The sequence below is a fragment of the Acinetobacter sp. YH12040 genome, assembly GCF_013420005.1.
Taxonomy (GTDB): Bacteria; Pseudomonadota; Gammaproteobacteria; order Pseudomonadales; family Moraxellaceae; genus Acinetobacter; species Acinetobacter amyesii.
The window spans coordinates 1-115343 of record NZ_VOZB01000012.1; the positions used below are offsets into that span (position 1 = coordinate 1).

A 115343-nucleotide genomic window follows, 5' to 3' on the forward strand; every position below is an offset into this window, starting at 1 on the left:
GTGAAACCTCTTAGCGCTGATGGTAGTGTGGGGTTACCCATGTGAGAGTAAGTCATCGCCAGCTCATTATTCGAAAACACCCCCTGACTAGTGCAGGGGGTGTTTTTTTATGTGCGGAGAAAAGGGGAAAGGAAAAAGATAGAGGGGGACACGGAAATTAAGCGTTGGATATCCAACGCTATAAGTTTACATAGAACGATAAAATTATCTTAACTGACGTCGTGCATGCTTTAATGCTGTTCTTAACCCTTCTTCTAAAGTTGGATGATAGAAAGGTTTATCCAAAATTTCATGTATGCTTAGTTCTTCTGAAATCATCCAAGCTAGTAAATGTGCTAAATGTTCAGCTTCTGCACAGAATAGCTCAGCTCCTAATAGTGTATGGTTAATTGTATCCACATATACTTCGGCAGCCCCTTTATTTTTAGCAGCAACAATCGCACGACCTTGTTTTTCGTAAGAAACGAAACCAATGACGAATTCTGTGTTTTTATCTTGTAGTTGCTTATAGCTTTGACCAATAGTTGCCATTTGTGGTGTAGAAAATAAGATGCCTAAAGGGGTTAGCGTCTTGATGGATTTAATTTGTGGAAAGTTTAAACAGTTTTGTACTGTAAATTTACCTTCATGAGCTGCTTCGTGTTGGATAGGGGTATTGGTATGTGCATCACCGACTATAAAAATTGGATAATCAGCTAGTTGCTTTGTATGAGGGTCGATCGGTAATTTTTTTAAATCTTTAAATTCGGCACTTATACGTTGTAAACCTAATGTATTTAATAATGTATGTCTGCCAGTTGCAGCTAAGACATAGTCAACTTGTAGCGTTTTTTGTACGTTTTCTTCAGTGTAGGTTAGATGAACTAGATCGCCTTCAACAGAGTAATGTTCAGGTAAAATTTCAAACTTTAGCTTTAACTCTTTACTTAATTCTTCCTGTGCGAGCTTTTGCAATATAGGGCTACTCAGTGAGCCAATTTTTCGACTACGTGCAAAAACGGTTGTGTTTACATTGAGGCGTGTTAAAGCTTGCGCTAATTCCAAAGCGATGACGCCACTTCCAATAACTGCGACAGATTTTGGGAGTTGTTCTAATTCAAATATCTGATCGGATGTAATTAATTTATCGCCTAATATTTGTTTTTGTTCAGTATCTATAGCAGGAGTTGTACCTACTGCAAGGATAAATGACTTGGCTTGATATGTTTGGTTATTTACTTGAATTGTATTTGAATCAATAAATTCAGCTTTTCCTGAAATTTTATGTTGGCTTGGCCAGCTTTTAACATCTTTTAACGTGGCTCTTGTAAAACGATCACGTAAGGTTTGAACATGTTGCATGACGCTAGAGGTATCAATTTCACTTTTGACATCTAGCCCTAAATTATCAGCATGTCCTATTTCGTACATACGGTTGGCAGTAGAGATAAGTATTTTACTGGGCATACAACCGACACGTGCACAGGTGGTGTCCCAAGGACCATCATTAATGATAAGAATATTTTGTGTTTTTTTAATTGCTTCTTTATAGGCTGAAATGCCTGCTGTTCCTGCACCGATAATGATGATGTCGTACATAAAATTCTCCTTCATTCTTCAAATTTAACATATCAAACATTTGTCTTCCTTTTGTTTACATAAAGCTATAACTATGGTTACATAGCTACCAATAAATATTTATAACAACTCTATATATATTGAGGGTTTTAGGGGAATTCCATGCAAAAAAAACAAGTGACTATGAAACTGTCAGCTGTAGCTTTAGCCGTATTGTTGGCTAGTTGTGGTGGTGGTGGTAGTGATGGTTATTTTAATCAAGGGGAAAGTAATAACGGGAATGGTTCTGGTACCGATAATGGGATTGAAACGCCTGTAGTTGCAAAATTAAATATTACAAATGTTGAACTTGCTGATAGTAATAATCTGAAAACTACGATCTTGACGATTTTAGGTGCAAGTGCGAGCGTAAAAGTAACTGATCAAAATGGACAGCCAGTAAGTGGTGCACTCGTTACGTTTACTGGTGAAAATATTACATTTGAAACTTCAAATGCAACAGTTCTTTCAAATGCTGAAGGTGTTGCTAAAATTGGCATTAAGCCGACCGATGAAACAAAAACAGGTATTTTTAAAATATCTGCAAATGCAGAGCTTAATGGTAATACGGCGAATACAAGCGATTCATTTGTTTCTGTTGAAGCACTGAAAACAAAATTTGATAATTTAACTTTTGATCAATCAAGTATTGATGCTGGTGGAACGGTTAAAATTAGTTTAACAACTGTTGATGCTACTTCAAATGCTGTACAAAATAATGTACAAGTCAATTTCAAAGCTGATTGCGGTACGTTTACGAATAGTTCAGTAAATTCAAATCAAGGTTTGGTTGAAACAACATATACTGCAATTTCATCAGGTGGTCAGCTTTGCTCAAGCACCCAAGCAATTACAATTACTGCGAATAATGGTGCAACCACCACTACTAAAAATATTACAATAAATCCTATTAAAGCCAATTCACTGGTTTATAGTTCAGGTGAAGTAAAACTTGGTGCTGCAAATAGCGGCTCAAGTGCATCTGGTAAATTAGAATTTACAGTTTATTCAAATAATTTACCTGCTAAAAACCAAGATGTCTTGGTTGAGCTCATTTATGCACCAACTGATTTGAGTTTTATTGCATTACATAATAAAACACAGAAAGTTATTAAATCTAATGATGACGGTAAAATTGTAGTTGATATCTTCCCTGGTAGTTTACCTGGCCCTGTAGAATTAAAAGCAACATTAGTCAGTGATACAAGTGTCAGCGCATTAACTAAAGATGTTTCAGTGGCAACAGGCCGTGTTACACAAAATGGTTTAAGTCTATCTGTATCAAAAAATGCATTACAATGGGATGTTGATGGGGATAAAGCGACAATCGTTGCACGTTTACGTGACCGAGTAGGTAATAAAGTTCCTGATGGTACAGTTGTAAGTTTCGTTACTGAAGGCGGTAGCATCACGCCTAACTGTTCAACAGCAGATGGTGAATGTAGTGTTGTATTGCAGACTCAAAATCCACGACCTGCAGATAACCGTGTAACGGTATTGGCATATGTTGAAGGAGATAAGTCTTATATCGATAAAGACTCAGATAACCTATACACTGCAGGTGTGGATGAGTTAACAAGTAATATTGGTGACTTCTTCCGTGATGATAATGAAAACACGATTTTTGAAGCGGCTTTAGGTGAGTTTTTATATAAACGTGGAGCTGTAGGGAATACATGCGCGGCTAGTACATTTATTCAACCAAATATATCGGGTACATGTAACACTGAATTGTCAGCAGTCATTCGCCAACAACTGGTATTTTCATTTAGTAATGATGTTCCAACCATTACAAACCCAGCTGTATCAGAGACTAAGTCAAACTTCACTTTTAAATTATTTGGTAATAGTGCGCAATCTGTTCCAATGCCAACGGGTACAACTGTTGCATTGAAAGCTGAAGATAATACCAAAGACAATGAAAAGTCTTGTTCAGCAGAGCTTTGGAGTGGTAATGCCGCTGTACCTTCAGTATTCAACTTGCTTACGCCATCTACATTCTCTTCAAGTTCACAAGTGTTTTACTCTTACCGCTTAAAAGAATGTGACTCAGGCGATAGTTTAGTGCTTTCTGTGACAGCTCCGACAGGACAAATCACAAAACAAGAATATACGATTCGTTAATAAATAAAAAACAGCGCTTCGGCGCTGTTTTTTTTGGAAGGACTGTTCAATTCAAAGTGTAGTCCCGACACTTACACCAACGGTTGGACGTACATTCATAGAATTACACCCTGTTAGCAACAACGTTGTAAATAAAACGGTAAACACGAATTTAGTCATTGAGCAAACCTTGAGCCTTAGCTTGATTGAAAAGAGCTGTCGAACGAGAGCCGCTGCGACAAATCATCAAAATGGGTTTAGGAAGCTCATTATAGTATTTGGCAAATTCCTTCACGTCTGTTTGAGAAATTTTACTGCTTTGCACAGGTTGATACACAACACTCACATGAGACTTTTCCGCAATGCCTCGTAACTGTAAAACAGTCACTTCATTGCCCGCCTCACTATCTGGTCGATTCACAATTACAGATTTAAATTTAAGTTGTTTGAGTAAACTTGAAAACTTATCTGTGGTCATTTGTCCAGAGACACTTAAATTTGCATTTAAGGGCCTGTTATTATCAGCAAATGTGGGTGCCGAAAAGATGCATGTTGCGATCAATAAAGCTTTTTGAATGAAAGCCTTAGTCATCCAAAAGATCCATCTGTTTTGCTAGTTGATATAGATTATTTGAACGGTTACCTGTACGGCAGAACATGAGCACTGGCTTTGGCAATTCATTAAAATGATTAGCAAAGTTACGGACATCTAGCTCAGAAATTTGACCCGCAACAACCGGTTGATGAACATAATCTAAACCAGCGGTACGAGCTGCTTCTTCAATTTGAGCACTGGTTGGTTGCTCAGGACCACCTTCCATGTCAGGGCGGTTATTGATAATCGATTTAAAGCCTTTTTCAACCACTTGCGCTACATGTTCTGGGCCGATTTGACCTGCAAAACCAACATTTTCGCTCATTGAGTCACTCCATAATTTAATTCATAGATTTATGCTTTATGATAGCATTAAGCACAAACTTGAGCAGAATGTTCTTAAATTTTTATAAGCGATTACAACCATAAAATAACGCAATGGAGCGCGTATGCACGCCTATACAGTCGAACCACTGTATGTCAAAAGCGGACAAGATGTTATAGCTGCTGACTTTTATCGTCCAAAATCTGTTGAAAAACCTGCAGTCATTCTCATGGCGCATGGTTTGGCTGCATTACGCCAATTTAAATTAGTGCAATATGCCAAGCGCTTTGTACAAGCGGGCTATGCTGTTGTGTTGTTTGATTATCGCTATTGGGGTGGCAGTACAGGGCGTCCGAGAGAGTTGGTGAATCTTAAAGCTCAACTTGAAGATTGGCGGACCATGATTGATCATTTACAGCAGCGTAAATCGATTGATTCGAGACGCATTGTATTATGGGGAACATCGCTGAGTGGTGGCTATGTACTCAGTTTGGCGGCAGAGCTTAAAAATATTAAAGCGGTGATGGTACAAGTTCCATTTGTTGATGGCGCTGAAAGTGCAAAATTGTATCCCTTACAGCAATTACCCAAAGCGTTAAAATTATCGAGTCAGGACTATATGGGCTCTAAAGTCGGGATGAGCCCAACGACTTTACCCGTAGTTGATCCGCATCGATTGTGTTTTTTACAGTCTGAAGACAGTTATGCGGGCTATTTATCGATTGTAAATCCTGATTTTTATTGGAGTGGCGAAATTCCGGCTCGGGCCTTTTTTAAGTTAATCCGTTATCGCCCAATATTGGATGTACGTAAAATTAGCATACCAGTACTTTTTATTGCAGCCAAAGAAGATAGTTTGATTCCCATCGAATCAAGCCGAGAAACTGCGACCAATATTGCACCGTATGTGCAGTATTATGAGTGGGAAATGCAACATTTTGATATTTATCATGGGCAATGGTTTGAAAAAGCCATGGCAACCCAATTAGAATTTTTACATCAACATGTTGGAGTCAGCTAAATGATCGTTGTGTGTCCTGAATGTGGTGCAAAAAACCGTGTACCTGAAGAAAAACTCGAAGTTGGACCTGCATGTGGTCAATGTCACCAAGCATTGATTCCATTGGCGCCCATCGAGTTGAATGAAAAGAACTTTGCCAACTTTATTAGCAATAGTGATTTACCTGTTCTGATCGATTTATGGGCTGAATGGTGTGGACCATGTAAGATGATGGCGCCACACTTTGCACAAGTTGCAAAATCAAATCCGAAGGTGGTTTTTGCCAAAATTGATACCGAAGCAAACCCTCGATTGAGCGGTGCATTTAATGTTCGTAGTATTCCTACACTGGTTTTGATGAATAAAACCAACGAAATTGCTAGAATAAGTGGTGCAATGCGTGCTGGTGAGTTACAACAATGGCTCAACCAGCAGTTAAATCTACCTCAATAAATGTCAGCGCCAGGAGCTAAAGTGTCAGAAACTCATGTAAAACCTGAAGGAACGCTTTCCCTACAAACCATCGCGATGCCTGCAGACACCAACTGGAGTGGTGATGTTTTCGGTGGTTGGATCGTGTCACAAATGGACTTGGCCGGTGCAATTCACGCAGAGCGTTTCAGTCAAGGACGCTGTGCAACGATTTCAATTAACCAAATGACCTTCCTCGTTCCAGTGAAAGTCGGGGATGTCATCAGTGTATATACCAAAATTTTAAAAGTGGGTAATACCTCTATCCAAATGCAGATTGAAGTTTGGGATAGTCACGACAGTTCACGTGATCCAATTCGCGTAACCGAAGGTGTATTTACATTTGTCGCTGTCGATGTGAAAGGTGCTAAGCGTCAAATTCCTGCGGATGCAAAAGCTAAATTTGCTGCAGATCAAGCTTAATTAAAGTTAGACGCAATAAAAAAGCCGCTCAATCGAGTGGCTTTTTTATGAATAGTGACGGAGAAATTAGAACATCGAGTTTGAGTTGGCACTGGTTTCAGGAATGCTTTGTTGCACATCCCAATGTTCGACGATCTTGCCATTTTCAACACGGAAGATATCAATAATGGCTTCTCCACGGTCTTGCTTATTTTGCGTAGAATGCACATGTAAATAGACCAAATCACCTTCGGCAGCGGCACGTTTGATCTGGTTTTTTGCTTCAGGATTTTGTTTAAAATACTGGGTGAAATAATCGACAAAAGGCGCCTTGCCATCAGGTACATGCGGATTATGTTGAATATATTGATTGCCAATATATCGGTCAGCATATGTCTTAACTTGATGTTTAAGAAAGACACCTTCATAAAAATCAATCACGATTTTCTTATTTTCCGCTGCTTGGCTGGTTTGAATATTGCTATCAGCCGCTTGATTTGGAGTCGTTGGCGTTGCAGGAATTGTGCTTTGGCAAGCAGTTAAAAACACCGCCATGCTGATGAATGAAAGGGGAATGATTTTTTTCATAAAGTGCTCAATATATTTGTGTCGTGCAAGCATATTGAGCGGAATTAGGGCGTATAAATAGTAAAAAACAGTCTTGATTTTGCTGAAATTTGGTAAAACTTATACTTACCTAAAAGTAAGTTTTATTTACATTTATTTATTTTTCAGAGCGGATTTTGCCACCCAAGCCCAAAGCATTTCGCATTGAATAGGTGCTTCACCAGATTCATCGGTGACTAAGACCTGTACTAAGGTTTCACCTTTTTCTGTGCTTTGCATTTGTCGTTGCTGTTCGGGTGTAAGCGTTGCGATGGCTTTCATCCCACCTTGGGTTGGACGTTTAAAATCAACTTTGAAGCTTTTAATCAGGACAATGGCACTGTCTGGGACGTTCATTGCTGTGACAAAGCCTGTGGCTGTTTCTGCGATCAGCGCCATGGCACAGGCATGTACTTGCCCGATATGGTTTTGCATCGCCTTATGATTGGCGATGCTCACCTCAACACGCTCAGGGCTAACATGTTGATAACGAATTTTAGCGGTACCGACCATAGGCACGACGCGACCAAATGCTTGACTGAGCAAACGACTCTGAAGAACTTTCGGTAATTTAGATGATGCGTTTACGATTTTATGTAGGCGGTTTGGTCGTGTCATGTCGTCCTCTATGGCAAATGTAATGCCTTAGTCTTTAAAGTTATTAAATTGAAGCGGCACACCAAACTGTTGCTCTTTTAAGAACGCCATCACTTGTTGCAAAGTGTCACGTTTCTTGTCAGTCACACGAATTTTGTCGCCTTGAATAGAAGATTGCACTTTAATGCCGCTTTCTTTAATGGCTTTATTGATTTTTTTTGCAGTATCAGAGTCAAGACCGTCTTTTAGTTTGATCACTTGAATGACGTTTTTACCAGAAGCGGTCATTTTTTGTGGATCGAGTGCTTGAATGTCAACTTTACGTTTGAAGAAATGATTTTCGAGCATGGTATACACTTGCTCACATTGGAAATCGCTTTCTGTTGAGATTTTGATTTCCTTATTTTTCTCATTTAACTCAATTGAAACGTCTTGACCACGGAAGTCAAAACGCGTCGCTATTTCTTTTTGCGTGTTTTGAACTGCATGATTTACTTCAAAAACTTCTAATTCGGAAACAATATCAAAAGAAGGCATAGATTAGACCTTTACAAAGGGAAAGAATATCTGAGATGCTAGGGATGTTTTCTTCATTTGCCAAGTGTTGTTTACATCAAAAGGAGTGTGCAATGATCCGTAAACAAGAAATTACAACATTTGAGTTCCCAGAAGACTCGATTATCTGGGATGTTCGCGATGCAAGTGCGTATGCTGAAGCACATGTGAAAGGTGCGGTTAACCGACCGATCAACGCATTGTCATCAGATGCACTGACTCAGGTGTCAACGGATCAACCCATTTACATTTTATGTGGTGGTGGAAGTAAAGCTCCACGTGCAGCAGAGTTACTAGAGGGTTTTGACAGCTCACGTGAATATGTAATATTAATGGGCGGCACGCGTGCTGCTCGTGATGCCGGTCTTCCTTTGGAACAAGGGAAATGAGATCGAATCAAAAAAAGCGCCGAAAGGCGCTTTTTTATTGCAGGTTATTTTTCTTTAGGGCGAGTTGACGGCATCTGACCCTGAAAATAAGGCTTCTTAGTTTTTTGTTTGGCTTTGGCGCGTCGTATAAAACGTGCTGCATGAATTTTATCGAGTAGCTGTGTTGGAATAGGGCAGGCTTCTTTTAAGACCAACGCGGCAATGATTTCACTACAGAGCGGGGCATACAGGAAACCTTTAGAACCGAGTCCACTACAGCTATAAATGTGCTGATCTTCATGGACTGCACCAATTACCGGGAAAAAGTCTTTTGTCTGTGCGCGAATTGCGGCACGTCCTTGCCATTGCTCAATCGGTGCTAGGGTTTTGGCAAAGTCGGGGAACACATTGTGGATAAGTTCATAGTTATGCACATGATCTTCTGTGAGAACGGCGGTGTCATCACGGCCGGGATAAAATGACGCGCCCATAATCACCTGTTCGGCATCCAGTTGCATACAGTAGCCCCCATAACTATAGGCGGTACGCACATCCATTTGTTGAGCGGGGTTGTTCAACCAACTGACTTGTCCACGAATGGCACGCAGCTCTGGATAATCTGTTTGTAGCTGCATGCTCTCACGTGCAGCACAGAGAATGACATGCTCGGCAGATGGAAGCTGCTGATCCTGTGTAAATAGCGCAACGCCATTGTGTTGCTGCTCAATGCGTTGAATATCTGCTTGTAACAATTCAATGTGTGGATGTGCCAAGATTTGGTCACGAAGCTGATGTGGACTGACTGCGCCTGCTTGTTTGAGGAGCAAGGTTGGATATGTTGAGGCTAATTGATTTAGCGTGCCTTCTTCAGCCGCTAATACCTGTGAAGGATAAGCTTGAGCTAAATCAAGGTGCTCTGCTTTATTTTTTAAAATAGATTGGTGAATCTGTAAGGGACGAAATGCCTTGAAGTTTTGATAATGCTTGAGCGCATATAACCAACTCAGGGTCATCAGATGCTCAGCACTTTGTTCAATTGGACAGAGTTTAGGGTTGAGTAGGGCAAGAGGATTACCCGATCCACCGCTGAGTGGTGCTGATTTCTCGTAAATACGCACTTGATGCCCGCGTTGAGCAAATGCCCAAGCACAGCTTAAACCTGCGATGCCAGCGCCAATAATTGCGATTTGACGAGGGTTATGACCTACAGTGATTTCAGAATTTTTTTTTTCGTCTAATGTGGGAAGGTTAGCAACTTCGGATTGATCATCTGATCTTTCAGGTGCGAGCCAAAAGGCTTTGAGCATTTCACGTTTATGTGCAAAGCCACGTGGTCGTGTAATAGTAATGCCATGCTCACGTAAGCCGCGTTTCAGTACACCTGCCACACTAAATGAGGAGAAGGTCGTCCCAATGTCCGATAGACGTACGATATTTTTGAGTACGTTTTCTTCCCACATGTCCGGATTACAGGCGGGTGCAAAACCGTCCAAGAACCATGCATTGACCGTAGCAGTTTTTGCCATGACGGGAAAAACGTCGTGTGCATCGCCTAACCAAAGATCAATTGAAAAACGTTCTTCTGGAAAATTGAGTCGATGACATCCCGCAATGGGTTCAGGATATTGCGCAATCAGTTGCTGTGCCAAAGACTGTAATTCAGGCCATGCATTTAATGCACGAATGAGGTCTGCTTTAGATAAAGGGAATTTTTCTACAGAAATGGCATGCAGATGACTGTGATTATCTGGACGAACCTGTTGCCATAATTGCCACAGGGCCAAAATATTTAAGCCTGTACCAAAACCTGTTTCGCCGACACTGAAATATTCAAAATCAGTCAGTGCCGCAAGGCGAGTGTCGAGGTCATTCCCTTTTAAAAACACATGACGTGTTTCGAGTAGGCCGTTATCCTTCGAAAAATACACATCACCAAACTGTTTAGACACTGGAATATCAATGCCATCGATCATTTGCCAATCGAGATCGGCAGTCTGAATTGCACCTGACAAAACTCAAGCAACCTTTAAATTGAAGTAGAAAAACGAATTACCATTGACGACGACGTTTGGTATAGACGTAACTGGCCAATAAGAAACCTAAAATCACGCCAACACCAAGTGTGGTCCCGCCATATAAAAACATCTGCGCACTACGTTCACTTTGTAGCACTTGTACTTGTACGCCCAAGCTATCATTTTTAAGTTGTAATTCTTGGTTTTGCGCCAAGGCTTCAAGGTTAGCTTTTTCTAACTGTTGTAAGCGTACAGATTGGTCTTTGACCATCGCTTTGACTTTGGCATCTTGCAGCGCTTTATTTTTTGCCAATTGCTCAATGGTCAATGGATTTGCATCTTGAGGTTGACCATTGGGATTGACGGTTGCCGCCACTTTAATGATGCCCGGTTTATTGGCAGGAATGGTATGCGGCACAGGATTGGGAGGAGGTGTTGCAGTCGTTGCTTGAGCAGCAGGGGCTACAGCAGGTGCAGGAGCCGGTTCTTCAGCCCATGCAGTTGAACAAATTAAAGATAAGCCCAGTAAACTAGAAACAACGACGCGCATGAACCTTATCCTTTAGGAAATGCTTTGTTAAATGGTTTGACATCAATTTGGCCATAAACCCCTTCTTTGAGGAAAGGTTCATCTGCCAACCATTGGTCTAGGGCTTCACGACTATCAAAATCGACAATGATCGTACTGCCATAAAAACCAGCTTGCGGGTTTGCCGGATCTTTAGGCATCGCACCTGCAACAATCAGACGACCTTCATCATCAAGTTTTTGTAGACGTTCAAGATGTTGAGGGCGAACTGCAAGGCGCTTTTCTACTGTACCTTCATTATCTGTACAGCTTACGACGAATAATGGCATGACTTTTCCTGATTTTTGACCGAATGGATTATTCTGAGGTCTTAAAGTATTTACGTAATACAATAAACTGAATAATGATAAAGGAAAACATCACGATCATGTCACCAAAAGCAGTGAATTCACCCCAATATTTTCCGTCTGCAAACAAATAAGCGAAAAAGGTGTGTAAACATGACATCACCACGAACATTGCAGCCCATGCATAGTTCAATCGTTTCCAACCGACAGCGGTTAAATTTAAGACTGGACCAAATAAACGTTCGATGAGTGGTTTCTTATCTTTACTAAACAGTGGAGAAAGTAAAAACGCCCCAGCAAACACTAAGTTCAGTAAAACGGCTTTTAACCGAATATAAAAATCATCGCTTAGCATCAGGGTAATACCACCAAAAATCACGGTCATGAACAACACAATCCATTGCTGTTTATCTAGACGGAATTTTTGCATCACAAACAATGCACCATAAACCACAAGCATGGAAATGATGAGACCTGATGTTGCCACAAGAATGTTATTGTTATCGACACCCCCAGCAGAACCAATTAATTGTAATAATGGGTGCTGCGTATCTTTTGGATCTACAGTTTTATATAAATAAAAGAAAATAATGAGTGGCACAAAGTCTAAAAGTGCTTTCATGTTAGAGTATCTAAATCTGATCAAATAAATGACATAGTATAGAGATGCAAGGCGTAGATTTACATACACACAGTAATATTTCTGATGGTACTTTGTCACCAGAGGCTTTGGTGCAGGCCGCAAGTGCTATTGGAATTCATACGCTGGCTTTGACTGATCACGATACGATGGACGGATTGTTGGCAGCAGAGCAAGTCGCTCATGAATTAAAGCTACAATTAATCTCTGGCGTGGAGATTTCCAGCCAGTGGTCGAGACCTGCGACCAAAAAAAGTTATGGTGTGCATATCGTCGCTTTAAATATGCAAAATCCAGCGCCCATACAAGCCTTATTGATGGATCAAAAGCGTATTCGAGCGGAACGTGCTCGGCAGATTTGTGACTTACTGATACCGTTAATTGGTCAAGATATTTATAGCGATGTGGTTGCCAAAGTCGACCATATTCCAGATCGGGTAACACGTACCCATATTGCCAAAACTTTGGTGGAAAAGGGTGTGGTTGCGCGTCCACAACAAGCTTTTGATAAATATATTAAAGAAGGCAAAAAAGCTTTTGTAAAATTTGAAGGTCCAAGTCTTGTTGAGACCATTGAGGTGATTCATGCCAGTGGTGGCTTTGCAGTGTTGGCGCATCCAACGCGTTATGATTTATCTGCGACCAATATTCGTTATTTGATTGAAATCTTTGCTGAAGCGGGCGGTGATGCAGTGGAATTACCACCGGCAATTGAGCCATTATCGACTCGTCAAATGGTGGATCGTATGATTGCTGCCTTTAACTTAAAAGTTTCTGTTGGGAGTGATTTTCATGGTGACAATATGCCATGGATTAAACTCGGCAACATCCCTCGAGTGAAAGAAGGGCAAGTTGGAATCTGGGAGAGCTTTGCTTAAAGTCGTTCTCTAAGATTTTCCTTACTTAGAGATGTTATGCACATAAAAGTAATTTTGAATTTTTAAAAATCATTTTGAGTCGATTCGACGGAGTCTTGCATCTAGAGATTGAATATAGGGATTAGCCTTCGGCTGGAGGTACGCTTACGACACATTGTTTCTCGTTCGATAAAGTGAGAAGCGTGCTTCGTAAGGAAACCATCTTGCAGAGCAGTGCTCCTCACCGCAAAACTCGATCATTACCGTTAAATTATTCACAGTATTGCAAAAACATTTTTGATTAGAAGTCGTCCTGACTCAAACACTTGCGGATGACCTTGCCGCGTATCGTTCTTTTATTTAAATCAAATTACGCTTCTGATCTTGCTGCGTAACATCAATTGCTTACATATCTTCGATGTACAAAAAAGTGTACGACAAAGCTATGTAAGCGAGGGTTTAGACTCATTGATCAATTACAGTAAATTATGATCTTTGGCTTGAATCGGTGGTGGGGTGGGTTTTCCTAAAGTTCCAAGAAGTTCAATTTCAATAGTACGCACCATCGAGTCCAATGGAAGGTCATTACTTTGTGTACCAAAGGGCTCTTCAATCTCTGAACTCAGCGCATCTAAGCCTAAAAAGGTATAGGCCAAAATCCCCACTAAAAGGGGAGTCGCTAGACCTAAAGTAGAACCCAAGCTAAAGGGTAAGACAAAACAGAAAAAATAAACGGTTCGATTCAGCAAGACCGAATAAGCAAACGGTAATGGCGTGGTGGCAATCCGGTCACAGCCTGTTTGTACGGTACTGAGTTCCATCACATGCTGATTCATCTGGGTATAAATAATATCTGAAATTTCACCATCTTTAAGCGCCTGCATTAGCTCCCATTGAATCAAACTCAACGTGTACTGCGGTGCATTGGCTTGTTGGTATAACTGAGTGATGGCATTCGCGCTCATGCCGCTGGTTTCAACTAGTTCAGTGGGGTTGGCGGTTTGATGGCGGAGTCGGTCACGCAAAACATTGGCAAACACAATCACATGTTGGATCACACGTTCACGACGACCTTGACTGAGTAAACGGCAGTCACGGTCAAAATGTCGCGCGTTGGCAATCAAAATGCCCCATAAACGCCGAGCTTCCCACCAACGGTCATAGCAAGCTGAATTTTTAAAGCCTAAAAAAATCGACAGCACGACACCAATTAGGGTAAAGCCGACCAAAGGAAATTCGGTAAAATGGAAGATATCGACATAGGATAAGCCGCCCACAATGGCAGACAGCAACATAACGATCCCGAGCGGTGGTAAAACCTTAGGTAAAATCGTTCCTCGCCAAGAAAATAGCAGTTTAAAAATACTCGGTTGGTCACGGACGATCATGTTCGAATGATAATTTCTAGTTTTAAAAAATTATGATGATCTTCGGGTTTGCTCAAGCACTTGTCAATAACTGTTTCATGCAGATAAGTGTGCTTGGAGCAAGCCATGTTCAGCAAAGGAAAAACTCCCTTCTGTGGAGATAATGCAATGATCGATCAGTCGAATTTCTACCAGCTGACAAGCCTGCTGAATGAGTCGAGTCAATTCCAGATCGGCAGCAGAGGGTTCTGCACGACCGAAAGGATGATTATGTGCAATGACGATACTGCTGGCGTGTTCAGAAATGGCATAACGCAGCAGTTGATTGATGGAAATTTCACAGGTATTGAGGCTGCCATAAAAAAGTTTTTTAAAGTTTATTTTTCTTAAATGCGCATCTAGACAAAGCACGCCAAAGACTTCTTGACGTTCCGATAAAAATTCAAAGCGAAGAAAATTTTGTAATTGTTCAGAGTGTTGCAAGTGCAAGGCTTCATTTTGAAAATGCTGACTCACATAGCGTTTTCCGAGTTCTTTTACCGCCATGAGCTGAGCATATTTACTGTTTCCAATGCCATGAAACTGGCGCAAATCCTCAAATGACGCATTCATTAGCGCTTGCAACTGACCAAAATGTTGGATCAGGAGTCGTGCGAGTTCGACAGCAGAGTGCTGCTGGGAACCAGAGCGTAGGAAAATAGCCAGTAGCTCAGCATCGGATAAACTTTGTGCGCCTTGTTGAATCAGGCGCTCACGTGGGCGCTCTTGTTCAGGCCAATTTTTAATTGAATTATTCATTATTCTTAGACTTTTTTATTATCAGTCAATCGGCTTTTTCACAGCAGATTGTTGGGTCAGTGCATATTTAATGCTATTGTGAGCGCCACTGCAACAGATAGGTAGCCTGTTCGTGAGCTTTGATTTAAGTGTAATGCCCACAAAAAATATTCTTTTAGGTGTCACTGGTGGTATCGCAGCCTATAAAAGTGCCATTCTTGTCCGTCGATTAAAAGATGCCGGATTTGATGTGCGCGTGGTGATGACTCAAGGTGCGCAAGCCTTTGTGACCCCGCTAACGTTTCAGGCGCTTTCAGGTAACCCTGTGCATACCGAATTACTCAATCCCGAAGCAGAAGCGGGCATGGGACATATTGAATTGGCACGTTGGGCTGATTTGGTATTGGTTGCTCCTGCAAGTTGCGACATGCTGGCAAAATTTGCGGCGGGTTTAGCAGATGATCTTCTTTCGACACTTTATCTTGCGACAAAAGCGCCGGTCTGGGTTGCCCCAGCAATGAATCAGCAAATGTGGGCAGCCAAAGCGACACAGCGTAATTTAAATACACTGGTTGAAGATGGCGTACATGTGATAATGCCCGATGCCGGTTCTCAAGCATGTGGAGATGTGGGCTTAGGACGCATGCCTGAGCCAGAAGATTTGGCAGATCAAGTGGCGGCCTATTTTCATCAAGCACAGCGAGCCATTGCTGAAAAATTTGGCATGCTTGCCGGCAAACATGTGGCGATTACAGCTGGTCCTACACGTGAGTCGATAGATCCTGTACGTTATATTTCCAACCATAGCACAGGTAAAATGGGGTTCGCACTGGCAGCGGCTTGTTATGCGGCTGGGGCTAAAGTAACGCTGATCGCAGGACCCGTAAGTTTAGATACACCAAATGGTGTACGACGGATTAATGTGCAGTCTGCAATTAAAATGTTAGAGACCAGTCTGCAAATGTTAGATGAAGGCTGTGATATTTTTATCGCAACAGCAGCTGTTGCCGATTATCGCGTGGCAGAAGTTGCAGAGCATAAAATCAAAAAAGCTGGTGATGAACTCAATGTAGCATTAATTAAAAACCCAGATATCGTTGCAACAATTGCGCAGCAGTCAAAACGTCCATTTATGGTTGGATTTGCTGCCGAGACACGCAATGTCGAGGAGTATGCCGCAGGCAAACTTGTGGCGAAAAAACTCGATATGATCGCTTGCAATGATGTCTCACGTAAAGATATTGGTTTTGCTTCTGATGAAAACGCCATGACCGTGTTCTTCGCAGATCAATATCAAATGGAAAAGCGTGATTTAGAGAAAGCGTCAAAACAAGAAATTGCACAGCAATTGGTGGAAGCCATACATGATGCGCTAAATCATGAGCCTGAAACGGACGATGAATAATTTCAGTTGATTCCTCAAAATCCCCGCAATGTTCGGGGATTTTTTATGGCGCTTTTATGATGTTTTGTTTAAGGCTCTATATTGGATAAATTACGATGGGTTCAGTTTCATGTTGAAAATTTGAAGGCTAGGAAACCACTACCAAAATGGTCATTTTCAACAAAAATATGTCAGCAAAAGACCAAGGCTGTCAGTGTTTTAAAACATCAAAAATGCAATTTAAGTGATTGATATCAAAATTAAATATAAAATTGAGAAATCTTGATAATTTGGCTTGTACTGTGTGTTTTATTAGCTATTATGAAGCAAACAATGAGGAATGTTTGGATCGGAATTTGTGATCGGTCTGACTTTTTCATCAAGAATAAATGCATCATGGGGGATGCAATATGTTTCGATGGCTCACCATTTTTTTACTGTTAAGTTTGGCTGGTTGTAGTTATTTTGTCTCGACAGATGAATTATCTCGGCAGATTGAGCAGCAGATGCAGCACGAGTTTGATCAGAATCCAGATTATCGGCAGTACCATTTACGGATTCAAAATATAAAAGTATTAGAACGTAAGGGATTAAGTTTTAAGGCTCAGGCGACGTTGCAATACGATGGTCAGCCTTATACTGTTTTGGTCGATATTTACAAAGATTTGCAAGGTTATGCATGGAAAATAGATGAAGAACAATTTGCCTTCATTGACGAAGCTGAAATCGCAAAATATCAGGCGCAGTTAGATCAAGAGTTGAATCATTTGGTTGAGGAATTGGAACAGCCAACCGAGGAGGTTGAGCCTGTTACATCGGCGCCTGAGAGCTATGTGGGTTTGCGTGAGGAAGAAGATCCATCCGATTATCAATGGACTGGCTATGATGATGAACCTTTTCCCAAAGGGAACATTACGGTCAATAGTCATTGAGCAATGATGTGACTGTTTAGATGATTTAGCTGAGTTGTGACGATGTTGCTAAACACGTAATTTGTGAAGCTTGACAAATAAAAAAGCCCGCAAAGTAGTGGGCTTTTACTTTTAGAAGATTAATCTTCTAAAACGACTTTAGGATGATCACGTAAATAGTCTTCTGTACGTTGCATTGCATCTTTAATATTTTGGATGGCATTTTCCACATCGGCAAAGGTTTTGGCATTGCCACCACTTAAAGCCTGACGCCATTTTCGAGCACCCGGTAGGTTTTGGAATAAACCTAAAATATGACGGGTAATGATAGAAAGTGGCGCACCTTCTTCCATGCGTTTCGCAATATATGGCAGCATCTGATCGATAATATCGAAACGGTTAGGTAATTCGAGATCCCAAAGCTGACCGATCTCAGCCAATAAGTAGGGGTTGTGATAAGCCTCACGACCAATCATCACGCCATCAACATGTTGTAAATGTTGCTGTGTTTCAGCAAAGGTTTTCACCCCGCCATTAATTTCGATCAATAAATTTGGACGTTCTTGTTTCAGACGATAAACATCTTCATAACGTAAAGGTGGCACATCACGGTTTTCTTTTGGCGACAAACCTTGCAGCAGGGCAATACGAGCATGCACGATAAAATTGTTACAGCCAGTCTTTGCAACCGTATCAACAAAATGCAGCATTTCTTCATAAGACTGCATGTCATCAATCCCGATGCGGTGTTTCACGGTCACTGGAATATCAACAGCATTTCGCATTTCAGTAATACATTCTGCAACCAAATCAGGCTCTGCCATCAAGCATGCGCCAATATTATTGTTCTGAACGCGGTCACTCGGACAGCCGACATTGAGGTTTACTTCATCATAGCCCCAGTCCTGTGCCATCTTGGTACAGGTCGCTAAATCTTTAGGATTTGAACCGCCTAGCTGTAACACAATCGGGTGTTCTTCGTTGTTATAGTCCAAATGACGATTCGCACCGCCAAATAAAATCGCACCTGTGGTGACCATCTCGGTGTAGAGAATCACATTAGGGTTAAATAAGCGTGCAAAGAAACGATAGTCACGAGTCGTCCAATCCATCATCGGCGCAACACTGATTCGTGGTTGAAGTTTATTTTCAATGGGTTGGAGATCAGTCATTAAAAAAACACGCCTTAAAAGAACAAGATGGAAGAACGAAATGGAAAATGGTGAAGAAATACCAAAAGCTGTCTGAAATACGATGAAAAAAACCGCATTTCAAGACGCGCGCAATATTAGCATAAATTGTGGTTTGGGGCATGGTCTTGCTAGCGTGACATATTCAAGGTCAGGCTAGAAAAAGTCGGAAGTGTGGCTTAAGTAATTTAAATTTTTATGTGATTAATCTATAATTTTATAAACTTTATTGTATGGTTTCTCAGCAGATTTAACTGCCTGCCTTTATGTCTTTATTTTCCCAATATCTATTGCAACGCCAGTTTTGTATCTCGTTTGAATATCTAACGACGCAAAAAACGCATCTGGTCCCAACGACATTTGCAGGCTTTCCTGTGTGCATGACATTGGCTGACCGAGTACAAAGTGACACGGATATTGCTCCTTTAGAAGCAATGCAAGACTACCCTCAAAGCATTGAAAAAATTCTGCATTATTCGGGGAAAGGTCGAGATATCTCAGATTTTCAAACTTTTCTGAAAGATGCTCAGCAGCACGGGGTAGAGAATTTACTTTTGCTCAGTGGTGATAAACTCAAGCAGCATCAGGATGGGGCAAATGATCCGACTCTACGGAGCCGTTATTTAGAGTCGGTCAATCAAGTCATGGCAGCCAAAGACTATGGCGGGTTTTATTTAGGGGTAGCATTTAATCCTTTTAAATATGCAGAAGCAGAAAAGGATGCGCAGTTTTTTAAACTGGATAAAAAAATTCAAGCTGGCGCAGACTATGTGATTACACAGTTGGGCTTTGACATGGATGTGTTGAGCAGTTACCAACACTATATGCAGCAATACTATCCACATGTACCTGTATTGGCTTGTGTCATGCCGCTGACCTTTACCCGTGCCCGCTTTATGGCCAAGCAAAAAGTCGCAGGCATCGTGCTTTCAGCAGATGTATTAAATTTTTTGCAACAAGAACAGCAAACTGACGCCATACAAGCTGAACAAAATGTCTATGCCCGCTGCGCTTTACAAATATTAATGTGTCAGCATTTGGGCTATGCAGGGGTTCATTTATCGGCCTGTCATAAAGCGGAAGAACAAGAGAAGTTGCAAAAAGCAATTTTGCAATTTGCCACATTAACGTTTGAACAGTGTTTAGCAAAATGGAAAATGCTTTGGCGCTCTAGTGTTGAGGTGAACTTCCAACCAACGGGCGCAAATAATCATAAGGCTCCAGTTGAACAAGTTTTGAAATATAAAAGTATGCATATCATGCATGAGTTATTTTTTAGTTCAAAACTGGCCAAAGGGGCGGGATCTAATATTTTTTCGGCCAAATTATGGCAAAAACCGAAAGCCGATGCGGCCTTGCTGAAAACAGAATTTATCAGTAAACATGGCATCGTGGGCTGTGAAAGTTGCGGACAATGTCGTTTAGGTGAAACCTTATATATTTGTCCTGAAACCTGCCCAAAAGGATTAGCCAATGGACCCTGTGGTGGCTCAAGCCTTGACCGCTGTGAGTTTGAAGACCGTGAGTGTATACACTCGGTCAAAGCGCGGTTGGCGAAAGCCGTCGGTCAAGAAAAAATGCTGAAGCAAGAGCTCATCCCTACCGTTGCAATTGAAACTCGCCACAGTAGCTCTTGGAAAAACTGGTTTGTTCCACCGAATTCGTCACCAACAGAACAATAATTAACTTAAAGCATTATTCAGTCTAAAACCTTCATAAAGGTGATTCTTTCAAGCGCTAATCATTCTAAAAATCAGACGAATAGTCGTATAAAAAAATGAAAAAGATGAAAGAAACAATTAAGATCAACAGCAGATGAAAATCAAAAATTAAAAATAGAAATGTGAAGAATTTGGGGAATACCACATGATGAAAAAAACCTGCTTAGGAATAGCGTTGGTTTTCACATTGTCAGGCACAACAGGCTGTTCAGTTGTCATGGCAAGCAAGCAGCCAAACAAGAAAAATATTGAAATGATTCAACAAGGGCTATCTCGTAACTTGGTGATTGCTGAATTTGGCGCACCGATCACCTCTGAATATAAAAATGGCAAACGCTATGAAATTTATACTTTTACCCAAGGTTATTCGACTGCCGGTAAAGTCGGACGTGCGTTTTGGCATGGTGCTGCAGATGTGGCGACCGTGGGGTTATGGGAACTTTTAGGAACACCTGCCGAATCCGTTTTTAATGGAAAGAAAATGTCTTATGAATTGATTTTTGATGAAAATGATCTGTTAGAACGTTATACCTATCTCACACAAGATGAAACCAAATAGTTGAATACAGAGATATTTTGATTGCATGCTGGTAAACAATTGCGCTAAGTTCAAATGGTAGAAAAATAAACGAATTATCCATTGGAATTTAGCAGGCATGATGCTACTTGAAGAAATATTCAAAAGTAAAAAGTCGGAACATACCGACCAATTTAATTTACGCATTCATCGAGGTTTAAGTTGGCTGAAAAAGTCGATTGATCTTCAAGATGATCTCGATTTGCAATTTATCAGTTTGTGGGTGTCCTTCAACGCAATATATGCGCAAGACTTACAGATTGCGCAGGACAAGCAAAGCTTAAGACAGTTTTTATATGTGATTTGCCAAAAGGATGCAGAGCATAAAATCTATAATATTTTATGGGAGCGTTTTAGCCAGCCGATACGGTTATTTTTAGATAATCCCTATGTTTATCAAGGTTTTTGGGATTATCAAAATCAAAAAATTAGCCATGACGCATGCAAAGAGGGCTTGGCGCATGAAAAACAAAAAGTACTGCACGCGCTTAAAGAAAAAGATTCCGTTGATATTTTAATGGTGCTGTTCAATCGCATGTATACGCTACGCAATCAAATGGTTCATGGCGGCGCGACCTATAAAAGTTCAGTCAATCGGAAACAGCTTCAAGACGGCTGCACAATACTGTCGGCACTTTTACCGGTATTTATAGTGGTTCTTTTGGAAAATGCAGAAACCTTGGATTTAGGCAAACCCTTTTATCCCGTAGTGCAGGTTAGTTAATTTTAAAAAAACTAAAGCCACAGTAATGTGGCTTTATTGCGGTGATGAATACTTCTCATTGTGGATATTTTAGTTGCCGCGCAGTATAGAGTTGATCGATCAATACAAAAAATCCAGCAGCAATGACTAAAGCAATCCCTGTCATGCAGGTGGTGGTCCAGCCGCCATGATGCCATGCAAATACGCCCAAAGCTGAACCACATGCACCACCGACAAAATAAAAAGTCATGTAAATTGAATTGATTCGAGAGCGTGCAATCGGGTTGAGTTGGAAAATAATATTTTGATTACAGCTATGCACCATTGCCAAACCTAGATTGATTAAACCATAGCCCAAAATATAAAAAGTAAGAGATGATCCACCCAAGTACAGCAGTCCCCAACTGAGGGCTAAGATGCTGCAACCGAGCCAAGTTAATTTTCGATTAAAGCCCAAATCTGCCCAACGCCCAATCCACTGTGTCGATAGCGCACCAAACACACCAACTAAAGTCACAACACCAACCCAAACATCGGCTAATTGAAAAGGTGGCTCAGTCAGTAACATGGCAATGGTGGAAAACAGCATACTCATCGCGGCAAAGACACAGCCCCCAATCAGAGATCGGAAAATTAACCGTGGCTCATGTTTGAGTAATGCGCCCATGGATTGGAAAACTTGGCTGTAAGGCATCCGTGTGATGCTGACCACGGGCAGACGTTTTTTGAGTAAGAGTGCTAATACCAACATCAAGAGCGCACTGAGGATGTAAATCGATTTCCAATGAAGCAGATAGGACAATAAGCCAGAGAGACTGGTCGATAACAGAATACCGACCAATAACCCACTCATTAAAAAGCCAACAACTGCCCCAATTTTTTCAGGTCGTATTGCAACCGTGACCAAAGGGATGAGGACCTGAGCAGCCACTGAAAATAGCCCGGTGATAATGGTTCCTGCCCAAAGCATGTATAGATTGGTTGAAAAAGCACAGAGGGCTAAACCCACAGTCGCTCCAAGCATGAGCAGAGGAATAAATTTGGCTTTATTCACAATATCGCCAATCGGCACAATAAACAGTAGACCCAAAGCATAAGAAATTTGCGCAAAGGTGACGGTTAACGCCACTTCTGATTGTGGAATCTGAAAGCTCTGTTGGATAGAAGCGACTAAAGGTTGGCAATAATAATTGGCACCCGCACATAAACCACATGCAGCAGCCATAAGCCACAACAGGGTTTTATCATGGCTAATGTCGATCGAGGCTTTCATAAATTGTCCAGATATTGGGCGGAAGCGTATACAAAGAATTTGCTGCCACGCAGTTGTGGTCACTATAAGGAAAATCAAACAGGTCTTAAAGTGTTTCTCTGTGAATAGTATACAAGTAGGGGTTTAGGATTTCTTACTGAGACTGATCATCAAGACACCCAGCATATTCAGACCGCAACCGACCCATTGCCATAGGTTTAAATGTTCATTCAACAACGCGACAGCCAGTAAAATCGTTAAAATGGGCCCGATAGAGGCAATCATAGCCGATTGTGCAGCCCCAAGTCGGACGATACTTTGCATCATCAAAATGGTTGGAAGCACAGTAACCAATAGTCCGAGCGCTAAACCATACAGCCAGACTTGACTCGGGAGTTGTTGGAGCAAGGCGATAGGCTGTGGTGTTGCAAATAGAAAATGAATAATCGTCCCAACGCAGGCAATGCTCAGGGCTAGACCGGTAAAGTGTAAAGAACCAAACTTTTGCATGAGGCCTGGCGTGAGTAATAAGTAAATTGCAAATAGCACGGCACTGGCAAAAACCAAACTACATCCGAGCCAAAAGTACTGATCATGTGGTGTGGCATTTTGTTCTTGTAGCATCACTAAAACTGTCCCGCCATAACTTAAAATCAGGGCAAGAATTGTTTTAAAACTTAGTGGCTTTTTGAATAAAACAGCGGAAGCCAGCACGGTTAATGTGGGATATAGGAAAAGTATAATTCGTTCAAGCGAAGCACTGATATACATCAAGCCACGGAAGTCGAGCCAGCTCGAAAAGTAATAGCCGATTAATCCTGAAATGAGCAAGAGCACCCAATCTTTTCGTTGAATCGTTTGATAAGAACGTCGACTCAGCCATGTAATGACCAAGAAAAACGGCAATGCACTCATCATGCGTAAGGCCATGAGGACAGTGGCATCGACAAGAGGAGAAAGTGCATAGGCTTGCTTAATAAAAATTGCTTTGGTACTAAACAAGAAGGCAGCAATCAGCGCAAAAATTGCACCGATGAAGTGCGGACTAAGGTTTCTTGACATAAGTTAAGGTGTGCCTCATGACGACTGAACGAATTCGACAGCATTGTTCCGACAAGTTTGAACTGTCATTTTGATTATAAAAAATGCATCGTGTGAGTAAAAATGCAAAAAAAGAATAGGACTTATTCCTTTATGCATAAGGGATTGCTAGATCAAACATGAAAAACAGTGGAAGAAATGACCAATTTGGTTTTGAATTTTTTAATCTCAACATGACTCGGCAGGTCAAATATATCAGGCTGAAACATTTAAGGTGAAAATTGCACATAAATGGTGCAATAGTGTTTTTTTGGGATAGAAAGTCAGTAGCGATATCATGATGCTAAATATTCAAAAAATTATTTTTTTAGCTAAGAAAGGCAATTCTAAGTTAAGGCGAAGCATCAGGTGGGGAGAGCAAGATCTCAATAAACCCGAAATGTGCGCAAAAATCCATCGGATATTCAAGCTGACCGATTTGACGAGACTGTGGCAGAAAAAAGTCAGTTTTCAATGCAGGTCAGCACGTCAAAACTGTCAAATGAGTCAACGAGCTGATGCAGTCTGCATGAAAGAGTGGCTTTACCTGACTTAAGTCGATTTTTCACGACACGTTCAGGTCATTCTGTGTTGAATGAAAATGTCACAATGATCAACGCAGTGAAACAATCTGCACTAAAACTAGCGAAATTATTTATGTTTTTGGTCTTAAGTAATATTAAAAAGTTATAAATAGGATAAAAATGAGTAATAAATCGACAAATAAAACTGAATAAATGAAATATCGTACTATTCTTTTCATGAATCATGAGTTCAAAATATGGGTATTTATTAAATAAATATTGGGTAGTATTTTAAAAAAGTTCAATTAGAATCCAAAAATTGTACAAAAACACATCCTGAGGGGAGACATCGCGGATTGCGATGTTTACTTAAGAAAAATTAGCTTGAGGAACGCTCATGCAGATCGGAATTCCAGCCGAAACTGTTGTCGGTGAAAATCGCGTCGCTGCGACGCCTGAAACAGTAAAGAAGTTGATCAGCGCTGGTCATAGCGTCGTTGTTGAACGTGGAGCAGGGGTAAACGCTGCTTACATCGATAGTGCCTATGAACAAGTTGGTGCCAAAATTACGGATGATGCCTATACCGGTAGTCAAATGATTTTGAAAGTTCGTGCGCCTAAAGGTGACGAAATTCAAAAACTCACAGCGGGTACCACCGTTGTGGGGATGTTTGACCCTTACCGCAACACCGAACTTGACCAATTTGCGTCACAAAACGTGTCTGCATTTGCATTGGAACTTTTGCCACGGACCTTATCTCGTGCGCAAAACATGGACGTACTTTCATCTCAAGCCAACCTTTCAGGTTATAAATCTGTGCTTTTGGCTGCGGCAGAATATCAACGTATGTTCCCAATGTTGATGACAGCAGCAGGTACAGTGAAACCTGCACGTGTTGTGATCATGGGCGTAGGTGTTGCAGGCTTACAAGCTATTGCAACAGCAAAACGTTTAGGTGCCGTAGTTGAAGCAACTGACTTACGTCCTACAGCACGTGACCAAGTTGAATCTTTGGGTGGTAAATGGTTAGACGTACCAATGTCACCAGAAGAGCAACAAAAAGCAGCTGATGCTGCGAAAAATGGTTATGGCTGGATGCCGGGTGAAGACTACATTCGCGACCAAGCGATTATTGTTGATAAAGCCGTATCGAATGCTGACATCGTGATTACGACTGCATTATTGCCGGGTCGTGATGCACCACGTTTAATCAAAGCAGAAACCGTTGCCAAAATGAAACCGGGCTCAATCATTTTAGATATGGCGGTTGAAACTGGCGGTAACGTTGAAGGTTCTGTTTGCGGCGAAAATGTTGTGACTGCCAATGGCGTGAAAATTCTCGGTATTCCAAATATTCCTTCAACAGTTTCGACTGAAGCGTCGGCACTGTATGCACGTAACGTTTTGAATTTCATTGAAACCCTGTTTGATAGCGAAAAGAACTTCGCAATTAACCCTGAAGAAGAAATTCAAAAAGCACTACTTGTCACTCATGGCGGCCAAGTGCTGCTGAAACGTGGTTAAGGAGAATCATCATGGTTGAAACGATTACTATTTTTGTCTTGGCAATCTTTGTTGGTTACTACGTGGTTTGGGGGGTAACACCTGCACTACATACACCATTAATGGCTGTAACCAATGCTTTGTCATCGATCATTATCGTTGGTGCGATGATTCAAACCGTTGGTATCCCAGGTATTGTGGATGCAAGCGTACAGTTCCAAAGCATTAACGTGGTGAGTATTTTAGGTGCGATTGCCGTTTTCCTTGCAAGTATCAACATTTTTGGTGGCTTTGCGGTGACTGCACGTATGCTTGAAATGTTCAAACCTAAGCAAAAGAAAAAAGAGGGTTAATCCATGGAATTCATTAAAGAATATGCGGATTGGTTCTACCTGATTGGTGCCGTTCTTTTTATCTTAACGTTGCGTGGTTTGTCTGGTCCAAAAACTGCGATTCAAGGTAACCGTTATGGCATGATCGCAATGGCAATTGCTGTAATTACTACATTCTTTGTCGCAGATCATCCAGTGATTTGGATGATTGTGGGTGCAATGGTGTTGGGTGCGGTCGTTGGTATTGCACGTGCAAAAACAGTTCCGATGACGCAAATGCCTGAAACTGTGGCACTGATGCACTCATTGGTCGGTTTGGCTGCGGTACTGATTGCGATCGCTGCGATTCTACACAACAACCTATTGACTGCGGCATTCGCGGAGAATGAAGCGGTATTAACAGCTGCGGGTGTAGAACATGCCCACATGAGCAAAGTTCATTTATTTGAATTGTTTGTAGGTTGTTTCGTTGGTGCGATTACCTTCACAGCATCGGTATTTGCTTACGGTAAATTGGCTGCGAAGAAATGGGCAAAAACCATTTCAGGTGGATGGGTAAAACCAGTTCAAGCTTTAATTTTCCTAGCGATGTTGGCGTGTGGTATCTACTTCTTCACTACAGGCAACATGAACGCATTCTGGGCAATGACTGTTCTTGCACTGGCATTTGGTTGGGTATGGATTGCACCAGTAGGCGGTGGTGATATGCCAGTGGTGGTGTCGCTACTGAACTCGTTCTCAGGCTGGGCAGCAGCAGGGATTGGTTTCACGCTTGAAAATAACATGCTGATTGTTGCAGGTTCACTGGTTGGTTCATCGGGTGCAATTCTGTCTTACATCATGTGTAAAGCCATGAACCGTTCAATCATCAACGTTTTGTTTGGTGGTGCAATGGGTGGTACAGCAGTAGCTGCAGCGGATAATGGTGAAAAAGCACAGCGTAATCACCGTTCAGGTTCTGCAGACGATGCTGGCTTCTTGATGTCAAATGCGGACAGCGTGGTGATCGTACCGGGTTATGGTATGGCGCAAGGTCGTGCACAAAATGCCGTGAAAGAATTGTGTGAAATCTTAAAAGAGCAAGGTGTAAAAGTTCGTTTTGCGATTCACCCTGTGGCAGGTCGTATGCCGGGCCACATGAACGTACTTTTAGCTGAAGCTGATGTTGCATATGAAGACATTCTTGAAATGGACGAGATCAACTCAGATTTCCCAGCAACGGATGTAGTACTGGTGATTGGTGCGAATGACGTTGTGAACCCAGCGGCAAAAGACGATCCAAGTTCTCCAATTTACGGTATGCCAATCCTTGAAGCGCATAAAGCACGTACCATTATGGTGATCAAACGTTCTATGGCTACAGGCTACGCAGGTCTAGATAATGACTTGTTCTATAACGATAAAACGATGATGATCTTCGGTGATGCGAAGAAAGTTGTGGAAGATATGACAAAAGCCATTAATGGCGGCGGTCATTAATCCATACTGCCAAAGTCCTGCTGTGATAAAGCGGGATTGAGGAAGATTTAAACCACCTTCGGGTGGTTTTTTGTTTTCTTTGCTTTTATTTTCCTCACTTTGATTAATTAATGCTTTACACTAAAAGTGCACAAATATTTAGCGCATCAGATGCTTGAATCAAATTGATGCGTGTTTTGAAACAAAGGTGCAGATTGATGCGCTGTTTTATTTCATTAAATTCAATCTCAGTGATTCAAAATATTGTCACGAACTTATTTTGTGACGCAATGCATTGAAAAATAATTAATTGTCTGAAATTTGGTATTCTTTTTGCACAGCATGGTTATTCTTGGGGGAATAATCATGAAAAAAACATACTTGATGGCACCATTTCTGAGTGTCCTGACATCGACTGCATGGGCAGTTGACCCGCAAATTGCCAGTAATATTCAAGACATTCGTATTTCGCTCGACAGTATTTGGGTGGTACTGGGCGGTATCTTGGTGTTCTTTATGCAAGCCGGATTTGCCATGATCGAAAGTGGTTCAGTTCGCAGTAAAAATACCGTGAACGTACTCATGAAAAACTACATGGATGCCTGCTTGGGTGGTCTGGTGTTTTGGCTAGTGGGTTTTGGTCTGATGTTTGGGGTCAATACCACGGGCTGGTTTGGCTTAAGTCATTTTGCACCCGATCAACTGGATGATTGGCACTGGAACCTTCTATTTTTCCAAATGATGTTTGCTGCAACTGCAACCACCATTGCCAGTGGTGCCATGGCAGAGCGGATTCATTTTGTGGCTTATGTGGTGAGTGCGGCCGTTGTGTCAGGTCTGATTTATCCTGTCTTTGGTAGTTGGGCATGGGGCAGTTTATTTGGCGGAGACGGTTGGTTAAAAGCACTCGGGTTTATCGACTTTGCAGGTTCGACCGTGGTGCATTCTATGGGCGGCTGGGTGGCTTTAGCTGGCATCATCGTACTGGGCCCACGTTTGGGGCGATTTGGACGCAATGGGCAAAGCCATTATTTACCGGGGCATAACTTACCTTTAGTGGCATTAGGTGGTTTTATTTTATGGTTAGCATGGTTTGGTTTCAATGCAGGCTCGACCATTAATGCCAATGTCAGCGTAGGACGTATTGCTTTAAATACGCATCTTGCTGCGTGTGCGGCAGCGGTTGCATACATGTTGCTCTGCCTCATCCGATCTAAAGCCATTTTGATCCGCAGCACGATCAATGCCTCACTGGGTGGACTAGTTGCCATTACGGCAGGCTGTGCAACGATGTCTCCACTGTATGCGGTCATCACCGGTTTATGTGCAGGTGTTATGGTGACCTTCCTGCCAATGCTTATGGAAAAAATGAAACAGGATGATGTAGTGGATGCGGTGACGGTACATGGTTTCTGTGGCGCATGGGGAACATTGGCGGCAGGGATATTCCTTGAAAATAACATGTTTAATGGCGATATCATCGCGATACAAGGGCTTGGGGTGATTGCAGCCTTTTTATGGGGCTTTGGCGTTGCGTTCATTGTATTTAAGGTCTTGGACAAATTGTTGGGTGGCTTACGTGTAAGTAAGCAACATGAACAACGTGGTTTGGACTATACCGAACATGCTGAATTGTCTTATCCCGAGTTTCAAAAAGATGTGACTTTTGAAACAGATGATATGACCAAACGTCATTAACAGGAGTAAAGCAATGAGCACCGAACTGTTGAATTTGGCACAACGCCGCGAAGCTTTAGAAAAAGGCTTACAACAATTTATTCATGGGACTTTACTCGACAGTGCGCTACGGCACTGGGAGCAGCAGTACAGCATGAAACCGTCATTTGTCTTGAATCGCTTCTTAAATGATATCTGTACCACAGAGGAGCTTCGCTTTTATCGTAAAGATATGCTGAAGCAAGTCTTGTATGAGTTATCTACCTTAGAAAAGCAGGAACTGTTAAGGGTTGAAAAACCGCAGGAGCAGGTGCAAGAAGACGAGCTCATTGCAGAGACCATTAGCGAGGCCTTTTTAGGCTTTATCGAGTCAGTCATGCTGACGGTGAAATTTACAGATCAGGCTGATTTCACCCAAGATGTGATTGAGAAATTAGAAGAAATCGGGCTGGCAATTGCGGCAAATGCACAAATAAATACGGCGAATTTTGTCGAGTTTTTGCCCTTGACCAGTTATGCCAAAGTTTTAACGAGCATTTATGAAGTGTATTGTGACTTTTATGGCCCGATGCGTGCAGACCAAGTTTATGCACAAACTAAGCTGAAAATTAAAGCCAATTATCCTGAGGTGGATTTACATCAACTGCTTTAGTGCAGTGGTAAAACACCATGAAGCTGATCGTTCGTGGTGTATAAAATCAAGGGATAAAAAAAGCGACCTATTTAGGTCGCTTTTTTCTGGAAGCTTAAGCTACAGTTTCTGGAGCTGTACGCCATAAGCTTTCAAGATCATAGAATTTACGTGCTGTAGGTAACATCACATGTACCACTACAAAACCGAGATCAATCAGGATCCATTCTGCATCACGTTCGCCTTCAACACCGATAGGGCGGAATCCAGCTTTACGTGCTTCTTCTGCCACGTTGTCTGCAAGAGACTTAATGTGACGAGTTGAAGTACCGCTCGCAATAACAATCGCATCTGCTACGTTGCTGATTGCTTTGATATCAAGTTCAACAATATCTTTGGCTTTTACATCTTCAAGTGCTTCACGTACAACAGCTAAACAAGCTTGTACATCTTTGATATTTGCGAGATCGTGAGAATTAGAAGCGCTGGGCGATGGTTCTAAATTCATAGAGGGTATGATTTCCTGACAATTTTACATGTTCTAATATAGCGGTTTTGTTGATGAATTTCAAATCAACACGTCATTGACCATTGGCTAAATGAGGGAAGTATTTGTCTTTCCACGCAAAAGAATGTGATGAGTTGCTTCGTGGTCGGTATTCAGCCGCGATGTAACCTGTATATTGGCTTTGATCTAACCATTTAAAAATCTCTGCAAATGGAATTTGCGCTGAATCAGGTTCATGTCTCCCCGGACAGTCAGCAAACTGTATATGACCGATATTCTGAATATTTTCTGCCAAAGTACTGAGAATATCTTCACCCATCATCGCCATGTGGTAGCAGTCATATTGCATCTTGAGGGCAGAGTGTTGTACAGCTTCAAGCATTTCCTGAGCTTGGGCAATATTTTGGACCAAAAAGCGCGGCATATCAGTGCCATTAATCATTTCAAATACCGGTTGAATATGATGTTCAGACAACATGTGGCACGCCAGTTTAAGGTTGCTCGACAGGGTATTTAAACATGGGAGCAAGTCTGCATCTTGTGGCTGTTTGCCGGCTAATATATTGACACTCGGTACATTTAACGCAGTGGCATAGCGAATGCATTGTTCTAAGGCCTGATGAAATTGATTTTCACGCCCCGGAACTCCCGCAAGACCATCACCACCTTGCATCAAATCACCCGCAGGGACATTGATTAAACACAGGCTTAAATCATTGATGGTGAGTTGGGTTTGGATTTGCTGAATACTCAGCTCATACGGAAACTGAATTTCTACATGCTTAAAACCGTGTTCACGAGCCAAAGCAAAACGCTCTAACAACGGCACTTCGGTAAAAATCATGGATAAATTAACCGCGAGCTGAGTCATGTATATCGTCCTTGAAGCAATTTACTTCTAAAGTGAAAGTCGTTAGTTATGTTCGACATGTTGAATGATGGTGGCTAAATCTTTTTCTGCAAAACCACTGTCCTGATGGGCTTTGAGTTGCGATAAAGCAAGGCTGGCAACAGGGATGCTTAACTCAAACTGGGCAGCCAGTTGGACTGCATTATTCAGGTCTTTAGATAAAGTTTGAACTTTCCATTGCACAGGCTCGAACTGATGCGTTGCCATACGTGGAGTTAAAATCTGAAAAGGCTTTGAATCTGCAAAACCACCGGCAAGTGCTGGTGCTAATAACGTGGTGTCTACACCTGATTTCTCGGCCAGTGCGACAGCTTCTGCGATTAACGTGCTATTGGCAGCGACGATCAGCTGATTACAAATTTTGGTGGCTTGACCTGTACCTGAGTCGCCCATGCGAGTAACACGTTGAGATAAAACATTGTAAATCAGACTCAAATCTTGAATCGTTTCAGCATCACCACCGGCAAAGATGACCAAGGTGCCTTGTTCAGCACCAGCTGTGCCCCCAGAAACAGGAGAGTCAATCCAAGTAACTTGTTTCAACGTTGCAGCATGAGCCAATTGATGAGTTTGATTCACAGATAGACTCGAGAAGTCGACAATAATTTGTCCTGCCGCTAAATGATTTTCGATGCTTGCATATACCGCAGCAACAGCAGCATCATCTGCGAGACAAGATAAAACCACAGGATAATGGGCAATCTTCTCCAATTGAAGCGCTGTCGCGCCAATCGCAATCAACTCATCACACGCAGCAGCAGTTCTGTTCCACACCGCAACTTCAAATCCTGCCTGAATGAGGCGCGTGGCCATGCGGCTACCCATCAGCCCCATACCTAGAAATGCAATTTTTGTATTACGATCAAACGCCATGTGCTGTACTCAATCTATCCTGTGTGACTATTTTACTTATATTGGCGTGGTAAAAACTGAACCTCTGGGTTCTTGTCTTTTTTACGTGCCAATTGGCTGTTTTTGCCGAGCAGTAATTTTAATTGCCAGATTTTTTCTAAGCGTAAAGATCGTTTTGGACTATGTTCCATGGCATCTAGCACTTGTTTTGCCGCTGCCAAGGCATCTGGTGAACGTTGTGATAATTCTTCGGCTAACTGCTGTGCCTGAAGCAAGGGCTGTTCATTTAAATGTGTCACCAATCCAATTTCCTTGGCATATTCTGCGTCAAAAATACGTGCTGTTAAGGTTAATTCTTTGGCTAAATCCAGTCCTATCACACCTTTGAGTGAGCGAGTTAAGCCCATATCAGGAACTAAGCCCCAACGACTTTCCATAATCGACATTTGCGTTTTCGGGTGGGCAATACGGATATCGGCAGCCAAGGCAAGTTGCATGCCTGCACCAAAGCAAAAGCCTTCAAGTGCAGCAATCACCGGCACAGGAAGCTGCTGCCAAATCAGGAAGGCTTTTTGAAATAAACTTTGACCGGGCTTTAACAGTTCCCACGCGGCATAGGCACGATTTTTTGGATCATTTAGGTCAGCCAAATCAATGCCAGCGCTAAATACATTGGCTTCACCCGTTAAAATGACACAGCGTAAGCTACGATCTTTTTTTAATTTTTCAGCGGTGCTGACCAATTCTTTAAGCAATGCAAAGCTCATTGCATTACGTTTTTCTGGACGGTTTAAGTAAACCGTTGCAATGCCATTATTTTTTTCTACACGTAATAAAGCCATGGTAATTACTCTTGTTGTTTCTGCGCCCGAGCATAGCATGCACCCTGATAGGATACATGACAGTGCAGTCACAACAGAAGCTGGACGGCACTGACTTTAGTCGGACTGCGCTTAATTATTTTGTTTGGCTAAGATTTGTTGAGCTGCGTGTTCAACTTGCGCCATGACATTTTTTAACTCATCAAAACGGTTCAGGGTTTCTTGGACAAAAGCGTCATCCGCTTTACGGCGTTCCTTACGTAAAGTCGAAACAAATTGCTCAAATTGACCTGAAACCTCTTGGAGGGTTGGAGCGCCTACATAGCGGGTTGCGCCATAAAGCCGATGTAGTACATGCTCTAATTGTGGAAAATCTTCATCTTCGATGAGTTGAGCCATTTCATGGATTTCTTGCTCAAAGCTATCGACGAGCATTTTCAGTAAATCGACCGCAAGGTCTTCTTTATTCGCGGCCAACTGCAAGCTTTGTTGCCAATCTAAAATACTCGGCTCTAGGGCTTCAATCACTGAACTGCGCTCTAAAACCGGCACTTTCTTAAAGTTATCGGTAGTCCATTGGGTCAAGATTTGAATAATTTGATCCATTTGAATGGGCTTGGTGACATAGTCATCCATACCACTTTGCAGGAGCTTTTGTTTTTCATCGGAGAGCGCATGTGCCGTCAAAGCGATAATTGGAAGGCGCTTATGATTTTCAAAAGTCGACTCAAGTGAACGAATGGCACGCGTGGTATCGACACCTGACATCACTGGCATTTGAATATCCATAAAGATGAGGTCAAAAGCCGTCAAACCTTGCTCTTGGCGAGCTTGAATGATTTCAATGGCTTCTTGTCCACTCAAAGCCTTGGTGGTTTTCACATTCAACTCTGAGAGCAGGGCTTCAAGCACAATCAGGTTTGGCAAATGGTCGTCGACAGCTAAAATGTGCAGACCTTGACCATTAAATTCTTCATGTTGCTCCTGATCAAACCAAGGCTCATTACTCAACAACTGAATCAGCGCTGTACGGCTGAGCGGTTGATGCAATGGACGTGCACGGTACTCGTTCAACATGTTTGGATCGAGCATCATTTGGTAGCCATAAACTGCTAAGTTACCGCTATAACGATGACGAATTTCTTTCAGTAAGGCTTCGGAGTCACCACTGTGATCGACGATCAACCAGGTATTTTCATTGGTTTTTAGCTGATTGAGTCGACTAAATAAATCAAGGATCGACTGCGTTTCAATATGTTCAACATCATAATTTTCTAAGTAATGACGCAGGACATTGGCGGTTGCTGGATGTGCTAAGTAGGAAACGACTTGTAGATTGCTAAATTGTGGATGCACAATTTCAATTTCTTCATCGACCACAAAGCGCGCAGTAAACCAGAAGGTTGAACCTTTTTCTGTTGGGGCACGTTCTTGGTTATCTTCAAAACCAATTTGTCCATGCATCAGGCTGACTAATTGTTTAGAGATGGCAAGACCTAAACCTGTACCACCAAATTGACGGGTAACAGATGCATCACCTTGCGAGAAGGATTCAAACAGTTTCTTACGGTCGGTACCGCTTAGGCCGATACCACTGTCTTGCACACTAAAGTGCAGCAGACATTGACCGATGTCATCATGCTCCATACGGACACGGACAATAATTTCACCATCTGGAGTGAATTTAATTGCATTTGAAATTAAGTTGGTCAAAATTTGCTTGAAGCGTAGGACATCACCAACCACAAATTTCGGCACATTGTCCGCATAGTAGAAGGTCATATCGATGTGTTTTTGTGCTGCCAATGGCGACAACATATCCATCACATCAAAGACGGCTTCTTCTAAGTCGAATTGCGCAGTTTCGAGTTCTAGTTTGCCTGCATCGATTTTCGAGAAATCAAGCACGTCATTAATTAAAGCCAATAAATGCGCAGAAGATTTACGAATCGTTTGTAGGTATAAATTTTGTTCATTACTGAGGTTGCCTTGGCGCAGTAAAAGATGAATAAAGCCATCAATACTGTTCAGCGGTGTGCGCAGTTCATGGGAAATATTGGCCAAAAACACTGATTTTGATTGGTTGGCTTGAATTGCTTGGTCACGTGCTTGACGGTAGGTAATATTTTGCACTTCTAAAGTATCAAGCGTGCGTCTTAAGTCATCTTCCGTTTGTTCGGTATGTTCACGTAGCTCTAAGAAACTGAAATGTAAGCGTTTAACCACATTGGCTATATCACGCTGTAATAACCGGAGTTCTCCAGTACTGTTAATGATCATGTGCTGATCTAGAGTGTCGGCATTTAAACGTTGTAACTGCATGCGAATTTCGTACATTGGTGCGATCCAACGACGTGAATAAAAATTCAAACACAGCAAAAGTAATAAGAGCGTTAATAAACCCGTTGCAATCAACACGATTAACACGCGATAGCGGGCAATTTGCAGCGGTTGATTGTCCAGTTCAATGCTTAACCATGCTGGGGTCTGGGTTGAATCTGAAATTTTCAGGGCATAAATATGGTTACCCTGATGTGCAATCGGTCCAATAAAAGATGCTTTACTGTTTAAAGCAGGCCAAATATCTTGATCTTGAAAGCCAATGCTCAGGCGGTTGTTGCCTTTGAGATCTAAAATCGCGGCACGAATCAAATGTTTTTCGTTCAACATGCTTTGCATGGCATTACGAGCTTGATCAAACTGCCAAGGGTAATGATTCAGCAAATCAATCGCAGATTCTGACGTGGGTTGATAGCGTGTCAGAATCGCGACAGCCATTTGTTTTTGTTGTGCTTTGGCTGCATTGGAGGTTTCTGTTATTACCAACATCGCACCGACACAAGCCAAAATGGTGATCGGCACAAAAATAAGTGCAATCAACTGACCATAGGCATGATTTAAGTGTAGGCGTTTAAAAAGCTTTTTGTTGATATTTGACATGGTTTAAGCAGTTTATTCCTTATGCCCCGAATATTAGCATGGATTATTTAAAACTGATTGTGCTTTAATCACTTTCGCGAAAAAGCGAGGCAAATGGGTGCAGGCAAAGGCATTTTTTCATACAATAGGCGCACCTCGATATAGGTGTGAATAATGAGTAATACAACCCCTGATTTTCAAGCAGACGATTTTTTATTAGACCATTATGTCGGCAACACGCCGTTAGTGCGTTTACAGCGTCTGGCAAGTCATACTCAAGCAACAGTATTAGCCAAGTTAGAAGGCAATAACCCAGCGGGTTCGGTCAAAGATCGCCCTGCATATAACATGATTATGCAAGCGGAAAAGCGTGGTCAGATTAAACCGGGTGATACGTTGATTGAAGCGACGAGCGGAAACACAGGGATTGCTTTAGCTATGGTTGCAGCAATGCGTGGCTATAAAATGACCTTGATCATGCCTGCAAGTTCTAGCCAAGAGCGTAAAGATGCCATGCGTGCCTACGGCGCTGAACTGATCGAATCAGAAAACATGGAAGAAGCACGTGATCTTGCCCTTCAAATGGAAAAAGACGGCAAAGGTTTAGTCCTAAACCAGTTTGGTAACCCAGACAATGTGGAAGCACATTACCTTACTACTGGGCCTGAAATTTGGAAACAAACAGGCGGTAAAATTACACATTTCGTCAGCTCAATGGGAACCACCGGGACCATTATGGGGATTTCGAAATATTTAAAAGAACAAAATCCAGATATTCAAATTGTCGGTTTACAACCGTCTGAAGGCTCAAATATTGCTGGTATTCGCCGTTGGCCACAAGAATATCTTCCTACGATTTTTGACCCTTCACGTGTTGATCGCATTATGGATATTCCGCAAATTGAAGCGGAAAAAACAGCTCGTCGTTTAGCACGTAGAGAAGGTATCAGTGCAGGTACCTCATCGGGTGGTGCGGTATGGGCTTCAGTTAAATTGGCTGAAGAAAATCCGGATGCCGTGATTGTTTGCATCGTATGTGACCGTGGTGACCGATACTTGTCTACTGGTCTATTCTCTGTTGTTGATCCTGAATAATTACAGTAGCCGATCGGCACTGGTGAGTACTTATGCGTTTACCTGTTTTAATTTTTGATATCGAAACACTGACAGATTTGAAGTCAGGTGCGCATTTGTATGGACTGGATCTGCCTGAGGTGGATCTAGATGCTGCGCTGACTAAACTGCGTCGCCAAGAGGCGGGCACGGATTTTCAGCGTTTGGCCTTGCATGAAATTGTCTGTATCTCTGGACTATGGATTGATGAAAAGGGCATGAAGTTGTTTTCATTTAGCCGTGAAGACAATAGCGAAGCTGAAATTTTAAAAAAATTCGTTTCTATTTTTGAAAAGCGTCATCCGACCTTGGTTAGTTGGAACGGTTCGCAGTTTGATTTGCCTGTGATTTTGTTCCGTGCCATGTATCACGGACTATCTGCACCAAGTTTGTTCGATCAGGGCGAGATTGATACGCAAAAGCGCTATAATAACTACCAGAATCGTTATCATCATCGTCATGTAGATTTGATGGATGTCATGGCCATGTTCCATGGTCGTCATTTTCAAAAGCTCGACGATGCAGCACATTTACTTGGTTTCCCAGGTAAACGTGGTGATGGTGGCTACCATGTGCCTGAATATGTACGTGAACAACAGTGGATGGAACTGACCAGCTACTGTGAAGGTGATGTGCTCAATACATGGTTGATTTATTTACGCTGGCTGTTGCTGAAAGGACAGTTATTGTTAAATGATCATCAGCACTTGATTCAAAGTACGATTCAATATTTACAAACTCAGCCGCAACACGCTGACTTTTTATTGGTATGGCAGCAAACCTCGCAACGTACCGAATTCACCCAATCTGATTTCCCATCTTCCACACATTAGGTACGCATGAAACACAAAGCCAAACCCCAAAAAGCCCAACAACCCATTTATACATTTCAGGTTGAATCGCTTTCACATGAGGGGCGAGGCATAGCGCATTTTGGCACGCATCCAGATCATCCTGCAGAAAAACACGGTAAGAAAGTCTTTATCCGTTATGCCTTGCCGGGTGAAACAGTGCGTGCGCGTATTACCAATGTCGTTAAGCGTCTTGAAGAAGCAGACAGTCTGGAATTGCTGAGTGAAGAGTCGTCTCTACGGGTAAAACCAGCCTGTCCACATTATGGGGTCTGTGGTGGTTGTAGCATGCAGCATATTCATCCCGACGAGCAAATTCATTTAAAACAAGACGTTTTACAATCACATTTGCAACATTTTGCAGGGATACAACCTGATCAATGGTTAGCTCCGTTACGTTCATTGCGTGAAGATTACCGTCGCAAAGCGCGTATCGGTGTGCGTTACCTACCTGCAAAAGATAAGCTTGTGGTTGGCTTTCGTGAAAGCCAGTCAAATAAACTGACTTCGATTGACCGTTGTATGGTGTTGGATCGTGAGTTTGGCTCCATCACCACACTCAAACAATTGTTACAAAGTCTGCAAGGTAAAGCAGATATTGGGCATATGGAACTGGCCATGGGAGATCAAGAAATCGCCCTCCTAATTCGTCATACGGCGGAACTTTGCGCGGAAGATGTCAACCAATTAGTAAAATTTGCGTTACATAAAGAGTGGCAACTGTACTTACAACCTGAAGGGCCAGACAGCTTACATCGCGTGGATCATCCCGATGCACCGATGCGTCTGCACTATGGTCTAAGTGACTTTGGTGTGGAATTTGGCTTTAATCCACAAGACTTCACGCAAGTGAATTCCACGATTAATCCGCAAATGGTGAAACTGGCATGTGAATTGCTTCAGTTACAACAAGGTGAGCGAGTTCTAGATCTGTTTTGTGGCTTAGGAAACTTTTCTTTACCACTTGCTCAATGTGTGGGTTCAACGGGTCAAGTCATTGCAGTTGAAGGGAGTGAAGAAATGGTTCAGCGTGGTGCAGAAAATGCACAAAACAATGGCCTTTCGCAACTGAAATTTTATTCACAAGATTTAACAAAAGATTTTTCGCATCATTCTTGGGCAAAACAAGGATTTGATGCATTATTGATAGACCCACCACGTTCTGGTGCAGAAGAAATAATGCGTTATGTGCCTAAATTTGGTGCAAAAAGAATCGTTTATGTGTCATGTAATCCTGCAACACTAGCACGCGATGCTGGAATGCTGGTACAACAAGGCTACCGTTTGAAAAAAGCGGGTGTCATGGACATGTTTACCCATACAGGGCATGTCGAATCGATTGCTTTGTTCGAAAAAGAAAATCAGATAAACGATTAAAAGTTATGAAGCGTAGAAAACTAGGAGTAGGGTATGGTCACAGTACGTGAACAATTACCTGGACGTCTCAATGAGCTGTCTCAGGAAACGACTGTAGAACATGCCGAGCAAGCACAGCATGATTTAGCTGAATGGCTAGAGCGTGTGAGTGGCATGTTTGACGGGGCTCCTCTAAAGCAACTCGAAGAAGTTGCACATCTGACCTTACAGAATGAACTTGAAACAACGGTCAACCATCGCTCGAATACCTTCTATACGGGTATTGAAATGGCGGATATTCTTGCTCATCTGTATGCGGATGAAGATACGTTATCAGCAGCCATGCTGTATCGAAGTGTTCGTGAAGGCGTAACCAGTTTAGAAGAAGTCCAAAGCAAATTTGGCGATCAAGTGCATGCTTTGGTGAAAGGCACGCTTGCCATGGGTAAGTTGTCTGACCTGATTGAGCAAAATAAACGTCTAGAAGATCATTTTAATAATAACCAGCGTGAACATTTGACCGGCATTTATAAAATGCTGATTTCGGTGACCGAAGATGTTCGTGTTGTATTAATCAAACTTTCTGAACGTACCTATGCATTACGTGAGTTGGCGCACTCAACCAAAGAGCGACAAGAGCGTGTCGCACGAGAAATTTTAACCATTTATTCGCCGCTCGCGCACCGTTTAGGGATTGCACAGCTTAAGTGGGAGCTTGAAGATCTTGCTTTCCGTTATCTTGCACCTGAACGCTATAAAGAAATTGCCTCTTTACTGAATGAAAAACGTTTAGAGCGTGAACAATATATTCAGTTCGTGACAGAAAAGTTGCGTAAAGAACTATTAGATCATGGCATTGAGGCCGAGATTAATGGACGGGTGAAACACATTTATTCGATCTATCGAAAAATGAAGAGTAAGAACCTGAGCTTTGATCAGCTTTATGACATTCGAGCGGTTCGCGTTTTGGTGGATAATGTACCTGAGTGTTATCACACACTGGGGATCGTTCATCAGATTTGGCGTCATATTCCGCATCAGTTCGATGATTATATTACTAACCCGAAAGCCAATGGTTATCGCTCACTGCACACGGCCGTGATTGCAGAGAACAAATCTTTAGAAGTGCAAATTCGTACGCATAATATGCACGAAGAAGCTGAGCTCGGGGTGTGTTCGCACTTTAACTATAAAGAAGGTTCTAAAACCACAGATTATTCATTTAATCATCGCTTACATTCTTTGCGTGCAGTGCTTGAACATTATCAAGAACGAAATGATGCTAGCGCCCATAAAGAAGATGAGGCTTCTGAAAACTTCGAACAAATCCAAGAGTTTGAAGATTTTGAGAAAATCTATGTGTTTAGTCGTGATGGTGATATCAAAGAATTACCACGCGGTTCGACTGTGCTCGACTTTGCCTATCATGTGCATACTGAAGTGGGCAACAAGTGCTATGCAGCACGGGTGAACCAACGTTATGTACCTTTAACCTATACCCTAAAAACTGGGGAACAGGTCGAGATTTTAACCAAGAAAGATCGTGAGCCTAACCGAGATTGGTTGGTAAACTCGCTGGGTTATATCAAGACGGCTCGTGCACGTGATAAGTTGCGTCATTGGTTCCGTCAGCAAGACCGTAGTAAAAACTTGGAAGTGGGACGTGAGATTCTGAATAAAGAATTGTCACGTTTGGCGATTCACCCGAAAAGTATCGATTTGAATGATTACTGCAATCATTTTAATGTGAAATTGGGTGAAGATATATTGATTGGCTTGGTGAGTGGTGACATTAGCTTGCATGCTTTAATCAATCAGGTTAACCGTCATATGCACCTCGATCAGGATGAGCCTGAACTGGTGTTAAAACCAACCTTGAACCCACGTGCAAGTCATACGCTTTCGGCGCATGGTATTTTGATTGATGGTTTGGACAATGTAGAACTACACATTGCTCAGTGTTGTCAGCCTGTGCATGGTGAATCGATTGCTGGTTATATCACCCTGAATCGTGGCGTGAGTATTCATAAGGTCGCATGTCCGGATTATATCCGTATGATTGGGCAAGAGCCTGAACGTGCGGTTGAAGCGGATTGGGAAATGCAGCCAACTCGTGGTCAAAGTGTGCAAATCGTGGTGGAAGCTTATGACCGTCGTGGTTTGCTTAAAGATCTGACTCAAGTGATTTTCTCAGACCAAATCAATATTCGTCAGGTGAATACCATTTCCGAGAGTGATGGTATTGCCAATATGAAGCTGTTGATTGAAGTGAAAGGCTTGGCGCAGTTGTCGAAACTGTTGGCACGTTTAGAGCAACAACCAGGCATTATTAGCGCACGTCGATTGGTACAAGGTAGCTAAAAATAAAGCTGTATAAAAAACCCGCTGCGTGCGGGTTTTTTATTATATTGGAGGGAGATGAATTATAAAATTGAATGCTTATGCTGCCTTCAGAGCTTTTTGAAAAGCGTCGACAGAATTTAACACGAGCGATTGACCATTGGGTGGCAACAGGCCCTTTTAAAAATGGTAAAGCCGTGTGTGAACATTTTGGCTTATCAGTTCCTTTAATTTCCCAATTATTAAATAGTCATCGGCAGATTGGAGAGAAATTTGCACGTGAGTTAGAGTCACAATTGGGACTCATAAAGGGAAGTTTAGATGATGAAGTTCAGTTTATGGAACAAGGCAAGCGCTCTAAGGAGCAAGAAAGCTTGGTTCTTTTTGAAATGCAGGTAGTTGAGACACAGGCATTTTCGTTAAAACTGATTTCAAATGATTCATCTCAATATTCAGCATTATTTAAAAACATTCAAGACTTGTATTTGATTCGCATCACAGCATCGTATTATGCCCCTGTATTACAAGAGGGTTGGCTTGTAGTCTGTGATGAACGGCGAGGGGTAGAGAGATCGGATCTAGCCTGTGTATATTTGCGAAATGGCTTAAATTTAATTTTAAACGTGATACAGCAAACAGATGATACATGGCAATTTGCAAGTCTAGACCAAAAACGACAGGTGGAATTCCTGCAATCCGATATTGAAAAGTTACATCCTATTATTGCGATTTTGCCTAGCTCATTTATTTAAGGTAGTCGCATAAAAAAACCCATCCGAAGATGGGTTTTGATTTGAACTATAAGTCGAAAAGCTTAAGGAATCTCTTCTTCTTCAAATTCAGGCTTCACTTGTACAATGAAGTCTTGACGGTTCAGGCCACGCCATAGCGCGAAGGCTGTACCAATGTAGATTGATGAATATGTACCCACAAATACACCAACAAACATTGCAACAGAGAACCATTTCAGACCATCACCGCCCAGTACCATCATCGCCACAACAACCAGTAACAGTGTCATAGAGGTGTGAATGGTACGGCGAAGTGTTTCAGTCAAAGCACTGTTCACAACTTCAAGAGGTTCAGCACCGCGAATCTTACGGAAGTTTTCACGAATACGGTCAGATACAACGATGTTATCGTTGAGCGAGAAACCAATAATCGCGAGTAGCGCAGCCAAAACTGTTAAGTCAAACGGCCACTGCATCATGGCAAAGATACCAATGGTCACCACGATATCGTGGAATAAAGACAATACAGCACCCATTGCAAGTTTGAACTCAAAGCGAATAGTGACATAAACCAGCATGAGCAGTAGGGCAAGACCTACAGCGCCCGCAGAACGCACATAGAGTTCGTTACCGACTTGACCACCAACCACATCAACTTTATGTACTTCTGCTTTATTGCCTGGCAATTGAGCAGCAGTCGTAATGGCTTTGGTTAAGTCTTCAGCTTCAATGTCTTTTTGAACTGGCATACGAACCATCAGGTCGCGGTCAGATCCTAAGGTTTGTACTACAGGATCTTTAAAACCAGCTTTTGTCAGCGCTGAGCTCACATCGGTAGATTTTACTGGTTGACTATAGTTCAACTCTGCTGCTACACCGCCAGTAAAGTCCAAACCGAGGTTTAGACCTTTGGTGCAAATAAAAAAGATACTTGCGAGCGTTAAGACAATCGATATCAAGGCTGCCGATTTGGCAATCTTCATAAACGGAATAATGCGCTCGTTGTCCGGACGGCCGTATTGTTTCGGTTGAGTATTTTCAGTCATCTTCGATCTCCTAAATGCTCAACTTCTTCAGGTTACGTTTTTTACCATAAATGATTTGTACGATTGCACGTGTCACGGTAATCGCTGTGAACATCGAGCACACAATACCAATCATTAGGGTAACCGCGAAGCCTTTAATCGGGCCTGTACCAATTGCAAACAGAATGAAAGCAACCAAGAATGTGGTTAAGTTGGAGTCAAAGATGGTGTTATACGCACGATCATAACCCGCAACAATCGCCTGTTTCGGCGAGGCACCCCATTTAATTTCTTCTCGTATCCGCTCACAGATCAGTACGTTGGCGTCGACCGCCATACCAATGGTAATCACGATACCTGCAATACCCGGAAGGGTGAGGGACGCGCCAATCCAAGACATGATGGTTAAAATCATGGCAAGGTTAACCACGAGTGCAAAGTTGGCAATCAAGCCGAACACACGGAAGAAGACCACCATCCAAATCGCAACCAATAAGAAACCGATTTGAGTTGATAATACGCCTTTATCGATGTTTTCTTGACCGAGACTCGGACCAATCACACGTTCTTCCACGAAGTACATTGGCGCTGCCAATGCACCTGCACGTAGCATCAATGCAAGTTCAGACGCTTCTTGAGGTGAATCCAGACCAGTAATACGGAACTGAGAACCCAATACGGCTTGAATCGTTGCCGCATTGATGACCACAGATTCGGTATAAGGTGTACGAACTTCAGTTTGTGTGCCTGTTGTAGGATCTGCAACATAACTAATTTTTTGTTTGTTCTCGATGAACAAAACTGCCATTCGTTTGCCTACAGCATTACGAGTGGCTTCAGACATCAACTTACCGCCCGCAGTATCCAAAGTAATATTTACTTCAGCACCACCTGTATCTTGGCTAAAACCTGATGACGCATTTTGTACACGTTCACCTGTTAAGATACGGTTACGGTTAAGCAATAATTGACGACCGCTGTCCAAAGATTCATAAGCAAATGCTTCTGTACCTGGCGGTAATGAGCCTTTTGCTTGACCTGTGTAAGGATCGATATATTGATCATTTAAGTCAGAAACTAAGCGGAACTCAAGGTTTGCAGTACGACCAAGTACACGTTTTGCTTCAGCAGTATCTTGTACACCCGGTAATTCAACCACAATACGGTTGCTACCTTGAGTTTGCACCAATGCTTCCGCTACACCTAACTCGTTAATACGGTTACGTAAAGTTGTTAAGTTTTGGTTGACAGCATAAGACTGAATTTCTTGTTTACGTGTATCTGTGTAGCTTAGACGAAGAGTCGAACCTTCAGTTGTTGCAACCGCTTGTTGAGTATATTCATTGCCGTTACGACGAAGGAAATCCATAGCTGCAGAACGGTCATCATTATTTGCAAATTGCATCGTAATGGTGTTGTTGTTCAAAGATAAGCTATTGAATTTTAATTTATTGTCACGAAGTTGGCGACGTAAGTCAGCCGCAGACGTTTCCATACGTTGTGAAATGGCTTTATCCATATCCACTTCGAGTAGGAAATGTACACCACCACGTAAATCCAGACCCAGCTTCATTGGTTTAGCACCAATTTTTTGTAGCCATTCTGGCGTAGTAGGCGCAAGGTTCAGTGCGACGACATAATTTTCACCGAGCCCACGACGCAGTGCTTCTTTCGCTTTTAATTGTTGTTCGCTCGAATCAACACGTAATAAAGCGGCATTATTGGTGAAGCTATTGTCATGGCTGGCAATATTTTCAGATTTTAAAATCTGCTCTGCTTTTTGTACGATGCTTTGGTCAATCTGGGTACCGGCTTTGGCACCTGAAATTTGAACAGCAGGTTCATCAGGATACAAACTTGGCAGGGCATATAATGTACTGATGACTAGTACCACTAGAATCAGTAGATATTTCCATGCTGGGTAACGCATTCGTTTTCTTCTTAAAATGAAAAAAGCCGTGCGGGTGCACGACTTATTTTTTGATTAAAGGTTATTTAGAGTGCCTTCAGGCAGAACTGAAATCACACTTGCGCGTTGTACTTTTACTTCTACGCCACGGTTCAGTTCAACAACTGCAAAATCACCTTCGATTTTTGTGATTTTACCCATTAAACCGCCCGCAAAAACAACTTCACTACCAACACCTAGGCTTTCAATTAGTGCACGATGTTCTTTTGCACGTTTTGATTGAGGGCGCCAGATCAAGAAGTAGAAGATTGCGACAAATACCGCAATCATCAACAGGTTTGCCATCATGCTTGGTTGCTGTGCAGCTTCACCTGCCGCGTGAGCAGTAGAAATAAAAAGGCTCATTTCATTTTCCTAAACTAAAAAAACTGGTTATCAATACTTTGATAAATAAATTGGACTTGTTCAGCAATTTACCTTGTCTTTTTCTTCAGCGCAAATGCTGAAAGAATTAATCTTGAGGACAAGGTGGCACTTCCATGCCGCGACGACGATAAAAGTCTTCAACAAACTCATCAAAAGTGCCATGATCGAGAGCATCACGCATCGCTTCAGTCAGACGTAGGTAATAACGTAAGTTATGAATAGTACCGAGCATCGAACCGAGCATTTCGCCGCATTTCTCAAGATGGAAGAGATAAGATTTGGTGAAGTTTGTACAGGTATAACAGTCGCAATGTGGGTCAAGCGGACTTTGATCATGACGATATTTGGCATTGCGAATACGCACTAAACCATCAGTCACAAAATAATGACCATTACGTGCATTTCGTGTTGGCATTACACAGTCAAACATATCGACACCGCGACGAACCGCTTCTACGATATCTTCTGGTTTACCGACTCCCATCAAGTAACGTGGTTTATCCGCAGGCATTTTCTCTGGAAGATAATCCAATACTTTGATCATTTCTTCTTTAGGTTCGCCAACAGACAAGCCGCCAATGGCATAACCATCAAAATCAATTTCTTTCAGACCATTTAAAGATTCATCACGTAAATCTTCGTACATGCCGCCTTGGATAATACCAAACAGGGCATTACGGTTTTTCAGCACGTCATGATGTTGAGTCTTACAACGTTTCGCCCAACGTAATGAAAGCTGCAATGATTTTTGCGCTTCTTCATGTGTCGCAGGATAAGGCGTACATTCATCAAAAATCATCACGATGTCTGAATTCAGTGTGTGCTGAATATCCATCGAAATTTCAGGAGATAAAAAGACTTTAGAGCCATCAATCGGAGAGCGGAAAGTCACGCCCTCTTCTTTAATTTTGCGCATAGCGCCAAGGCTGAAGACTTGGAAACCGCCTGAATCTGTCAAAATCGGGTTATTCCATTTCATGAATTGGTGTAAGCCACCATGTTCACGAATAACATCTAGGCCTGGACGTAGATATAAATGGAAGGTATTGCCCAAAATAACTTGGGATTTAATTTCTTTAATGTCACGTGGGAGCATGCCTTTTACAGTACCGTAAGTACCGACAGGCATGAACATAGGTGTTTCAACAACACCATGTTCAAGGGTTAAACGGCCGCGACGAGCACGGCCCGATTGCGCCAATTTTTCAAACTTCATACAAGGTCCAGATCAAGGCGAAAAAACAGTTCGCTGATGGTAAGAGTGCTAAAAGTGCTCTATTTTCCTTGATTCTGCGGTTAAACGCTAGCTTTGTCGGGTGTTAAGTCTGTAAATTTATAGATCGCTTCTTGTGACAAGGCTTCATCTGAACTCTTGGCATTAAAATAGAACTGGTTAATCCGCTGTAAAATTTCTTCTTTTTCCATCGCAAATGTACCTTTCGGGTCCGATGTCATGGCCACGATGCTGTCAATGAGTTTTTGAATATAGGGATTCGTGGTTGCATAGCTTTTTTCTAAGCTTAAAAGATAGACTTCATTGGCTACATGTAAATAGTTATAAGGTTGTATTTCAACGATTTGAGCCAAATCAATCAGCAGGTCTTTATCATACTGAGACAGCTTCATACGCTTGGGTAAGCTGTCGAGCTTGAGTGGTTGTTTGGATTTGAGAAAATCGTCAAGTTGTGTACTTGGAGTATTTAAAAGCTGAGCTGAATAAATCTCTATTTCGGGCTGTGTAGGCACCGTGATAAAAAACAGAATATTGTCCAATTCAATGCCATAGGACTGAGCCAAGTCGACTTTTGTTTGTTGTATGGCATTGAGCAAGATTGAAAGATGGTTAGTTGACTCAGACTTCATTGAGCTTTCGATCGAAGATGGATCAAGGTCTAAAAGACCCACTTCATTTACAGATGTCAGTTTGAACTGCGACAAGTCTTGACTTAAAGACGGTAGGCTACGATAGCGCCATTTCGACACATTCCATCGATCATGCGCTGCAAGATATTGAGCAGAATCTTCATCTTCGGCAAAAACACTACGCTGCGTAGAGACAGCGATATAGTCCATGGATAAATAGGAATTGAACACCAACGTACATGCGTAAATATGGTCGTCTTGGTGCTGCTCATAGAGTTTGAAAAACGCCTGAATCAGCACATTTTTCAGTGCATTAATTTGATTTTGCATATTTTATTTTTCTTTCTGGTTTTGGAGGTGCTTGATCACCTCATCATTATTTTTTTACTTTTGTGCACTAAAGCCCGAACTTAAAAGTTCGGACGATAATCAAAATTTTGGCTGGCAGCTTGATCGCGGAAAGGGCGAACCGCTTTTTTACTCAGCAATAGCGTATTAATAATATTGTTAGGAAACACTTGAATGTGGTTGTTGAACAACTCGACGTTGCGGTTAAAAATAGTAATCGCCGCACCGACATTTTCGTTTTGTTCTTCAATTTCATTCATCATTTTCAGATAAATATCATTGGCTTTGAGCTCTGGGTAGTTTTCAACCACAACATTCAGGCTGCGCATTAAATCTTGATTCAATGCTTCGATACGCTGTAATTGGCTGACATCGGTACTATTGACGTTCAAATTCATAATATTTTGACGGAGTTCAGTGACTTTTGCCAAAGTCCCTTGTTCAAAATTGGAATATTGCTCAACCAAAGGCTGTAATCCATCTAAAATTTTGATTTTTTGACGTTCATAGCTAGCTACATCTGACCATGCACGAATGGTTGCATTGTGATGTCGGACAATGTTGTTGCGAATCATGATTGCACCAATCACCAATGCAATGATGATTAAAACAAAGATCAAAAGCCCCATAAAATTTTATCCTCAAGATAAAAGGTCGTAATTTAAAACATTATTGTATGAAATCTATTTTAAAAACTGCGCTAAGTCGTTTTTCAAATTTTCTAAAGCATTTAATTTAAAGGTTCTGAGATGTCCACGCAATGCCGAAACATCCTGAATTCGTTTTGCTTTACTACTGACTTTAAATAAATCTGTAGAGCCAAGATAGCACATTATGCGGTGGCTCGGATGAAATAGCAGATCACCTTCACGGTTTTGAAAAAAATCCGCTAGTCGAAGGACAAAGCCCGGGCTGAGCAATTTAGCGATTTCCATTTGGTTATTGCCATAAAACTTTAATTTTTGATTGGTTTGAATGTCGCTGCTGTGCCAAGGAAAACTATAGGGATAGCCAAAGTTTTTGCCTGTTGCAGATACGGCAAGTCCATGGATGCCAATATCAAAAACAAATACGCCCCACAAGTCTTTATGAATTTCTTTAACCGTGACTTCATCACCGTCTTTGTCACGTACTTTCAGTTCATTCACATAGTGATAATGAAAGACCATGACTTGATGCTGTTGCTGATTTTCATCTTCCCAAACGGTGCTCGCGAAGGTCTGAATATCATTCGAAAGGCTGCCTTGCTTAAATACGGGGAACATACGTTTAAGATTGCCAATAAATTGTAGATTATTCAGCGGCATTGAAATGTATTGAGGCTGTCGGTTAAAAGCCAGTTGGTATTTTTTTGCGATGCATTCGGTTTCCAAAAACGCAATAACATCTTCGAGCGGGTCATCTTTTTCATAGCTAATATAAGCCCAGAACACCATGGCCAACCCCGCAGCAAAGCAGAGCTGTGCCCAGCCATGATCGGGCTGAATTACAATAAACAGCATGAATCCGATACCCAGTGCGGCTAAAGCTAGGGGGAGTAAATTTTCAAATTTGAGTGTAATGGGAGCATTCCATGGATGCAGTCCATCGAGGAGCTCTTGGTGTGTTTTGGCGTTTCGGCCTATATCCCAGAGCCGAGCGATATTCTGAAAAACCACAGCATTCTTTTTTCGACGAATATGGATGGAGTGCTTTACAGAATCGATCGGCATAGGGATGATTTCGGCGTAATTTTATTTGTGGTTAATATTATCAATTAACATCGCATCACCATAACTAAAGAAGCGATATTGGCTTTCGACGGCATGGTGATAGGCATTCAAAATATTATCTCGACTGGACAACGCTGACACTAACATGAGCAAGGTAGATTCTGGTAAATGGAAGTTGGTAATTAAACGATCGACTACTTTGAACTCATAACCCGGGTAGATAAAGATTTGTGTATCACCAGTCCAACCCTTGAGTTCGCCGCCATTGGCTTGAGCGGCACTTTCAGTCGCACGAGTCGCTGTAGTACCGACAGCAATAACTTTATTGCCACGTGCTTTTGTCTCACGGATTAAAGCCATAGATTCTTCTGATACGTCACACCACTCACTGTGCATGATGTGATTTTCAATGTCATTGGTACGTACGGGTAAGAATGTACCTGCACCCACATGCAAGGTAACAAAGGTTTTATTTATGCCTTTGTCCGCCAATTTTTTGAGTAGCGCTTCATCAAAATGTAAGCTTGCTGTTGGTGCTGCAACTGAAGCCAATTTGGTCGGATCGTTAAAAACAGTTTGGTAACGTTCGGTATCAATCGCTTCTGCTTCACGGTTAAAGTAAGGCGGAATCGGTAATGCGCCGTATAAATCTAAAACTTGTAAAATAGGCTGTGAAAATTCCACAACAAATAAGTTTTCATGACGGCCTTGAACGGTCACTTTAACTTCGTCTGGACCAATAAATAATTCTGCACCTTCTTTAGGCGTATTACTGGCTTTAATGTGGCAATGTGCGGTTTTTGGGTCAAGAATACGTTCAACTAAGACTTCAACTGCACCGCCAGTTGCTCGTTTGCCTTTTAAGCGGGCTTTCATCACTTTGGTATCGTTTAGTACCAATAAGTCACCTTCATTGAGCAAGTCTAAAATGTCAGTGAAATGATGGTCGTGATATTCACCATTGAGATCGAGATGGAGCAGGCGTGATGCACTACGTGTTTCAAGCGGATAGCGGGCAATGAGTTCGTCGGGGAGATTGAAGTTAAAGTCAGAAAGTTGCATGTTAAGAAATCTGAAAAGGGGATAATGAAATTTGGCTTAGTATAAGCTTTTTTGGGTTTTAACGCTGAAATTGATGGATTATCCATCTAAAAATTCTTATACGGTTTATTTTTAATCAAATGAGAACATCATGCGTTGACAAGTTTTTGAAACAGTTTATTATACGTTCCAACACCTTCCCGAGGTGGTGAAATTGGTAGACGCGGTGGATTCAAAATCCACTATCAGAGATGATGTGTCGGTTCGAGTCCGACCCTCGGGACCAAAATTCTAAAAGACCCCAAGCTTATTAAGACTTGGGGTTTTTTATTGCCTGAAGGAAATTAAAAATAAGATACTAATGGTGTTGGGTAAAATTTCGAAAGCCTAATTTATTAGGCTTTATCTATTACTTGGAGTTTCTAAATTTAAAGATTTTATCAATAAGATCTTTTTGATTGAGATAAAGAATTTCAAAGATATAAATTGGGGACGCAGTAATTACCACAAGTAATATATAAGCTAAATTATGATTGGTTGCATATAATCTAAAATTCTCAGAAAGGATGCTAAGACCGACGATTAACCAAAAATATGCCATCATACTTAAAAGAAAAATCATCAGATATGCATAGTACTTGATAACTTCCCGGTTAATTTTAACTTCATCTTTTAGAGTCTTTCTTACATATAGTAGGGTCTTAAGATTTGATTTCCTAATGCATCTACCGATTTTCCCTTTTTTATCTAAATGGTGTTTTATAAAGTTAAAAACTTTAGGAATGCCTGTGACAATTAGGCCAGTTACAATGCTTACAAACCAATTATTATTGATTAAGTCATTCATATTACTTGATCTCTTTATTCTTACTTATGCTTTGCGCTAAGGATTAGGTAATTCGATTTCTTTGTTTTTTGTTTAAAAGTAATAAGTTATAACTGTAAAAAAACCAGCGCCGAAGCGCTGGTTTTTTTACATCACTAACTTAAGTTAGTTTTGCATCAACTTATTGAGCAGCCTCAAGAGCAGCATTCAAAGTTGCGCTTGGACGCATTACAGCATTTACTTTTGCTGTATCTACAGCGTAGTAACCACCGATGTCCGCGGCTTTACCTTGAACTTCAGCAAGTTCTGCAACGATTTTTTCTTCGTTTTCAGCAAGTGCTTGAGCAAGAGGAGCGAATTTCGCTTTAAGCTCTGCATCTTCGTCTTGCGCAGCAAGTTCTTCAGCCCAGAATTTAGCCAGGTAGAAGTGGCTGCCACGGTTGTCCAGTTCACCTGTACGGCGTGATGGAGACTTGTCGTTGTCAAGCAATTTACCAGTCGCAGCATCAAGTGTCTTCGCAAGAAGTTTTGCTTTCGCGTTGTCTTCTTTAATGCCCATTTCTTCTAGAGAAACCGCAAGAGCCAAGAACTCACCTAAAGAATCCCAACGTAAGTGGTTTTCTTCAACAAGCTGTTGTACGTGTTTAGGAGCAGAACCACCGGCACCAGTTTCGTACATGCCGCCACCTGCCATTAAAGGCACGATAGAAAGCATTTTCGCAGAAGTACCCAATTCCATAATCGGGAATAAGTCTGTTAGGTAGTCACGTAGGATGTTACCAGTTACAGAAATTGTATCTAGGCCACGAGCAACACGTTCAAGTGTATAACGCATAGCACGTACTTGAGACATGATTTGAATGTCTAAACCAGTAGTGTCGTGCTCTTTCAAGTAAGTTTGAACTTTCTTGATGAGTTCGTTTTCGTGTGGACGGTACGGGTCAAGCCAGAAGATCGCAGGCATTCCTGAGTTGCGTGCACGAGTCACAGCAAGTTTCACCCAGTCACGGATTGGAGCGTCTTTCACTTGGCACATACGCCAGATATCGCCTTCTTCCACGTTTTGTGACATCAACACTTCACCAGTTTCCAGATCCGTGATGTTGGCAACACCAGCTTCAGGAATTTCGAAAGTCTTGTCGTGTGAACCGTATTCTTCCGCTTTTTGCGCCATCAGACCAACGTTAGGAACTGTACCCATAGTGCGTGGGTCAAAGTTACCATTCCATTTACAGAAATTGATCATTTCTTGGTAGATACGCGCGAAAGTAGATTCAGGCATTACAGCTTTACAGTCGTACTGTTTGCCGTCAGCACCCCACATTTTACCGCCACCACGGATCATTGCAGGCATAGATGCATCTACAATTACGTCATTAGGTGAGTGGAAGTTAGTGATGCCTTTTGCAGAATCAACCATTGCAAGTGCAGGACGGTGTTCTTGGCAAGCATGTAAGTCAGCAATGATTTCTTCACGAAGAGAAGTCGGAAGAGTTTCAATTTTTTCGTAAAGACCAGACATACCGTTGTTGATGTTAATACCTAACTCATCAAACAATTTGCCGTGTTTTTCGAATGCATCTTTGTAGTAAATCTTCACACAGTGACCGAAAACGATTGGGTGAGACACCTTCATCATGGTCGCTTTTACGTGTAGAGAGAACAAAATGCCTGCTTCTTTACAATCATCTAATTCTTTTTCATAGAAGTCGCAAAGTGCTTTTTTGCTCATGAACATTGAGTCGATGATTTCGCCTTCTTGAAGCGCAACTTTTGGCTTAAGAACAACAGTTTCACCAGACTTCGTGATCAATTCCATTTTTACATTGCGAGCGCGGTCTAAAGTCATAGACTTTTCGCCGTGGTAGAAGTCACCTTCGTCCATGTGAGAAACGTGAGTTTGTGACCACTGTTTCCATTCGCTCATAGAGTGCGGATGTTTCTTCGCGTAATTTTTTACTGCAGTAGGCGCACGACGGTCAGAGTTACCTTCACGAAGTACAGGGTTTACAGCAGAACCTAGGCATTTGCTATAACGCGCCTTGATTTCTTTTTCTTCCTCAGTCGCTGGGTTTTCTGGGTAGTTCGGAACTGCAAAACCTTTAGACTGTAATTCTTTAATGCAAGCAGTTAATTGGCCAACTGAAGCACTGATGTTCGGAAGTTTGATAATGTTTGTGCTTGGATCTTGGGTTAATTGTCCAAGCTCTGCCAAGTTATTTGGCACCTTTTGTTCTTCGCTTAGGTAGTCTGAAAATTCAGCGAGTACACGTGCTGCAACTGAGATATCGCGTTTAACGATTTCAACGCCAGCAGGTTTAGTAAAGGTTTCAATGATCGGCAGCAGAGAGTAAGTCGCCAATAATGGCGCCTCGTCGGTCAGTGTGTAGATGATAGTTGACTTTCCACCAGCCATATATAGCCCCTTGCTTTAGATTGTGTCTTTGAGGTCCGAGCTTGTGGCTCGCCTCTATGAACCGATTTGCTTAAATAAAACTATGAAAGTATCGGGGTTCATTGCTTTTCAGTCAACGCAAGATCCTGTGATGTGGTCATTTCGTAGAAAAATGATACAAAAGAAGTGCAGTTTGACGCCCAATTTTAGCGCAAAACCGAGAAGGGAAATATTGAAAGCTTGTTATTCATAGCTTAAAGCTATTGAACAATTAAATTTATATCATTTTTTGGGGGCTGATCTGTTCTTTATGGCTCGTTCAAGTTTTAGTTGTAAAGCAAAGCGTTTGATAGGTCAAACCGAATGCCTTAACTTTTAGGTGTAGATTTGGTGCGGAAGTTCGAAAATTAGTCAGGATTGGGGACTTTATTAAAGAACGACGTGAGTTTGATGCTCCGTTTGACTTTGAACGCTCGTGGAATGTTTATGCGATAACTTATATATCTGATGAATAAGGCATGGCACTTTTTCAGCTTCAGTCATTTGGGTGAATGAGTTCATGTGCAGTAGAAGCATGAAACGAATGTTTAGCTCAGTTTAATAAAGTAAAAGCGAGCAGGTATGGTTTAACGCTCAAATGACACACACAACTGATAAAAACTAATAAATTAGTCTAATAGAAAAACTTAAAAATAGATTCATTTAGTGTAGCTGACTGAAACGAGCATCCTGATGAGTAATCTGGTCCTAGAATAGTCATAAAACTCACTATTTTTTGTGATGTATTTAAAGAAAATTAAACCCAGTTTTTTAGGTCTTATGTAAATGAATATTTCTTTTGGTCATGTTTTTAGTTTGAATAAAACGCGAAAAGTACGATTTAAAATAAACAGTCAATAAAATTTAAATTAATTTAAGTTTCTAATTTTATTGTTTTAATTTTTGTATTGCATTTAATATGATGTTCTTTATAGATATTTTTATTTTCTAATTGGATGAAAGTTCGATTAAATAGCGCATTCGTAAATGATGTTTGTCTTTTTGTTGGGTTTTGTTATTGAGTGTTTGGGCTATTTTTGCTATTAATCTTGAACATAACAGTTGGTTTTTATCTTTAAGATAAACCCTGAGGAGAGCAACGGGATGGCTTTACGTTTACTGGATATTGGTACACAAACCGAATTATTAACTGCCTGTCGTTTGTCTTTATTGATGGGGGTTTATACCGACGACAACCGCATTGCAGAATTTTTAAAGTTCGCGCGTGGTATTGTGCAAGTCGATAATGCTGTCCTCGCATTTAAAAATGAACCTTATATATGGTATGCGTCAGAGCACATATTTAAGGCCTTTATGGCCGAAGCTGATGATGATCGTCTAGATCAGTTTTTTGCTGAACATTCTCGTATAGACCGAGACGCTGAAAATTACCAAGCTTATTCCGACTATATGCAAGAACTTGGATTAGGGCATCAGCGTTTAGTCGCTTTCGATTTAAAATATGATCAAGAATCTATCGGTAAAGTGATTTTATTCGATGATCAAGTCACTGCATTTGAAGCCAAACAATTAAAGATCGTTGAAGAATTTGTACAAAGTCTAGTCAATATTATTCAACTTCGTGTTGAAAATGCCGAATTAAAAGAAGCCTATGAACAGCAGTCGGCACTGAATTTTAGTAAGACTAAATTTTTCCAAATTATTGCGCATGATTTAAGAGCACCTTTTCATGGTCTATTAGGTTTTTCTGAAGTTTTGGCGCAGGAACGCAATACCTTAGATGATTCGAGTGTGCAAAATATTGCAGACTATTTGTATGACACCACACAGTCGACGTATAACCTTTTAGAAAGCTTATTAAACTGGGCTATGGCAGAAGGTGGTCGCTTTGTTTATCACCCGATTAATTTTGATTTACATCAGTCTGCAAAAATCGTCAGTGATGTCTTAAATAGCTTGGCTGTGAAGAAAAATATTCGACTGATCAATGCCGTGCCTGAAGGCATTAAAGTCAATGCAGATATCAATATGATCACATCAGTGATGCAAAACTTGGTGTCAAACGCATTGAAATTTACCCATACCGATGGTAGAGGTGTGGTGACGATTTCAGCCGATCGAGATGGAGAACGGGTTGTATTCACTATTCAAGATACTGGATTGGGGATGACCCAAGCTCAGATTGATGATTTATTTCAGCAAAAACTGACGGTTAGTATTAAAGGTACGGCAGGAGAACGTGGTACGGGGTTGGGTTTAGTCCTTTGTAAACGTTTTGTGGACTTAAATCAGGGTGAAATTGTGGTGAATTCGAAAGAAGGTGAAGGCACACAATTTAAAGTCTGGTTGCCACAGGCGACGAGCCTGCATCAAACCCTAAGTACCGAGAGCAGCAGTGCATAGAAAGATGCGACCTTAAGTGAACTTTAATGCGCATCTATTGGTATAAAAGCCTAAAAATACTTTTCCCTAAGCGTTATCAACTGTTATAACTAGAAAAAAATCACGCTAGGGTTTGTGAAATGAATACGGAGCAATTGCAGAAAACATTACGTGCCAGTCAATATGCTGAACAGGTGCTCGGAATCCATCAGGCCAGTTTAGAACAAGACTATGCAATTGATCAGTTTCAAACCTCGCTCAGTACAGCACAAATTCAACATTTTGTCGTAAGCAGCCTTGCCGATATCCAAGATGAAAATAGTTGGATGCGTGCAATTCGTGTGCTGCGCGCACGTCTGATGTTTCGTTGGATTTGGCAAGATGCCAATCAACTCACCGATGTCGTCACCTTAACGCGAGAGCTTTCAGACTTTGCCGATGCGTCCATCTGTGCGGCAAAAGATTTTGCGCGGAATCCGTTGATTGCGAAATATGGCGAACCGCTAGGCTATAAGGGGGAAGTTCAAGACCTAATTGTGGTTGCCATGGGAAAACTTGGTGCACAGGAACTTAATCTTTCAAGTGATATTGATCTTATTTTTGCCTTTGATGAACAGGGCGAAACCAATGGTCGAAAATGTATTGATGTACAGCAGTTCTGTATTTTGTGGGGACAAAAATTAATTTACCTGCTTGACCATATTACCGCAGATGGTTTTGTCTTCCGTGTAGATATGCGCCTTCGCCCATGGGGTGATGGTTCTGCCTTGGCAATCAGTCATGCGGCATTAGAAAAATATTTAAGCCAGCATGGACGCGAATGGGAGCGCTATGCCTGGATTAAGGCACGTATCGTCACGGGCGGTAAAGAAGGCGCCGAGTTACTGGAAATGACCCGACCTTTCGTCTTCCGTAAATATGTCGATTACACCGCTTTCGAAGCCATGCGTGAAATGAAGGCCATGATCGAACGTGAAGTGCTACGTCGTAATATCGAAGATGATATTAAACTCGGTGCAGGCGGAATTCGTGAAGTTGAGTTTATTGTTCAAGTCTTTCAGCTCATCTATGGCGGTTCAAAACTCGAGTTGCAAGACCGTCAATGTTTAGTGAGTCTGCATCATTTAGGTGAAGTTGGATTATTAGAAAATACCGCGGTTGCTGATTTAGAAGATGCGTATTTATTTTTACGTCGTATTGAACATGCGATACAAGCGCTAAATGATCAGCAAACCCAATCGTTGCCCCATGAGCCTGAACCCCGCCAGCGCATTTTAGATACTTTAGGTTTTGCATCTTGGGATGACTTTTTGAATGTGCTCAATCAGAAACGTGCCAAAGTCATTTACCAGTTTGAACATCTTATTAAAGAAAAAGAACCCGATCCGTTATTGGAAAGCTTTAGTCATTTAGAAGCACAGTTAAATGATGTTTTAGATGATGATGCCAAAAATTTAATTCACGAATTTTGGTATGGGCATGCGCTGAAAAAATTACCTGCCAAAGCAGTACAGCGTTTAAAAACTTTTTGGCCACATCTCATTGAAGCGATATTACAGTCAGATAAACCTCAGGTGGCTTTACTACGTCTCATGCCTCTGGTGGAGTCGGTGCTGCGCCGTACGGTCTATTTGGTGATGCTGATTGAGAGCAAAGGGGCATTACAACGATTAGTGAAAATGGCAACAGTGAGTCCGTGGATCTGCGAAGAATTGACGCATTATCCCGTGCTGTTGGATGAGTTTTTATCGATGGATTTTGAGCTGCCAAAGCGTAAAGATTTAGAAGACTCTCTACGTCAACAACTGCTTCGAATTGAAATTGATCAAGTTGAAGATCAGATGCGTGTTCTTCGATTATTTAAAAAATCCAATGTCTTAGCAGTAGCTGCTAGTGATGTTTTGGCTGAAAGCCCATTGATGAAAGTATCGGATGCATTGACCGATATTGCTGAAGTGTCTGTGAATGCAACCTTGCATTTGGCATATCAAATTGTTGCCAAAAAACATGGCTATCCAATTGATGCAGAAGGGCAGCGTTGTTCGATTGATCACACGGCTTTCGCGGTAATTGGCTATGGCAAGGTGGGTGGCATTGAGCTGGGTTATGGTTCGGACTTGGATTTGGTGTTTATTCACTATATGGACGAACAAGCCGATACCGATGGACAGAAACCAATTAGTGGCTTTGAATTTGCCATGCGGGTGGCACAAAAATTTATGTCCTTAATGACCACGCAAACCCTAGATGGTCGAGTGTATGAGGTGGATACACGTTTACGACCTTCGGGAGAGGCGGGTTTATTGGTGACCAGCTTAAAAGCCTTTGAGCAATATCAACATAAAAATGCTTGGGTCTGGGAGCATCAAGCTTTAGTACGTGCCAGAACGATTGCAGGTGAACACAGTTTACGGATTGAAATTGAAAACTTGCGCTGCAATATTTTGACTCAGCCACGCGATGAGAACAATGTTCGTGCAGAAGTGCTAAAAATGCGCCAAAAAATGAAAGACCATCTAGGTTCTTCTAAAGAGCAGCAAAAAGATGGAATTTTTCATTTAAAACAAGATGCAGGTGGTATCGTTGACATCGAATTTATGGCACAGTATGCAGTATTAGCATGGAGTGGGTCGAATCCCGATCTCGCCCATTACTCTGACAACGTACGAATCCTTGAGGATGCCGCAAGAACGGATTGCTTATCCAGCGCCGATGCGACAGCATTGATTCAAGCTTATCTCCGTGAACGAGCCGAGAGCCACCGTTTAGCGCTTGCGAATCAATCCATGCAAGTTTCAGCTGACGATTGGCACGATACCCGAGTGGTCGTTTGCAAGCTATGGCAAAGATTAATTGATCCAACTGCAACGTTTGCATTGGATAAAAATGACTGTGTATAAAAATTTGGAGTGTGTGCCATGAACTTGGCTGATCGTGATGGTTTTATTTGGCAAGATGGACAATTAGTTGACTGGCGTGAGGCGAAAACTCACGTATTAACACATACATTGCATTACAGCATGGGTGTGTTTGAAGGCGTCCGTGCTTATGAAACTCCGAATGGAACGGCTATTTTCCGTTTAAAAGAACACACTAAGCGTTTATTAAATTCTGCAAAAATTTATCAAATGAAAGTCCCATTTGATCATGCAGCATTAGAACAAGCTCAAATTGATGTGGTTCGTGAAAACAAATTGGCTTCTTGCTACCTACGTCCAATTATTTTTATTGGTTCAGAAAAGTTAGGTATCGCAGCAACTGACAATACCATTCATGCCGTTGTTGCTGCATGGAGTTGGGGTGCTTACCTTGGTGATGAAGCGATGGCGAAGGGTATTCGTGTTAAAACGTCTTCATTTACGCACCATCATCCAAACGTGACCATGTGTAAAGCAAAAGCATCTGGTAACTATACTTTGTCAATTCTTGCACACCAAGAAGTGGCACATGCTGGCTATGACGAAGCAATGTTACTCGACCCACAAGGTTATGTATGTCAAGGTTCAGGCGAAAACGTATTCTTAGTTCGTGATGGCGTGATTCATACTCCTGACATCGCGGGTGGTGCACTTGATGGTATTACCCGTCAAACCATTATTACGATTGCGAAAGACCTTGGTTTTGAAGTGGTTGAACGTCGTATTACACGTGACGAATTCTATATCGCTGATGAAGCATTCTTTACAGGTACTGCTGCTGAAGTGACGCCAATCCGTGAATATGATGACCGTCAAATTGGTGAAGGTTGTCGTGGTCCAATCACTGAGCAAATCCAAACTGCATTCTTTAATGCGGTTCAGGGTAAAGACCCTAAATATGCGCACTGGTTAACTTACGTAAAATAAGCTGATCGGTTAAGATGAAAAGGCGAAACTAAGTTTCGCCTTTTTTATTGGCTTGAAGACATTGAATTTTTGGGAAAGTGACTATGCATATTGTTTATGTCAGTGATGGTAAAGCAGGACATCGCTCACAAGCTTTGGGTTTATTTAAAGCCATGCAGCGCCAATCTCAGGAAGCAGTCACATTTCAAGAAATTTCAATTGATGATTTGCCTATAGTGACACTTATTTCTGCGCTATTTAGCCATCAGCTTCATGCCGTAGAACACGAGCCAACTTATATTTTTGGCGTCGGCAGCCATACACATTTTCGAGTATGGCTGTTGGGCAAAGTGTATAACAAAGCCAAAACCATTATTTTAATGAAGCCAAGCTTGCCGTTTGCATGGTTTGATTATGCGGTGATTCCACAGCACGATGGTATTCAGGCATCTAATAAAGTACTAACGACACAAGGTGCGTTAAATCCTATTGTAAATGAAGAACGGCATCAGCATGGTCGAATCTTGATCGCTTTGGGGGGGGCGTCAAAACACCATCAGTGGAATGCAGCTAAAGTGCTCCAAGCGATTGAACAGATAGTCGAGCACAATCCAAATTCACAAATCATTTTGACCACTTCACGGCGCACCCCGAAAGCGTTTTTAGCAGAATTAAAACAGTTAAAGAATATTGAAAAAGTACAGATTTTCCCAGTTGAAGTCACTCCGCAAGGTTGGATTTTCGAAGAAATGCAAAAAGCCGAAGCGGTTTGGGTAACTGAAGATAGTGTTTCAATGATTTACGAGGCTCTCACCGCGGGTTGTAAAGTCGGGGTGATAGAAGTGGATCGCTTGAAGGAAGACCGGATTACCAAGTCTGTAGATGAAATTTTAAGACAAGGTTTGGTGTCATTACAGACGACTTTAACTGACTTGAATCTCGCTAGCGAATTTAAAGAAACTGACCGTATCGCCAAAAAGATTGTACTCGGTCCCTAAAGTATAGATAATACCCGACGAAAAATTTCTACCAACATTTCAGTCTAACTAGACAATGTTTGAATAATATTAAAGGGTTGTCAGGTCATGCTAAAAACCTATTTGTTTCCGCTTTTGCTTTCGATTGGGTTTTGCGTTGGCTTAGGTTTTTGGGACTATTTATCTGAAATCAAAGATGCTCCTTTATTCTTTGTTTTGGTTCTTTCGAGTACGTTTTTTTTCATTGCAGTAAAACAACTACATAGTTCTATTTTTAAGTACATTTTCCTTGCGCTATTTTTTGTCATTAGCCTGTATATTGCAAGTGGGACAGGGTTCTTACAAGGGCATATGTCTTTGGGAATCGTGGCATCGATGTTTCAAAGTAATACCAATGAAGCCTTTGAGTTTTTATCTGTAGTCGATCCTAAATATATTGTTTTTGCCTTTGTTATTTTCTTAAGCCTTTGTTTTTATATTTTATTTTTTAATCAATCTAATCAGGGAAATTATCCCAAGCTGATTTTGACACTTATCTTTATTGCTAACGGCGTTAGTGTGTTTGGTATTCAAACTGCAATGGCGACGGTTAAATATAAACAAGAAGAGGCCAAACTCCTTGAAGATAATTTGCAAGATATCGATTGGGAAATTCAGCAGGTGAATGCTAGCTATGACAATCAAGTGATTATCATTGGTGAGAGTGTTCAGCGAGATCATTTATCACTCTACGGTTCGAAAGACGATACCACACCTTTTTTAAATGAGATGCCACTGGATGTTGTAGATCATTACATCTCAACTGCACCGAATACAGTAACTAGTCTGACTCGAACGCTGACTCTGGTTGATCAAAATCGTGAACCGCAGATTGCAAAAAATGTTGTGACGCTAGCAAAACAAGCGGGCTATAACACCATTTGGATTTCAAATCAGGGATTTATGGGGAAAAATGATACGGCGATTTCTAAAATTGCCATTCATGCCGATCATCAGTTCTTCCTGAAAAGTGGTAACTATATGTCGAGTAATATTGATGACGACAAAATGGTCGAAATATTACAGGCCCAGTTAAAAAAATATGCCAATCAAAAAAATGTAATTTTTATTCATATGATGGGCTCACATCCGGATGCTTGTGAACGTCTGTTTAATGCACCACGTATGTATGCGAATAAACCTGAAACGATTAATTGTTATTTATCTTCTATCAATAAGTTGGATCACTTTATAGAACAGATATATACCACTTTGAAGGCTGATCAGCGTAGTTTCAGTGTGACCTATTTTTCAGATCATGGTATGACCGTAGATGAAGATTCATATCACATTGATAATGATTATAAAGATAATTATCAAGTTCCGTTTTTTGTATTACGTAGCGATGCACAGGCAAAAAACCACTATAACAAGACTGTGAGTGCCTATGATTATATGCATATTTATGCAGATTTATTGGGGGTGAAAACACCATTATTAGATCCTAAAAAATCGTTGGCGAATATCGAAGACAATCAAAATGTCACCGTTTTTGATTGGGATGCGTATGTTTCTTATCAAGAGTTAGATGAGAGTGAAATGAGATGATTCATAATTAAATATAAAAATCAATAAAATTAAAATTTTACTGTTTAGGCTGCAGGAAAAATACACATAAATTTTTATTAAAGTTTGAAAGTTTTTTTTGTAAGATAGTCTAGGTTTTTTTATTGCTGATAAGTTTTAGAAATCTGTTGTTCGATGCAGGTAGATCATTACTGAGTTAATTTATGAAAATATTACATATTAATAACTTTGCGTTTAAAAAGTCAGGTGCAGAATTCTACAATACTGATCGAAAAATCTCGGCAGGTTTGGTTTTAAATGGTCATCATGTTTATGATTTCTCTTTTCATGATATGGCGTACTATGGAACAGTATGGAGAACGAAAAAAGTTGGCAAAAAGTGGGCGAATGAAGAAGTTATAAAAATTGTTGAAAACTTTGAGCCGGATTTAATTTTAATTGGACATTCTTCTTTATTAAGCAGTGAAACATTAAAAACAATCAAATCAGTTTATCCACAAACTAAAATTGCATTTTGGTATGTAGACTGGATTTGTGTGGATAAGAAAGCGAATTTTATTAAAGAATGGTCGCCATATTTAGATACTATTTTTGTGACAACAAGTGGTGAACTCCTCAAAACGTTGGGTCATGGAAATACGGTGGCTTATATGCCAAATATGAGTCTAGATACTATCGATAGCCTAAAAAATTTTGAAAAAAATGAATTTGAAAATGAACTGGTATTCTGCGGTTCATCATCTGATCAAGAGCGAACCAAGTTTATCCGTAGTTTGCAAGCGAAAATTAAACATATTCCGGCGCGTTATTGTGGATTTGACCAAGATCCAAAGGTTTTTGGGGCGGGCTATTTTAAAGTCCTCAGTCAGTCTCGTATGGGATTAAATTATTCACGGGCTAATTCATTAGACTTATATACTTCAGACCGTATCACGCAACTTACAGGTAATGGTCTGTTGACCTTTACACCTCGTATTCCAGGATTTGAAACTTTATTTTCGGATAAAGAAGTGGTCTACTTTAGTCATGTTGATGAATTGGCAGATCAAATCAATTATTTTGCACATCATCCGGCAGAAGCTCAAGAAGTTGCAAAAGCAGGTTGGAGCCGGACACATTCTAGTTATAACTCTAAACGCGTAACAAAGTTTATGTTAGAGACAATTTTTAAGCAGCCTTATACTGAAGACTATGAATGGAAGGCACATGTTTTCAATTGCTGAGTTGGAATCTGCACATTATCTGGGCGAAGGTGCAAATCGTTATTGTGTCGTTTCTCCATCTGACCCCAAGATATGTTTGAAAATAGATTTGCCTAAAGAACGCCGTCAAATTAAAAATTGGCGTCAAAAGCTACAGCGTTTTTTAAGTACTCAGTTTTATCGGTTTAATGAAAATTATATTGAATGGTGCGCTTATCAACGTTTACAAGCTCGCATTGATCAGAAAGAATTAAATAGATTTATTGCAGCGTGTTTAAAACTGGAGGTTATTGAAGATCAACTGATTTTAAGTTGTGAATTAATTCGAGATGAACACGGGGAAATTTCTTTGAGCCTACATCATTATTTAAAGCATAAAATGCCTTTAAATATAGATGGCGTATCTCAATCGATAGATCAATTAACCGATTGGCTGATTCAATATAATATTCCTCTGTTTGACTTAAATTCGGGTAATTTAGTTGTCCAACACCATCATGAAGGCATTCGATTAAAGTGTATTGATGTGAAATCCACATTCAAGAGCAAAGAAATTATTCCATTATCTTACTGGTCTAGAGTATTGATGCATAAGAAAATTCGTCGTCGTGCAGAGCGTCTTAAACAGTTAATACGAAAAACTATGTAGTCGGGGTAACCATGAAAATTGTACAAGTTATGGCAACAAGTGGTGGTATGGGGGGGCTTGAAAAACATACCCTGGATTTATGTCATGGATTAGCACAACATCATGAAGTTCATTTAATTGCAGATCAATCTTATCAGCAAAAGCTCAGTTCGAATATCACATTGCACGCTGTTGATTTTTCAAGAAGCCGATGGAATCCATTTCTTATTTATGAGTTAGTTAAAAAAATAAAACAGCTGCAACCCGATATTTTGCATGTGCAGGCAAGTAAAGCAGCAAGCATTTTAGCCCCTTGGCTGAAGCAATTTTCATGTAAAAAAATTGTGACCGTGCATGGTATGAAGAGCAATTTAAAACCTTTTATGGCCTTTGATCAGATCATTGCTGTAAGTGGAAAAATTAAAGAGGAGTTTCCTGCTTCACAGTCGGTTCAAGTGATTTGGAATGGCGGGAATCAACTCCTTAGCCCAGTCAAAGATATAGTTATAAAGAAAAATAAGCCTATTATTGCTTTAGCGATTGGACGTTTAGAAAAGGTCAAAGGGTTTCATATCCTGATTGAAGCATGGAGAAACATCAATAGCGAACTATGGATAGTGGGGGACGGAACTCAATATCAAGTTTTAAAAACTCAAATTGCTCAGCTTAATTTAAATGACCGCGTGAAATTACTGGGTTTTCGTTCAGACATTCCAAAGCTATTAACGCAAGCAGACTGTTTAGTGATTTCTTCTTTGAAAGAAGGGGGGCCGATTACACTGGCCGAAGCATTATTGAGTCATACACCGGTGTTATCTTCTAATGTGGGAATGGTTGCCGACTTTATTGATGAGCAGTTTATATGTGAACCGGACTCTGTTGAACAGATGGCGAGTTTAATTTCTATCGCGTTAAAACCAAAAGCACAAATGCTTCCTCTATTTGAGAAAGCATTTATAAAAGCAGAACAGAACCTAAAATTTGAGTCAATGTTGGCACAAACTGAAAATCTGTATCGAAACTAAGTTACAAATCTTTAGGCGTTTCACGAATTGCGTCTATCACCATATGCTGGTTAAAAATATTAAAGGTATGACAGCCATTATCATTTGGATGCCATTCACTATCTAATTTTATCCAAAATTTTTCTTCATAGTGCTCTGGGGAAAGTTTGGTAATCTCGTTGAGGTCTAAACTCCCACCATAGCGCTTGAGAGAATCCTGTGATGGACGGACTAACTTATCATTAATTGTGGTCAAGTGACCCCCTGGGCGATATTGCACAATTCCTTTTTTAACAGGGTTTTGGGGATGTGATTTCCAATCGCTGCTCAGTAGATGGTCACTATAAAAAATATGGAGTTCATTGCCATACTTTTTTGAATATTTATTTTTGATTGCAGTAAATAGATACCACATTCCATTTTGATAATAAGGGGTAGTATCCGCAGCGTTTACATCATTTACTAATATGCGATCAAATTCCCATGAAAATGGAAAATTTGTACATTTCCATAACTCGATACTTTTATTGGCTGCACTTTCAGGAATCATATACCACGTATCTTCGTGTTTGAATACACAGGGATAAGAGAGATGATAAGAACATTGAATAATTGGAATAGGTGGACTGTATTGACCATCCTGAAAAACTTCCATGACAGATAAATAACCAACAGGATGCTCAGGTGAAATTTCTTCAATAAAAATATATGTACGTCCATTTTCTTCTACGATAAATGGATCGGCATAAACGTGCCCTTCTGGTGCATGAATTTCATGTAAGGATGGAATTTGCTGTGGTTTAAAAGGCTGGTGTAGTTTGCCAAAGCGGAGATACCATCTAGAGTTAAATTTTAACTCTCTTTTTTTTTGTAGAAATGAAAACCATTTTTTTACAATAAACCGCATATATAACTCTATTTTTAATTAAGATTCTCGAACAATTGAATAATTAAACAGACAAATGATATGATTTAGCTATAAATTTAGCATTTATTTTGAAACAGTTCATGAAAAAATATGTGATTTCTATTGAGAAAGAAAATAGTGAACGACTAGTGGGCTTTTTTCAGCAAAGAATATTTAGAAATTCAAGTTCATTTAATAAAATTGGCGTTGCTGGTAAAAAATTAACAGTTGATGAGTATTTTCATTTGGGGGTATTAGGAAAAACCAGACCTTTAACGCCAGGTGAATTAGGTTGTACACTTTCTCATTTAAAAGCTTATCAAGACTTTTTAGATACAGATGCTAAATTGGCATTTGTATTTGAAGATGATGCAATTTCACTATTAAGTGAGATTGATTTTGATGAGTTTTATTCACATATAAAAAAATTGAGCTTAAAATCTACATTTTTTCTTAGTTTAGGTGGTATTCAGCTCAGTTGTTCTAAAAATGTCTATGGTAGATTTATTGAGCAAAAAATATTTGGGCGCAATATATTGAAGATTCATCCTTTTTTTATTGAAAATATGGCGTCCGCATATGCTTATGTTATAGATAGAGCAATGGCAGAAGTTTTAGTTAAATATCATGAATCACCGAACCTCTCTGATCAATGGGCAGACTTAATTGTTGAATACCCTCAAGTAAATTTTTATGCATCTTATCTTTTTGAACATCCTCCTATATTAGATGTAGATAAAGATAGTCACTTGCAAAAAGAAAGACAGCAAATACAATTAACAATACGTAAGAAAAAAAGATATATAAATAAATATAAAAAGAAAATTATGAAAATATTCTTAAGTAAGTATAAATAATTGAATACGAATAATTTATTCTGTTTTTATAAAATTATATCCTACTTTATTTCTAAATAAAATTTCATGTAAATATAAAGTAGGTCAAATTTTTAGTTAACAGTTTATAAAATTTCTAAACTATTTAATTTTATAAAAGAGACTTTAGAGTGTTTTAAGAGTCCTTTTCCGCATTACCTTTCAACACCATATAAATCAAACCGACAAAGATTAATAATGCACCTGCAAGGCTGCTGACACAGAATAAAACGATTCGGTTATAGGTGGTTAAGTTGAATAATTCATTGGCTAAAATGTAGCGCATGAACAACCATTGTACGACAGAAAAAACAATCAACACGATTGCACGACGACGGACTTCAGGACGCATAGCCATAGGAGAATCACTTAAAGTGGAAATTGAGGCTATTATGCCACTGTCGATAATCGATCTCAATTCAATAAGATTAATCCAAGCCTGTGGAACACAACTCTAAAGGTTGAGAAGTTCTTAGATCACCTTTATTTGCGGTACATATTGATATTGCCAAAGCAGACCCGAAAGCGTTTATAAGACCAGATATACTGTTCTGGTGCTTGGTTAATGGTGTCTTGCATCGCGATGTTCAATGCGTCGACAGAGGATTGTAAGTCTTTAGATAAAATCTCGTCTGATAAGGTTTGGCAATGCACATCAAAGTACTGTAGGTTAGATTGTCGGATACAACTTAAGCCGATGATATTGCATTGGGTTTTTGCAGCAAGCTTTGAAACAAGTGTGATCGATAAAGTATTTTGCCCAAAAAAATTGGAATAAATGCCGCCTGAAGGCTTTGGTAAATGGTCTGGTAAAATCACCGTTAGGCCGCCTTGTTTTAAATGTTTAAAAATGGCACGGATCCCTGTTTCATCTGTCGGGACTAAGGTTGCATTGAACTTCTCTCGTGCTTCTAACAGATACCGATTGATCCCTTTATTTTTATTCGGTTTATACATAATCATCGGTTCTGTATACAAGTTCAGCCATGCATTGAGTAGTTCCCAACAGCCAAAATGCGGAACCACAACAATGACACCTTTTTTATTCGCAAGCGCTTCCGTAAGGATATTTTCACCATAAATGTTTTTCAGTAAGCTCAGGCTATAACTTGGTGGCATCCCCCAACATTTAATAAATTCAATATAGGTCAAGCATTGGCTGCGGATACTTTGACTGACGAGCTGTCTCTTCGCTGTCGTTGACATATCTGGGTAGGCCAGTTGAATATTGATGCTAGTGATACGTTTGATTGATGAATTAAATAGATTAAGAATAAACGCGATCATCAAGGCGAAGTTTTGTAACAGCCAAAGTGGCAATAACGCGATGATTTTGAATAGAAAGTACATGAATCACAAGGTCTCAAAATTGACAGCATGGGATAAAATAAATTTTGCCAAGAGACCGGACTTATTCAGTGAAAAGTACAAAAAGATCTGAATCTAAAAACAAAATAATCGGAAGTGGAAAATTGAGCTATCCATTGCTCAAAGGATGTAGTGCAACATCATAACGTACTTGAAGCGTTTTGATATTAGCAAAGTAAATCAAATCTTTAATTTATGTTTTGTAGGTTTTCTACCACCTTTTGTAGGTTGACATAAAAAACCCTGCATAGCGCAGGGTTTTTTGAAACTTAAAATCTAAATCTTAAAATGTAAGATTATTTAGATTCTTCAGCTTTTGGTTTTTCACGTAAGCGAATACCTAAGTCACGTAATTGGTTCGCTTCAACTGGCGCAGGCGCTTGAGTTAAAGGACATTCCGCAGTCTTAGTTTTCGGGAATGCAATCACGTCACGGATAGAAGATGCACCAGTCATCAACATCACTAAACGGTCAAGACCGAATGCTAAACCACCGTGAGGAGGCGCACCGAATTTCAACGCATTTAACAAGAAGCTGAATTTCTCTTCTGCTTCTTCTTCAGAAATACCAAGCGCTTCAAAGATCGCTTTTTGCATTTCTAGGTTATAAATACGAAGTGAACCACCACCGATTTCAGTACCGTTCAATACCATATCGTAAGCAACAGAAAGTGCAGCACCTGGGTTGTTCTTCACTTCTTCAACGCTTGATTTTGGCAGCGTGAATGGGTGGTGAACAGACGTCCATTTACCGTCATCAGTTTCTTCGAACATTGGGAAGTCAACAACCCAAAGTGGCGCCCACTCGCAAGTTGCAAGTTTCATGTCGTGACCGATTTTAATACGTAAAGCACCCATCGCATCATTTACGATTTTCGCTTTGTCCGCACCAAAGAACACAATGTCGCCATTTTCAGCACCAACGCGTTTCAATAGATCAAGTACGATAGGCTCGATGAATTTAACGATTGGAGATTGAAGACCTTCAATACCTTTTTCAAGCTCGTTGACTTTGATGTAAGCCAAACCTTTCGCGCCATAGATACCCACGAATTTAGTGTATTCGTCGATTTGGCTGCGTGGAAGCGCGCCAGCACCTGGTACGCGAAGCGCAACAATACGGCCTTTAGGATCTTTAGCAGGACCTGCGAATACTTTGAACTCAACGTCTTGCATCATGTCTGCAACGTCAACCAATTTCAAAGGAATACGTAAGTCAGGTTTATCAGATGCATAGTCACGTATTGCGTCTGCATAAGTCAGGCGAGGGAATTTGTCGAATTCAACGTTTAGAAGTTCTTTGAACATCTTAACCGTTAAACGTTCCATTAAATCCATGATGTCATCGTCACTCATGAACGATGTTTCAACGTCGATTTGTGTGAATTCAGGCTGACGGTCAGCACGTAAGTCTTCATCACGGAAACATTTAGCAATTTGGTAGTAACGATCGATACCGCCAACCATTAACAACTGTTTGAACAATTGTGGAGATTGTGGAAGTGCGTAGAAGCTACCGTTAGAAACACGACTTGGTACTAAATAGTCACGCGCACCTTCAGGAGTCGCACGAGTCAAAATCGGTGTTTCAACGTCTAGGAAACCATTTTCTTCGAAGTAGTTACGAATAAGGTTTGTTAATTTAGAACGGAAACGTAAACGATCTAACATTTCTGGACGACGAATATCGAGGAAACGATATTTCAAACGTACTTCTTCAGAAATATTGGTATTTTCATCATTCAATGGGAATGGAGGAGTTTCAGACGCAGCAAGAACTTCAATTTCTTTGCCTAAAACTTCGATTTGACCACTCACGATATTCGCGTTTTCAGTACCTTCGTAACGACGACGTACACGGCCTGTAATTTTTAATACGAATTCTGAACGTGATTTATCAGCAGTCGCGAAAGCTTCAGGAGTATCAGGGTCAATCACTACTTGAACAAGGCCATCACGGTCGCGCATGTCAAGGAAGATTACACCACCGTGGTCACGGCGACGGTGAACCCAACCGCATAATGTAACGGTTTGGTCGATTTGGGCTTCAGTAAGTGAGCCGCAGTAATGAGTTCGCATCATAGCGTTAGAAATCCAACTATATGGGTTAAGGTCAGCGAATGCGTAAACAGCGCACCGCTTTTATTCGAATAGGGGATTATGCCTCTTTTTGGCTGTTTTGTCACAAGGACTTATTGCTAAAACTGCCAAATTTACAGCAAATTTTCGGTCAATGATGGGCTTAAGCCGATGACGTTGAAAAAATATTGGTGCTCTTGCTTAAGATCAGAAATATCAGACTACCGAAGCTAAACGTGGCTAAAAATGCACGGAAAAAATAATTAATGGCTTTGCCGACATAGGCATACAAGTCGTGTACAAAGGCATCAGAATAAATACTGTCAGCAAAATAAAAATAACTTGCGATGCCCGCAGCTAAAGACAGGGCCGCTAAACCATATACATAGACTTTGATGGATGTGGGGATGCTTACTGTACTTCGATAATGAAGATGATGACGATAAATCATCCATGCCAAAACGGGGAGTGCCAAGCCAGATAATCCAATTTGCAACACACGATGTAAGGGATATGAATGACCGAAAAATTGAATCGGTAGACTCAATAGATCCTTAAATGCAAAGGTACGAAAGTCAACATGGGTCAAGCCATCCCAAACAATATGCGTCGAAGTTCCAATGATGAGTGCGAGGATGAGACTGAGCATAAACCCACAGCATTGATTGAAATTCTGTAGATTCAGCGGCTTATTTAAACCAAAAAAAGCAAATAACATCGGGCGATAGAGCACATACCACAGCATACAAAACAGCAAACCAAGGATTAAGTTTGGAACAATTAACCCCGACCATTGATGTGAACCTGCATAGTCAGCATTGGTAAATAAACGGAATAAATCTGGCACCATGCTACCAATTGCGAGTGCTGCAATAGGCAGGCGGTTTCCGCTTAACTTGGAAATAGGCGGTGCGAGTACAGCATGGGATATGGTAAAAGGCATTGAACTAAAATAAATATATGAATAAATACAATGTAGTATCGGTGAGTGTATATGATTTGGGCAAATTAGAATGTTTTTTATTGCAAAACGAATGAAATGTTATATTATAACATTATTCAAAAATAGCCTGATTTGAGTCTCTCCAACATGTCTTTTCATAAGAATTTAATAACTGTTTCGATTTTTGCAGTGATTGCACCCAACCTTTATGCCGATGACCCAGAACAACAGGTACAAAAGCTCGAAGCTATTAATGTTCAGGTCCATCCTTTAAACCAAAGTGCGGCAGATTTTGCTGTTGCCGATAATGTCATTCAACATAAAGCTCTTGCACAAGGTGGCGTCACAATTGGTGATGCGTTAGCCGGACAGCCGGGTGTATATTCAAATCAGTTTGGTGCAGGTTCAAGTCGTCCTGTGCTGCGTGGTCAAGATGGCCCTCGTGTCAAAGTTTTAGAACACGCCTCAGAGACTGCTGATGTTTCGACCTTATCTCCTGACCATGCGGTTACGGTAGATCCGATTTTGGCAAAACAAATTGAAGTGATCCGTGGGCCATCAACGCTGTTATACGCGGCAGGCACAGTTGGCGGTTTGGTTAATGTGACGGATCAAAAGATTCCTACCTCTATTCCTGATAAAGGTTATGAAGGGCAAGTTGGGGTTCGTTATAACTCAGGCAGTGATGAAAAATTGGCGAGTGCCGGTGTGACGGCTGCTTTAGGTGAGCAATTTGCCATCCGTGTAGAAGGCTCGAAACGTAAAGCCAATGACTATATTGCACCCAATTATTTTCATGATCATGATGGCGAATTAGAAAAAGAACGCCGTGTCGGCAACACCTTTGCAGAAGGGCAAAATGTCAGTGTAGGTGCGTCATGGATTCATGATCGAGGTTTTGCTGGACTTTCTTATAGCAACCGTCAAGACCAATATGGCTTGCCGGGACATAGTCATGAATATGAAAGCTGTCATCCACATGATGACCATTTACATTGTGATGGTCATGACAACCATGGGCATACCGATGAGCATGATCATTCAGCCCATGACGAGCATGATCACGATCATGATGCCGCAGGCCCATGGGTTGATTTAAAGTCAGAACGCTATGATTTCCGTACCGAACTTGCGAATCCGTTTGCGGGCTTCCAAAAAATCCGTGCACATGCAAGTTATACCGATTATCAACATGATGAAATTGAAGGTGATACAGCGGCAACCACCTTTAAAAGTCAGGGCTATGATGGTCGTTTAGAGTTGGTGCATAACCCGATTGCGGATTGGGAAGGGGTGATAGGCGCCCAATACAATCAGCAAAAGCTCAATATCAGTGGCGAAGAGTCATTGATGAACCCAAATAAAACCCAAAAATGGAGTGTATTTGGTTTAGAACATAAACAATTTGGTGATTTTCATGTCGAGCTGGGCGCCCGTGTCGATCAGCAGAAAATTCAGATCGATTCTGCACAAAAAGATTATGACGATTATGGTATTTCCTACTCAGGTGCTGTGAACTGGGCGTTTGCACCCAATTATAAATTATCCTTGGTGGGTTCTCATCAAGAGCGTTTGCCATTGGCGCAAGAGCTCTATGCAGATGGTAAGCATTTTGCGACCAATACCTATGAACGCGGAAATGAAAATCTAGATGTTGAAAAATCTAATAATCTAGAATTAGGTTTCCATTATGAAAAAGATCAGTTGGATTATCACGTTCATGTGTACCACAACTGGTATGACAACTACATTTATGCTGCAACCAAAGATAATTTTGAAAACTTCCGCTTAGTTGATTACACCCAAGACAAAGCCAAGTTCTATGGCGCGGAAGCTCAAGTGGGTTATGCAGTAAATGACATGTATAAACTCAGTGTCTTTGGTGATTATGTTCGCGGCAAAATTGATGGTGAAAATGCGCCACGTGTGCCTGCAGGGCGCTTAGGAACCAAGGTCGATGTTGACTTTGCCGATGGTTGGTCAGGTCTTGCAGAATATTCACATGTATTCAAACAAGACAAAATTACTGCATTTGAGCGTGAAACAGATGGCTACAACATGGTGAATTTGGGTGTGGCCTATAGTGGTCAATTGAAAGATCAAAATGATTATCGAGTCTATTTCAAAGCCAATAATTTATTGAATGAAGATGTTTACTCTCATACGTCATTCCTTGCCAATATTCCACAAGTCGGTCGTAATTTTACGGTTGGTCTTGAATTTGGTTTCTAATTGAATTTGCACAGACTTCTCTAAGTAAGTCTAGGTAAAGTCACAGAAATCCTCTTGAAAAATCAATGAATAAAACCTAGTCTGAGCGCATTAGACTAGGTTTTTTCTTATGCGCATCATTCAACGAATACATCACAAGCTCAATTGGTCACGTCGTCGCTATGTGGGCGTGGTCATTGGTTTATTGGTTTTAGGTTATTTGGCATCGGCAACTTATCACACGCTAAAGCCACTCCCAGAAGGGTTGAACTACACGGGAAAACTTAGCCATGCTGAAGTGAACTTTTTAGTGGATGAAACCTATATCGATGCGCAAGGAAAGCAGCAACAGGAACATCGCATTTTTAAAGAAATGCTGAAAATGATTGAGGAAGCACAGTCGACCATTGTGTTGGATATGTTTCTCTTTAATCCGCAAGTTGGTGACTCTCAATTAAAACATGAACAATTAACACAGGAGTTGACCGATGCGCTGATTTTGAAGCGTCGACTATCTCCTCAAGTGGAAATTTTTGTGATTACTGACCCCGTCAATTCGGTATATGGCGGCATTCAACCTGAACATTATCGTCAATTGCGTCAAGGTGGAATTGAGTTAATCGAAACCAATTTGGTACCGCTTCGTGCATCCAATCCTGCATGGTCAGGCTTTTGGTATATCTGCTGTCAAGATATTGGCAATAATCCTGAACAAGGCTGGTTACCGAATCCATTGGGAACCGAGAAAGTGACGATTCGAAGTTATATGGATCTGTTTAACTTTAAAGCCAATCACCGAAAAACTTTGGTGGTGGATACCGTAGATGGGTGGAAAGGCTTAGTCACCTCTATGAATCCTCATGATGGTAGCTCACGACATTCCAATGTGGCCTTAACCGTCAAAGGCATGACCGCGATTGATCTGTTAAAAACCGAGCAAGCAGTCGGCATGATGTCGAAAGGCAATATACCATTTGTCGTGATTAAAGATATTGAAGCCGCGAAAACTCAGCCACAGGTTCAAGTGCTGACTGAAAAAGCCATTTATGATGCCACACTCGACTTAATTGATAGTGCGAAGAAAGCTGGAACTGAAATTGATATTGCGATGTTCTACTTGTCAGAACGTAAAATTATCAAGGCACTCATTGCTGCGCATGAACGTGGCGTGAAAGTTCGTGTATTACTCGATCCGAATAAGGATGCTTTTGGACGTACCAAAAATGGCATTCCAAATCGACCTGTAGCATCCGAATTACATGAGGCGGGTATTGATGTACGTTGGTGTAATACCCAAGGTGAGCAGTGCCATAGCAAGATGATTTTAAAACGTACTGCTTATCAAGCCGATATGATTTTAGGTTCTGCCAATTTCACGGCGCGTAACTTGAAAAATTATAATTTAGAAACTGATTTACGCGTGATCGGTGTGAAAGATGCGCAAGTTTTTAAAGATGCATCACAGTACTTCAATACGGCTTGGTCAAATCTGGATGGTAAACAAATGAGTGTCGATTATAGTAAATATGCAGATGAATCGACCTTGAAATATGTGTTGTATCGCTTTATGGAATGGAGCGGAATATCTACTTTTTAGAATTGTCTTAATCTCCCAAATCCCTCTTTTAAAAAGAGGGACTTTCCTCTCTTTTTTAAAGGGAGGTTAGGAGGAATTTAATCAGTTTTAATTCTTCGGTACAGGATTCGGCGGAACGATTTGATCTAAATCTTTATCTGACATTTGATCTAATTCTTTAATATCCGTTTTGATTTTCCATTTATCTGCATCTTCCACCGGTTGTGGCAAACGAGCTTCTAACCAGTCACAGATGACATCTGGTGGAAAATCGGCGTGGTTACATTGAATCACCCAAGACAAGAATTGTTTTGCTTCGCCATTCATATATGGTGGCGGAGAAACAGGTAAAAATTGAGTCGGTAAGCGTTCATTTTTAGAAATATAGTTCAATACATGGCCCAATTCTTGAACAGTTTGCCATGCTAAAGGGTGATCTACATTAATTTGAAATTTGAACCACCACGCATTTTTGCCATCGGTGCCGTAGGAGTCGATTAAGGCTTCTTGGATACTTGGTACTTTCGAAAAAAATTGATGAAGTCGGTCAAAACTTAATTCAGACACAGCATTTGATCCACTACGAAATAAAATCAATCTTAGCATAATCCAATGAAAAACAGGCTAGCTTGAAGGTGCGATCAGCTTGGTCGGAAAATTAACAAATTCTTGCATTTGATGGATTTTTATTCATTTTTTCTCCTAAAATGGGTTTTATACTTAATCTATATACCGTGAAGGAGAGCTTGAGTGAAAGCAACATTATTCTATGCGATTGCAGGTGTGATGCTGATCAGTGCTTCGGCCAGTACTTTTGCGGAAAACAAATGGGCAAACTACCAAGGTGTGGATACATCAAAACCACAACACCGCCCACCGTCGATGAATCGGCCTGGCTATCCGCAGCATGCGCCGAATTATCCTCAACATTATCCTCATTATCCAAGTCGCCCGCCGGTTTATCCGCAATATCCAAATCGACCTTATCCGCAGTATCCACAAAGTGGCATTAGTATTCAATACAACGCGCCGACCACGATTACTCAAAATTCGCAGAGCTATAGTTGGGTCAATGGCGATCCTGCCAGCGCTAGTATTTCGAGTTCGACCTATACCTTTATCAGTGATTGGAAACGGATCGGTTTACCAGCACCACCCAATGGAATGTACTGGATTTTTGAAAATGGTCGCTATGTATTGGTGCCAAATAGATAAGGTTTATAACCTCTCCCTTGCGTAGCAGTGCTACTCGTCTCCTAAAAGGAGAGGGAACGAATTAGTGTTTAAGCCAATTCATCATCTTGCGGACGTGGGGTTTTTCCTTCAGGTAAAGGCTTTTCGGAATGCTTGTCTCGAATAACCGAAGGGTAAGTCCAAGAGGCATAGCGCACAATCAAAATGGCCACAGCAAGAATGAGGATCGAACCTGTAGTAATGACCAAGCCCATATCTGCTTTATGGTCATGTTGAATATCCGCAATGAGCAAGCGGGTTAGGGCAGTAATAGCAATATAAATTAAAAAGCGTACAGGCATATGGTTGGTCTTAAAGTAAATTCCGACCATGGCACCGAGTTCGAGGTAAATAAACAATAATAAAATATCGTCAATCGTGGCGAATTGTTTAACCGTAATAATTTCAAAAATGGTATGACCCGCAGACCATAAAATCATACAGCCGATGACAAACAGTGCAAGATAATGAAAACCTTCTACAGCAATATTGCCAAGTCGGTCGAGGAGGGCTTCGATTTTTTCTACTTTGGGATCACGATGTGTCATATATATTCCTCCTGTGTAAATTGCGTGAATATTCAATGAAGAACAAGTCATTAAATACCAAGCAAATTTCATGCACATGAAGCGCATATGACAAAAATATTTTTTAGGTTCAATAAAGGTTTTAATGTTAAGTTTAAGCTTAAATTTTGTCCTATAAGAATGAAGCGACGATGTATCAACCAACGCATTTTAAACATGATGAACTCCCTGATCTGATTGATCTTATGCGTAAGTATGCTTTGGGGACAGTAATACTGACTGCACCCAATGGTGAGTTGGAAGTGAATCATTTACCACTAGAATATGACGCTGAGTCAGGCGAATTGGGTATATTGCGCGGTCATATTGCCAAGGCCAATCCAATGTTTGAATTGCTAAATCAGTCAGCACAAGCCTATGTGATTTTTCATGCCGATGATGCATATATTTCGCCAAGCTGGTATGAAGGAAAACAGGAGCATCATCGCGTTGTACCGACATGGAATTACCGCGTGGTACATGTCAAAGGCAAGATACGTAAAGTTGCAGATGAAAAATATTTACGAGGGCTTCTGGCTCGGTTGACTCGGCAACATGAAGCTAGCCAACCCATGCCATGGAAAATGGGTGATGCACCGAATGATTTTATTGCGGAACAACTGGAAAAAATTGTAGCAATTGAAATCGATATTCAGTCGATGATCGGGAAATTTAAAGTGAGTCAAAATCGCAGCGCTATAGATGCGATGAATGTGGCAAAAGCTTTGGAAAGGTCGAATGCTGAAATGGCGGAGTCGATCAAAAAATTTTATCCCATGAAATAACAGGCTAAATAATCATGCCCAATAGGATTGAAACTGAACGTTTATGCCTGAGAAAGTATCAGTTAGGAGATGAAATTTCATTATTTGATACATATTTTTCGAATATAGAAGCAACTCGTTATCTGCAGCGGTTGCCACATTTAACGATTCAACAGACTAAGAGTGTTTTAGAAAAGTGGGCAGATCATTATTGGTCGATACACAATCCTGATTTTGCATGGGTGATTAGTGATAAGAATACGCATTTAGCGATGGGCTTACTGTATTTCTTCAATCAAGAAAACCATGGAGAAATACATTTTGGGTTAGGGGTGAATTTTCATGGTTGTGGTTATATGACTGAGGCTTTAATTGGAGGAATTAAGTATTTAAAGCAGAATCATGTCACGAATGTTGTTTCATCTTTTTGTGCTGAGGAACATCTAGCATCACAAAATGTCTTAATGAAGGCCGGATTTAAATTAGATAAAGATAAAACGCATTGGGCGAAATTTCCAATGCTAGACGATCAGTTCCATCCTTGTTTTACATATCGAATGGAATTGGAAGATTATGAATAAGTTGGTACGTTTATTATTTTTGCTTAAAGAATCCTATTCATTGGTTATGTATGAAGAGTAATAAGTAAAAAATGCCCGATAAATCGGGCATTTTTGATTTTGTGTATTTAATTAAGCTTGGTTGGTAAAGTAATCTTCAGAGAAGTTCATGATCACTTCAGAACCTGCTTTTACTTTAGCAATGCGTAATGCCAATTCAGGTAAAATACGCTGCGTGAAGTAAAGAGTCAGTGCAAGTTTGTTTTGGTAGAACTCGCCATCTTTGTCTTTTGCTGCATCTGCAATGCGGGCAAACATATAGGCAAAGCTGAGTAGGCCTACAGCATGTAGGTAATCAACTGCTGCTGAGTTCGGGAACTCAATGTTTTCACGAGCAGCTTCCAGTACATATTGAGTTACAGCTTCAACTTCAGCTGCTGCATCTAAGGTTGCATCTTTGATGTAGTTCAAGCTGGCATCTAAGTTATTGGCAAAATCGCGGATTTCTTGGATATATTCAGCAATGAATTCACCATTGCACTTAATGGTTTTACGACCAATTAAGTCTTGCGATTGAACACCGTTGGTCCCTTCGTAAATCTGTGCAATACGGAGGTCACGGATACATTGTTCCATACCCCATTCACGAATAAAGCCGTGACCACCGAAGACCATTTGGGCATCTAGCGTTGCTTGGAAAGCTGTATCTGTTAAATACGCTTTCGCAATAGGTGTTAACAGCGCAACACGGTTATTGGCTGCTTTGACTGCTTCTGGATCCGTAGAGAACTTGGTAATGTCCAGTTGTTGACCCACATAAACCGCAAATGCACGAGACGCTTCATTGTTGGCACGTGCGTTCAGTAACATACGACGTACATCACCATGAACTAAGATGCTGTCTGCAGGTTTTGCAGGCGATTGAACGCCAGAAGCGCTGCGACCTTGTAAACGATCAGTCGCATATTGCGCTGCATTTTGATAAGCAAATTCAGAAGCACCTAGGCCTTGAATACCCATAGACAGACGTTCGTAGTTCATCATGACGAACATCGCTGCAAGGCCTTCATTTTCTTTACCAACCAGGTAGCCTTTCGCGCCATCAAAGTTCATCACACATGTTGCAGACGCTTTGATCCCCATTTTATGTTCAATAGAACCAGGGCCTACAGCATTACGCTCTCCCAATGAACCATCTGCATTCACCAAGAATTTAGGTACGATGAATAGTGAAATTCCGCGTGAGCCCGCAGGCGCATCAGGCGTTTTCGCTAAAACTAAGTGGATGATATTTTCAGAAAGGTCGTGGTCACCGCCAGTGATGAAGATTTTCGTACCAGTAATGTTATAAGTACCGTCTTCATTACGTTCGGCTTTAGTTTTAATAATGCCTAAGTCTGTACCTGCATGCGGCTCAGTTAAGCACATCGTGCCTGACCATTCGCCTGTATACATTTTTGGCAAATAAGTTTCTTTTTGCTCTTGTGATGCATAGCTGTTTAATGCCATGCCTGCACCCACAGAAAGAAGCGGGTAGAGCATGAATGATGGGTTGGTTGCAAACAGCATTTCGTCAGACAGAACAGTCAGCATTTTTGGCATGCCTTGACCGCCCCATTCTTCATCTGCGCCTAGACCAATCCAACCGCCTTCTGCATATTGTTTAAATGCTTCTTTGAAACCAGCAGGAGTCGTGACATTGCCATTGCTATAGGTTGCGCCTTCTTCATCACCTGTGCGGTTTAAAGGATGAGTGACGTTTTGCGCAAATTTTGCCATTTCTTCAAGAATGGCTTCTGCAGTTGCAGCATCAACGTGAGCAAGATTTTCGTTGTTTTGCCAGAATTGTTCTGCTTTAAAAACATCATTTAAGATGAATTTCATATCTGCAAGCGGTGCATTATAAATTGGCATGTTCGTTCACCTGTTTATTGTTTGAATCTGTGGACTTGGGGCAATTTGTATCGACATAAAGCGTGGAGAAAATTGACCAAAGTAAAATTATGAGACTATTTATAAAGAAAAAGGACTGCCAATGCTATGACCGTCCTTTCTCTATTTCTGCACTCAAGAGTACAATTTTTTGAATATGTTTTAGATATTCACATTAGAATGCAAAGTGTTCTGCATCCAATGCCATAAGAGGATCTAGGCCACCTGCGATCACTTCTACATGAGAGCGAACGCGCGGTAAGATTTTCTTGAAGTAGAAGCGAGCAGTCGTTACTTTTGCATTGTAGAAATCAACATCTGTTGTTCCTGCAGCTAAAGTTTCTTGTGCAACTAAGGCCATGCGAGCCCATAAATAAGCAAGCGTTACATAACCAGAGAAGTAAAGGTAATCGACTGCAGCAGCACCTACTTCTTCAGGGTTTTGCATTGCTTTCATACCAATCTGCATGGTTAAGTCGCCCCATTCTTTGTTTAGCGCAGCAAGCGGCTCAACAAATTCTTTCATGGCAGCGTTGTCTTTGTTAGCTTCAACAAATTTATGGATGATCTTGGTGAAGTCTTTCAACATTGCACCTTGAGTACCCAATACTTTACGGCCTAACAAGTCAATTGCTTGAATTTCAGTCGTACCTTCGTACAAGCAAGAGATACGTGTATCACGTACGATTTGCTCCATACCGTGTTCTGAAATGAAGCCGTGGCCACCAAATACTTGAACACCGTGTTTTGCAGATTCAGAACCTGTTTCAGTTAAGAATGCTTTAGCAATTGGTGTTAGTAGAGACAAAATGTTGTCAGAGAATTTACGTTCTTCTTCCGTTGCACCTTGTTCCACGATATCGGCATGGAAAGATAATAAGTAAACCAGAGCACGACCAGCTTCAGCAAATGATTTTTGCGTAAGCAGCATGTTGCGTACTGCAGGGTGCACGATAATTGGATCTGCTTCTTTTTCAGGTGCTTTAGGGCCTGAAAGTGAACGCATTGCCAAACGGTCTTTTGCGTAAGCAAGTGCACCTTGGAAAGCGCCTTCAGAAGCTGAAAGACCTTGTACAGCAGTACCGATACGTGCAGTGTTCATGAATGTGAACATGCAGTTTAGACCGCGGTTTTCAGGGCCAATCAAGAAGCCTTTTGCGTTATCAAAGTTGATGACACAAGTCGCGTTACCATGGATACCCATTTTGTGTTCAATCGAACCACAACGTACCGCATTGCGCTCACCAATTGAGCCATCAGCATTTACATTGAATTTAGGTACGATGAATAATGAAATACCTTTCGTGCCTTTTGGTGCACCTGGAAGACGAGCAAGTACGATATGGATGATATTTTCAGCCATGTCGTGTTCACCAGCAGAGATAAAGATTTTCTCGCCAGAGATTGCGTAGCTACCGTCTGCTTGTGGTTCAGCTTTAGAACGGATAATACCTAAGTCAGAACCTGCATGAGATTCTGTTAAGCACATCGTACCTGTCCATTCACCTGAAACAAGTTTAGGCAGGTAAGTGTCTTTTTGTTCTTGAGAACCGTGATGTTCTAATGTGCGGACAGCACCGTGAGACAGACCAGGGTACATACCCCATGCCCAGTTCGAAGTACCCACCATTTCTGAAATGATGTTGCCTAAAGAAACCGGTAAGCCTTGACCGCCGTATTGCTCTTCAGCAGATAGAGATGGGAAACCGAGTTCGATATATTTTTGATACGCTTCTTTAAAACCAGTTGGTGTTGTTACAACGCCATCATTCCAAGTACAACCTTCACGGTCGCCGACTTGGTTAAGAGGAGAAAGTTCATTTTCACAGAAGTCAGCAGCCGCTTCTAGATATTGGTCAACCAACTCACGACTTACGGTGTCAGAAAATGCAGGCAGTTGTGCATAGTGATCTTCTGCTTTTAAAAGTTCATGCAGAACAAATTGCATATCACGTAAGGGCGCTTTGTATTGTGGCATATCGTTTTCCTCAATACTGGTTTCTACCAGCGTTAGTAATCCTAAATAACATTTGAACGTGTCTTCAATGACACGTATTGGAATGGTTCTAATCGTGCAACATCTTCTTATTGGGTACAAGCATTTCAGGGTGATTTGTTGGTGACTGTAAAGTCAAAGAAATATCCCTTGAAAAAGCTAAGTGCATTGAGTGTAAACGCTTTTAGATGAAAATGAATGACACAAATAGTCAAAAAGCGTAAAAAGATATGTCCAATAAAAAAGGCACTCATGGGAGTGCCTTTTTTACGCAATGATATTGCGATCTAAGTTTGGATTATTTCACTGGTGCTGGCGTCGGGGCAACAGGAGCTTTAGGTTGGAAGCGAACTTCACATTTACCATTGATTTGCTGTTCGCCAACTTTAATCGCAACCGCACTGCCATCGGTTTTGCCTTGGCATGCTTTCATAATCGCTTGTTGTTTGGCTTGGCGTTCCGCTAAACGCTGATCAAACTGTTTAGTCAGCTCTGCACGTTTTGCATCAGTCAGTGGCTCATCGCGTTGCATCTGACCACGTATGTCGCCACGCATTGGACGATGTTCACCGCGCATTGGTTTGTGTTCACCACGTGCTTTTTTCATGTCTTGACGGTCTGCTTTGAACACCATGGTACATGTACCATCAATATTTTTATCGCCAGCTTTTACTTGAACTGTTGAACCTGTAGCCTTGCCATCGCAGGCTTTTTGCATATCAGCAAACACTTGACGTTGCTCGGCACGCATTTGTTTAAAATGTTCACGTTGCTCAGGTGACATACGACGGTCGTGATCACCATGATGTTGTTTCATCATACGGCCATGATCGTTATCTTTTGGTGCGGTTGTCGATTGACAGGCAGTTAATGCACCCATGCTCAGTACGCTTGCACCGATTAAAGCAATTTTGGTCATTTGTTTCATAGTCTTTACCCCACCAGATTAGATCTTTTTCCGATGGTTAAAGATTAAATAATAAAGATGTAGAAACAATGGAGAGTTTTTTAGTTGCGTGTTCGCTACAATAATGAATATAGAAGAAAAATGAGAGCTCTCTTTTGAAAATACGTCGTATCCCGATTGCCCTACGCTTGTTTCTGACTGTGCTGTTGACGACGCTCGTCATCACAACGGTAAGTCTTGGCGTTTTGCATTGGAATATGCAGCGTAATTTCACCAAATATGTGGCCGATGTCGAGATGCAAAAGCTTGACCATGTCATTGAAAATTTAGCCGATGTGTATACGGTCTATCATGATTGGGGCAATGCGATTCAGGCACAGATTCTGCAAATTGAAGGGCAGGCAGCGCCAGATGACTATGATCGTCTCTCTCGGTGGTGGCTACGTCGTCAATATGACATTGCATTGCAGCAGCGCTATTTCCAAGATCATAGTTTAAATGCAGCATCGATGCTGGCAACACCACAGCAAACAGCAGAGCAAAAAATTGAAGAGCTGAAATGGCTGGAACAAAACTTACCATCTGAGTTCCAACCCTTTGAAGGTTTAAAATTTCCTTTAAGTACGAACCAAAATGTATTCCGTCCAAAAGAGTCGAACACGGATGAAAAAGATGCAGATCAATCCTCACAAAGTAACAGTAATAATGGTGGTAAGAAACAATTTATCCAAATGCCTGACCGCTTGGGCTTGAGTTCGCGTTTATCTTTATATGATGCACATCGCCAATTTGTTGTGGGTGAGCCGACAGATGAACAAATCTCTTATCGTCCGATTATGGTGAATAATCAAATCGTGGGATATTTGGGGCTCAAACCTGTCCTCGATCAAGATGATGCGATCAGTATTAACTTCTTTAGTAAGCAAAAACGTTATTTATTATTGGTTTATGCGCTTACGTTTATTGCAAGTTTGATCGCAGCATTGTTATTGGCAACATACTTTAAAAAACCGATTCAGCGTTTGTTAATGGGAACACGTGAATTAACCAAGGGCAATTATCAACATCAAGTTGCAGTGAACCGTAATGATGAGCTTGGTGATTTATCGAATGAATTGAATCAGTTGGCCGTAATTCTCGATCAGCATGAAACCTCACGTCGTCAATGGGTGGCTGATACTTCACATGAATTGAAAACGCCATTGGCCGTGTTACAGGCTCAAATTGAGGCGATGCAGGACGGTATTCGTAAGCCAACGCCAGAGCATTTTACTTCGATGCTGAATCAAGTCAGTAGTCTGAAAAAATTGACCAAAGATTTGGCTGATTTGGCGCAAGCTGATGCACAGCAATTAAATTGTTATCTCACTACGATTAATCCGTGGGATGTCGTTGTGCAGGAAGTTGAAAGCTTTAAACCGAAGTTTGAACAAGCCGATTTGAAAATTACAGCAACGGGCGATGGCACTTCATTACAATTAGATATAGACCGTTTTAAACAGATTATGGTCAACTTATTGGGTAACAGTATTCGTTATACGGAAGCTGGTGGTGAAGTGCATGTTCATACTGAGCAAGATGAAACCCAGTGGACCGTGTATGTTGATGACAGCCCATTTGGTTTAACTGATGAACAGTTGGCACGTTTAGGTGAGCGTTTCTATCGTGTGGATGATTCACGTACGCGTGCAACTGGTGGTACAGGATTAGGATTGGCGTTATCCGTAAAAATAGCTAGAGCATTGGGTGGAGAGTTGAGTTTTGATCATTCTCCATTGGGCGGTTTGCGTTGCAAATTGACATTTCCCAAACAGATGAAATATTAAAAGGAAGCATGCATGAAACATATCATGTTGGTTGAAGATGAAGTGGAACTTGCACAGCTGGTGCGTGATTATCTAGAGGCTGCAGGCTTTGAAGTCAGCATGTTTCATGATGGGCAAGAAGCCTATGACAGCTTCACACAACGTAAACCGAGTCTGATGATTTTAGACCTGATGGTGCCCCGTATGGATGGCTTAACCATTTGCCGTAAAGTCCGTGAGCAGTCTGATTTGCCGATTATTATGGTGACTGCACGCACTGAAGAAATTGACCGTGTATTGGGGCTTAATATGGGTGCTGACGATTATGTCTGCAAACCGTTTAGTCCGAAAGAATTGGTGGCACGTGTGCAAGCAGTATTACGTCGTTTAGAACGTAAAGCAGAGCCAGAGGTGAATGATTTATTCCGTATGGACAAAGCACAGCAACGCATTTGGTATCAACAAAAAGCGTTGAGCTTAACGCCAACAGAGTTTCGTTTACTAGAGTTGTTTTTAGAGCATGTAGGGCAGGTGTATTCACGTGCGCAGTTACTGGATCATATCAACCCAGACAGTTTTGAAGTGGCTGACCGTGTGATTGATAGTCATATTAAAAATTTACGTCGTAAGATTTCAGATGCAGCGGAAACCGGCAACCGTCATGAGTGGATTCAAGCCGTGTATGGCGTTGGTTATCGTTTTGAATATCCAGAAGATTAAAATAGATTGTAAATACTGAAAGGACAGGCTTCGGCCTGTTTTTTTTGCTACGTGTATAGCTAGTTGCATTAATTTTAAATACAAGAAGAACCGAAAGCCATAAAGACTTAAAATGCGAAATTTGCGCATTTAATGAAAATTGGTTATTATTTTGCTGGAATATTCACCAGTATGTTTGAGCTGGCAGAGTTCAATGTAGAGATAACAATTTTTAAAAATGGAACAGCCAGAGGGCAGAACAGATGAAAAATAGCGCTTTTGTAAAAATAATAATGGTCACGGGTGTCTTGGGTTTAACGGCATGTGGTGGTAGTGATCGTGAGGAGACAGGGAGTGTACCGCCAGAGCCAGTTGCCGATGCTATGGTACAAAAGAGTGTAGAAGAGCTGACTTTATTAGATGTGAATAATCTTGCTTTAAATGCTGCGTCGATTCAGATTTTAAGTGATGAAGAATGGCAAAAAGTACAATCAGGCAGTCTGAAAATAGCAACAAATACAATCACAGCAGATGATTCTGAACAGTTATTTCCACCGATCAACAGTTTACCGACAGCGACTCATTTTAAAGGTCAAAGTTACCTTGCGAATGCTCAAGGCATCGTTAAACTGCCTAAATTGGCTGCAGGCACATATTATGTTTTGGTCACTAAAAATGGACAGTCTGCAGTTTCGGCATTCTTGATCCATCCTAAAAATACCAATAAGAGCATTGTGTTGAATGTGGTTCTTAACTGCTTAGACCAAGACTGTCAGACACTAAGTGATGCACCAGTCAATGATGCAGTGGTCGGAACATTGTCTGGTCAAGTGATTTTTAAAGGGAAGCCTTTGGCGAATGCGCAAGTGTCATTGTCTGGCGGTACAGCGACCAATGGCGCATTTGTTAGTGCTTTGACTGATGCCAATGGATATTTCACGCTTTCATTTAATGTATCCAGTGCGCTACTTGAAGCATTGAAAAATGCCACGCTCACTATTAACGGTGCAGGAATTAATACTATTACGAAAAAAGTTACGGTCATTGCTTCTTCTGCATCGGGCTATCAATTTGAAGTGCTACCTGAAACAGTGTCTGCAGATGCAGTTTGGCGTGAAACTTTTGAAGTGGACTCAGCAACCCGCAATGCATGGACAAGGTCGCAGCCAAGTGTGGCCAATGTTGATTGGCAGTTGCTAAACAAAGGTCACAACATTCGTAATAATCAAGTGAATCAGCGTGTACGCTTAGCGCCAAATGACCAAAGTCAAGGCAAGGTGCCTGAGCCACTGCAAGGCAATACTGCGTATTGGTATGGTGACAAAGTAAATGGCAACTTTATTGGCGCTTTAAGTGATTCATCTATGGCTCCAGAGTTTGATGGCGGAACATCTAATACCCATAATATGGGTGAGTTAATCTCACCTGCCATTAATCTAAGCCAGTATCAAGCGCCTTTGAGTTTAAGCTTTAAAACATGGTGGGAAATTGAGTCGGTCAATCCAAATAATCAAGGGTTCGATTTGATGAATATTTTAGTTTCTACCGACGGTGGCAACAGCTTTAAGACCTTGGCTCGATTAAACCCGCTGGCAGATCCGTCCTCTGCATATGAGCGCGCGCCGATTCCATACAGTAATTTAGGCTTTAACCTCGCGCCGGCTGCTGTTCAGCAAGAAGCAATTTCATTGGATGAATATGCAGGCAAGGCCAATGTTCAACTGAAATTCCAATTCAGAACAGTCGATGGACTTTATAATGGTTTCCGTGGCTGGATGATTGATGATGTGGTGATTCAGAAAAAAGCCGGAACTTTCCCATTATTTGATGGAGCGAGTTTTGATGAATATTCAGATAGTTTCTCTCAGGACTATACTGGCGTCGCTGCAAAACAAGCGGGCACTGTGCTGAAAAGCACGAAGAGTTATGCACGCTGGGCTGATGTTCCACAGCGTAAATAACGATTTACATGACACCGCAGCATAAATAAATAGGTTTAGACGTACTGCATTCACTATCAATCATCCATCAAGTGAAGTGAATGCTAAAAAGCAGCTCTCTATTGAGGGCTGTTTATATTTAAAGGGACAATATATTCAGCCACTTAAGTATGCTGGCAGCTAAATTTTCTGGCTGTTCTAATAGAACCATATGGCCTATATTGTCCATCCTATCAAGTTGACTATGTGCTATAGATTGATGCAGCTCACGCACTGTATTCCATAATGATTCATACAGAAATGATCTGCGAATATTTGGCTGCAAAGAGCTGCACAGGCTACAATCCACTTTTTTATAAGATGAGAACGTGTTGTGAGCAGCGAAATGCCTCAACTGCAGCGCCGATTAAAGAACCGTCATATTCAGCTGATTGCAATGGGTGGCGCAATCGGGACAGGGCTATTTTTAGGCTCTGCGCATATTATTGAGTCGGCTGGACCATCGATAATTCTGGGCTATTTGATTGGTGGTTTGATTGCTTTTCTGATTATGCGCCAGCTGGGCGAGATGATCGTGCAAGAGCCAGTCACAGGTTCATTCAGTCATTTTGCTTTTAAGTATTGGGGCAAGTTTGCTGGCTTTTTAACGGGCTGGAACTACTGGATTCTCTACATTTTAGTGGTGATGACCGAGCTGACTGCGATAGGCAAATATGTCAATTACTGGTGGCCGCATGTGCCTGCTTGGGTTTCAGTTCTGGTGTTTTTTGCTGTGATTACGCTAGCCAATTTAGCCAATGTCAAACTGTATGCAGAATCTGAATTTTGGCTGTCGATGATTAAAGTTGTGGCGATTGTTGCCATGATTATTTTTGGTATATATCTGCTACTTACAGCAGGCGCAGACTCTACCGCTTCGATTAGTAATTTATGGGTACATGGCGGCTTCTTCCCGCACGGTTTTGAAGGCTTATTCTACATGCTAGCCTTTATGATGTTTGCTTTTGGCGGCATTGAATTAATCAGCATGGCGGCGGCTGAAACTGAAAATCCTGATCAAAATATCCCGAAAGCGGTGAATCAGACCGTAATCCGCGTGTTCTTATTTTATATCTGTTCCTTGGCGGTACTGCTGTCGCTGGTGCCGTGGAATCAGTTGAAACTTGGCGGTTTGGATCATAGTCCTTTTGTGATGATTTTTAATCAGATGGGGATTGATTGGGCGGCGCATTTGCTGAATTTTATTATTTTGACGGCCTCCGTTTCGGTCTGTAATAGCGGCATGTATGCCAATAGCCGCATGCTGCTTGGTTTGGCAGAACAGGGCAATGCGCCAAAAGCCTTTAAACAGGTGAATAAGCACGGGACACCGATTGCTGCAGTTTTATTTTCTGCTTTGCTGATTTTTGGCTGTGTGCTGCTGAATTATTTCTTACCTGAAAAAGCATTGAGTTATTTGATTTATATCGTGGTGAGCGCTGCGGTGCTGAATTGGATGCTGATCAGCTTGATTCATTTGAAGTTTAGAAAAGCGATGCAGCAGCAGGGCATACAAACTAAGTTTCCTGCTTTATTTGCACCGTTCACCAACTACTTTGTTTTGGTGTTCATGCTGATGATTTTGTACATCATGTGGAATCAGGGTTTTATGCTGTCGGTGCTGATGCAGCCGGTGTGGATTGTATTGTTATTTGTCATATTTAAGCTATCTCAAAAATAGTTATTATTAAATGTGTTAGATGAAAATCTAAGTTATAAGAACTTGGGTTTTCATTTTCATATATAATTTATAAAATAAAAATCAGATATTGCTATGTCGACAGAAGTGAACAATAAATTATCAAAAAAATTTGGGTTTTTACCTGAAAATTTGAATATTACTAACGAATATTTTTCTATCCAAACACTAGATAATCTTGAAGAAAAAATTAGCTTAATTTCACTAGATTCAAATGTTTATAAAGATTGGATATATGCACCAGAAGCACAGATGATGGATTTTATGACTGATAAAATTCATATTTTGCCGTACAAATCTCGTATTTTTGGATTGCCTAAAACTCACAGTTTAACAGTATTTAATTTGCATGAAGCTCAATTAGAGTTTTTATTATGGTGCTTATCCTTTTTTGTAGGAATGCGTTTATCGACAACAGAAGATGGTTTTTTAGATGCTACCCCACTCAAACAAAGAAAAATTTTTGATTTTATAGTGCCTAACTCTGAATTAGAGACAGCATTGCTTTGTTTAACACAGTATATGATTTCATTAGATGATGATGAGCTTAGTTTTAAAAGAATTTCTTCAGTTGTGCATCTGCTCTTATTGGCACAAAATCCGCAAAATTTAAATTTTGAAAAGTTTAATTACTTATATATGGGTTTAGATACTTGCTATAAAATTGTGCAGAATAAAGCAGGAAAAGAGTCAAGACCTAAATCTAACGGTCATCGTATACAATGGATGTGTGAATATTTTGAAATATCAGTGCCGGATTGGGCAGTTTTACATAAAAAGAATTCTTTAATTTCCGAAATTAGAAATAACACGTTTCATGAAGCGTTATTTTTCGATGAGCCTTTGGGTTTTGCGATATTTAAGTCAGACTCTAATCGGAATGTTCTTTTAGAGATGCAAAATTTAATCTGTCGCTTTTTGATCGCTATCTTAATCAATCCAAAAATTGATTATGTAAAAACGCCACTTGACACGAGAATGATGCAATTATTAAAGCTTTGATTAGAGAGATAAAAGCTTAACTCAATAAGCACTTTTTAAAATATCAATTCTCAATTTTTCCGCTTTTTTGAGTTTTGAAACCACCAATTCATAAGAATTCAGTACCAAATCTTGCAGCAGTTCTTCTTCTAATTCTTCATCTGCAAATACGGAAATCCAATGCTTCTTATTCATATGCCAGCCCGCACGAATAAAGGGATAAATATCTTTAAGCATTCCGCCATTGTCTGGCAGCACTTTTAAATTGATCGCTGCTTTGCCTTCTAAATGAAAACTCAGCATAAAAACCTTATCCATCACTTTAAACACATCACAGCCTTCACCAAAAGGCTGGCTGCATGTGGTTTCTGGCAGGGCTAAGGCTGTCTTCGCAGCTACAGCATGTAATGCAATCATAGGGGATACCCAAAAATAAGCCTGAGCGTTAAAGCCTAAGGATGAATATTAATCGCTGTATCATTATTCACCAGTTGCCAAATTTCATCCATATCAATATTGCGCACTGCAATACAGCCCCAAGTCCAATCTTTTTGTGGGAAATACGTCATCAGTTGTGGTGCAGCTTTCATTTGTAAACTGGTCGCCGAACCATGAATCATAATGTCACCACCTGCAGAAACCCCTAGATTTTTAGCCTTCTGTTTATCGGCCGCATTGGGGTAAGAGATATGCAAAGATTTATAAAATGCGCTTTGCGGATTACGCCAATCTATATGATAAGTTCCTTCTGGCGTCTTGCCATCACCTTCTTGAACTTTATGTCCAAGCGGTTGAAAACCCAGACGCATCGAGTAACGCCGAATGACCTGATCCTGATGTTTTAACTCTAAATAACGATCAGCTTTATGTACTTGAATACTGTCGATCGGCGTTTCTGTGCGAATTTTTTGAATTTGTGCATCGCTTAATTCAGGTGGAAAGTCTAGTGCATTGGTAGGTGTAGGTAGATATTTTTCAAATTTTTGATAGGCAAAGTAGGCTACCGCAATACAGAGGAGGGTAGCGAAACTAAAGATCGTGATATTTTTTCTTGTCATTGTAATTTAGTGGATAAACTGCTTTCGCAGTCCATCGATTTCTGAATTGTGGATAATGTTTAAATTATCCACAATTTTGATTCGAGTGAAATGTGGATTTGTGGATAATTTTTTAAGACGAGCAGCTGACCATCACTTCAGGCACATCACTTGGCAAGGGGCCTAAATCTTCTGTTGTTTCCAGTTCAGGCTGTTTGCTAAAGGGCTGACTGAGCAATGTAAACAAGCGCTCAACTTCTGAAAAATCATTGCGTTCAGCAAGCTCAATCGCTTTTTGCGCCATATGGTTACGCAAGATATATTGCGGATTGGCCTGTGCCATTTCAGCATCTAAAGCATCGGTGTCCTGATGCGCACGGATGCTTTCATATTGTGCCAAGAAACCTTCAAAGGTGCGGCGGTCTAAGCAGTCATCTTTAATGGCTTCATATTCATGATTTTGCAGACGAATAAAGCTTTGCGTGTAGTCCAGCTGTTCACTTTGCAGAATACGCAAAAAGGCCATGGCGCAGTTAAAGCTGTCTTTATGGAAACTTGGCAAACCCATTTTCTGAGCTAAGCCCAATTTATAATGTTCTAAGAAGGTCAGTTCAAAATGCTCTAAGCACTTAGCTAAATCTTCTTTCCACTGTTCTTTGTCATAGTCCGTAGGGCAGAGCGGAATGAGATTATTCAGCCACTGCCAGAGATTCCAATGCCCGATACTTGGCTGCTGCTGATAGGTATAGCGGCCTTGGTAATCCGAATGGTTGTTGATCCAGTTTGGGCGGAAGCGCTCCATAAATCCATAAGGTCCAAAATCGAGCGTTGAACCAGTAATATTCAGATTGTCAGTATTCATCACGCCATGTGCGAAACCAATGAGCTGCCATTTGGCAATCATCACTGCGGTACGCTGAATGACTTGAGTGGCAAAAGCTAAAATCGGTTGTTCGGCATCCAAGCATTCAGGGTAGTGCCATTCAATGCATTTTTGCGTGAATTCAGGTAGTAAATCACCCTGATATTGATTGATCCATTCAAAATGTCCCAATCGGATATGACAGTCAGATGTACGTAGCATCATCGCGCCAAGCTCGAGTTTTTCACGCTGTACGCCTTGTTCAGAGCTGGTAAAACCCACGGCATTACTTGATGCAACACCTAAGCTGTTCAGCGCATGTCCTGCAAGATATTCACGAACTACTGAACGTAGCACCGCACGGCCATCACCCATGCGTGAATAAGGTGTAGAACCTGCACCTTTGAGATGGAGGTCAATGGTTTGCCCATGTTTATCTACTATTTGCGCAATCAATAAGCCGCGACCATCGCCCAATTGGCCGGCCCATTGACCAAACTGATGACCAGCATAGACCATCGCTAGCGGCTCAAATTCCTCAAAGGTTTTTTGCCCACTGCAAATCTCTACCCATTGAGCTTTATCTTCATCCGACCATTGTAACTGTTCAGCCAAAGCAGCATTGAAATGTCCTGATTTTGAGCCTTTTAAGGGTACAGGCTGCTGATGATGGTACAGGCGAGGTGGCAGGGTGTTATATCGGGCATTGAACAGCATAATGATCTTTAAAAATTCAAATTATGTAGAAACTATAGCAAAGACCAGATAGAAAAACTGTAGCTTAAAATGATAAAGCCTCCATAAGGGAGGCTTTATCATTTGAGGGGCTTAAAAGAATTAAGCAGTTTTCTTTTTCAAGTTACGCATCAATTGATTCAGTGTTTCACGGTGCTGTGACAGACGCTGTTCAACTTGTAGGAATTCAAGTTTGAGTTTGTCATCCATCTGATGAATTTTTTCAGCAACTGCTGTTTTCTTCGCTTGAATTTCCTGTTCTTTTAATTTTGCCCAGTCATTCAAAGTTTGCGAAAACGCATCATATTCTTGAGAAATACGTTGTTTTGCTGTGGCAATGTCATCGGTCATATTCAGACCATAAATCGCAAGGTCTTGTTCAGCATATTTAAACTTCATTGCCAACTCAGCTTTTTTAATATTAAAGCTTGGAATACGGCGTAAGTTCTTTGCCAAACCTAATTTAGAACATGACCAAATTAGCCATTTAGTTGGGTCATATTGCCACCATTTCACACCATTACGGTAGTCGTATTGGAAAATGTGATGGTAGTTATGATAACCCTCACCCCAAGTAGCAATAGCTAGAACAAAGTTGTCACGTGCTGTATTTTCATCAGTATACGGACGTTTTCCCCACATATGGCAAAGTGAGTTAATAAAGAAAGTTACGTGATGGCTTAAGATTAAACGCATTAAACCGCCCAATAATAGAACGCCCCACATGTCGCCTACAGCCCAACCAATTGGTAACAAAATAGCTGCGTGAACGGCAATCACTAGAGGGATGTAATATTTGTCTTGGAACATCACGACTTTATCTTTTAATAAGTCAGGTGCATTTTTATAGTTTGGTGCTGCTGCTGGATAATCACGAAGCATCCAACCAATATGTGCATACCAAAAACCGCGGTTGATTGAGTATGGATCTTGATCCACATCATCAACATGACGGTGATGTGTACGGTGGCCTGAAGCCCAAAATAAAATACTATTTTGAACTGCAAAAGTACCCATGAGCATTAAAATGATCTTTAAAGGCAAGGTTGCTTCATAAGCACGGTGTGCCCACAAGCGGTGATAACCCGCAGTAATACCTAAACTGCTGACACCCAGTAAAACAAACATACTGATCCAAGCAGCGGCACTAAAATCATGATTAATGGCATATAACGGAATTGCAATAACTGCGACAATAGGTAAAAACACCAATGCAAAAATGGCAATCCAGTTCATTGGGGCTTTGGGTAGGGGAGCATTCATCTCCAACAGCACTCCTGAAACCTTGGGAGGTATAGATAGGACGAATCCCATTAATTTTTTAAGGGATTTTAAACGTACAGAATAGTAGCACGGGAAAACCCGTTTTCACCACTGTTATTGTACAGTTGTATTGTTCTAAACAGTAACATAATACGACTGAAGTTATTTGACTTTTTGTGGAGTAAAAGATGCCAAAAAATCAGCAAATTTGTCAAAATAATCTGAAATTACTTATCAAATACTGCATCTGGGGCAGCTTTCTGATCAGTTGTCTTGGACTGATGGCTTGTCAAAATTCTCCTACGCAGACGGTGACTATAAAGTCACACGGAAAGTCACTGGGCAACAGTATTGAGCAGCCATTAAAAGTTATTCGCGTGAATGATGGGATACAAGATATTCCATGGACGATTGTGCAAATTGTAGGGCAAAAAGCCAAGTTCTTTCATCATCAACCTTATCTTCAGTTCAATTCGCAGTTTCGACAAATTCAGGGAAATACGGGATGTAACACTATCAGTGGCACTTATGTGATCGATACATTAAAACACAGCATTGATCTGAATGCCCGAGCAGGTTATTTCAGCTGTGATTCGGCTTTGGCTCAAGAGGCTGAACTTTCAGATGCCTTGCAAGCCGCAACACAATTCCAAATAAAAGGGAAACACATGACGATGCAAAACAGTCGGGGACAAACTGTATTGGTTTTGGAAAGAAAATAGACCGATTGAAATAGCGACGTGTTGATTGAGAAGTGAATTACACAAATCTAGGTGAACAAAGCAGCATTAAAAATGCTGCATCATTAATTTAGGATAGTCGGTAATTAAACCGTTGATGCCCCAATCTTTAAGCTGTTTAGCACGATCAACGTCGTTGACAGTCCACACGCTCACATTTAATTTTGCCTGCTGTGTGGCCTGAATAATGTCTGAATTGGCAAGTTGGTTCATCCAACCGATTTGGATACAACCTAATTCAAGTGCTTGTTCAATCGCTTTAAATTTTACGTCCGTTTCAACCAAAAGCCCGCGTTTGAAGCCAGATTTTTTTTGTTGCAAAGCAAGATGAATTTTAGGGTCAAAACTAGTGATCACCGCGGAATGTTCGAAACCTTGGAGCTGTTGTTCCAAGGTTTCAGTCAGTGCTTCAGCTTCAGTCTGTGTCTTCACTGCTTTCACTTCGACTTCAATATGATCGAAGTTATGAATAATTTTGAGCGTTTGTTCGAGCAGTGGCGTCGGCTCAACTTTATTCCATTCTGACCAAGTCACAGCATGGTTATAGGGTTCTAACTCTTGTGAACTACATTCATATAGATGTTTATCTTGACCTGTCGTTCGCATAAATTGGTCATCATGCATGATCACTAGGGCACGATCTTTAAGTTGCCGAACGTCAAATTCGACAGCACGAATTCCTAAGTCTTGAATATATTGGAAACCACCTAGGGTATTTTCAGGTGCTTCACCACGAGCGCCACGGTGACCGATTATGCGCATACGAGGCCTACAAAAAAAGATGTTAAGAACATAATGTCCTGTAAGAATGACAGGGAGATGACACTGTTATTTTGATCCGATCATTCTGAAATACAAGAATGATCGGACGAAATGTTTCGATTTATTTCAATGTAAAGTAGACTTTTAATTGATCAAAGGATTTGAGCAATTTTTGAATCCAAAACTTATTGATCGATCGTGTCGTTAATATTTTTCTGCCATAGCACTTCAGAGCCACCTTCAGCACGTTGTAATGTACGCGATGCGACAAATAACCAGTCTGAAAGTCGGTTCAAAAGCTGCAATGACGGTGCTTGAATGTTCTGGTCGCGGTTATGTACAGCCATTAAACGGCGTTCTGCGCGGCGGCATACGCTACGAGCCTGATGGGCAAAGCTACATACTAAAGTGCCTGAAGGCAGGATAAAGTCTTTCAGCATCGGCAGCGCTTCATTCATGCGGTCGATGTCATTTTCCAAAAACTCAATCGACACAGGCTGTACCAAGTTGAAGTTTGGAATACAGACTTCACCGCCAAGGTCGAATAACCAATGTTGAATTAGGCTGAGGGATTTATCCCAAGTCGCTTTGTCTTCAATGCTGCTAAGTGCAATGTGTGAACGCAGAATACCAATACTTGAATTGAGTTCATCGACATCGCCTAGGGCTTCGATGCGTAAATCATCTTTAGCTACGCGAGAACCGTCGCCTAAACCTGTCGTGCCTGAATCGCCTGTGCGGGTATAAATTTTACTTAAACGGTGGCCCATTTTAATTGTCCATTTTTTGATTAAAAGTTGAATAAAGTGATGTGTATTAATATTTAACAGTGACACCGATAGAGGCTAAACGCCCGCCATTCATATAATACAAACCTGAACCATACGATGAGGTTTTGTATTCGACATCACCGATATTTTGTAAATTGGTAAAGACTTTGAGGTTGGGATTGATATTCCAAAATGCACTCATTTCAATAGTGGCATAACCGGGATTGCGTGCCTGATAATCTACGGTATCTGACTTGGCATTCAAGGTTGCATTCATGCCATAAATGTCATTGCTCCAACCTGTAGTCAAGCTTAAATTCTGACGTGGGCGACGCTGTAAATCTTGTTTTTTCTCATCATCTTGTGCTTTCACATAATGATAGCTAAGTTTGCTTGACCATTCGCCATTTTGCCATTGCAGATAGGTTTCCACGCCTTGATAAACCGCTGTATTTAGATTTTCTAAAGTGTAATGAGGACCGTTCACAATCAGATGGTCGATTTTGGTATGGTACACGGATAGACCGGTACTTAGCCCATGATTCAGCTTTTGGTCGACGCCAATCTCATAAGAAATACTTTCTTCAGGCTTTAAGTTTGGATTGCCTGACCAGCTGTTATAGCGTTCATCTAAGGTTGGCGATTTAAACGCAGTACCAATATTGGCATATACACTGGTAAGAGGCAGTGCTTGCAGACGAATTGCAGCTTGACCAATGGTATGGCTGCCATACTTTGCATCGTCTTCTAGGCGAATTCCGAGCTGTGTATTAAGACCATCTTGATGATATTGATGCTGTAAGTAATAACCAGTGCTACGGTTATCATCTTGGTAGGCTGTGCCATAAGACACAATATCACCGCTGATTTTGCGGTGTGTGATCCCGCTTAAAAGCGTTTGCTTTGGCGTCAGATCAAATTTGGAATAGATTTCCGCTTCTTGGGTTTTATTGTGGGTGAAGTCGGCGGTTGTAACCTGATCTAGCTCATCTTTAAATTGAGAAAGGCGAGCGTGCAGTTCTAAAGCAGGTAAAAGATGCACTTCACCACGGAGGTTGATCATTTCATTGCTAAAGTCTTGCGCGACATTGCTGTAGTTTAGGCAGTTATAGTCTTTATCTTCATTGCTACAACTGACATAAAAGCTGCGACCATCGTTATAGCTATAGTCCAATGAGTAAGCATGATTTTCTTGTTTTGATCCAACTTTTGCGCTCCAGCCTTTTTGGTCATAGCTTGCTGTACTCAGTTCATCTAGGTCAAACACTTTGGTGGCATCGGATTCTAAGCGTTGTCCTCGAATCTGTGCGTAATAACCATTTTTTGTGGCATCTGCGCCAATAATACTTTTATAGGTTTTGTGTTCACCCACTTCGGTACTGGCAAAGGCTATATTTTCTGTGGGTGTCTTGGAAATAATTTGTACCACACCGCCAATCGCATCTGAGCCATACAACACAGAGGCAGGGCCTTTTAAAACCTCTATTTGTTGAATATCGGTAGTATCCAAAAATTGTAATGGCGCCATGCCTGATGTAGCCGAGTTCAAGCGTACGCCATCGCGTAGTACTAAGGTGTGGTCAGATTCTGTGCCACGCACAAAAATCGAAGCCACTTGTCCTAAGCCGCCGTTTTGCACCATATTGATAGAAGCATCGTTACGCAGCAAATCACTCATTTGGGAAATAGGGGATTGTGCAACGGTTGCAGGTTCAATAATGGCGATACGCGCAGGCACATTTTCTAATTTTTCTGCAGAACGTGTTGCTGTGACGACAATGGTGTCCATTTTAGGTTGTGCAATTGAATCTGCTGCAACAGATATTTGGGAGCTAAAAATACAAAGGGCAGATATGCCAGCTGCAAGAGCAGTCGGCTGAAAAGGAAAAGGCATACAATGCTCCATGCATTTACCCCACGTAAATGATTGAGTGATAGAACACAGTGAGCAGGTATCGGACTGGCAAAGCATTGCTTGCACACCGTTGCGGGGGCAGTGTTGTGGAAACTTCCCATGCCAACTGTTGTGAATGGCTTAAGTATAGAGAACTCCGATTTATCGAACAATCGAAACTATGGGGTATTTGAAGATAGGTACATATACAGCTTGACTTGCTGTGGAGCAGAAATTAATCTGCCTGCGCTTCAGGTGCTTCCTTAATTGAGAAGTGAAACTGGGAAGTCAGTCCAGCAGTATAGAGCTGTTGTTATCTGACACTGCCCCCGCAACGGTGAATCGTTATTCATAACGTAAGTCCGGAGACCGGCCTGATGCAGACCTATTCATAATGCGGCGGGCGTTATAGCGGGATTGCATGCTTTTGTCTGAAAAATGGCAAGCCTTGTCTTACCCCAAAACCGCCTCGCGTTATCCAACTTTTATTTCGCACGGGCGGTGCGATCGGGGAATACAGCATGCATTCTTTCTCTAAGACTCTTATCGGGTCGCTTTTTGTTTTATCTCCACTTTCTGCTGCGATGGCAGAAGACCAAGTTCATCAACTTCCAGTCATTACCAACACGGTTGCCAATATTGTTGAGCAAGACTCACAAAAAACTTTGGCGGCAGTGACCGTGATTAACCGTGAAGAAATTGAGCGCAAGCAATTTACTTCTTTACAAGAATTGCTTCGTACAGTGCCGGGCGTAACGTATACCAACTCTGGTGGTTTAGGTCAGCCAACAAGTATTTCCATTCGTGGTACAGGCTCTACTGCGGTATTGGTATTGGTGGATGGTCAAAAATTGGGTTCAGCAACTTCAGGCCAAACTTCATTTGAGCATTTGCCAGTTGATCAAATTGAACGTGTAGAAGTGGTCAAAGGTCCGCGCTCAAGTTTATATGGTTCTGAAGCTGTAGGCGGTGTGATTCAAATCTTCACCCGTAAAGGGACGCAAAATGGCGTAAAACCATTTGCTTCGCTCAAGTATGGTTCACATGAAACTTACGATGCAAATGTCGGTGTGAATATTCGTCAGGATAATTCTTGGGCGACGCTGAGTTTGGCAGGCTTGAAAACACAAGGTTTAGATGTAACAACTTTGCCGACTGAAACAGATAAAGATGGTTATGAAAACTATTCTGCGTCAATTAAAGCGGGTCATCAGTTTAATGATCAATTTGCAGCTGATTTTAATGTTCTCTATGTAAATGGCGAAACAAATTACGATAGTCCATATAACCTAAATCCTTATAACAAGGTTGAACAAAATGTGTATGGCGTTGGCTTTAGCTATTCTCCTGTAGATCTTTGGAAAACGCAGCTTAAATTTGGCCGTTCAGAAGATAAATACGAAACCTTTAGTGCAGATAAATCGACGGGTGTATTTGATACCACAAAAGACAGCATCAGCTGGTTAAACACATTATCTTTCAATGCAAACAACACACTATTGGTGGGTGTGGATTACTTAAATGATCAAGTCGACAGCACCACCAATTACGATGAAAAAGAGCGTGATAATGTCGGTTACTATGCGCAATATCTTGGCGATTTTGGTCGAGTGAACCTGCAAGCTGCTATTCGTTTAGATGATAATGAACAGTTTGGTGATCACACCACAGGCAATGCCGCTGTTGGTTATTCATTTAATGACAACTACGGCACTTATGTTTCATACGGTACAGCTTTCCGCTCACCGACATTTAATGACTTATATTATCCGGGTTGGTCAAATCCAAATCTAGTACCTGAAGAGTCTGAAAACATTGAAATTGGATTCAAAGGGTCGCAATGGCTGAACTGGTCTGTTTCTGCCTTCCATAATGAAATTGATAATATGATTTCAGGCGGAACCAATATTGCAAAAGCAAAAATTAAGGGTGTGGAAGCTGAGTTCGGACAGTCACTGGGCAACTTCACGTGGAACTTAAACTATACTTATCAAGAGCCTGAATATAATTCTGGGGCGACCAAAGGTAATCAAATTGCGGGTCGTGCAGGTCAATTGTTGAATATATCTGCAGATTATACGATGGATAAATGGACGCTAGGTGGCTCTGTACACGCAGAAGACCAGCGTTATAAGGATGCCGCTAATACAACAAGCTTTGGCAGTTTTGCGACAGCAGATGTACGTTTAACCTATCAAGCGACTCCTGAATTTTCTGTACAAGCGAAGCTTGCTAATATGTTTGATAAAGAATATTACACGGTGTATGACTCTTGGAGTGATTATTACTACCGTCAAGAAGGCCGTACTGCTTGGGTAACATTACGTTATGCAATGAAATAATTCATTAAAATGTCAAAAGGCCCTGATCATTCAGGGCTTTTTATTTTTGCGTAGCAATAATGCTGAAAATCCACGCAATTCATGAAAATTGCATTACAATGATTCGCCTTTATATTCATAGATAGGCTATGAATAGGGCGGAGTCAGAGCCAAAACAACATGCGAACCCGTGCCAAAATCTGCGGAATTACACGTATTCAAGATATTCAATCTGTCGTCCAAGCTGGCGCAGATGCGATAGGATTCGTATTCTTTGCGCCAAGCCCGCGCAGTGTAACGGCAGCGCAAGCTGCTGAGCTGATTCAGCATGTGCCGCCGTATGTGCAGACAGTGGGTTTATTCGTGAATGCATCGGCTGCAGACATACAGAATATTTTAAAAATTTCACCTGTAGACATCCTGCAATTTCATGGCGATGAAAGCCCTGAACAGTGCCAAACAATTGCGCAGACCGTTGGACGCCGATGGTACAAAGCCATTCAGGTGAAGCCTGATTTAGATGTGATTAGCGAAATCCAAGCTTTTCAGCAGGCAGGGGCAAGCGCCGTACTGCTCGATGCATGGCATCCAGAACTGAAAGGCGGTACAGGGCATAGCTTTGACTGGGCACAGTTTCCAAAACTCGATATTCCTTTAATTTTGGCGGGCGGTTTAAAGCCTGACAATATTGAAGAAGCGATTCAAATCACTGGTGCTTACGCCGTAGATGTGAGCGGTGGTGTAGAATCGGCAAAAGGTATTAAAGACCAACAACTCATAGAACGCTTTATGCAAGGAGTCCATCGTGGATCAGCAAAATAAGATTGACTATACCCAATTCCCTGACGCACAAGGGCATTTCGGTATTCATGGCGGGCGTTTTGTGTCAGAAACTCTAATGGCAGCACTTGAGGATTTAGAAAAACTCTATTTCCGCATGAAAGATGATGCTCAGTTTTTGGCAGAATTCGACCGTGACTTGGCGTATTACGTCGGTCGTCCTAGTCCTTTGTATTATGCTGAGCGATGGTCGAAAGAGTTGGGTGGTGCGCAAATTTATTTAAAACGTGAAGACCTGAACCATACAGGTTCACATAAAGTGAACAACACCATTGGTCAGGCTTTGCTGGCTAAACTTTCAGGAAAAAAACGTATTATTGCGGAAACAGGCGCAGGTCAGCACGGTGTAGCAACGGCAACGATTGCTGCGCGTTTAGGCCTTGAATGCGTGGTGTTCATGGGTGCAGAAGACGTAAAACGTCAAGCCATGAATGTGTACCGTATGCGTTTGCTTGGAGCGACAGTTGTATCTGTAGAAAGCGGTTCAAAAACATTGAAAGATGCCATGAACGAAGCGATGCGTGACTGGGTAACCAATGTTGATTCAACTTATTATGTGATTGGTACCGTTGCAGGTCCGCATCCATATCCGCAATTGGTTCGTGATTTCCAATCGATCATTGGCCGTGAAGCGCGTAAACAAATTCAAGAACAAGCAGGCCGTTTACCAGATGCCTTGGTTGCATGTGTGGGCGGCGGTTCAAATGCGATGGGCTTGTTCTATCCATTCTTAAATGATGAAGATGTGAAAATGTACGGTGTCGAAGCTGCAGGCTATGGCATTGAAACAGGCAAACACTCTGCACCACTCAATGCAGGTCATGTGGGTGTACTTCACGGTAACCGTACTTACCTGATGTCGGATGATCAAGGTCAAATCATTGAAACACATTCAATTTCTGCAGGTCTGGACTACCCAGGTGTAGGCCCTGAGCACAGTTTCCTCAAAGATATGCACCGTGTGAACTATGTGCCAATCAATGACACTGAAGCGCTACAAGGCTTCCGTGATTTAACCCAAATTGAAGGTATTATCCCTGCATTGGAAAGCTCACATGCGATGGCTTATGTGACGAAACTTGCGCCGACCATGGACAAAGACCAAATCATTATTGCGACTGTATCAGGCCGTGGCGATAAAGATTTAATGACCGTTGCCCGCATTGATGGCGTGGAAATGGTTGAGATGTAAACTCCTTTAAGCCTCTCCCTTTGGGATGAGAATCTCGGAATATATTCTGAGTTCGCAAGTGGAGAGGGTGAATTAAAAATCGCGCAGAAGCAATTCCGCGCGATTTTTTCTTGCTGAAAATTTTATTGAGGCAAATCACTACAAAATAGATGCAGAATAAAAGTGTGAAATAAATCACAATACTGTGGAAATTTTATTGCTTTAGAAAGACTTTATAACAATGACATTTACCCAATTGGTTCGTGCAGAATCCTTTCCAACCCATATTTCTTGGCAATGGCGTGATACTTTTGCGCTGTGTATTCTTCCGCTGATCTTGTTCAACAGTTATGTCTTAGACCAATTTTTGGGTGTTTCAGCTCAAGTTGCTTTGGGTGATTCGATCTTTCGCGGTATTTTATTTATTGCCGTGTGTTGGCTCTATAAAACGATGCTGTATACGCACTGACAAAAGTATAAACAGGCTTTTTGGCGTTCAAGCCTGTTGGTGGTTGTCGGTGCAGTCGCTTTACAAGTGGTGATTTTTTTTACACGCAGCCTGTTGCCAGTGGGCGAGAGCATTGAAAAAGAATCGACCATTGATCCCAATACGATTGCCTTTTTCAGTTTGTTGATCATCAGTCTTGGGCCATTATTTACCGCATTGCTCGAAGATATTATTTTCCGCTATACCTTACTACAAAAGCTATTTGTACAGCCGTGGCCGTGGCGAGTGATCTTGGTCTTGCTGAACTCAATCTTATTTGGCTTGATTCATTATCATAATTTTGATGGCAATTTAATTGCGACCATCAGTTTTATGGCGGCAGGCCTATTTCTCAACCTGATCTATTTGTGGACGCGTAACATTTGGCATGTCTTACTCATTCATTTCGTTAACAACGCGGTACTATCGTTAGGCGGCGTGATTTTATTGAAATTGCTTCAGCCCTATGTGGGCAGTTGAAGTCAAAAATAGGGGGGAAGATTGTGTCTAGTTTATTTATGGTGATGCTCGGCGGACGCCATTCAAGAGCAAATATCGAAGTGCATGATGTCATTCTTGCAGTGGGTAACGCATTAGAAGAGGTTTATCCACAACTGAGAACGGCATGGTTTGGTGAGCAAAAAGGCTTACATATTGATGCTTGGGCACAGGTACATACAGTCAGCACTGAAAATCGGCATTATCGTATCCAATTTTGTGATGCCGCGCCCCGAGCTGAAGATGAAAAATTATGGCTGATTAATCTCGGGGGATATGATGCCCGCGAATTTGGTGAATTACATCGTTATGTTTTGGTGACGGGACAAAATGCCAGCGTTGCAAAACAACGGGGCAAGGCTTTTTTTGAGTCACATTGGCAAAAACAACATACCGACCGAACCCTAGATGTTGATGATTGTATTGCGATTGATCATGTCTATGGGCGCTATATCGAATTGGTTGAAACGCCGCATAGCCAGCAAAATTCATGGAAAAATGATTACATCTTAATAAATGAATAATTGTGATGATTAAGAGCTGAAATGTCAGCTTTTATATTTTTTTGTGATATTCGCCTGAAATCAGATGGATTGTCTTTTCAGGCGTTAAATAATAGGCATAATAACATTCAGGATTTAGACCTTAAACCTCAATGGAATGGCGTATATGGATTTAATACGGCCGAATGGACAGCCGCATTATGGGCGTTTTAGTGAACTTCCCAATCGCATCGATTTAAGTAAGTATGAATATAAGACACCGTATGGAAAACGACTTCAAGGTTGGCGTAAGCGTTTAAAATATAAAAAATTTAAATTTTGTTGTATTCAGCATGAACATTATACGATTGGTCTAGCGATCGCCGATATCGCGTGGGCGGGGCACGGTTTTGTCTATGTGTATGATCATATTTCGAATGAAGTATTGGAATGGAATTCGATTAATTTCCTGTCACGTAATACCGTTTTAGATGAACAACCTTTATTTAATCAGAGTCATTTTATTAAGTCAGGGATTCAACTGGACATTCAGCATGCCAATGGTGTGCGATACATTCAAATGTCGAAACATGGTGAACTCAAACTGAGTGCCCGAGTGTTTTGTGCGGGGACAGATCCGCTGAGTATGTGTAGCCCTACAGGGATTAATGGTTGGACCTATACTCAAAAACTAACGACGTTAGGCTGTGAAGGTTTCTTTATCAATAAACAAGGCAAGACCATTCAATTTCATGACCGGACATTGGTGTCTTTAGATGATACCTGTGGTTTTCTTCGTCCTGAAACCGCATGGTTTTGGTTATCGTGTAACTTTTGGGACAGTCAAAATCGACGCGTTGGGATCAATCTTGCCTCAGGGGTAAATGAAAGCTTTGGCAATGAAAATTGCCTTTGGGTCAATGGACATCTATATGCCATGTCTGATGTACTGTTTCAGCAACAAGGCGATAATCAATGGAATATTAGCTCATTAGATAACAGCTTAAATTTGATCGTCACCACAGGTTGGCGGCGCTATGAAAACCTGAATTTAAGATTGGTCGGTAGTCAGTTCAGTCAATGGCAGGCAAAAATTAGCGGTACAATTCAACGTGATGGCGAAGAAATAGTATTCTTAAATGAATATGGTTTACTTGAGCAGCACTATGCAAAATGGTAAGTCTAAGCCTATAAAAAAGCCGCAATCGATGCGGCTTTTTTTATTCAATTTTTATTTTGCAGCTTGCCAAAACACTTCCGCAGCTTGAATTGGATCATTGGTTTCTTCATAAGTTTTTAACCAAAGATCATAATTTTGCACAATGGGATGCTGACTCGGATGGAAGTCTTTTTTAAACCAATCTCGATATGGCTTGCTCATTCGGGTGAGGGTGCCATTTTTACCAAAGAACCACGGTAAGCCTTTCATATTTAATTTTAAACGTTCAGTGAAACTGAAGCCGTCATGTTTCAGCATCACATTGGCACGGTATAAGGTAAAGCCGAGCATCAATCCACTGGTCCAAACCAAAGTGAATTTCTTTAAATTTTCATCGACCTTAGCCACATCTTTCATCACATCAAAAGCCACATCGCGATGTTCCATTTCTTCTATCGCATGCCAAATAAATAATGCACGGACATAAGGATGCGCAGATTCTAGTACGGACTTTTGGCTACAGAACGTTTCAGCCATCAGCGCAGTCAAATGCTCGGCAGAAGCCGTCATGGCAATGTTGTATTCAGGTGAGCGTTTGCTCAGTTCAAATTTAAAAATTTTATTCAGACGTTTAATGAACGCATCGACAGGCATGCCTTGTTGTTTCATCAACATATTCATTTTGTCATGCGCCATACCGTGCTGCGCTTCTTGACGAATAAAGTCAGCGACACGTTGCTGTAAATCAGGGTCTTGAATTTGACTGCGGAACAGTCGTACAGATTCAATAAAATAGCGCTCGCCATCAGGAAAGGTCAGGCTCAAGGCATCAAACATACGAGTTAAAAAGGGGTCTCCGCCAAACCAATAGCGCGGGATTTCTTCTAACTTAAAATTCAGTTTTGTGCGAACAATAGGTTCGACTTGATATTTGACGATAGCATTCATGATATTTTTTCTGTGCGAGTCGTGTTGATTGCAGTATGTCGGAGAAATTGCACTTTATTTTGACAGATATTGCCAATTTTTATACATTTTACGCCATGATGAAAATATAAAATGTCAGAATTGGCAGGTCAGAAAGAGGGGCGAGATGGCTGAAATTCAGATCCCAAATGGTTACTTCCAACTATGGAATATGGTCTTACTTGAGCGTGAATTAAACTATACACAGCTCGAATGGATTGCGCCGTATGCTGCGCAAATTCAGCATGTGCTGTCTTTGCCGATCGACTCTCAATCGCCGAATTCTTTTTTTAACAGCATCATGCAACTGACTCAGCAGCATCTGGATTGTCCGCAATTGGTTTTTGAAATGGCCAAGTATATTCGTGCGGAGCATTTTGGGGTGTTAGGCTATATGGCGACACTGAGTAATAGCGTTGCAGATGCTTTGAAATATGTGATGCGATTTAGTCGTTTGGTGATTGATGGGGCGCAAATTGTGCCAATGAATATGAGCCATCAAGATCATCAAATTATTCTGTCTTGGCCACAGCATGATGATGAATATGCTTTGGTGAATGAGTTGACCATGGCCTGTATGGCACATTTGGCCAAGCAAATTTTTCCAGATTCTTTAAAGTTACTCCGCATTCATTTTGCCCATGCGCCGCGGATGGCACGTTATCACTATGAAAAGTTTTATGGCTGCCAAATGGAATTTTCGACCCTTAAATATTCATTTGTGATTCATGCAGATAGTTTGGATTTAAAGTCAGAACTTGCTGATCCGTCACTGATGCAATTGTTATTACGTCAGGCCGAAGAGGCGATCGCCGCTCGTCCGCAACATGCAGATCCAATTCTACAGATGCAACAATGCATCGCTGATCATCTCAAACAAAAACAGCAAGCCCCTAAAATAGAGTGGTTAGCAGAGGAGTTACATCTGTCAGTCAGAACCTTGCAACGACAGTTAAAGGAGAAAGACACCTCGTTTAAACGGCTTTTGGAGCTTGAACGGATGAAACGCTGTGAATATCTACTTTCACAACAAACCCATTTGACGGATATCGCGTTGCAGTTAGGATATTCAGATCAGTCTGCTTTGGCACGTGCTTTTAAGGCATATAGTGGAGAGACATTATTAGCGCGAAAAAAAACCTTGAGATTAGAATAAAACTTGCAGATTGCTCGTTAAGAAAAGCCTTTTAAACAACATTAAAAAAAGCGGTCAAACGACCGCTTTTCTTTAAAGCCAAGCTTATGCCGCAGCTTTTAATTTTGGATACCGAAGTAAAATGGCAAGGATGGCAAAGATTGCCAAGACCCAACAGTAATACACACTACCAATCAGTTCCACAGGCGAAAGTTTTGCGATCGAACAAGCCAGTAACAGCTGTGCACCATAAGGAATGAGACCTTGGACTACGCAAGAGAAAATGTCCAAGAGCGCAGCAGCACGTTTAGGGTCTACACCATATTCTTTCGCGACTTCACGTGCCATGTCACCAGATAAAATAATTGCGACAGTGTTGTTTGCCACAAATAGGTTGGAGAAAATCACCAAGAAACTGATACCAATTTCACCTGCGCGTTCAGCACCAACTTTAAAGTAGCGTGTCATGCTGTAAATGCGTTGAATTAGCCATTCTAAACCGCCTTCTTTTTGCATAATGGCAGAAATACCACCCAAGAAAATAGAAAGCAGGGCAACTTCAAACATGCCGGTAAAGCCGTCATAAATAGAATTATTTAAGCTTAAGAAATTAAATTCAGGTTGAATCACCATACCAATCAAGCCAGACAGTAAGACACCAATGGTCAGTACAGCAAGCACGTGCAAACGTGAAAAGGCCAAAATAAATACGGCTAAATACGGCAAGATCAGCCACGCATTATAGGCTTTGTGTTCAATCGCTTGTGAGCCTTGACTCATGAATAAATAGATACAGATGCTGACAATCGATGCAGGAACAGCAATCCAAACATTGACTCTAAATTTATCGCGAAGCTGAACTTTTTGACTGTTCGTTGCAGCAATGGTGGTATCTGAAATCATCGACAGATTATCACCAAACATAGCACCGCCGACCACAGCACCAATGGCATACACCACTTCAATTTCGGTGACTTGAGCAAAACCAAAGGCAATTGGTGCACAGGCTGCAATAGTGCCCATGGAGGTTCCCATCGCTGTGGCAATAAAGGCCGCAATAATAAACAGCATGGGCAGCACGAACTCAGGCGCAATCATCGATAGTCCCAACTGCACTGTTGCATCGACACTACCGATGGCACTGCTGACACTGGCAAAAGCACCAGCGAGCATAAAGACCATGAACATTAAGATCAAATTCGGGTGGCTAGCACCTTTCATAAATGTATCAATCGCGTCATTTATCTTGCCGCGATAGAGCAAAATTGCCAATACAATTGCAGGAAGAGCAGCGACTGGGGCTTTCACTTGATAGAACGCAAACTCAGTTCCAATGATGGAATGGTAAATACCACTGCCCAAAAAAATGGTCAGAAAAACAATAAGCGGGAGCAGTGCAAATGCCCGAGCAGGCACTTTCACTTGTGAATCGGAGGACATAGGAGATAAAAAAATAAAAGTATGCGGCTAGTATAAAGCAGGTTTTGCAATTTAAGGAAAATTAAAATGTAAATGCTAAGCCTGTTATTTTTAACATTTTTTTGATGATAAAATTAAGTTAATCTAAAACCTTATAATTTTGCCAGATCCTAAAATTAGGCATCTTTGATCATTGTGAAAAAAACTGAAATATCGGTAAATGATGCTTTCGGGTTGTTCTGGAAAATTATGTTTGCATGAGAAATGCCGACTGAGGATTGTATGCCCTGTTCAATGGGTAAAAAATAGCGTTACAATGCGATGTCTTGTATTTCGACAAAACCCACATCATAGTTTTGATTCATTCAAGGAAAGTATAACCCTATGTCACGTTTAGCCACTCGATTTGGAACGCTTAAATCTCAACAGCGTAAGGCCTTGGTTTCTTATGTTATGGCTGGTGACCCTCATCCACAAGTAACGGTACCTTTGTTACATCAAATGGTTGAGGCAGGTGTAGATGTGATCGAATTGGGTCTTCCATTTTCAGACCCAATGGCGGATGGTCCTGTTATTGCACTTGCCGCGGAGCGTGCGCTTGCTGCAGGAACCAATACTCTAGATGCCTTGAACATGGTGAAAGAGTTCCGTAAAAACGATTCAGAAACACCCGTGGTACTGATGGGCTATTTAAACCCCGTTGAAGTAATCGGCTATGAAAAGTTTGTTGCCTATGCACATGAATGCGGTGTAGATGGCGTGCTCTTGGTGGACCTTCCACCAGAAGAAGCAAAAGATCTAGATGCAGTATTGAAAAAATACGACATGGATCAAATCTTCTTACTTGCGCCAACATCCACTGATGAACGTATTCAGCATGTGGTGAAACAAGCCAGTGGATTTATCTACTATGTTTCTTTGAAAGGTGTGACAGGTGCAGCGACTTTAGACGTTGCTGAAGCTGCGGCACGTATTCAAAAAATCAAATCGTATACTCAGGTACCAGTTGGCGTTGGCTTTGGTATCAGTGATGCAGCATCGGCGAAAGCCATGGGTGTGGCTGCAGATGCGGTGATTGTAGGTAGTGCTTTTGTTAAACAATTTGCAAACTTAGCGCCAGAACAAGCTGTAATCGAAACAGTGAATAAAGTGAAGGAGCTTCGAGCTGCGCTCGATGAGTTAGTATGAGTCAAGACGCAAAAACAGGCAAAATTCTGAGCGCATCTACGCCATGGACAGAGCGTGCGGTACCAGGTATTCATGTACCTGATGAACAGCAAGCATTAAAGGCGACATTTACTGAGCCGACGATTGAATGTCCTGAGTGTCATGCACTTGTGACTCGTACTGCAATGTCATTTAATGCCTACGTTTGTCCGCAGTGTGATGAACACTTGCGAATGAAAGCGCGTGATCGTTTGAACTGGTTCTTTGACCAAGTACAAAAAGAATTGGGTCAAGAATTTAAAGCCAAAGATCCACTGAAATTTGTTGATAGCAAAGCGTATCCAGACCGTATGTCTGAAGCGCAGAAGAAAACCGGTGAAACAGAAGCTTTAGTGGTGATGCAAGGAACGCTGAAAGGCATTCCAATGATTGCGACTGCTTTCGAATTTGATTTCATGGGCGGTTCAATGGGCACTGTAGTTGGTGACCGTTTTGTTCAAGCGGCTGAACTTGCGATTAAATCCAAACAACCACTTATTTGCTTCGCTGCCTCTGGTGGTGCGCGTATGCAAGAAGGCATGTTGTCACTCATGCAAATGGCGCGTACTTCTGCTGCCATCCAAAAAATGAAAGATGCAGGCTTGCCTTATCTAGTGGTGCTGACACATCCAGTCTATGGTGGTGTGACTGCATCATTGGCAATGCTCGGTGATGTTCACTTGGCTGAACCGAAAGCCATGATTGGTTTTGCTGGTAAGCGTGTGATTGAGCAAACTGTACGTGAAAAATTGGAAGAACCGTTCCAACGTGCAGAATACTTGCTTGATCATGGTGTAGTCGATCAAATTGTCCACCGTCATGCATTACGTGATACAGTTTATCGTATTGTAGCGAAATTGATGAACTTGCCTTGAACACAGCACCACTTGCAACTGATTCTTTAAACACATGGCTCGATTATTGGAGCCATGTTCATGTTACGGGTATTGATTTAGGACTGGAGCGGGTAATTCCTGTTGCAGATCGATTGGGCGTAACTCAGTCTGATGCCAAAGTTCTGACGGTTGCTGGAACCAATGGGAAAGGCTCAACCACAACGACATTGGCTGCCATTTTAAATGCGCAAGGTTATAATGTGGGTTTATACCAATCACCGCATATCTATCGATTCAATGAACGTGTAAAGCTTCAAGGTGTTGAAGTAGCCGACCAAACCCTGATTGATGCTTTTGTAGCTGTTGATCAGGCGCGTCGTGAATGTGAATTAAGTTTATCTTTTTTTGAAGCGACCACTTTGGCCGCTTTTGTTATTTTTAAACAACGACATTGTGATGTATGGGTACTTGAAGTAGGCCTAGGTGGTCGACTTGATGTAGTCAATGTTGTCGATCCAGATGTTGCAGTGATTACCAATATTGGTTTAGACCATACCGATTGGTTGGGCGACACCATTGAAAAAATTGCTTTTGAGAAAGCAGGAATTATTCGTCCGAATATTCCCGTAATTTTTGGTGGGCAGCAAGTTTTGCCTGAAGCTATTCGTCAAAAAGCAGAAGATTGCCAAGCCGCTTTACATGTACTCAATCGTGATTATTTTTATCAGTACAGTGATGACGGACAATCTTGGATGTTTGCCTCATCAGGTTCAACCTTAAAACTCCCCGTGGGTTCTTTGGCACTCGAAAATATCTCTACGGCTGTAGCAGCAATATTGGCCAGTGGTTTGGTGGTCTCTCAGCAGTCGATCGCTCAGGGGATTATCAATGCCAAGTTACAAGGCCGTTTTGAAGTTAGAGAAATTGCAGGAAAAACGGTGATTTTCGATGCGGGACATAACCCGCATGGTGTTGAATTTTTGTTAAAGCAATTGCGAAATTTCCTCCAGTACAATAAACAATACACAGAAGTGATCAGCGTTTTCTCCATGCTGACTGATAAAGACATAAATTCTGTCGTTAACTTATTGAAAGATACGGTAAGAATGTGGAAAATTGCACAATTAAATGTGCCACGTGCGGCATCTATCACACAATTGGATAGCGCACTGCAGCATCAAGTCGTAGAACATTATGACAATGTGCAATTAGCTTTTAAGTCCGCGCTGGAAGAAACAAAGAATAATCAGCTGATTCTGGTATGTGGTTCATTTCATACCTTAGAAGCGGTATGGGAGTATCTGGAAGAATGTCAATGAATAACAAACAACGCTGGATGGGTGGTGTTGTTTTATTAGGTGGTGGTGTACTGCTGGCCGCACTTTTACTTAAAGGCAAAGAAGAAATACATCAAAATCAAAGCCAAACCCCTGAAATGGCTCAAGTTGAGCAACAAGGTCAGGGTGCGGGTAAAATGTCATCATTGACAGTTGATGTTGAAACTGAAAAGCGCTTGCTCGAAGAACAACGACGTACTCGTGAAAAATCGGTTGCGGAGCAAGAAGCACGCGCAGCAGAATTTTTAGCGATGCAACAACAAGCGGAAGCTGATGCAGCACGTAAAGCAGCAGAAGAATATGCAGCTTTAAACGCACATCGTTCAGCTCAACAAAGTTCGGATAATATTCCTCCCGAATTGGTTGAAGATGAAAAAGCCAAGCAAAAGCGTTTAGCTGAGGATAAGTTGGCGGCTCAAAAAAAGTTAGAGAGTCAGTCGGCGCAGCAAAAGGCTGATCAGGCACGTATCGCAGCAGAAAAACAAAAAGCTGAAGCAAAACGTAAAGCGGACGCTCAAAAAGAAGCTGAACGTAAAGCACATGCTGAAGCTGAGAAAAAAGCTGCAGATAAGAAAGCAGCCGAAGCGAAGCAACAAGCTGAAGAAAAGCGTAAAGCCGAAGAAAAACACAAGGCGGAAGAAAAGCGTAAAGCCGAAGCCAAGAAAAAAGCTGAAGCTGAAAAAGCACGTGATCTGTTGGAAAATGGCGATAAGCAATGGATGGTGCAAGTTGCACTGGCTGCCAATGAAGCCAATGCAGATGCCGTCGCTGCAAAATTACGTGCAAAAGGCTATAAAGTGACGAAGAGTCCTACATCTAAAGGCATTCGTATTATGGTCGGTCCTTCGAAGGACCGTGATGCTGCGGACGCAACACGTAAAAAGATCAATTCAGATGCAAGTTTGAATATGAAATCGGCTTGGGTGATTGATTGGGTACCACTCGATAAACGCTAAGTTTATATGAGGATTTACCTTTGATAAGATGGATTCAGTAGTTGCTGCTGAATCCATTTTACATTTTCAGGGCTGAATAATCGGTCTATATTTTTCCAAATAGGGTGGAAGCCATAGCCACCTTGTTTCATTTCACGTTTTGCCTCCTCAATGGACCAATGCTGAAAAATAATACGGTACATTGCCACACTCGCGCCTGTACGGTCTGAGCCGTGGTAGCAATGGATTAACACTTTTTGCTGCTGTTGTTCAGCCACTTTTATAGTTTTCATCACTGCCAGTAAATCTTCACGATCGATTTGCCACGTGTGTATCGGAATATGTACAAATTTAACCTTTTGCGTATCAATGACATTGTTTAAGCGTTCTGGGTCATGATGCCGTGAACGTAAATTTATGATCACATCGATTTGCTGTTCTCGTAGAACAAGGGCGAGATCTGCATCAGGTTGTTCACTGCGAAATAGCGTTGGGCTGATTTGATAAAAATTATGCTGTTGATGAACGACTTTCCCCCAATGCTGAGGACGTTCATTTAACGGTAATGGATTTGATGTCATGCAACCCGTGAAGCTGAAGCTAACACTGAGTAGGATCATTGGTAGGATTTTAGCGGTCATAGCTTATATTCTGATAGCGAGCGAATTCGAATGGGTCATGTGCACAGATGAGATCGATGTCCGGATGCTGCGCTAACTGCTGAATCTTATGAAGAGAGTGCAGTCGCTGTGTATTGTCGGTGGCAAATAAACGCTCAAGCTGATTTAAGGCCCGCGAATGAAAATTTGGATTTAATTGATGATGTGAGTAATAAGCATCGCCACAATATAACAACCAGCGACGGTTATTTTTTATTGCAATACCGGCATGACCCGCGGTATGTCCCAAAAGCGGGAGCATTAAAATTTCCTCTTGAAAAATAGATAGACCGGCAGTGTGCTCTAAGTTAAACCATGCTTTAGTCCCGATGCTTTCGATAAAATTCCAATAACGATGCAGTTGGAATTGCTGTGGTCGATAGCGCAGTCGTGATTTTAAGCTATGAATGTTTTGAGTGGCGTTATATTCACTGGCTAAGACATGCACAGTCGCCTGCGGAAAATCAGAGATCCCGCCAGCATGATCAAAATCTAAGTGTGACAACAAAATGTGTTTAACATCTTGAGCCTTAAAGCCTAATTTTTGAATTTGATGAATCGCACTTAGCTGCGGATTAAATTTGATCTGCGCTGTGCGTGAAATAAACCGACCTAAACGATTTTGTGGATGCAAATAATCTTGTAAGCCCAGTCCTGTATCGACTAAGACGAGCCCTTTATCGGTTTCAATGAGCAGGCAATGACAGACCAAATGTGCGCGAAAGCCTTTCTGTCCAAATAAAGGGGCACACGTTGGACAAAAACTACCACAATGTAAATGATGAATTTGATGAATCACGGTTTGTTATTTTCAAGTTTTTATTAGTTATAACGGAATTGTGATGTTTAACCAATCTAATCCCTGAAAGGAATTTGTAATCAAAAAAAGCTCATCCGGAGATGAGCAGGTTGGAGAATGCCAGAACGGGCTCGTCATTCGTTCTGAGGGGAAAACTATAAGTAACTATAAGTAACTATGGTTATGATTCTGAGTTGGGTCAGGTGCTGCACTTAAAAATAGTTAAATTTGTACCTTCGCTTTGGTCACTCACAGCAGAGCTTCTTATCTTGCGCTCGGACAGCGTAATGCTCCGTTTTATCCTCACTTAGGTTGAGGCGTTAAACGA

103 protein-coding genes, 1 tRNA gene, 1 pseudogene and 1 riboswitch (1 of these 106 running past the window's edge) are annotated in these 115343 nt (G+C 41.3%); of the genes and pseudogenes, 53 read left to right on the forward strand and 52 right to left on the reverse strand.

Annotated elements, in window-relative coordinates; translation table 11 throughout:
• Nucleotides 1–204: 204 nt before the first annotated feature.
• The gene (locus FTT99_RS13025) at nucleotides 205–1578 is read right to left on the reverse strand and encodes a dihydrolipoyl dehydrogenase (RefSeq protein WP_180130855.1); all 1374 of its coding nucleotides are present in this window, start codon (nucleotides 1576–1578) and stop codon (nucleotides 205–207) included.
• Between the two features lie 141 nt (nucleotides 1579–1719).
• On the opposite strand from FTT99_RS13025, the gene FTT99_RS13030 reads away from it, so the two are divergent.
• On the forward strand, nucleotides 1720–3720 hold the full coding sequence (locus FTT99_RS13030) for an Ig-like domain-containing protein (protein ID WP_180130858.1): 2001 nt from the start codon (nucleotides 1720–1722) through the stop codon (nucleotides 3718–3720).
• Between the two features lie 151 nt (nucleotides 3721–3871).
• On the opposite strand, the gene FTT99_RS13035 is transcribed toward FTT99_RS13030, so the two are convergent.
• Together FTT99_RS13035 and FTT99_RS13040 are read right to left on the reverse strand one after the other, a co-directional pair.
• On the reverse strand, nucleotides 3872–4291 hold the full coding sequence (locus tag FTT99_RS13035) for a beta-lactamase hydrolase domain-containing protein (RefSeq protein ID WP_180130861.1): 420 nt from the start codon (nucleotides 4289–4291) through the stop codon (nucleotides 3872–3874).
• On the reverse strand, nucleotides 4284–4619 hold the full coding sequence (locus FTT99_RS13040; RefSeq protein WP_111885430.1) for a TIGR01244 family sulfur transferase: 336 nt from the start codon (nucleotides 4617–4619) through the stop codon (nucleotides 4284–4286). The genes FTT99_RS13035 and FTT99_RS13040 overlap by 8 nt, the downstream gene beginning before the upstream one ends.
• A gap of 124 nt (nucleotides 4620–4743) precedes the next feature.
• On the opposite strand from FTT99_RS13040, the gene FTT99_RS13045 reads away from it, so the two are divergent.
• The 3 genes from FTT99_RS13045 to FTT99_RS13055 are packed head-to-tail and all read left to right on the forward strand — an operon-like array spanning nucleotide 4744 to nucleotide 6513.
• The gene (locus FTT99_RS13045) at nucleotides 4744–5640 is read left to right on the forward strand and encodes an alpha/beta hydrolase (RefSeq protein WP_078191320.1); all 897 of its coding nucleotides are present in this window, start codon (nucleotides 4744–4746) and stop codon (nucleotides 5638–5640) included.
• Nucleotides 5641–6072 carry a thioredoxin TrxC gene (gene trxC / locus FTT99_RS13050; RefSeq protein WP_078191319.1) on the forward strand — a complete coding sequence of 144 codons (432 nt, stop codon included), beginning with the start codon at nucleotides 5641–5643 and terminating at the stop codon, nucleotides 6070–6072.
• 21 nt (nucleotides 6073–6093) lie between these two features.
• Nucleotides 6094–6513, forward strand: a complete 420-nt coding sequence (locus tag FTT99_RS13055; RefSeq protein ID WP_078191328.1) for an acyl-CoA thioesterase — start codon at nucleotides 6094–6096, stop codon at nucleotides 6511–6513.
• Between the two features lie 66 nt (nucleotides 6514–6579).
• Here the strand turns inward: FTT99_RS13055 and FTT99_RS13060 are convergent, their stop codons facing one another.
• The 3 genes from FTT99_RS13060 to FTT99_RS13070 all read right to left on the reverse strand — a co-directional run bounded on the left by FTT99_RS13060 (nucleotide 6580) and on the right by FTT99_RS13070 (nucleotide 8232).
• A complete protein-coding gene (locus FTT99_RS13060) occupies nucleotides 6580–7080 on the reverse strand; it encodes an ester cyclase (RefSeq protein WP_180130864.1) in 501 nt (166 codons plus the stop codon).
• Between the two features lie 132 nt (nucleotides 7081–7212).
• Complete coding sequence (locus FTT99_RS13065; RefSeq protein ID WP_180130866.1) at nucleotides 7213–7716, reverse strand: DUF4442 domain-containing protein; 504 nt, start codon at nucleotides 7714–7716, stop codon at nucleotides 7213–7215.
• Between the two features lie 27 nt (nucleotides 7717–7743).
• Entirely contained in the window at nucleotides 7744–8232 is a 489-nt protein-coding gene (locus FTT99_RS13070; RefSeq protein ID WP_078194203.1) for a YajQ family cyclic di-GMP-binding protein, read from the reverse strand.
• A 92-nt stretch (nucleotides 8233–8324) separates the two neighbouring features.
• On the opposite strand from FTT99_RS13070, the gene FTT99_RS13075 reads away from it, so the two are divergent.
• Nucleotides 8325–8639 carry a rhodanese-like domain-containing protein gene (locus FTT99_RS13075; RefSeq protein WP_078194202.1) on the forward strand — a complete coding sequence of 105 codons (315 nt, stop codon included), beginning with the start codon at nucleotides 8325–8327 and terminating at the stop codon, nucleotides 8637–8639.
• Nucleotides 8640–8683: 44 nt separating this feature from the next.
• Here FTT99_RS13075 and mnmC read toward each other — a convergent pair whose 3' ends face one another.
• The 4 genes from mnmC to FTT99_RS13095 are packed head-to-tail and all read right to left on the reverse strand — an operon-like array spanning nucleotide 8684 to nucleotide 12131.
• The gene (gene mnmC / locus FTT99_RS13080; RefSeq protein ID WP_180130869.1) at nucleotides 8684–10630 is read right to left on the reverse strand and encodes an FAD-dependent 5-carboxymethylaminomethyl-2-thiouridine(34) oxidoreductase MnmC; all 1947 of its coding nucleotides are present in this window, start codon (nucleotides 10628–10630) and stop codon (nucleotides 8684–8686) included.
• Between the two features lie 37 nt (nucleotides 10631–10667).
• A complete protein-coding gene (locus FTT99_RS13085; protein WP_078191313.1) occupies nucleotides 10668–11183 on the reverse strand; it encodes a hypothetical protein in 516 nt (171 codons plus the stop codon).
• A gap of 5 nt (nucleotides 11184–11188) precedes the next feature.
• On the reverse strand, nucleotides 11189–11491 hold the full coding sequence (locus FTT99_RS13090; RefSeq protein ID WP_078191312.1) for a YciI family protein: 303 nt from the start codon (nucleotides 11489–11491) through the stop codon (nucleotides 11189–11191).
• Between the two features lie 28 nt (nucleotides 11492–11519).
• Nucleotides 11520–12131 carry an inner membrane-spanning protein YciB gene (locus FTT99_RS13095; protein ID WP_078191311.1) on the reverse strand — a complete coding sequence of 204 codons (612 nt, stop codon included), beginning with the start codon at nucleotides 12129–12131 and terminating at the stop codon, nucleotides 11520–11522.
• Nucleotides 12132–12175: 44 nt separating this feature from the next.
• Here FTT99_RS13095 and FTT99_RS13100 point away from each other — a divergent pair, with 44 nt between their 5' ends.
• Entirely contained in the window at nucleotides 12176–13027 is an 852-nt protein-coding gene (locus FTT99_RS13100) for a PHP domain-containing protein (RefSeq protein ID WP_180130872.1), read from the forward strand.
• 455 nt (nucleotides 13028–13482) lie between these two features.
• On the opposite strand, the gene FTT99_RS13105 is transcribed toward FTT99_RS13100, so the two are convergent.
• Nucleotides 13483–14394 carry a bestrophin family protein gene (locus tag FTT99_RS13105; RefSeq protein WP_078191309.1) on the reverse strand — a complete coding sequence of 304 codons (912 nt, stop codon included), beginning with the start codon at nucleotides 14392–14394 and terminating at the stop codon, nucleotides 13483–13485.
• Nucleotides 14395–14469: 75 nt separating this feature from the next.
• On the reverse strand, nucleotides 14470–15171 hold the full coding sequence (gene radC, locus FTT99_RS13110) for a DNA repair protein RadC (RefSeq protein WP_180161582.1): 702 nt from the start codon (nucleotides 15169–15171) through the stop codon (nucleotides 14470–14472).
• 112 nt (nucleotides 15172–15283) lie between these two features.
• Between radC and coaBC the strand changes: the two genes are divergently transcribed.
• Together coaBC and FTT99_RS13120 are read left to right on the forward strand one after the other, a co-directional pair.
• On the forward strand, nucleotides 15284–16555 hold the full coding sequence (coaBC, locus tag FTT99_RS13115) for a bifunctional phosphopantothenoylcysteine decarboxylase/phosphopantothenate--cysteine ligase CoaBC (protein ID WP_180108107.1): 1272 nt from the start codon (nucleotides 15284–15286) through the stop codon (nucleotides 16553–16555).
• Between the two features lie 389 nt (nucleotides 16556–16944).
• On the forward strand, nucleotides 16945–17466 hold the full coding sequence (locus FTT99_RS13120; protein ID WP_078191306.1) for an Asp-tRNA(Asn)/Glu-tRNA(Gln) amidotransferase subunit GatC: 522 nt from the start codon (nucleotides 16945–16947) through the stop codon (nucleotides 17464–17466).
• A 119-nt stretch (nucleotides 17467–17585) separates the two neighbouring features.
• On the opposite strand, the gene dusA is transcribed toward FTT99_RS13120, so the two are convergent.
• Nucleotides 17586–18617 carry a tRNA dihydrouridine(20/20a) synthase DusA gene (gene dusA, locus FTT99_RS13125; protein ID WP_180161584.1) on the reverse strand — a complete coding sequence of 344 codons (1032 nt, stop codon included), beginning with the start codon at nucleotides 18615–18617 and terminating at the stop codon, nucleotides 17586–17588.
• Nucleotides 18618–18901: 284 nt separating this feature from the next.
• Here dusA and FTT99_RS13130 point away from each other — a divergent pair, with 284 nt between their 5' ends.
• The 3 genes from FTT99_RS13130 to FTT99_RS13140 all read left to right on the forward strand — a co-directional run bounded on the left by FTT99_RS13130 (nucleotide 18902) and on the right by FTT99_RS13140 (nucleotide 21657).
• Nucleotides 18902–20317: a methylenetetrahydrofolate reductase C-terminal domain-containing protein gene (locus tag FTT99_RS13130; RefSeq protein WP_180130884.1), complete on the forward strand. Its 1416-nt coding sequence runs from the start codon at nucleotides 18902–18904 to the stop codon at nucleotides 20315–20317.
• A 187-nt stretch (nucleotides 20318–20504) separates the two neighbouring features.
• On the forward strand, nucleotides 20505–20915 hold the full coding sequence (locus FTT99_RS13135) for a hypothetical protein (RefSeq protein WP_180130939.1): 411 nt from the start codon (nucleotides 20505–20507) through the stop codon (nucleotides 20913–20915).
• Between the two features lie 97 nt (nucleotides 20916–21012).
• Complete coding sequence (locus tag FTT99_RS13140) at nucleotides 21013–21657, forward strand: HEPN domain-containing protein (RefSeq protein WP_180024572.1); 645 nt, start codon at nucleotides 21013–21015, stop codon at nucleotides 21655–21657.
• A gap of 55 nt (nucleotides 21658–21712) precedes the next feature.
• Here FTT99_RS13140 and FTT99_RS13145 read toward each other — a convergent pair whose 3' ends face one another.
• Together FTT99_RS13145 and FTT99_RS13150 are read right to left on the reverse strand one after the other, a co-directional pair.
• Complete coding sequence (locus tag FTT99_RS13145; protein ID WP_180130887.1) at nucleotides 21713–22909, reverse strand: MFS transporter; 1197 nt, start codon at nucleotides 22907–22909, stop codon at nucleotides 21713–21715.
• Between the two features lie 123 nt (nucleotides 22910–23032).
• Nucleotides 23033–23950, reverse strand: a complete 918-nt coding sequence (locus tag FTT99_RS13150) for a DMT family transporter (RefSeq protein ID WP_078194194.1) — start codon at nucleotides 23948–23950, stop codon at nucleotides 23033–23035.
• A 939-nt stretch (nucleotides 23951–24889) separates the two neighbouring features.
• Between FTT99_RS13150 and FTT99_RS13155 the strand changes: the two genes are divergently transcribed.
• The 5 genes from FTT99_RS13155 to FTT99_RS13175 all read left to right on the forward strand — a co-directional run bounded on the left by FTT99_RS13155 (nucleotide 24890) and on the right by FTT99_RS13175 (nucleotide 30115).
• Complete coding sequence (locus tag FTT99_RS13155; RefSeq protein ID WP_180130889.1) at nucleotides 24890–26017, forward strand: Re/Si-specific NAD(P)(+) transhydrogenase subunit alpha; 1128 nt, start codon at nucleotides 24890–24892, stop codon at nucleotides 26015–26017.
• Between the two features lie 11 nt (nucleotides 26018–26028).
• Nucleotides 26029–26349 (forward strand): proton-translocating transhydrogenase family protein, encoded by a 321-nt coding sequence (locus tag FTT99_RS13160; RefSeq protein ID WP_078191287.1) that lies wholly within the window; start codon nucleotides 26029–26031, stop codon nucleotides 26347–26349.
• Nucleotides 26350–26352: 3 nt separating this feature from the next.
• Nucleotides 26353–27807, forward strand: coding sequence for an NAD(P)(+) transhydrogenase (Re/Si-specific) subunit beta (locus FTT99_RS13165; protein WP_180085565.1), 1455 nt, complete (start codon nucleotides 26353–26355; stop codon nucleotides 27805–27807).
• Between the two features lie 363 nt (nucleotides 27808–28170).
• A complete protein-coding gene (locus tag FTT99_RS13170; protein ID WP_373684579.1) occupies nucleotides 28171–29484 on the forward strand; it encodes an ammonium transporter in 1314 nt (437 codons plus the stop codon).
• 13 nt (nucleotides 29485–29497) lie between these two features.
• Complete coding sequence (locus FTT99_RS13175) at nucleotides 29498–30115, forward strand: hypothetical protein (protein ID WP_180130895.1); 618 nt, start codon at nucleotides 29498–29500, stop codon at nucleotides 30113–30115.
• A gap of 94 nt (nucleotides 30116–30209) precedes the next feature.
• Here the strand turns inward: FTT99_RS13175 and rsfS are convergent, their stop codons facing one another.
• The 5 genes from rsfS to FTT99_RS13200 form a co-directional block, all read right to left on the reverse strand.
• Entirely contained in the window at nucleotides 30210–30602 is a 393-nt protein-coding gene (gene rsfS, locus FTT99_RS13180) for a ribosome silencing factor (protein ID WP_086178424.1), read from the reverse strand.
• Between the two features lie 73 nt (nucleotides 30603–30675).
• Nucleotides 30676–31473, reverse strand: a complete 798-nt coding sequence (locus FTT99_RS13185; RefSeq protein WP_180130898.1) for a hydroxypyruvate isomerase family protein — start codon at nucleotides 31471–31473, stop codon at nucleotides 30676–30678.
• A 42-nt stretch (nucleotides 31474–31515) separates the two neighbouring features.
• Entirely contained in the window at nucleotides 31516–32385 is an 870-nt protein-coding gene (locus tag FTT99_RS13190; RefSeq protein ID WP_180130901.1) for an NAD(P)-dependent oxidoreductase, read from the reverse strand.
• Between the two features lie 32 nt (nucleotides 32386–32417).
• Nucleotides 32418–33206, reverse strand: a complete 789-nt coding sequence (locus FTT99_RS13195; RefSeq protein WP_180009005.1) for a crotonase/enoyl-CoA hydratase family protein — start codon at nucleotides 33204–33206, stop codon at nucleotides 32418–32420.
• Between the two features lie 111 nt (nucleotides 33207–33317).
• The gene (locus FTT99_RS13200) at nucleotides 33318–36125 is read right to left on the reverse strand and encodes an ATP-binding protein (RefSeq protein WP_180085555.1); all 2808 of its coding nucleotides are present in this window, start codon (nucleotides 36123–36125) and stop codon (nucleotides 33318–33320) included.
• A 153-nt stretch (nucleotides 36126–36278) separates the two neighbouring features.
• Here FTT99_RS13200 and cysM point away from each other — a divergent pair, with 153 nt between their 5' ends.
• From cysM to FTT99_RS13225, 5 genes are all read left to right on the forward strand, one after another.
• A complete protein-coding gene (cysM, locus tag FTT99_RS13205; RefSeq protein WP_180161586.1) occupies nucleotides 36279–37199 on the forward strand; it encodes a cysteine synthase CysM in 921 nt (306 codons plus the stop codon).
• 32 nt (nucleotides 37200–37231) lie between these two features.
• On the forward strand, nucleotides 37232–38050 hold the full coding sequence (locus FTT99_RS13210; RefSeq protein WP_180009011.1) for a 3'-5' exonuclease: 819 nt from the start codon (nucleotides 37232–37234) through the stop codon (nucleotides 38048–38050).
• Nucleotides 38051–38056: 6 nt separating this feature from the next.
• Nucleotides 38057–39445, forward strand: a complete 1389-nt coding sequence (rlmD, locus tag FTT99_RS13215) for a 23S rRNA (uracil(1939)-C(5))-methyltransferase RlmD (protein ID WP_180130907.1) — start codon at nucleotides 38057–38059, stop codon at nucleotides 39443–39445.
• A gap of 33 nt (nucleotides 39446–39478) precedes the next feature.
• The gene (locus tag FTT99_RS13220) at nucleotides 39479–41785 is read left to right on the forward strand and encodes a bifunctional (p)ppGpp synthetase/guanosine-3',5'-bis(diphosphate) 3'-pyrophosphohydrolase (RefSeq protein WP_078194183.1); all 2307 of its coding nucleotides are present in this window, start codon (nucleotides 39479–39481) and stop codon (nucleotides 41783–41785) included.
• 80 nt (nucleotides 41786–41865) lie between these two features.
• On the forward strand, nucleotides 41866–42516 hold the full coding sequence (locus FTT99_RS13225) for a hypothetical protein (RefSeq protein WP_180130910.1): 651 nt from the start codon (nucleotides 41866–41868) through the stop codon (nucleotides 42514–42516).
• 62 nt (nucleotides 42517–42578) lie between these two features.
• Here FTT99_RS13225 and secF read toward each other — a convergent pair whose 3' ends face one another.
• The 8 genes from secF to queA all read right to left on the reverse strand — a co-directional run bounded on the left by secF (nucleotide 42579) and on the right by queA (nucleotide 50840).
• Nucleotides 42579–43541: a protein translocase subunit SecF gene (gene secF, locus FTT99_RS13230; RefSeq protein WP_180035964.1), complete on the reverse strand. Its 963-nt coding sequence runs from the start codon at nucleotides 43539–43541 to the stop codon at nucleotides 42579–42581.
• 10 nt (nucleotides 43542–43551) lie between these two features.
• On the reverse strand, nucleotides 43552–45450 hold the full coding sequence (secD, locus tag FTT99_RS13235) for a protein translocase subunit SecD (protein WP_078194180.1): 1899 nt from the start codon (nucleotides 45448–45450) through the stop codon (nucleotides 43552–43554).
• Nucleotides 45451–45504: 54 nt separating this feature from the next.
• Nucleotides 45505–45834 (reverse strand): preprotein translocase subunit YajC, encoded by a 330-nt coding sequence (yajC, locus tag FTT99_RS13240; RefSeq protein WP_078191271.1) that lies wholly within the window; start codon nucleotides 45832–45834, stop codon nucleotides 45505–45507.
• A gap of 106 nt (nucleotides 45835–45940) precedes the next feature.
• Nucleotides 45941–47071 carry a tRNA guanosine(34) transglycosylase Tgt gene (gene tgt / locus FTT99_RS13245; protein WP_078194179.1) on the reverse strand — a complete coding sequence of 377 codons (1131 nt, stop codon included), beginning with the start codon at nucleotides 47069–47071 and terminating at the stop codon, nucleotides 45941–45943.
• 80 nt (nucleotides 47072–47151) lie between these two features.
• A complete protein-coding gene (locus FTT99_RS13250) occupies nucleotides 47152–48048 on the reverse strand; it encodes a DUF4303 domain-containing protein (RefSeq protein ID WP_180130913.1) in 897 nt (298 codons plus the stop codon).
• Between the two features lie 80 nt (nucleotides 48049–48128).
• Nucleotides 48129–48695, reverse strand: a complete 567-nt coding sequence (locus tag FTT99_RS13255; protein ID WP_078191268.1) for a LemA family protein — start codon at nucleotides 48693–48695, stop codon at nucleotides 48129–48131.
• A 54-nt stretch (nucleotides 48696–48749) separates the two neighbouring features.
• A complete protein-coding gene (locus tag FTT99_RS13260; protein WP_180130916.1) occupies nucleotides 48750–49778 on the reverse strand; it encodes a hypothetical protein in 1029 nt (342 codons plus the stop codon).
• A 21-nt stretch (nucleotides 49779–49799) separates the two neighbouring features.
• Nucleotides 49800–50840, reverse strand: a complete 1041-nt coding sequence (gene queA, locus FTT99_RS13265) for a tRNA preQ1(34) S-adenosylmethionine ribosyltransferase-isomerase QueA (RefSeq protein WP_180130919.1) — start codon at nucleotides 50838–50840, stop codon at nucleotides 49800–49802.
• 178 nt (nucleotides 50841–51018) lie between these two features.
• Here queA and FTT99_RS13270 point away from each other — a divergent pair.
• Nucleotides 51019–51105 (forward strand) — tRNA-Leu (locus FTT99_RS13270).
• Nucleotides 51106–51228: 123 nt separating this feature from the next.
• Here the strand turns inward: FTT99_RS13270 and FTT99_RS13275 are convergent.
• Together FTT99_RS13275 and FTT99_RS13280 are read right to left on the reverse strand one after the other, a co-directional pair.
• A complete protein-coding gene (locus tag FTT99_RS13275; RefSeq protein ID WP_180130922.1) occupies nucleotides 51229–51666 on the reverse strand; it encodes a hypothetical protein in 438 nt (145 codons plus the stop codon).
• A 160-nt stretch (nucleotides 51667–51826) separates the two neighbouring features.
• Nucleotides 51827–54061 (reverse strand): NADP-dependent isocitrate dehydrogenase, encoded by a 2235-nt coding sequence (locus FTT99_RS13280; RefSeq protein WP_180130925.1) that lies wholly within the window; start codon nucleotides 54059–54061, stop codon nucleotides 51827–51829.
• 1122 nt (nucleotides 54062–55183) lie between these two features.
• Here FTT99_RS13280 and FTT99_RS13285 point away from each other — a divergent pair.
• The 8 genes from FTT99_RS13285 (at nucleotide 55184) to FTT99_RS13320 (ending at nucleotide 65644) form a co-directional block, all read left to right on the forward strand.
• Nucleotides 55184–56443 carry a sensor histidine kinase KdpD gene (locus tag FTT99_RS13285; protein ID WP_180130928.1) on the forward strand — a complete coding sequence of 420 codons (1260 nt, stop codon included), beginning with the start codon at nucleotides 55184–55186 and terminating at the stop codon, nucleotides 56441–56443.
• A gap of 119 nt (nucleotides 56444–56562) precedes the next feature.
• Entirely contained in the window at nucleotides 56563–59322 is a 2760-nt protein-coding gene (gene glnE, locus FTT99_RS13290; protein ID WP_180130931.1) for a bifunctional [glutamate--ammonia ligase]-adenylyl-L-tyrosine phosphorylase/[glutamate--ammonia-ligase] adenylyltransferase, read from the forward strand.
• A gap of 18 nt (nucleotides 59323–59340) precedes the next feature.
• Nucleotides 59341–60267, forward strand: coding sequence for a branched-chain amino acid transaminase (locus tag FTT99_RS13295; RefSeq protein ID WP_078191262.1), 927 nt, complete (start codon nucleotides 59341–59343; stop codon nucleotides 60265–60267).
• 83 nt (nucleotides 60268–60350) lie between these two features.
• A complete protein-coding gene (locus tag FTT99_RS13300; protein ID WP_180161588.1) occupies nucleotides 60351–61244 on the forward strand; it encodes a mitochondrial fission ELM1 family protein in 894 nt (297 codons plus the stop codon).
• An 87-nt stretch (nucleotides 61245–61331) separates the two neighbouring features.
• Nucleotides 61332–62810: a phosphoethanolamine transferase gene (locus FTT99_RS13305; protein WP_180161590.1), complete on the forward strand. Its 1479-nt coding sequence runs from the start codon at nucleotides 61332–61334 to the stop codon at nucleotides 62808–62810.
• Nucleotides 62811–62992: 182 nt separating this feature from the next.
• A complete protein-coding gene (locus FTT99_RS13310) occupies nucleotides 62993–64012 on the forward strand; it encodes a glycosyltransferase (RefSeq protein ID WP_180024553.1) in 1020 nt (339 codons plus the stop codon).
• On the forward strand, nucleotides 63996–64640 hold the full coding sequence (locus FTT99_RS13315; RefSeq protein WP_180024552.1) for a YrbL family protein: 645 nt from the start codon (nucleotides 63996–63998) through the stop codon (nucleotides 64638–64640). The genes FTT99_RS13310 and FTT99_RS13315 overlap by 17 nt, the downstream gene beginning before the upstream one ends.
• Nucleotides 64641–64651: 11 nt before the next feature.
• Nucleotides 64652–65644, forward strand: a complete 993-nt coding sequence (locus tag FTT99_RS13320) for a glycosyltransferase (protein ID WP_180024551.1) — start codon at nucleotides 64652–64654, stop codon at nucleotides 65642–65644.
• Between the two features lies 1 nt (nucleotide 65645).
• On the opposite strand, the gene FTT99_RS13325 is transcribed toward FTT99_RS13320, so the two are convergent.
• The gene (locus FTT99_RS13325) at nucleotides 65646–66530 is read right to left on the reverse strand and encodes a hypothetical protein (RefSeq protein WP_180024550.1); all 885 of its coding nucleotides are present in this window, start codon (nucleotides 66528–66530) and stop codon (nucleotides 65646–65648) included.
• A gap of 101 nt (nucleotides 66531–66631) precedes the next feature.
• Here FTT99_RS13325 and FTT99_RS13330 point away from each other — a divergent pair, with 101 nt between their 5' ends.
• Entirely contained in the window at nucleotides 66632–67387 is a 756-nt protein-coding gene (locus FTT99_RS13330; RefSeq protein WP_180024549.1) for a glycosyltransferase family 25 protein, read from the forward strand.
• Nucleotides 67388–67541: 154 nt separating this feature from the next.
• Here FTT99_RS13330 and FTT99_RS13335 read toward each other — a convergent pair whose 3' ends face one another.
• The 4 genes from FTT99_RS13335 to FTT99_RS13350 form a co-directional block, all read right to left on the reverse strand.
• Nucleotides 67542–67763 (reverse strand): hypothetical protein, encoded by a 222-nt coding sequence (locus FTT99_RS13335; RefSeq protein ID WP_180022426.1) that lies wholly within the window; start codon nucleotides 67761–67763, stop codon nucleotides 67542–67544.
• Nucleotides 67764–67888: 125 nt separating this feature from the next.
• On the reverse strand, nucleotides 67889–68755 hold the full coding sequence (locus tag FTT99_RS13340; protein WP_180161592.1) for a lysophospholipid acyltransferase family protein: 867 nt from the start codon (nucleotides 68753–68755) through the stop codon (nucleotides 67889–67891).
• Between the two features lie 314 nt (nucleotides 68756–69069).
• Nucleotides 69070–70854, reverse strand: coding sequence for an aspartate--tRNA ligase (gene aspS, locus FTT99_RS13345; protein ID WP_180161594.1), 1785 nt, complete (start codon nucleotides 70852–70854; stop codon nucleotides 69070–69072).
• A 160-nt stretch (nucleotides 70855–71014) separates the two neighbouring features.
• Nucleotides 71015–71794: a DUF4184 family protein gene (locus FTT99_RS13350; RefSeq protein WP_180131047.1), complete on the reverse strand. Its 780-nt coding sequence runs from the start codon at nucleotides 71792–71794 to the stop codon at nucleotides 71015–71017.
• Nucleotides 71795–71941: 147 nt separating this feature from the next.
• Between FTT99_RS13350 and znuD the strand changes: the two genes are divergently transcribed.
• Nucleotides 71942–74026, forward strand: a complete 2085-nt coding sequence (gene znuD / locus FTT99_RS13355; RefSeq protein ID WP_180161596.1) for a zinc piracy TonB-dependent receptor ZnuD — start codon at nucleotides 71942–71944, stop codon at nucleotides 74024–74026.
• A gap of 109 nt (nucleotides 74027–74135) precedes the next feature.
• Entirely contained in the window at nucleotides 74136–75602 is a 1467-nt protein-coding gene (locus FTT99_RS13360; protein ID WP_180161598.1) for a phospholipase D family protein, read from the forward strand.
• A gap of 87 nt (nucleotides 75603–75689) precedes the next feature.
• Here the strand turns inward: FTT99_RS13360 and FTT99_RS13365 are convergent, their stop codons facing one another.
• Nucleotides 75690–76148, reverse strand: coding sequence for a hypothetical protein (locus FTT99_RS13365; RefSeq protein WP_111885397.1), 459 nt, complete (start codon nucleotides 76146–76148; stop codon nucleotides 75690–75692).
• A gap of 183 nt (nucleotides 76149–76331) precedes the next feature.
• Here FTT99_RS13365 and FTT99_RS13370 point away from each other — a divergent pair, with 183 nt between their 5' ends.
• Nucleotides 76332–76796 carry an RcnB family protein gene (locus FTT99_RS13370; RefSeq protein WP_373684580.1) on the forward strand — a complete coding sequence of 155 codons (465 nt, stop codon included), beginning with the start codon at nucleotides 76332–76334 and terminating at the stop codon, nucleotides 76794–76796.
• A 68-nt stretch (nucleotides 76797–76864) separates the two neighbouring features.
• On the opposite strand, the gene FTT99_RS13375 is transcribed toward FTT99_RS13370, so the two are convergent.
• Nucleotides 76865–77362 (reverse strand): phosphate-starvation-inducible protein PsiE, encoded by a 498-nt coding sequence (locus FTT99_RS13375; RefSeq protein ID WP_180094892.1) that lies wholly within the window; start codon nucleotides 77360–77362, stop codon nucleotides 76865–76867.
• A gap of 170 nt (nucleotides 77363–77532) precedes the next feature.
• Here FTT99_RS13375 and FTT99_RS13380 point away from each other — a divergent pair, with 170 nt between their 5' ends.
• Nucleotides 77533–78165 (forward strand): FMN-binding negative transcriptional regulator, encoded by a 633-nt coding sequence (locus FTT99_RS13380; RefSeq protein ID WP_180131053.1) that lies wholly within the window; start codon nucleotides 77533–77535, stop codon nucleotides 78163–78165.
• A gap of 14 nt (nucleotides 78166–78179) precedes the next feature.
• A complete protein-coding gene (locus tag FTT99_RS13385) occupies nucleotides 78180–78725 on the forward strand; it encodes a GNAT family N-acetyltransferase (RefSeq protein ID WP_180131055.1) in 546 nt (181 codons plus the stop codon).
• A gap of 111 nt (nucleotides 78726–78836) precedes the next feature.
• Here FTT99_RS13385 and FTT99_RS13390 read toward each other — a convergent pair whose 3' ends face one another.
• The 3 genes from FTT99_RS13390 to FTT99_RS13400 form a co-directional block, all read right to left on the reverse strand.
• Nucleotides 78837–80618 carry an acyl-CoA dehydrogenase C-terminal domain-containing protein gene (locus FTT99_RS13390; protein WP_078194153.1) on the reverse strand — a complete coding sequence of 594 codons (1782 nt, stop codon included), beginning with the start codon at nucleotides 80616–80618 and terminating at the stop codon, nucleotides 78837–78839.
• 193 nt (nucleotides 80619–80811) lie between these two features.
• A complete protein-coding gene (locus FTT99_RS13395; RefSeq protein ID WP_078194152.1) occupies nucleotides 80812–82614 on the reverse strand; it encodes an acyl-CoA dehydrogenase C-terminal domain-containing protein in 1803 nt (600 codons plus the stop codon).
• 316 nt (nucleotides 82615–82930) lie between these two features.
• On the reverse strand, nucleotides 82931–83560 hold the full coding sequence (locus tag FTT99_RS13400) for a hypothetical protein (protein WP_180131057.1): 630 nt from the start codon (nucleotides 83558–83560) through the stop codon (nucleotides 82931–82933).
• Between the two features lie 134 nt (nucleotides 83561–83694).
• On the opposite strand from FTT99_RS13400, the gene baeS reads away from it, so the two are divergent.
• The 5 genes from baeS to FTT99_RS13425 all read left to right on the forward strand — a co-directional run bounded on the left by baeS (nucleotide 83695) and on the right by FTT99_RS13425 (nucleotide 90723).
• A complete protein-coding gene (baeS, locus tag FTT99_RS13405; protein ID WP_180131059.1) occupies nucleotides 83695–85365 on the forward strand; it encodes a sensor histidine kinase efflux regulator BaeS in 1671 nt (556 codons plus the stop codon).
• A gap of 12 nt (nucleotides 85366–85377) precedes the next feature.
• Entirely contained in the window at nucleotides 85378–86064 is a 687-nt protein-coding gene (locus FTT99_RS13410) for a response regulator (RefSeq protein WP_078191240.1), read from the forward strand.
• A gap of 242 nt (nucleotides 86065–86306) precedes the next feature.
• Nucleotides 86307–88004: a carboxypeptidase regulatory-like domain-containing protein gene (locus FTT99_RS13415; RefSeq protein ID WP_180161600.1), complete on the forward strand. Its 1698-nt coding sequence runs from the start codon at nucleotides 86307–86309 to the stop codon at nucleotides 88002–88004.
• 352 nt (nucleotides 88005–88356) lie between these two features.
• Entirely contained in the window at nucleotides 88357–89703 is a 1347-nt protein-coding gene (locus FTT99_RS13420; protein ID WP_180131064.1) for an amino acid permease, read from the forward strand.
• Between the two features lie 93 nt (nucleotides 89704–89796).
• Nucleotides 89797–90723: a hypothetical protein gene (locus tag FTT99_RS13425; protein ID WP_180131066.1), complete on the forward strand. Its 927-nt coding sequence runs from the start codon at nucleotides 89797–89799 to the stop codon at nucleotides 90721–90723.
• Nucleotides 90724–90744: 21 nt separating this feature from the next.
• Here FTT99_RS13425 and FTT99_RS13430 read toward each other — a convergent pair whose 3' ends face one another.
• From FTT99_RS13430 to FTT99_RS13445, 4 genes are all read right to left on the reverse strand, one after another.
• The gene (locus FTT99_RS13430; protein WP_218954530.1) at nucleotides 90745–91119 is read right to left on the reverse strand and encodes an MmcQ/YjbR family DNA-binding protein; all 375 of its coding nucleotides are present in this window, start codon (nucleotides 91117–91119) and stop codon (nucleotides 90745–90747) included.
• Nucleotides 91120–91154: 35 nt separating this feature from the next.
• Entirely contained in the window at nucleotides 91155–91760 is a 606-nt protein-coding gene (locus tag FTT99_RS13435) for a murein L,D-transpeptidase family protein (protein ID WP_180131068.1), read from the reverse strand.
• 112 nt (nucleotides 91761–91872) lie between these two features.
• Entirely contained in the window at nucleotides 91873–93318 is a 1446-nt protein-coding gene (locus FTT99_RS13440; RefSeq protein ID WP_180131070.1) for a YdiU family protein, read from the reverse strand.
• Nucleotides 93319–93438: 120 nt separating this feature from the next.
• Nucleotides 93439–94599, reverse strand: a complete 1161-nt coding sequence (locus FTT99_RS13445; RefSeq protein ID WP_180078779.1) for an acyl-CoA desaturase — start codon at nucleotides 94597–94599, stop codon at nucleotides 93439–93441.
• 188 nt (nucleotides 94600–94787) lie between these two features.
• On the opposite strand from FTT99_RS13445, the gene FTT99_RS13450 reads away from it, so the two are divergent.
• Nucleotides 94788–95321, forward strand: a complete 534-nt coding sequence (locus tag FTT99_RS13450; protein WP_180131072.1) for an META domain-containing protein — start codon at nucleotides 94788–94790, stop codon at nucleotides 95319–95321.
• Nucleotides 95322–95387: 66 nt separating this feature from the next.
• Here FTT99_RS13450 and FTT99_RS13455 read toward each other — a convergent pair whose 3' ends face one another.
• From FTT99_RS13455 to FTT99_RS13465, 3 genes are all read right to left on the reverse strand, one after another.
• Nucleotides 95388–96101 (reverse strand): glycerophosphodiester phosphodiesterase, encoded by a 714-nt coding sequence (locus FTT99_RS13455; RefSeq protein WP_180063997.1) that lies wholly within the window; start codon nucleotides 96099–96101, stop codon nucleotides 95388–95390.
• 185 nt (nucleotides 96102–96286) lie between these two features.
• On the reverse strand, nucleotides 96287–96871 hold the full coding sequence (locus tag FTT99_RS13460) for a cob(I)yrinic acid a,c-diamide adenosyltransferase (RefSeq protein ID WP_078194212.1): 585 nt from the start codon (nucleotides 96869–96871) through the stop codon (nucleotides 96287–96289).
• 46 nt (nucleotides 96872–96917) lie between these two features.
• Nucleotides 96918–98765, reverse strand: coding sequence for a TonB-dependent siderophore receptor (locus FTT99_RS13465; RefSeq protein WP_257229280.1), 1848 nt, complete (start codon nucleotides 98763–98765; stop codon nucleotides 96918–96920).
• Between the two features lie 236 nt (nucleotides 98766–99001).
• A riboswitch (cobalamin riboswitch) is annotated at nucleotides 99002–99158 on the forward strand.
• A gap of 128 nt (nucleotides 99159–99286) precedes the next feature.
• Here FTT99_RS13465 and FTT99_RS13470 point away from each other — a divergent pair.
• From FTT99_RS13470 to FTT99_RS13495, 6 genes and pseudogenes are all read left to right on the forward strand, one after another.
• Nucleotides 99287–101107 carry a TonB-dependent receptor domain-containing protein gene (locus tag FTT99_RS13470; RefSeq protein WP_180131076.1) on the forward strand — a complete coding sequence of 607 codons (1821 nt, stop codon included), beginning with the start codon at nucleotides 99287–99289 and terminating at the stop codon, nucleotides 101105–101107.
• A 159-nt stretch (nucleotides 101108–101266) separates the two neighbouring features.
• Nucleotides 101267–101908, forward strand: a complete 642-nt coding sequence (locus tag FTT99_RS13475) for a phosphoribosylanthranilate isomerase (protein WP_180131078.1) — start codon at nucleotides 101267–101269, stop codon at nucleotides 101906–101908.
• Nucleotides 101892–103118: a tryptophan synthase subunit beta gene (gene trpB / locus FTT99_RS13480; RefSeq protein WP_180113377.1), complete on the forward strand. Its 1227-nt coding sequence runs from the start codon at nucleotides 101892–101894 to the stop codon at nucleotides 103116–103118. The genes FTT99_RS13475 and trpB overlap by 17 nt, the downstream gene beginning before the upstream one ends.
• 220 nt (nucleotides 103119–103338) lie before the next feature.
• A pseudogene (locus FTT99_RS16575) lies at nucleotides 103339–104064 on the forward strand (CPBP family intramembrane glutamic endopeptidase).
• A 23-nt stretch (nucleotides 104065–104087) separates the two neighbouring features.
• Nucleotides 104088–104606, forward strand: coding sequence for a DUF1543 domain-containing protein (locus FTT99_RS13490; protein ID WP_180114467.1), 519 nt, complete (start codon nucleotides 104088–104090; stop codon nucleotides 104604–104606).
• Between the two features lie 145 nt (nucleotides 104607–104751).
• The gene (locus tag FTT99_RS13495) at nucleotides 104752–105744 is read left to right on the forward strand and encodes a DUF2804 domain-containing protein (protein ID WP_111885385.1); all 993 of its coding nucleotides are present in this window, start codon (nucleotides 104752–104754) and stop codon (nucleotides 105742–105744) included.
• A gap of 51 nt (nucleotides 105745–105795) precedes the next feature.
• Here the strand turns inward: FTT99_RS13495 and FTT99_RS13500 are convergent, their stop codons facing one another.
• On the reverse strand, nucleotides 105796–106671 hold the full coding sequence (locus FTT99_RS13500; RefSeq protein WP_078191325.1) for a metal-dependent hydrolase: 876 nt from the start codon (nucleotides 106669–106671) through the stop codon (nucleotides 105796–105798).
• 145 nt (nucleotides 106672–106816) lie between these two features.
• Between FTT99_RS13500 and FTT99_RS13505 the strand changes: the two genes are divergently transcribed.
• Nucleotides 106817–107845 carry an AraC family transcriptional regulator gene (locus tag FTT99_RS13505; RefSeq protein ID WP_180131080.1) on the forward strand — a complete coding sequence of 343 codons (1029 nt, stop codon included), beginning with the start codon at nucleotides 106817–106819 and terminating at the stop codon, nucleotides 107843–107845.
• A gap of 84 nt (nucleotides 107846–107929) precedes the next feature.
• Here FTT99_RS13505 and FTT99_RS13510 read toward each other — a convergent pair whose 3' ends face one another.
• Nucleotides 107930–109264, reverse strand: a complete 1335-nt coding sequence (locus tag FTT99_RS13510; RefSeq protein ID WP_180094923.1) for a Na+/H+ antiporter NhaC family protein — start codon at nucleotides 109262–109264, stop codon at nucleotides 107930–107932.
• Nucleotides 109265–109627: 363 nt separating this feature from the next.
• On the opposite strand from FTT99_RS13510, the gene trpA reads away from it, so the two are divergent.
• The 4 genes from trpA to FTT99_RS13530 are packed head-to-tail and all read left to right on the forward strand — an operon-like array spanning nucleotide 109628 to nucleotide 113578.
• Nucleotides 109628–110431, forward strand: a complete 804-nt coding sequence (trpA, locus tag FTT99_RS13515) for a tryptophan synthase subunit alpha (RefSeq protein ID WP_180128585.1) — start codon at nucleotides 109628–109630, stop codon at nucleotides 110429–110431.
• Nucleotides 110428–111324, forward strand: a complete 897-nt coding sequence (gene accD / locus FTT99_RS13520; RefSeq protein ID WP_111885388.1) for an acetyl-CoA carboxylase, carboxyltransferase subunit beta — start codon at nucleotides 110428–110430, stop codon at nucleotides 111322–111324. The genes trpA and accD overlap by 4 nt, the downstream gene beginning before the upstream one ends.
• Nucleotides 111321–112604, forward strand: coding sequence for a bifunctional tetrahydrofolate synthase/dihydrofolate synthase (folC, locus tag FTT99_RS13525; RefSeq protein WP_180131082.1), 1284 nt, complete (start codon nucleotides 111321–111323; stop codon nucleotides 112602–112604). The genes accD and folC overlap by 4 nt, the downstream gene beginning before the upstream one ends.
• A complete protein-coding gene (locus FTT99_RS13530) occupies nucleotides 112601–113578 on the forward strand; it encodes an SPOR domain-containing protein (RefSeq protein WP_180108124.1) in 978 nt (325 codons plus the stop codon). Before folC ends, FTT99_RS13530 begins: the two co-directional genes overlap by 4 nt.
• 14 nt (nucleotides 113579–113592) lie before the next feature.
• Here FTT99_RS13530 and FTT99_RS13535 read toward each other — a convergent pair whose 3' ends face one another.
• The 3 genes from FTT99_RS13535 to FTT99_RS13545 form a co-directional block, all read right to left on the reverse strand.
• Nucleotides 113593–114198, reverse strand: coding sequence for a dual specificity protein phosphatase family protein (locus FTT99_RS13535; protein WP_180131084.1), 606 nt, complete (start codon nucleotides 114196–114198; stop codon nucleotides 113593–113595).
• Nucleotides 114188–115015 carry an MBL fold metallo-hydrolase gene (locus tag FTT99_RS13540; RefSeq protein ID WP_180131087.1) on the reverse strand — a complete coding sequence of 276 codons (828 nt, stop codon included), beginning with the start codon at nucleotides 115013–115015 and terminating at the stop codon, nucleotides 114188–114190. Before FTT99_RS13540 ends, FTT99_RS13535 begins: the two co-directional genes overlap by 11 nt.
• A 303-nt stretch (nucleotides 115016–115318) precedes the next feature.
• A protein-coding gene (locus tag FTT99_RS13545; protein WP_180024520.1) for a peroxiredoxin crosses the window boundary here: on the reverse strand, nucleotides 115319–115343 show its 3' portion. It continues 611 nt past the right edge of the window; only the last 25 of its 636 coding nucleotides appear in the window; the start codon falls outside the window, past its right edge — the gene reads right to left on this strand; it ends in the stop codon at nucleotides 115319–115321.

Bases quoted from the DNA above. Each gene is read 5' to 3' on its own strand.
- FTT99_RS13465 (WP_257229280.1), bottom strand. From the start codon at position 98,765: ATGCCTTTTCCTTTTCAGCCGACTGCTCTTGCAGCTGGCATATCTGCC.
- FTT99_RS13305 (WP_180161590.1), top strand. From the start codon at position 61,332: ATGCTAAAAACCTATTTGTTTCCGCTTTTGCTTTCGATTGGGTTTTGC.
- FTT99_RS13360 (WP_180161598.1), top strand. From the start codon at position 74,136: ATGCGCATCATTCAACGAATACATCACAAGCTCAATTGGTCACGTCGT.
- FTT99_RS13100 (WP_180130872.1), top strand. From the start codon at position 12,176: ATGCAAGGCGTAGATTTACATACACACAGTAATATTTCTGATGGTACT.
- FTT99_RS13260 (WP_180130916.1), bottom strand. From the start codon at position 49,778: ATGCCGATCGATTCTGTAAAGCACTCCATCCATATTCGTCGAAAAAAG.
- dusA (WP_180161584.1), bottom strand. From the start codon at position 18,617: ATGACTGATCTCCAACCCATTGAAAATAAACTTCAACCACGAATCAGT.
- FTT99_RS13440 (WP_180131070.1), bottom strand. From the start codon at position 93,318: ATGCTGTTCAATGCCCGATATAACACCCTGCCACCTCGCCTGTACCAT.
- FTT99_RS13035 (WP_180130861.1), bottom strand. From the start codon at position 4,291: ATGACTAAGGCTTTCATTCAAAAAGCTTTATTGATCGCAACATGCATC.
- FTT99_RS13095 (WP_078191311.1), bottom strand. From the start codon at position 12,131: ATGAAAGCACTTTTAGACTTTGTGCCACTCATTATTTTCTTTTATTTA.
- FTT99_RS13060 (WP_180130864.1), bottom strand. From the start codon at position 7,080: ATGAAAAAAATCATTCCCCTTTCATTCATCAGCATGGCGGTGTTTTTA.
- FTT99_RS13460 (WP_078194212.1), bottom strand. From the start codon at position 96,871: ATGGGCCACCGTTTAAGTAAAATTTATACCCGCACAGGCGATTCAGGC.
- FTT99_RS13530 (WP_180108124.1), top strand. From the start codon at position 112,601: ATGAATAACAAACAACGCTGGATGGGTGGTGTTGTTTTATTAGGTGGT.
- FTT99_RS13335 (WP_180022426.1), bottom strand. From the start codon at position 67,763: ATGGCTATGCGTCCTGAAGTCCGTCGTCGTGCAATCGTGTTGATTGTT.
- FTT99_RS13105 (WP_078191309.1), bottom strand. From the start codon at position 14,394: ATGATCGTCCGTGACCAACCGAGTATTTTTAAACTGCTATTTTCTTGG.
- FTT99_RS13400 (WP_180131057.1), bottom strand. From the start codon at position 83,560: ATGAAACAAATGACCAAAATTGCTTTAATCGGTGCAAGCGTACTGAGC.
- FTT99_RS13380 (WP_180131053.1), top strand. From the start codon at position 77,533: ATGTATCAACCAACGCATTTTAAACATGATGAACTCCCTGATCTGATT.
- FTT99_RS13395 (WP_078194152.1), bottom strand. From the start codon at position 82,614: ATGCCACAATACAAAGCGCCCTTACGTGATATGCAATTTGTTCTGCAT.
- tgt (WP_078194179.1), bottom strand. From the start codon at position 47,071: ATGAAGTTTGAAAAATTGGCGCAATCGGGCCGTGCTCGTCGCGGCCGT.
- FTT99_RS13285 (WP_180130928.1), top strand. From the start codon at position 55,184: ATGGCTTTACGTTTACTGGATATTGGTACACAAACCGAATTATTAACT.
- FTT99_RS13390 (WP_078194153.1), bottom strand. From the start codon at position 80,618: ATGCCAATTTATAATGCACCGCTTGCAGATATGAAATTCATCTTAAAT.
- FTT99_RS13040 (WP_111885430.1), bottom strand. From the start codon at position 4,619: ATGAGCGAAAATGTTGGTTTTGCAGGTCAAATCGGCCCAGAACATGTA.
- FTT99_RS13120 (WP_078191306.1), top strand. From the start codon at position 16,945: ATGTTTCGATGGCTCACCATTTTTTTACTGTTAAGTTTGGCTGGTTGT.
- FTT99_RS13510 (WP_180094923.1), bottom strand. From the start codon at position 109,264: ATGTCCTCCGATTCACAAGTGAAAGTGCCTGCTCGGGCATTTGCACTG.
- FTT99_RS13045 (WP_078191320.1), top strand. From the start codon at position 4,744: ATGCACGCCTATACAGTCGAACCACTGTATGTCAAAAGCGGACAAGAT.
- FTT99_RS13275 (WP_180130922.1), bottom strand. From the start codon at position 51,666: ATGAATGACTTAATCAATAATAATTGGTTTGTAAGCATTGTAACTGGC.
- FTT99_RS13135 (WP_180130939.1), top strand. From the start codon at position 20,505: ATGAAAAAAACCTGCTTAGGAATAGCGTTGGTTTTCACATTGTCAGGC.
- FTT99_RS13445 (WP_180078779.1), bottom strand. From the start codon at position 94,599: ATGAATGCTCCCCTACCCAAAGCCCCAATGAACTGGATTGCCATTTTT.
- rlmD (WP_180130907.1), top strand. From the start codon at position 38,057: ATGAAACACAAAGCCAAACCCCAAAAAGCCCAACAACCCATTTATACA.
- FTT99_RS13140 (WP_180024572.1), top strand. From the start codon at position 21,013: ATGATGCTACTTGAAGAAATATTCAAAAGTAAAAAGTCGGAACATACC.
- FTT99_RS13085 (WP_078191313.1), bottom strand. From the start codon at position 11,183: ATGCGCGTCGTTGTTTCTAGTTTACTGGGCTTATCTTTAATTTGTTCA.
- FTT99_RS13410 (WP_078191240.1), top strand. From the start codon at position 85,378: ATGAAACATATCATGTTGGTTGAAGATGAAGTGGAACTTGCACAGCTG.
- rsfS (WP_086178424.1), bottom strand. From the start codon at position 30,602: ATGAATTTAGAACCATCGCCCAGCGCTTCTAATTCTCACGATCTCGCA.
- FTT99_RS13320 (WP_180024551.1), top strand. From the start codon at position 64,652: ATGAAAATTGTACAAGTTATGGCAACAAGTGGTGGTATGGGGGGGCTT.
- FTT99_RS13225 (WP_180130910.1), top strand. From the start codon at position 41,866: ATGCTGCCTTCAGAGCTTTTTGAAAAGCGTCGACAGAATTTAACACGA.
- FTT99_RS13255 (WP_078191268.1), bottom strand. From the start codon at position 48,695: ATGGGGCTTTTGATCTTTGTTTTAATCATCATTGCATTGGTGATTGGT.
- FTT99_RS13145 (WP_180130887.1), bottom strand. From the start codon at position 22,909: ATGAAAGCCTCGATCGACATTAGCCATGATAAAACCCTGTTGTGGCTT.
- FTT99_RS13070 (WP_078194203.1), bottom strand. From the start codon at position 8,232: ATGCCTTCTTTTGATATTGTTTCCGAATTAGAAGTTTTTGAAGTAAAT.
- FTT99_RS13435 (WP_180131068.1), bottom strand. From the start codon at position 91,760: ATGACAAGAAAAAATATCACGATCTTTAGTTTCGCTACCCTCCTCTGT.
- znuD (WP_180161596.1), top strand. From the start codon at position 71,942: ATGTCTTTTCATAAGAATTTAATAACTGTTTCGATTTTTGCAGTGATT.
- FTT99_RS13170 (WP_373684579.1), top strand. From the start codon at position 28,171: ATGGCACCATTTCTGAGTGTCCTGACATCGACTGCATGGGCAGTTGAC.
- aspS (WP_180161594.1), bottom strand. From the start codon at position 70,854: ATGATGCGAACTCATTACTGCGGCTCACTTACTGAAGCCCAAATCGAC.
- FTT99_RS13130 (WP_180130884.1), top strand. From the start codon at position 18,902: ATGTCTTTATTTTCCCAATATCTATTGCAACGCCAGTTTTGTATCTCG.
- FTT99_RS13190 (WP_180130901.1), bottom strand. From the start codon at position 32,385: ATGGCGTTTGATCGTAATACAAAAATTGCATTTCTAGGTATGGGGCTG.
- cysM (WP_180161586.1), top strand. From the start codon at position 36,279: ATGAGTAATACAACCCCTGATTTTCAAGCAGACGATTTTTTATTAGAC.
- FTT99_RS13495 (WP_111885385.1), top strand. From the start codon at position 104,752: ATGGATTTAATACGGCCGAATGGACAGCCGCATTATGGGCGTTTTAGT.
- FTT99_RS13425 (WP_180131066.1), top strand. From the start codon at position 89,797: ATGTCGACAGAAGTGAACAATAAATTATCAAAAAAATTTGGGTTTTTA.
- FTT99_RS13450 (WP_180131072.1), top strand. From the start codon at position 94,788: ATGCCAAAAAATCAGCAAATTTGTCAAAATAATCTGAAATTACTTATC.
- FTT99_RS13375 (WP_180094892.1), bottom strand. From the start codon at position 77,362: ATGACACATCGTGATCCCAAAGTAGAAAAAATCGAAGCCCTCCTCGAC.
- FTT99_RS13340 (WP_180161592.1), bottom strand. From the start codon at position 68,755: ATGTACTTTCTATTCAAAATCATCGCGTTATTGCCACTTTGGCTGTTA.
- FTT99_RS13455 (WP_180063997.1), bottom strand. From the start codon at position 96,101: ATGCGCATAATCGGTCACCGTGGCGCTCGTGGTGAAGCACCTGAAAAT.
- FTT99_RS13165 (WP_180085565.1), top strand. From the start codon at position 26,353: ATGGAATTCATTAAAGAATATGCGGATTGGTTCTACCTGATTGGTGCC.
- FTT99_RS13505 (WP_180131080.1), top strand. From the start codon at position 106,817: ATGGCTGAAATTCAGATCCCAAATGGTTACTTCCAACTATGGAATATG.
- FTT99_RS13325 (WP_180024550.1), bottom strand. From the start codon at position 66,530: ATGCGGTTTATTGTAAAAAAATGGTTTTCATTTCTACAAAAAAAAAGA.
- FTT99_RS13150 (WP_078194194.1), bottom strand. From the start codon at position 23,950: ATGTCAAGAAACCTTAGTCCGCACTTCATCGGTGCAATTTTTGCGCTG.
- FTT99_RS13415 (WP_180161600.1), top strand. From the start codon at position 86,307: ATGAAAAATAGCGCTTTTGTAAAAATAATAATGGTCACGGGTGTCTTG.
- FTT99_RS13315 (WP_180024552.1), top strand. From the start codon at position 63,996: ATGTTTTCAATTGCTGAGTTGGAATCTGCACATTATCTGGGCGAAGGT.
- FTT99_RS13280 (WP_180130925.1), bottom strand. From the start codon at position 54,061: ATGGCTGGTGGAAAGTCAACTATCATCTACACACTGACCGACGAGGCG.
- FTT99_RS13350 (WP_180131047.1), bottom strand. From the start codon at position 71,794: ATGCCTTTTACCATATCCCATGCTGTACTCGCACCGCCTATTTCCAAG.
- trxC (WP_078191319.1), top strand. From the start codon at position 5,641: ATGATCGTTGTGTGTCCTGAATGTGGTGCAAAAAACCGTGTACCTGAA.
- radC (WP_180161582.1), bottom strand. From the start codon at position 15,171: ATGAATAATTCAATTAAAAATTGGCCTGAACAAGAGCGCCCACGTGAG.
- FTT99_RS13300 (WP_180161588.1), top strand. From the start codon at position 60,351: ATGCATATTGTTTATGTCAGTGATGGTAAAGCAGGACATCGCTCACAA.
- FTT99_RS13210 (WP_180009011.1), top strand. From the start codon at position 37,232: ATGCGTTTACCTGTTTTAATTTTTGATATCGAAACACTGACAGATTTG.
- FTT99_RS13500 (WP_078191325.1), bottom strand. From the start codon at position 106,671: ATGAATGCTATCGTCAAATATCAAGTCGAACCTATTGTTCGCACAAAA.
- FTT99_RS13090 (WP_078191312.1), bottom strand. From the start codon at position 11,491: ATGCCATTATTCGTCGTAAGCTGTACAGATAATGAAGGTACAGTAGAA.
- FTT99_RS13025 (WP_180130855.1), bottom strand. From the start codon at position 1,578: ATGTACGACATCATCATTATCGGTGCAGGAACAGCAGGCATTTCAGCC.
- FTT99_RS13250 (WP_180130913.1), bottom strand. From the start codon at position 48,048: ATGCAAAATCAAATTAATGCACTGAAAAATGTGCTGATTCAGGCGTTT.
- FTT99_RS13310 (WP_180024553.1), top strand. From the start codon at position 62,993: ATGAAAATATTACATATTAATAACTTTGCGTTTAAAAAGTCAGGTGCA.
- glnE (WP_180130931.1), top strand. From the start codon at position 56,563: ATGAATACGGAGCAATTGCAGAAAACATTACGTGCCAGTCAATATGCT.
- FTT99_RS13160 (WP_078191287.1), top strand. From the start codon at position 26,029: ATGGTTGAAACGATTACTATTTTTGTCTTGGCAATCTTTGTTGGTTAC.
- FTT99_RS13220 (WP_078194183.1), top strand. From the start codon at position 39,479: ATGGTCACAGTACGTGAACAATTACCTGGACGTCTCAATGAGCTGTCT.
- FTT99_RS13535 (WP_180131084.1), bottom strand. From the start codon at position 114,198: ATGACCGCTAAAATCCTACCAATGATCCTACTCAGTGTTAGCTTCAGC.
- secF (WP_180035964.1), bottom strand. From the start codon at position 43,541: ATGACTGAAAATACTCAACCGAAACAATACGGCCGTCCGGACAACGAG.
- FTT99_RS13155 (WP_180130889.1), top strand. From the start codon at position 24,890: ATGCAGATCGGAATTCCAGCCGAAACTGTTGTCGGTGAAAATCGCGTC.
- FTT99_RS13470 (WP_180131076.1), top strand. From the start codon at position 99,287: ATGCATTCTTTCTCTAAGACTCTTATCGGGTCGCTTTTTGTTTTATCT.
- FTT99_RS13200 (WP_180085555.1), bottom strand. From the start codon at position 36,125: ATGTCAAATATCAACAAAAAGCTTTTTAAACGCCTACACTTAAATCAT.
- accD (WP_111885388.1), top strand. From the start codon at position 110,428: ATGAGTCAAGACGCAAAAACAGGCAAAATTCTGAGCGCATCTACGCCA.
- trpA (WP_180128585.1), top strand. From the start codon at position 109,628: ATGTCACGTTTAGCCACTCGATTTGGAACGCTTAAATCTCAACAGCGT.
- yajC (WP_078191271.1), bottom strand. From the start codon at position 45,834: ATGAGCCTTTTTATTTCTACTGCTCACGCGGCAGGTGAAGCTGCACAG.
- FTT99_RS13030 (WP_180130858.1), top strand. From the start codon at position 1,720: ATGCAAAAAAAACAAGTGACTATGAAACTGTCAGCTGTAGCTTTAGCC.
- FTT99_RS13295 (WP_078191262.1), top strand. From the start codon at position 59,341: ATGAACTTGGCTGATCGTGATGGTTTTATTTGGCAAGATGGACAATTA.
- FTT99_RS13075 (WP_078194202.1), top strand. From the start codon at position 8,325: ATGATCCGTAAACAAGAAATTACAACATTTGAGTTCCCAGAAGACTCG.
- FTT99_RS13185 (WP_180130898.1), bottom strand. From the start codon at position 31,473: ATGACTCAGCTCGCGGTTAATTTATCCATGATTTTTACCGAAGTGCCG.
- FTT99_RS13065 (WP_180130866.1), bottom strand. From the start codon at position 7,716: ATGACACGACCAAACCGCCTACATAAAATCGTAAACGCATCATCTAAA.
- queA (WP_180130919.1), bottom strand. From the start codon at position 50,840: ATGCAACTTTCTGACTTTAACTTCAATCTCCCCGACGAACTCATTGCC.
- FTT99_RS13195 (WP_180009005.1), bottom strand. From the start codon at position 33,206: ATGGCTTTATTACGTGTAGAAAAAAATAATGGCATTGCAACGGTTTAC.
- FTT99_RS13475 (WP_180131078.1), top strand. From the start codon at position 101,267: ATGCGAACCCGTGCCAAAATCTGCGGAATTACACGTATTCAAGATATT.
- FTT99_RS13175 (WP_180130895.1), top strand. From the start codon at position 29,498: ATGAGCACCGAACTGTTGAATTTGGCACAACGCCGCGAAGCTTTAGAA.
- secD (WP_078194180.1), bottom strand. From the start codon at position 45,450: ATGCGTTACCCAGCATGGAAATATCTACTGATTCTAGTGGTACTAGTC.
- FTT99_RS13330 (WP_180024549.1), top strand. From the start codon at position 66,632: ATGAAAAAATATGTGATTTCTATTGAGAAAGAAAATAGTGAACGACTA.
- FTT99_RS13430 (WP_218954530.1), bottom strand. From the start codon at position 91,119: ATGATTGCATTACATGCTGTAGCTGCGAAGACAGCCTTAGCCCTGCCA.
- FTT99_RS13385 (WP_180131055.1), top strand. From the start codon at position 78,180: ATGCCCAATAGGATTGAAACTGAACGTTTATGCCTGAGAAAGTATCAG.